This is a genomic window from Acinetobacter sp. AS23 (assembly GCF_023612055.1).
Taxonomy (GTDB): Bacteria; Pseudomonadota; Gammaproteobacteria; order Pseudomonadales; family Moraxellaceae; genus Acinetobacter; species Acinetobacter oleivorans.
On sequence record NZ_CP082274.1, the window covers coordinates 1,845,488 to 1,960,830 of the forward strand.

The window sequence follows — 115,343 nt, forward strand, 5'->3', positions numbered from 1 at the left end:
GGTTATCGTTTTTAATATCCTCATTTAAATATTAATCTTTCGTTTAGGAAAATTTACGATTTAACCTGTCGTATTTTCTATGCATAGAAAGCCCCGCCAAATATCAATTATTGGTGGGGTTTTTCTTTTTTAACTTATGATATATTGGTTTTTAAAATGATAATTAATATTTTTTAAATATGAAAATATATATTTTTTTTGGTTTCATGATGAGCCTGCTTTCAGCTTGTTCAAATAATTTATTAAATGCTGAACCTCCTAAACAAGCTGTTAATGGAGGTGAACAAGAAGTTCGGAGCTATTCTTTATTGCATGGCGTCAGCACAGCAGAAGCAAATAAAGCATTATTTTTAGAAGCTAACCGAGACTCTGCACTCGATGCTATTGAAAAAGAATTTAAAGGGCGTATCGCTGGTATTTACGTGGAAAACTCGCCTACATATAAAATTGTGGTCAGAGTTAAGGGTTATGGCCATAATGAAAAGCGAAATATAGTAGTAGGAAATGCAATTTCTAAAGGTGATTTGCCTATTGATATTCAATACGGAGCTAAAGAAACTAGAGAAACAGCTAAAGAACAATTAGATAAAGCTACTAAATTAGCCAACAAGTATTTTTCTAAAGTTCAAACTGTTGGGTATGACGAAAAAAGCGGAATTATTTATGTACATGTAAATGGTAAACAAACAACTGAGAATCAAAGAAAAATAGATCAGTTCAAAGCTGCTTGGAATAACCCGAACCTACCATTAGAAATTCATTTAGTTAATTGGTCTATTAAACCACTATAGTTTGTATAATTAATTTTTCTAATATTGATAAAATAACTAAAGTTGATATAGCTGGCGAGAAGGCTGATGGGGTAGTTAAGATTGATATGAGAAAAGATCAGAAACAGCTTAAATATCTTTATACAATTAAAATTACGGATGAAAGTCCTGATGGTTTTCGTATAAGAATAGGAAAACATTGATTCATCTTAATTTAAAAATTAAAGAATCATACTTAGCCTGTTATAGGCAAAGCAGTGTAGTGGTCTGTTTGTGACTTCAAGGAAGAACTTATTGTTTTATGATAAATATCTGAAAGAAATAAGCTTTATATGGTTGGTTAAAGAAAAACCGAAGGTCACTTAAGAGATTAAATCAAAATATAAGAAATATGGTAAAGTTAAAAACCTAATTCAATACATTAAAATTGATATCAAGCTATTGTAGGAAAAACATGGTTAAAATTAAACCTCACCCAGCAACAAGCGGAAATGCATCGGCTGATCGCCTTTTAACTTTGTTAACTGCTTTTAGAATAGGTGATAAATCTTTAACCCTAGCAGAACTCGCTGAACGAACAGAATTAAATAAAGCAACTATCATGCGCTTAATCGTTTCGCTAGAAGATTTTGGTTTTGTTAACCGTCTTTCAGATGGCAGATATACGCTTGCCAGCGAAGTCATGCGTTTAAATACAATTTATCAAGATGCTTTAGATTTAGAACGACATGTTGTGCCTTGTTTACAGCAACTTGTAGATGAAATTGGTGAGACAGCTTCTTTTTATGTTAAACATGGAGCATATCGTCTTTGCCAATATCGAATAAACTCTACCCATCGATTGCGCGTTCATATTCAGCCAGGTGAAGTTCGACCAATGGATGGAGCAGCAGGCGCTCAAGCATTGCGATCAACACACGAACAAGTTTTAGCAAGAACTGATCCTTTTTATTCAACGGGTGTAACAGAACCACACGCAGCTTCAATGGCATTGCCTGTGTTTGATGCTCAAAATGATGTGGTTGGCGCATTGGTTGTTTCAGGTCCATCAAGTCGTTTTACTGCGGAAATTGCAAAATCTGTGGGGGATTTTTTCTTCAAAATTGCAGATGATTTAACGAAAAGTTTAGGTGGTAAGAGTATTCGTAATTAATTCTAATATTTTAAATATAAAAAAGGGGCTAATGATTTAGCCCCTTTTTTATTCGTGTTATTTACGAAGTGCTTTGTGGTTGGTTAAACAAAACGGCTTTCTTTCTAGACATAATGAAAACCATAATAGCCGATACGAGATTCAAGGCTGCAAGTGGAAGTAGGGCTATAGCATGGCTTCCTGTTGCATCATGGATTGCACCATAGATATTCACCATCATGCCGCCACCAATCAGGTTAGCGCATGCGCCAATTGCTGCTAGTCCAGCCGCCGTTGTAGTCGGTGACATCCATGAGGATGCTAAAGCCCAGAATGGACCTTTCACAGAATAAGCACCAATTAAAACGATACTGAGTAAAAAGATTGTGCCAATAAGTGAAGACGTGAGCAAAGCAATTAATAAACCAATTGAGATCATTAATAGAGCGATTGCTGTATGCCAAAGGCGTTCATTTTTACGATCTGAGCTACGACCCCAAAGAATCATGGCAATAGAAGCGATGCCATAAGGAATTGCATTCACTAAACCGATTTCTAAATTACTCAAACCAAATGATTTAATTAATTGAGGTGCCCAAACACTCATTGTACTTCCAGCAGCAGAAGCACCAGAATAAATAATGATCATAGCCCAAATATATTTATTCTTTAGAAGTTGCCATAGTGAAATATGACCAATCGGAGTTTTTTGTTGGCGTTCAAATTGTAGTCTTTCAACTAACCAAGCTTTTTGTTCGCTATTGAGCCATTTTGCCTGTTCTGGTCGATCTGTGAGTACAAATAGGCAAGCGATACCCAGTAAAATCGCAGGAATACCTTCTAAAATAAATAGCCAATGCCATCCGCGCATGCCCATCAAACCATCTAGGGATAACAAAAAACCAGATAATGGTGAACCTAAAAAGTTTGCACCTGGAATTGCCACCATAAATATAGCAATCATTCGGCCTCTATAATTGGCGGGCAACCAATAAGTTAGATATAAAATCACGCCAGGGAAAAAACCAGCCTCGGCAGCGCCTAGCAAAAAGCGCATAATATATAACGATGTGGAGCTTTCAACGAATGCTGTTGCAGCTGAAATTACCCCCCAAGTCACCATAATTCGGGCAATCCATACTTTTGCTCCAAATTTTTGCATGGCGAGGTTGCTGGGTACTTCAAATAGAAAATATGCAAAGAAAAATAAGCTACTGGCAAAACCAAAGGCAGTAGCTGTTAATCCAAGGTCTTCATTCATTTGTAATGAAGCCATACCAATGTTGCCACGGTCAATAATAGCAATCACATAACAAAGCGTTAAAAAAGGCAGCAATCGCCACGCCACCTTGCGCATTGTTTCACGTTCAATCGCACTCGCTTGAGAGTATTCTGTAGACATAAAAAAATCCTTTTTTATATTCAATATTTTAATTGTTCTCGCATCTAAAAGCTTAGAAACAATTGAGTTCCATGATTAGCTATTGAGTAACTTCCAGTTAGCGATAGCTCGTGGGTTTAATAGTTGACCATCCCAAATACTCACAATCTGTTCGAGTGCTAAGAGACCGACGCGATTACGTGAATCTGTTGTGTTTGCTCCTATGTGAGGAGTCACAACCAAGTTAGGTAATTCCCATAATGGATTATCTTTTTCAGGTGGCTCTGAAGAAAAAGTATCTAAACCTGCACCAGCAATTTTATTATTTTTTAGTGCATCAACTAATGCAGCCTGATCAATTAATTCACCACGCGCTGTATTGATTAAGATGCTTGAGCGTTTCATCTTTTCAAATTGGGCGTGAGAAAATAAGTGTCTATTCTCTGCTGTGAGTGGACAATGTAGGCTAATAATATCACTGGTTTCTAAAAGTTTTTCAAAGTCGTGTTCCTGTTCTACGTAATCAAGCTCTGGCAAATTTTGTAGAAATGGATCGTATACTTTTACTTTCATGTTTAAGGGAGCGACTAACTTCATGAGGATGCTGCCGATTGCTCCTAAACCAATTAATCCCAGCGTTTTGCCATATAGCTCCACACCATTTGCACTTGCTTTGTCCCAATGACCTTCTCGAATACGTTGGTCTAACCATGTGACTTGTCGAGCAACATTAAACATGAGTGCAAAAGCGTGTTCGGCAACAGATTGTGCATTTGCGCCTACGGCAATAGTGACAGGAATTTTTCGTTCAGCAGCAGCCTGAGTGTCGATTGTGTCAAAGCCAACACCATGTTTTGCAATTACTTTTAAATTATCTGAAGCAAAAATCATATCCCTAGAAAGTTTGCCTGTTCGCACAATAATTGCATCAGGTTGTTCATCATGGATGAGTTTTTCCATTTCATCTTTTGCCATGTACGGTTCAGTTGGGATCAACTGAATATCATGGGATTGAGCATACAGTAACGCATCTGAAGTTAATGTTGGCCCCGTGATAAGAACTTTACGTTTCATTTTGACTTGCACTCCATTTAAGTATTTTGAGCAAAATACGTCCTTAATAATCCATATTATTAAAACGACATTTCAAAAAAATAGTCAATAGTAAAAATTAAATTTAAAAAGTGGGTAAATTTTAGTTAAATTAAATTTAAAAATGAAATGACATTTCAAAAAAATGCTGTCATATTAATTTGCACAAGAAAACTGATGTAAGGGAAAAGTTATGGCAATTGGTTTTAGAGTGCTAAAAAACGATAGAAAAGTTGAGCAAAAATGGATTGAGCAATATCGAGATCTACCAGTCGCTAATGTCAGTGACTCAATGAATCGAATGACTTCAGGCGGGGCTCAATTAAGACCAATGCATAAAAAGGGATATCTTTGTGGACCTGCCATTACAGTTAAGGCGCGTCCGGGTGACAACTTGATGTTGCACTACGCTATTGATATCGCCCAAGCGGGAGATGTCATTGTGGTTGATGCAGGTGGCGATCTAACCAATGCATTAATTGGAGAGATGATGGTTGCTTATGCCGTTAAAAAAGATATAGCCGGCATTGTTATTAATGGTGCGATTCGTGATTCGGTTGTAATTGGAGAGGGAGATTTTCCACTTTTTGCGGCAGGAGTTTCACATCGAGGACCTTATAAAGACGGACCGGGGGAAATTAATGTACCTATCGCAATCAATGGAATGGTAATTGAACCTGGAGACTTGATTTTAGGGGATAAAGATGGGCTTTTAAGCGTGCCGTATGCAGAAGTAGAAGAAGTTTATCTGAAGGCAAGCGCCAAACATGCTGCCGAACAAAAGCAATTAGAGCAAATCGCCGTAGGTGAAAATGACCGGAGCTGGGTGATCAACAGCTTAAAACAGAAGGGATGCGAATTACCCGAATAAGGTCATTCAAGAATATTCAAGTTCGACGAGAACTAGCGAAGTCAATGGTTGAGCTTCGTTAGCCTCTCAAAAGTTAACTCAATAATTATTAGGTCGCTAATTGAAAAATAGGAAATTTCAATTTGGTCTAGATAATTTCGTCTAAAGGAAAAGGACATGAAACGTAAAGGGATTATTTATTTATCGTTATTAATGAGTATTACATTGCAGCAAGCCCAAGCTGAAAGCGAAGATAACTCAGTGCTAAATGAAAAAATAAGTAAATTACAAGCACAAATAGATTATTTGATGGAGCAGCAGAATTTAAATCAGAATAATGGATTGAAGAAAGCACCTGATTTGATTCAAAACAAAACATCAAACACAGAAACGCCCGTTACGGCTGACCAAACTAAAATTAAATTTTATGGAAATATACGGGTTGATGCCGCATATGATTTTGAAGGTTCAACGCGTTCTATTGCCAATAAAACAGGGTCAATACCATTAGACAATTCAAACTCAACAAGTAAATCATTAAATGTTTCTGCTGCGACTTCACGTGTAGGGGTGGATATCGTTAAGCCGACCTCGAAAGGAGATTTGGTTGGAAAACTAGAAGCTGATTTCATGGGAAGTGGCGGAGATAACGGTAATGGTTCGGTTCGGGTTAGACATGCGTATATTTCACTAGGAAATTGGTTGATTGGTCAAACCACTTCACCTTTTGTGAATAGTGATACAGCTCCAAGTTTGGTTGATTTTACAGGCGCGATGGGTACAGGAACTCAGCGTAATATCCAAATCCGTTATCAGCACGTTGTTGATGCCAAACAAAAATTATTAGTCGCTTTGGAAGGCGGTGATGTTGAAAATAAAAATGTAGAAGGCGGCAGCCGTTTTCCTGCATTAACCATGCGATATGAATTTAAGAATCCAGATTTTTTGGTTCAATTGCACGGAATGGTACATGAAAATCGAGCAATTTCTGACACGAATGAGGAGCAAACTAAACTTGCTTGGGGTGCTGGATTAGGCACAAAGTATAAGCTTTCTGAAAATGACTCAGTTGTGTTTAATTACTATCACATAGCGGGTGATAACCGTTACATGCTTTATTCAAAAGATAATGATGCATTCTACTTTGATCAAAATCGAATGTATTTAAGTGAATTTGATTCTGTCGAGTTAGGATATATGCGCAAATGGAATGAAAACTTACGCTCTTCTTTGTCTGCTGGTAGCCTTGTCTATAAAGATTCAAATTTTTCAGAAAATAACCCTGATCAAAATAAAAGGCTAATCAATGCAAGCGTCAATTTATTTTGGGCGCCTGTAGAGAAACTCGATCTTGGTGTGGAATATACCTATGGTAAGAGAGAAACTTTTTCAGATTTAGAAGGGAAGTTATCTCGAATCAACTTATTAGGTCGATACAATTTTTAATGTAATCACAGCCACTTTAATATCAAAAGTGGCTTTCTTTTATCTGAGAAGGGCTAATATTGTGGAACAAATTAATTATGCCAATGCAAGATCACAATTTTCAAAGGTCATGGAAAGAGTGCTGTTAGGTTACGCCGTAAAAATTACACGAAAAGAGAAAGACTCTGTGGTTCTAATCAGTGAAAAGGCATATCTTGAATATAAAAATGCGATGTTTGAGCTTAATAAATTAAAAAACAAAGATTTTTAACTTCCAATAATCTGCTTCTCAAGCATCTCCATAAAAGTTTTTAAAATAATATTGTGGTTTTTGCCTTTGTGAGTAATTAAGCAAATGGGTGTGCTGTAATGCATTTTTTCCTTTGAAACGGCTTGCATAAAACCATCTTCAACCCATTTTTTTGCATAGTGGTCGGGTAAAAAACCCAAGAATTTTCCGGTTAAAATCAAAAATGCAATTCCTTCACGGTCACTTGCTGTCGCTTTACAGTCTAAAAGCTGATGCAACTTTGCTGCTTCAGGTGTAATTGCATAATTAGGAAGTACAGCTTGCCATTTTTTTAATTCATCTAAATCCATCTTGCTACATTTACCAAACAAGGGATGGTTTTTGCCACAATATAAAAATGAACTTTCGCTATATAAATCAAAATAGTCTAGGCCAGACAGCGGAGTCACAAGGGGAATTGCTCCAGCATGTAAACGGTTGTCTAGCACACGGCACTCAATATCTGAAAGTGTGCTCATGCTAATGTTAATGATCACTTCAGAATGTTCTTCGGCAAGTTGTGCCAGCGTATTGGTAATGTAGCCACTTGGCATGGTCACGAGGTTATTAATAATACCTATATTAAACTCACCCTTTAGACGGTTATGCATTTGATTGACTTTAGAGCGGAAGTCTTCGATAGAAGCGGTGAGCACTTCTATATATTCTAAAATTTCACGACCTTCATCAGTTAAGGCAAACCCTGCGCGGCCACGTTGGCATAACCGAATGCCTAGACGGTTTTCTAAATCACTCATATGCAAACTAATTGCAGAACGACTAATACCAAGAATACTTTCGGCAGACGTAAAGCTGTGACAGTCACAAACCGTTTTAAACACTTTAAGTAATTTAATATCAAAATCAGTGACTTGATTTAATTTTTTAGGTTTCATTTAGTTTTGTTTTTTTAAATCTAAACTCAAGATAATTTGAATTTATCAAAACTATAGTGCTATGTACACTCAAAAAATAGCCTCAAAACAAGAAGAGTGATTATGTTTGATATCGACAAATTAATTGATGACGATGCAGCATCGGAAACCGTTCAATCAAATGCTCAGATGAGCTTAAATTATCAAGCGCATTGGATGCCATTTTCCGCAAATCGTAATTTCCATAAAGATCCGCGCATGATTGTTGGTGCTAAAGGATCATATTTAATTGATAGCACTGGCCGTGAAGTCTATGACTCATTATCAGGTCTGTGGACTTGCGGTGCTGGGCATACACTTTCTGAAATTCAGCAAGCCGTGAGTACTCAGTTGGCAAAGTTGGATTACTCACCAGCATTTCAATTTGGTCATCCTTTGTCGTTTCAATTGGCTGAACGAATTATTCAGCTTATGCCTGAAAAATTGCAGCATGTGTTCTTTACCGACTCAGGCTCAGAGTCTGCCGACACCGCAATTAAAATGGCGCGTGCCTATTGGCGCATTAAAGGTAAACCAAGCAAGACTAAATTGATTGGTCGTGCCCGTGGCTATCATGGTGTAAACGTTGCGGGGACAAGTCTTGGCGGTATTGGTGGTAACCGTAAAATGTTTGGTCAACTTATGGATGTAGACCACTTACCGCATACCTTGCAGCCCGATTTAAGTTTTACCAAAGGCTGTGCTGAAACAGGTGGCGTAGAGCTTGCCAATGAAATGCTTAAGTTAATTGAGCTACATGATGCTTCGAATATTGCCGCAGTTATTGTAGAGCCAGTGTCAGGTTCGGCAGGATGTATTGTGCCGCCGACTGGTTATTTAAAACGCTTAAGAGAAATCTGCGATCAACACGATATCTTACTTATTTTTGACGAAGTCATTACTGGTTTTGGGCGAATGGGGAAATGGACGGCTTCAGAATATTTTGATGTCACACCAGATATTTTAAATTTTGCCAAACAAATTACCAACGGCGCTATTCCACTGGGTGGCGTGGTGGCAAGCCATGAAATTTATGATGCCTTTATGCAGCAAGATTTACCTGAACATGTGGTTGAGTTTACCCATGGTTATACCTATTCGGCGCATCCTGTTGCCTGTGCGGCGGCTTTAGCGACGCTTGATGTTTTAGAGAAGAAAAATTTAATTCATCAATCGGCTGATTTGGCTCCAAGCTTTGAAAAACTCTTACATGAATTAAAAGGCGCCCCAAACATTCTTGATATACGTAACTGCGGGCTAATTGGCGCTGTGCAATTAGCACCGCGTGATGGCGATGCGACGATTCGTGGTTTTGAAATTGGTATGCAGCTTTGGAAAGCAGGTTTCTATGTCCGTTTTGGCGGAGATACGCTTCAGTTTGGCCCAATGTTTAATAGTACAGAGGCAGAGTTGCAACGACTCATGAATGCCGTCGGTGAGGCAATTTATCAAGTGAAATAATACTGATTGACTTAGAACTTAATTGGACAAGATGAATAGACACAAGGAATAAAGATGAACACTTTAGAGAATTTTGACAGCAACACTGGCGCTCACACAGACACAAATCAGAGCCAACAAACCATTAAAGTAGTAGGGCATTTTATTGATGGTGGACTTGTCACTAAAACTACCAAGAAACAACCTGTTTATAACCCAGCGACAGGTGAGAGTACAAAAGAAGTTGCACTTGCAGATACAGAGTTGGTCAATCAAGTGGTTCAAATTGCAGAGCAGGCTTTTCCAGCATGGCGTGATACACCAGTGATTAAACGTGCTCGTGTGATGTTTAAATTTAAGCAATTACTCGAAGAAAATGCTGACAAGCTTTGCCAACTCATTGGAGAAGAACACGGAAAAATTTGCCACGATGCCAAAGGTGAATTACAACGTGGGATTGAAAATGTTGAGTATGCATGTGGTGCGCCTGAGTTTTTAAAAGGTGAATATTCAAAAAATGTGGGTCCAGATATTGATTCGTGGAGTGAGTTCCAGCCGTTAGGTGTGGTTGCAGGTATTACGCCTTTTAACTTTCCTGCAATGGTTCCGTTGTGGATGTTCCCGATGGCGATAGTTTGCGGTAACTGTTTTATTTTAAAACCTTCGGAAAAAGCGCCTTCTGCTGCCTTATTTTTAGCGGAGCTTTTAAAACAAGCTGGCTTGCCTGATGGTGTTTTTAGCGTTGTAAATGGCGATAAAGAAGCGGTTGATACGTTGTTACATCATCCTAAAATTCAAGCGGTTAGCTTTGTCGGTTCAACGCCTATTGCAGAGTACATATACCGTACAGCAACGGCGAGTGGTAAGCGCTGCCAAGCTTTAGGTGGAGCAAAAAATCATGCGATTATTATGCCTGATGCTGATATTGATAATGTCGTGACTTCTTTGTTAGGGGCGGCGTTTGGCTCATCTGGCGAACGTTGTATGGCATTATCAGTCGCAGTTGCAATTGGTGATGAAGTTGCCGATGTTGTGATCGAAAAATTAAAACAAGAAATGAAGCAATTGAAGTTTGGGCACTATGCAGATGAGCGTAATGACTTCGGACCGCTCATTACGCAAGCACATAAAGACAAAGTGCAAGCTTTTATTCAAAGTGCAGAGCAACAAGGTGCTAAAATTGTTGTGGATGGTCGTGATGCAAAACCGGCAGGTTATGAAAACGGTTTTTTTGTTGGGCCGACTTTAATTGACCAAGTTTCGCCAGACATGACAAGTTACCAGCAAGAAATATTTGGTCCTGTTTTACAGGTCATTCGTGTACAAACCATGCAAGATGCAATGCAACTGATTAATGACCATGAATATGGTAATGGAACGTGTATTTACACTCGTGATGGCGAGGCTGCACGTTATTTTACGAGCAATATTCAAGTCGGTATGGTTGGGGTCAATGTGCCATTACCTGTACCAGTTGCGTATCATAGCTTTGGTGGTTGGAAGCGTTCATTGTTCGGTGATTTATATGCGTATGGGCCAGATGGTGTGCGTTTTTATACACGCCGTAAAACCATTACCCAACGTTGGCCTTCAACTCAGCTTCGTGAAGCTAAACAATTTGCTATGCCTACATTAAATTAATCAATAAAAAGGGAAAACTCTGATTTTCCCTTTTTTGTTTCGTACAAGTTGGAGAAGTACATTTTTAAGACGGTTTTAAAATCAGTTTGTCAATTTGAAGGAATCGAATATGAACAATGATAAAACAATAAAATTAAGTGAAGGACTTTCTAATCGACATGTCACCATGATTAGTATTGGTGGCGTTATTGGTGCAGGTTTATTTGTAGGTTCTTCTGCAGCAATTGCAAAAGCAGGCCCAGCCGCCGTACTCGCTTATATAATTACAAGTATTTTAGTTTTTCTGGTTATGCGCATGCTGGGTGAAATGGCGGTCGCGCAACCTGACACAGGTTCATTTTCTACATATGCCCGTAAAGCAATTGGCCCTTGGGCTGGGTTTACCATTGGATGGTTATATTGGTGGTTTTGGGTGTTGGTGATTCCCATTGAAGCCATTGCTGGAGCTGAAATTTTACATGCTTGGTTCCCGCAAATTTCTAGTGCCGTTTATGCATTTACCTTTATTATTTTACTCAGTCTAGCTAATTTTTTTAGTACCAAAAGCTTTGGTGAATTTGAGTTTTGGTTTGCACTCATTAAAGTCATTGCGATTGTAGTTTTTATTATCATTGGAGCAATGGCTGTCTTTGGAATGTGGCCTTTAGCAACAAATGTGAGTGGTGTTGGTAACCTATTTTCAAATGGTGGTTTTATGCCACACGGAATGGGCGGTGTTTTATCAGCCATTTTAATCTCGGCATTTTCATTTTTTGGAATAGAAATTCTTTCTATTGCAGCGGCAGAATCTAAAAATCCAGAAGAAAAAATTAAACGTGCAACGAATTTAGTACTTTATCGAATTATTTTATTCTTTGTTGTTTCGATTTTTCTTGCGGTTGCCTTGGTCGATTGGCGTTCGCCAGACTTACAAAAGTTCGGGACCTTTCAGTTTGTATTGATGAGTTTAAATGTACCTGAAACTAAATTGATTATGGATGCCGTCGTTTTTATTGCAGTTGCAAGCTGTATGAATGCCGCAGTTTATACCTCGTCTCGAATGTTATTTGCCTTAGGTACACGCCATGAAGCACCGAGTGTTGTGACAAAAATTAATAGAGCAGGTGTGCCGACTTCAGCCGTATTTTTATCTACTTTGGTTGGTGTGATTTGCTGTGCGGTGAACTATATGTTCCCAGGTCAAGTCTTTGGATTCTTGCTATCCACCACAGGCTCAATTGCTTTACTGGTTTACTTAGTAATCGCATTTTCTCAACTACGGTTAAGACATAAATTGGAAAAAGAGGGCGCAGCTATATCTTTTAAAATGTGGCTGTTCCCTTGGTTAACGTGGTTTGTAATTTTAGTGATTATGACTGTTTTAGGTTATATGTTCTTATCACCTACCTATAGTTATGAAACTACTTTATCTTTAGGGGTAACTTTATTGGTGGTCATTTGCGGGTTGTTTGTCACGCGAAAGCGTAAAGCAACCAGATCGGTTGCCATGAATTTAGACTAATTAAAAAAGAGTTTATAAAGACTTTGTGTAGTGAAATTTTATTCATCTATGCAAAGTCTTTTTGTTTTATTAGATTTTCAATAGTGTCTGTTAAATTTTCTATTCAGAAAAAAGTTCAAAACATACTCTTCTTAACCATTGGTTGCTTGGTGTTTGGTGAACTCGTGCATGCCAATGCTGCTTTACGCTATAAGTCGGAAAATGATAAGGCGGTTCTAAAACTTTTAAACCACCTCTGACTAAAAGCACCTGACTTAAATAATGAGGAATAGTCGCAATCGCGTCTGTGTCTTGAACAACCAAGCCAACCCCTAAATAGCTTGGCAAACGAACCAGAATATTTCGGTTTACTCCCAGTTTTTGTAACTCATGCTCCAGCACGTAGTGTCCACCCGTTGCAAAAATATCGACATGTAGCTCTTGGCGAAATTCTTGATCTGAAAGCGTTGTACCTGTAAGTCTCGGGTGTTCTTTACTAGCAATGCAAACATAACGTTGTTGGAAAAGCGTTTGTTGATAAAAACCTGCTTCAAGCTGAGGCAAAAAACCAATGGCTAAATCAATCTCTCCATTTGACATCATCACTGGCGTATTGGCATCAATTGGGATAATTTCCAAGCGAATGTTGGGTGCATGGGCACGTAAATAATTGATCAGTTTAGGTAATAAAACCAGATGACTAATATCAGTCATGCTGATTTTAAATTGATAATTTGAAGTCTGGGGATCAAATTCAATATTGTAGTTTTGAACCAGTTTTAGTCGGTTCAGAATTTCTACAATCAGTGGATATATTTGTTTAGATAACTCAGTAGGTTGCATTTTATTTTCAATACGGACAAAAAGTGGGTCCTGAAAATGCTCACGTAATTTATTTAACGCAATACTTAAAGTGGGTTGTCCAATTTCAAGCTGTTCGGCAGCTTTAGACACACTGCTATGTTTATAAATTTCAAAGAAAATTTGTAAAAGCCGAGTATCAAGATCAAACACTTTAATTTCCTTGTATTGATTTTATCAATACAGACTATTGTTTTTTGTGCATGGATTCAACAATTTTCGATTGTTACATTGATGATTAAGGAAGAATAGGCCGTGAAAGTACAAAGCATTCTTGTACAAATTGGCCTTAAATAGAGGATCTGAAATGGAACAGTTAGCAACGTTAGATGACTTACCAAAACGTTATCTTGGTCAACTTGAAGAATCAAATTTAGTCCCTTTATGGCCAAGTTTACGCAATGTATTACCTCCACATAAACCGATGCCGCAGACCGTAGCAACCGCTTGGTATTTTCAGAATATTAAACCTTTATTGCTCGAAGCAGGTGAGTTAACACCAATTGAAAAAGCTGAACGCCGTGTATTGGTTTTAGCAAATCCCGGACATGGTCTGGAAAATATGAAAGCCAGTTCGGTCATGTATCTTGGTATGCAGCTTTTATTGCCAAAAGAGTGGGCTCCATCACATCGACATACCCCAAATGCAGTACGTCTGATTGTTGAGGGTGAAGGTGCATATACGACGGTTGAAGGTCAAAAATGCATGATGGAGCATGGAGATTTAATCCTTACACCATCAGGGCTTTGGCATGAACATGGACATGATGGCGATGAGCCTGTGATTTGGTTAGATGTACTGGATTTACCTTTGGTTTATTACATGGAAGCTTCTTATGTACAACCGGGTGAAATCCAAAAAGTGACCAGTGCCGGAAATGCTCATCATTATGGAACGGGCATTGTACCAACAGCACATTTTACCCGTGAAAATGCCTCGTATCCGATCATGCGCTACTCGTGGAAAGAAACCAAAAAAGTTTTGCATGCGCTTGCAGATGATAAAAACCATCAAGCCCCAATTCAGGTGACTTACATCAATCCTGAAACTGGTGATGACTGCCAAAATATTATTGGTTACTCCGCTTTAATGCTCAGACCAAATGAAACTTTACAGCTCCAACCGCGCTCTACTGCCCAAATTTTTCATGTGATTGATGGTCAGCTCCAAGTCAAAATCGATCAGAAAGATTTCAATTTAAATAAAGCTGATACGGCATGTGCGCCATGTTTTTCTCATATTGATTTAATCAATACCTCAGATCAACCATGTTATTTGTTTATTGCAGATGAAGCGCCCTTACAACGGAAACTGGGTTTGTACTCTGTGCGTGAGCGTCAGTAAATAGAATATTTTATAAGGATATAAATCATGTCAAATACTCAACAACCGATATTAATTGCTGGTGGCGGCATTGGCGGGTTTGCAGCTGCACTCGCTTTGGCAAAACAAGGCTTTAAGGTGCAGGTTTTTGAACAAGCCCCTGAAATTGGTGAGATCGGTGCAGGAATTCAACTAGGGCCAAACGCATTTCATGCCTTTGATGCGCTAGGAATTGGTGAGATTGCTCGCAGTAAAGCGGTCTATACCGACTATATGGTCATGCATGATGCGATTGATGAATATCAGGTCGGCAAAATTCCAACCGATGAAAAATTCCGTGAACGTTTCGGTAACCCATATGCGGTGATTCACCGTGCTGATATTCATGGTTCATTGGTCGAAGGCGCTAAACAATACGGCAACTTGGAAATTATCACTAATTGTCATATTCAAAAAGTTGAGCAAGATGATGCTGGCGTAACGATTACCGATCAAAACGGGAAACAATATCATGGTCAGGCACTTATCGGTGCTGATGGGGTTAAATCGGTTGTGCGTGATACCTATGTGGGTGATCCAGCATTGGTTACAGGTCATGTGGTTTACCGTGCTGTTGTACCTGAAAGCGAGTTTCCCGAAGACTTGAAATGGAATGCAGCCAGTATTTGGGTAGGACCAAATTGTCACCTTGTGCATTATCCACTACGCGGTGGAAAGGAATATAACGTTGTGGTGACGTTCCATAGCCGTGAGCAAGAACAGTGGGGCGTAACCGATGGCTCTAAAGAAGAAGTGCTGTCTTATTTTCAAGGAATTTGCCCGAAAGCTCGTCAATTAATTGAGTTACCTAAAAGCTGGCGCCGCTGGGCAACCGCAGACCGTGAACCGATTGAAACATGGACTTTTGGCCGTGTGACATTACTTGGAGATGCAGCACATCCAACCACGCAATATATGGCGCAGGGTGCATGTATGGCGATGGAAGACGCCGTAACTTTAGGTGAAGCATTACGTGTTACCGACCATGACATTTTAAAAGCTTTTGATATTTACCAAAAAGCACGTGTGGCACGTACAGCACGCATTGTTTTGTCTTCACGTGAAATGGGCAAAATTTACCATGCCAAAGGTGTGCAACGCTTAGTTCGCAACGATTTGTGGCGTGGACGTCCTACTGAACGTTTTTATGATGCAATGGAATGGTTATATGGCTGGAATGTCAATAACTGCCTTGATGCAGTGAAAAACTATCAAGGGAATGTAGCATGAAACTTTATAGCTTTTTCCGTAGCGGTACATCACACCGAACCCGCATAGTTTTGAACCTAAAGGGTTTGGCTTATGAAGCAGCTTATATCTCGCTCGCTAAAAATGAACACCATCAGGCTGCTTTTAAAACTTTAAATCCGCAAGGGTTTGTACCCGTACTTGAAACTGAATCGGGGAACTTGTTGCAAAGTCCAGCCATTATCGAATGGCTAGAAGAACAATATCCCGAACCCGCTTTATTGCCTACAGATGCATTGGGTCGTGAAAAAGTCCGTGCCATTGCTGCATTAGTTGGATGCGATGTTCACCCCTTAAACAACAAACGTGTTCTTGAATATCTACGCCAGAACTTAGGGCTGGATGATGCACAAATCAATGCATGGTGTGCCAAGTGGATTCAGGATGGATTTGCTGCTTTAGAGCATATTTTGGAACAAGACCAGAATCGCGAAAAGTTCTGCTATGGCAATCAACCGACCATTGCAGATGCCTATTTAGTTCCACAAGTAGTGTCTGCTGAGCGTTTTAAAGTCGATTTATCGGCTTATCCAAATATTAATGAAATTTACCAACATTGCATGACCTTAGAAGCATTTCAAAAAGCAGCACCTGAACAGCAGGCCGATGCATTTTGAGTCGTGATTAACCTAATAGAAGGAATTTAACATGTCATTTATTTTTGAACCAATGACCACTGCAGGTCTATTTATTCACGGCTCAGAGCATAAATTTCCAGTACGCCGTGTGTATTGTGTCGGCCGTAACTACGCTGCTCATGCACGTGAAATGGGTTTTGACCCAGACCGCGAACCACCATTTTTCTTTTGTAAGCCAAATGACCTTGAATCGGTTGTTCCGGTAAATACAGATGCGGTTGATATTCCATATCCATCTGAAACTTCAAATTTTCATTATGAAATTGAGTTGGTTGTTGCAATTGGTAAAGATGCCAAAAATGTCTCGGTTGAGGATGCAGTGAACTATATCTATGGCTATGCCGTTGGTTTAGATATGACACGCCGTGACTTACAGATGGCAATGCGTGAAAAAGGTCGCCCATGGGAAATCGGTAAGGCTTTTGATTTTTCTGCACCAGTTGGGCCAATTCATCCGATTACTCAAACGGGTGAAATCAATAATGCCGATATCCATTTAACGGTAAATGGTAAAACCGAACAGCACAGTGATGTCAGTCACCTGATTTGGTCTGTGGCTGAAACGATTGCCAATTTGTCTACATTATTTGAACTAAAAGCAGGTGATTTGATTTTTACAGGAACTCCAGAAGGCGTGGGTGCGGTAGTGAAAGGTGATGTTATGCGTGCAGATATTACCGGACTGACTGGAATTACGGTGAATGTGAAATAAATCAAATTGATCTGATTTATTGAAATAGGTGCTCAACCTAAATAAAAAATACAGTTGGGCACCTTTGCTAAGGATTGCATATACGCCAATGTATTGGCGAAAGGAGCTCTCATGTCTCAAAATTCTATAGACGTACAAAGTTTCATTGATGAAATACCGCTATCGTCTTTGCAAAAATTAATCATGTGGTTGTGTTTTTTGATTGTTGCGATTGATGGTTTTGATACCGCAGCAGTTGGGTTTATTGCACCTGCTTTAAAGGCAGAATGGGGGTTACAAGCAACCGATTTGGCACCTTTATTTGGCGCTGGCTTGTTTGGACTGATGGCCGGCGCACTCATTTTTGGGCCGTTATCCGATAAATTAGGCCGTAAACCGATTTTGATTGGTTCGGTCATTATGTTTGGAATTGCCAGTGTTTTTGCCTCTTTTTCAGCAGATTTACAAACCCTGATTATTTGGAGATTTCTCACTGGTTTGGGCTTAGGTGGGGCTTTACCTAATGCAATTACTTTAACCTCTGAATATGCGCCTACATCTCGTCGCTCTAATCTTGTAACCATGATGTTCTGTGGCTTTACTGTTGGTTCTGCTCTTGGTGGCATTTTTTCGGCTCAGCTACTTCCCCATATTGGCTGGCACGGTATTTTGCTCATTGGGGGAGTGTTGCCTTTAGCGACTGTACCTTTCTTATATTTCTTATTACCTGAATCTATTCGATTTTTAGTGCTTAAAAAGAAGGGCACCGAGAAAATTGAAAAGATTATTCACCGTATCGCACCACATTTAAATAGTACTCCTACATTGGTTCCAACAGTTAATGAAGTCGAAAAATCAAGTTTGAAAGATTTGTTTAATAAAGGCTTTGCTTTAGGCACTTTTTTGATTTGGTTTACCTTTTTTATGAGCCTCCTCATTATTTATATGATTTCAAGTTGGATGCCTACTTTATTAACCAATGAGGGTTTTAATTTATCCAACGCGTCATGGCTGACTTCAATTTTTCAAATAGGTGGAACCATTGGTGCGATTGTCTTAGGCCTGCTAATGGATAAGATGGATGCAACTAAAATTTTAAGTACGGCTTATATTTTTGGTGGTTTTTTCCTGATTTGTTTAGGGTTTGGAATTGAACAGGCAAATACGGCTTTATTGATGTTTGCCATGTTTGGGGTAGGTGCAGGAATTAGTGGTTCGCAAGTGGGAGCAAATGCTTTTGCATCTAGTTTTTATCCAACACATTGCCGTGCAACAGGGGTAAGTTGGGCCAATGCAGTAGGGCGCTCAGGATCGATTGTAGGGTCAATTATGGGCGGCTGGTTAATGTCATTAAATCTCTCCAGCTTTGAAATTTTAAGTATTTTAGCGATACCTGCATTTTGTGCCGCTGTTTCGTTGTTACTCATTAAACGTTTAAAGAAAAATCAGTCTCAAGTTTTAGTCGCTTCGAATTGAGATAAGACGATTCCACCGAACAAATATATGTCTGTGCCAAAGGATGGCGCAGACAATAATTAAAGGATGATTTGTTTCATGAAATATTTAAAGTTTTCTACTCTTTTAGTTATCTGTAGTGGTCATTCATTATTGTGGGCAGCAGATACCACTCAACAAAGCGAAGATGAATGGAAATTCACTTTAAAAAATGCCTATATCAACCGTAATTTTGATAATGATTCACTCAAAGATACGGGTAGCTGGTCTCAGGCAGCCTCATTATTTTATAAATCGAAAATGCATGATACCCCACTGCAAATTGCAGACAAACCGATTACGATTGGTGCAGATGCTTCTGTTCAATACGCAGTTCGCTTGAGTTCAGACAAGCATGTTGCGGACACGGTTTTGCCTTTTAATAAAGAAACTCAGTCACAAGCATCCGACTTTTTAAAATATGGTGCCACTTTAAAAGTGGGCTATGACAAAACCCTTTTAAGTGTCGGTGAACTCTGGTTAGACCTGCCTGTAACAGCTGTTGATGCCAGCCGACAATTACTTGCCTCTTATTGGGGAACCAATCTTAAGTCACAACTTTCAGATCAGCTTTATACTGAAATTGGACGAGTGGAAAAAGTCTCGCCACGAAATGAAGAAGACTTTAAAAAGTTTTCTTTCACATCAAACGGAATTACTAAAGAATCTGATGGCTTAAATTATATAGATCTGCGCTATCAATTTACGCCGTCACTCAAGGGCGAATACTACTTTGGTAACTTGGAAGACCTCTACAACAAACACTATGTAGGGCTTGAGCATAATTGGAAACAACCTAATTTTGCGCTTACTTCTAAGTTTAAATACTTCAATGCAAAAGATGACGGCAATACTTTTGATATTGATGCGCAAAACATTGGAGTACTAGAAACACTTAAAGTAAAAAATCATACCTTTGGTTTGGGTTACCAGCAAATTATGGGTGAATCGGCTTATCCATTACCAGATGGTTTCTTACCAGAGACCTATTTCATTAACTGGAATGCAACAGGTTTCTTTAAAGAAGACGAAAAGTCCTATCATGTGATGTACGGCTATGACTTTAAAGACTATGTACCGGGCCTAAATGCGATGGTGAAATATGTTTACGGCCATGACTTTAAAACAGCCAATGGTGAGAAAAACCATGAAACCGAGTCGAATGTGATTTTAAATTATGCGTTTCAACAGCCGTTCTTAAAAGGCGTGGCCCTGCAATATATTCGGATTGATTACAACGTTAAACATGGCAATGACTTTGGTGAAGACCGCTTGTTTGTAAACTACACTAAAAAGTTTTAAAGACTTTTTTAAAGTTCATCATTAAAAAAGAGACCGTAAATGGTCTCTTTTTTCTCTCATATTTTAAAATTTAGACTATTTATTCGTATCAATAGAGACTAAAACAGATAAACCAGGACGTAATAATTTAACGTCTTTTTGATTTTCAATGAGTTTGACTCGTAAAGGGAGGCGCTGAACAATCTTGGTAAAGTTACCAGTCGCATTGGTCGCAGAGATCGGAGAGAAAAATGCGCCAGTAGATGGAGAGAAGCTGTCTACAACTCCTTTTAGCTCAACGTTATAAGCATCTACATAGACATTAACAGGTTGTCCGATCTTAATTTGTTTTAGCTCAATTTCGCGGAAGTTTGCTTCTACATAGACTTGGTCTAAAGGCACAACCACCATGAGTGGATTACCAGCACTCACAAAGTTACCTACGTTAGCTGACTTTTGACCGATCATGCCATCAATAGGCGCACGAACTTCTGTATAACTCAAATTCAGTTTTGCTTTATCAAGTGCCGCCTGTGCTTGTTTAAGGGCAGCTTGTTTGGCTTGTACCTGAATCTTATATTGGTTGAGCTGATACTGTGCATCAATCACTTTTTCTTTACTGCTGTCTAAGTCAGCATATTGTTCAGTCAATGTAGTCTTAGATTGCTGTGTAATTAATCTAGACTCGGCCCCAAGTGCCTGTAGTTGCTCATAACGCGCCGTATTATCTTTTGTGAGTTTAATTCCAGCTTCTACTTTTCTAAGTTGAGCCTCAGTTTCTCGAATAACAGTGGGTTGTCTATCCACTGCGAGCATCGCTTCGCTCAGGTCGGCTTGTGCTTTTGCATAATTAGATTCAGCCTCAGCCAAAGCAGCTTGATAATCACGTGCATCAATCCTTGCTAAAAGTTGGCCTTTTTTTACGGTCTGATGATCTTTAATATAAATTTCCTCAATATTGCCAGATACCTTAGGGGCAATAGTTGAGTACTCTACATCTACACGTGCATCTTCTGTTTCAACAACCGAAGAAGGTAAAAATATAAGTTTTAAAACCCACAAAATAGATGCTAAGACAATAATAAACGCAATAGCCATAACCCAATGCTTTTTGAGAAATTGCACCTTGGTTAACTTTGGTGGTTCTGTATGGGTGGTGTCTTGGGCTTCGAGAGTACTCATAAAGATTTTCCTGAGTTATGACTATTCATTAACTTAATGAGAGCAATACGTGGCGGATAAGTTCGAACTGGCAAAATCAACATCACGATGAACAAAATAGCGGTAAGGCCAGCTAAGATGAGATATTGATCGCTAATAACTAAAACGGATTGTTGCGCTTGAATCGCAGAATTTAGGGCAGATAAACCACCTGAAACACGATCTGCACCATTTGCAGTGAGCACAGGTGGAGTAAGTGGGTTAATAACAGGGCCTTGAATATTTTGGAAAACATGTTGGGCAGTATTTTCAATCAGTCGTGTTGAATGGTATTCACCGCGAACTCGATTGACCCAGTCCAAAATACAAACACCCAGTACCCCGCTAATAGCACGCGGGGTATTAATCATAGGGGATGCATAAATTGCCATGGTTGGGTGAACACTGTTTGTACCCATCATTAAGAGCGAGAGCACGACACAGGTTTGTCCCAAACATGAGATTGCGTGCCAAAAATAAAATTGATCTTGATTCCATGTAGTATCAAGTTGGCTTGCACCTAGGCAACCCGCGATGACCAGAAGTAAACCAAACCCATGCACATATCGGCTATCCACCCAAACTTGATTTAAAAGCTTCACAACAATAGGAATATAGATAAATTGCAATGCCGCAATTTGTAAGCCAATCCACATGGTCTGAGTGGGTTTATAGCCATGCACAGCACTTAAGTAATTTAGTGGTAATGTGCTGGTGGACATACCAATAATGACAAAGCAAAAGAGTGCGAAAACAGCATAAGCAAAATTTCTGATTTCGAGCATTTGCGGTTTAATGAGTGGTGACGGATAGCGCCATTCATGTATGAAAAACCAAGGTAAAGTTATTGAACTAATTAAGGCTAATACACAAATTAATTGGGAATGGAACCAATCTAAATGATTGCCATGCAACAACATGGTGCTCAGGCTCGCTAAGCTAATAATTGCTAAAATGGCACCCATCCAATCGTAAGTTTTTATTCTTGAATAATTCAATGGATCTTGGGGAATACCAAAATAAACCAGCGCAGCGCTTAGCGCACAAAAAGGAATGGTTTGGAAAAATATCATTTTCCAGCCAACTACATCTAAATAAAATGCAGAGAGTGCGGCACTTAAGTTGGGGAAGAACGTCGCAGTTAATGCATAGCAGGCGAGACCCCATAGCCGAATATCAGGTCCTAAAAATCTAAGTGCGCAGGCCATGAGCAAAGGAATAGTTAAACCATTGGCGAGCCCTTGTAAGCCACGCAATAAATAAAAGATTTCGATATTTGGACTAAAAGGAATTAAAACGCTAGAAAAGAGACAAAGTCCTATAGCAAAAAGCAGAACTCTGCGCATAGAAAAAATTACCGCCCAACTGGTAGACAGAATCATGCCAATAATCATGGCACTTGCGTAAATACTGTTGACCCAATAACCAGAGTCAACACTAATTCCCATCGCGCCACGAATGTCGACTAAGGTAATGCTCGTGATTCGGTTATTAAATTCAACAGTCATTGCAGCAAAAATTGCACCTGCTAAACCGATGAGTGGCTTTGTATTCATTTTTTACCTTAAGTCTTAAACATCCATTCATTGCACGGAGCAGATATTTGCTGTACTGTACCGATCGGTACTCTACTCTCTAATTAAATTTCCGTCAATTCTCGATTTTGAAGTTTTCGATGAGTTACACTTAGATAGAACGAAATCGCTAAAATTTTTATAAGGTTAATATGTCAGTTTCAACTAAAGCTAATGAAAAAGATCAAAAAATTCTGGATGCGGCAACCAAGTTTTTTTTGATTCACGGTTTTAGTGGAACAACGACAGATATGATTCAAAAGGAAGCGGGTGTTTCAAAAGCAACGATGTATGGTTGCTATAAAAATAAAGAAGCGATGTTTGCTGCCGTCATTGAACGTCAATGTACCAACATGCAAAAACAAATTATTTTAGTTGAGACAAAAGCTGACAATTTACGCTCAGCTCTAACTGAAATTGGGAAGACCTATCTGTGTTTTATATTATCGCATTCAGGTTTGGCTTTTTTTAGAGTTTGTATTGCAGAAGCGGTAAGGTTCCCAGAGTTATCTGAAAAATTCTTTGAATTGGGTCCACAGCGTCTGGCAAATATCATTGCAGGATATCTAGAAAAATCCGTTAAACAGGGCGAAATTGAATTAAGCTCTTCTTCAGAAGTTGCTGCGAATATATTTTTATCGCTATTAAGAAGTGATGCTCATCTAAAATGTTTGACACATCCTGATTATTTAATATCAGAGAATGAAATTAGTAGTTGGGTTGAATATGCAGTTGATTTATTTTTAAAAAATATCAATTACAAACCAAATTAATTTAGGGAGTTTTATTCTATCTATAAGCTCTGGATGTAGAAGTTAAAAAGAGACCAGCGAGTAGTCTCTTTTTTTAATTGATTAGATCGCTTCTCTGGTCATCTCATCATTCACCAATCTTAAAATCTGCAATGGGTTGCTGTCTTTTAAAGCTTCCGGCAATAAACTTTGCGGATAGTTTTGGTAACACACAGGGCGTAAGTAACGGTCAATGGCCAAGGTTCCAACAGAAGTTCCTCGGGCATCTGAAGTTGCTGGATATGGTCCGCCGTGCACCATGGCATCACACACTTCAACACCCGTTGGATAACCATTTATGAGTAATCGTCCAGCTTTCTCTTCTAACACTGGAACCACATCTGCAAACTCGGTTAAGTCTGTTTCATCAGCAATTAACGTCGCAGTCAGCTGACCATTCATGCTTTGTAATGCCCGAATGAGTTGGGCTTTATCTGCCACTTCAATGACCACTGTTGCTGGTCCAAAGATTTCTTCTTGCAGAAGCTGGTCGCCTGCTAATAAGAGTTCAACATCCGCTTTAAAAAGTTGAGGTTGTGCCTGATTGCCTTGCTGGGTTTGACCTGCCAAATGTTTAATGCCTTGATGCTGGGTTAAATGCTCAAGACCAGCGGTATAGCTTTTTAAGGTTCCGGCATTGAGCATAGTTTGTGCAGGTTTGCCATCCATAATTTCAGTCAGGTTGCTAATGAGCTGAGTAAACTCGGCTGATTTAATCCCTAAAATTAAACCTGGATTGGTACAGAACTGACCACAGCCTAAAACGACTGAATCTGCCAAATCCTGTGCAATCTTTTCACCACGGTTTTTTAAGGCTTCTGGCAACATCAGCATCGGGTTAATGCTGCTCATTTCAGCAAACACCGGAATCGGTTGTGGACGGGCTGCGGCCATATCACATAAAGCGCGACCACCACGCAGTGACCCCGTAAAACCTACAGCCTGAATTGAAGGATGTTTCACCAGTGGTTCACCCACGCCATTACCATAGATCATGTTAAATACGCCTTTAGGCATATTTGATTTTTCTACAGCACGTTCGATTGCCTGAGCTACGAAGTCCGCTGTCGCCATATGTCCGCTATGCGCTTTGACTACCACCGAACAACCAGCTGCCAGTGCCGAAGCTGTGTCACCACCCGCAGTTGAGAATGCTAAAGGAAAGTTACTTGCCCCAAAGACTGCCACAGGACCAACACCGATTTTAATCTGGCGCAAATCTGGGCGAGGTAAAGGCTGACGCTCAGGTAAAGCGGTATCAATACGGGCACCTAAAAAACCACCACGGCGTAACACTTTGGCAAACAGGCGCATTTGTCCACTGGTACGGCCACGTTCACCTTGTAAACGTGCAAGCGGTAAAGCCGTTTCCTGTGAGACGATTTCTAGAAAATCTGTGCCCAAGGCATCAAGTTCATCGGCAATATTTTCTAAAAAGGTAGCACGCTGTTCAGGTGAAGTATGGCGGTAAGTCTTAAACGCTTGACTGGCTACTTCACAGGCCTGATTGACCTCTTGCTCGGTTGCATGGTGAAATTCATAAGGCAAAGTTTCGCCAGTCGTTGCATTGACACTTTTTAGTAAAGTGGAACTTTGTGCACTACGTGAACCGCCAATAAAGTTGTGTCCGATAATGGTCATAATAAAATCCTGAAATTAATGAGAATGCCGTGGAAGGTTATTTTGATTGACCACACGCATGTATAACGTTGCAGGCTCTAAACAGCCACCCGTTGATAATTGGCCAACCATGTTGCGATACATTTCTTGCCAAGGCGTTTGAGATGTAGATACAGTTGGTTTCCATTCCTCGCGGCGTTTGTCTAACTCTTCGTCTGAAATGAGGACATTTACGGAGCGTTTATTTAGGTCAATGCGCAAACGATCATTGGTTTTTAGTAAAGCAATGCCACCGCCTACCGCTGCTTCGGGTGACATATTTAAAATAGAAGGGCTAGCAGATGTTCCGCTTTGACGGCCATCACCTAGACAAGGCAGTGAATCGATGCCTTTTTTAATTAATTCCGCTGGAGGAGCCATGTTTACCACTTCCGCACTGCCCGGATAACCAACTGTACCAGCACCTCGAATGACTAAAATACAATGCTCATCAATGTTTAAATCAGGATCATTAATTCGGGCATGGTAGTCTTCGGGACCTTCAAAAACGATTGCACGTGCTTCGAAGCTATTTTCATTACTTGGGTCAGATAAATAGGTTTTCTTAAATGCTTCACCCACAACAGACATTTTCATAATGGCGCTGTCAAAGAAATTACCACTCAGCACGATAAAACCTGCGCCATGTTTCAATGGTTGTTCATAAGGGAAGATGACATCTGCATTTGAGGCTTTTGCATTTTTAGCAATTTCTCCCATCGTTTTACCGCTGACTGATGCACAGTCTTCATGTAAAGCGCCGGCCTTTTGTAATTCATGCAAAACAGCAGGAACACCGCCAGCTCGGTGAAAACCTTCACCCAAATATTTACCCGCAGGCATACAGTTCACAATGAGCGGAATGTTTTCTCCAACGCGTTGCCAGTCTTCTAAACTCAGCTCAATACCCATATGACGAGCAATTGCAATTAAATGAGGAGGGCAGTTACTTGATGCACCTAATGCTGAGGCTACAGCAATGGCGTTTTCAAATGATTGTTTATTCATGATTTTAGATGGTCGTAAATCTTCTAAAACCATTTCACATATTCTTTTGCCAGTCATATAGGCCATTTGCCCACGTTCGCGATAAGGCGCTGGAATGCTTGCACATGTCGGTAAAGACATACCTAAAGCTTCTGCTAATGCATTCATTGAAAGTGCAGTACCCATGGTATTGCAATGCCCAACTGAAGGTGAGGCGGAAGTCGTCATTTCCATGAAGCCTTCATAGTCGATTTCACCTGTGGCAAGTAAATTTCTTGCATGCCAAAGTACTGTACCCGAGCCAATTAACTCACCTTTAAAGTGACCATCTAACATTGGACCGCCAGATAAAACAATAGCTGGTAAATCTGTTGTTGCTGCCGCCATTAAACAAGCAGGAGTAGTTTTATCGCAGCCAGTTGTTAGCACAACACCATCGAGTGGATAACCATGTAATATTTCAACTAAACCTAAGTAAGCTAGATTTCTATCGAGTGCAGCTGTAGGGCGTCGAGACTGTTCAGCAATTGGGTGAACGGGAAATTCCATAGGAATACCGCCAGCATCACGAATGCCTGCTTTCACACGTTCAGCAAGCTCTTTGTGGTGACGGTTACATGGGGTCAAATCACTACCAGTTTGTGCGATACCAATAATAGGCCGGCCTGATTGTAGCTCGGCACGGGTCAGGCCATAATTCATGTAACGCTCGACATAGAGTGCAGTCATGTCAGCATGTGTAGGATCATCAAACCATTCTTGGCTGCGTAAAAAAATCCGTTTATCTTGATCATTCATTTTTAGATCCTTCTACTGATCTCGCTCAGCAATTTAATTTTTCAAGTGATGAATATTACGATTGAACCGGTCGATAATACGTGAAATTTATAGTAATTCGCGTTGTTTTAAATTGTGCATCAAAGCATTTATGCCAAAATTCCACGGCATTGCTTTATCACTGGTCATGACTGTGTTGTATAAAGTGCCGAGCTTTGGCGAATGAATACGAACGACATCTCCCACTTTATGGGTAAAGCCTGCACCAGCTTGTTCACGGTCTTGGGTAGGTGCAAATAAAGTACCCAAGAACAAAACAAAACCGTCTGGATATTGATGATTTTCATTCAGTGTTTGTTGAATTAAATCTTCTGGATCACGACTAATTTGAGACATAGAACTAATGCCATTCAGCACAAAGTTATCTGTACCCTGAATTTGCAATTCAACATCACAAGCACGGATATCATTTAAAGTAAAAGTATGATCAAAAAGACGAATAAATGGACCAATCGCACAAGATGCGTTGTTATCTTTTGCTTTACTTAACAACAAAGCACTACGACCTTCAAAGTCGCGCAAATTAACGTCATTACCTAAAGTAGCGCCTAAAATTTTACCTTGGCTATTTGCAACTAATACGACTTCCGGTTCTGGATTATTCCACTCAGACTTTGGGTGAATACCAATATTTTGGCCTGTTCCCACAGCTGCTAAAACAGGTGCTTTGGTAAAAATTTCAGCGTCGGTACCAATACCTACCTCAAGATATTGAGACCACATTTTTTGTTCAATTAAATATTCTTTAAGTTGAAGTGCCTTTTCAGAACCGGGTTCAATTGTTTTTAAATTATCACCAATTACGCCTTGCACAACTGCACGGATCGATTGAGCTTTTTGTGCATCGCCGCCCGCTTGTTCTTCAATTACTCGCTCTAACATGCTTGCCGCAAAAGTAACACCAGCTGCTTTAATCACTTGTAAATCAATAGGAGCTAAAAAATATGCCTTGTTTGTATCCGGCTCAGCGACAGTATTGGCAAATAACTCATCAATTGACCCAACTAATTTTCCTTCAATTTCAGATAAAGCTTTTAAAAGATCCGAACTTTCAAGTAACTGAGAAATCGTGTGGAACTTTTCAGAAATATCAAAAACCTGATCGCCTTTTAAAAGAATCGGAGATGGACCGGAAATTTGATTTGGAATCCACGCGCGACCAATTAAACATCCTTGAGTAGTATCGTTTGGTAATGAGTTCTGGGAATTTAACGTAAAGTTCATTTAAAGCGTCCTTCTTTTATTTGAAATCATGATATGTTTCTTATTTAATAAACACCAATCGTAATAATTTAATTATTAATAACGAAAAGTTATCGAAAAGGATTTTTGAAAATGGCGGATTTAACTTACGCAAGTTTAAATAATTGGTTGAAATTCAAACACCTGGTATTGTTGGAAACTTTGGCGAGAACCAATAACATGCATTTGGCAGCCGAGCAGATGAACCTGAGTCAGCCCGCGGTGAGTAAAATGCTAAAGGAAATAGAAGGTTTACTGGGCTTTCCTGTTTTTGAACGACTACCTCGAAATATGCCAGTAACGGCTTTAGGCGAACATGTAATTCGATATGCCCAGCGTGTATTAAACGATGCAAAGCATTTTGTCGAAGATATTGAAATTTTACGGTTAGGCGGTCACGGGTTTTTAAAAGTAGGTGGTATTTTTGCAGCAACCGCGGTGGTGATACCAAATTCAATTATTGAGATTAAAAAACAATGGCCGTTACTTTCTATTGATGTTGTTGAACAGACCAGCGACCATTTAATGGAAATGCTAAGTGAACACACTTTAGATTTAGCTATTGGCCGTTTTACAGATGTGACGCAAAGCCAGTTTTTTGATTTCCAACCTTTAGGCCCGGAGCCGTTTTGTATTGTTGTTAATAATGCTCATCCATGTGCCAAGAAAAAGTTTTGTACATTAGAAGAATTATTAAATTGGCCATGGGTACTCTATCCTAAAGGCACGCCAATTCGACAACGTATGGAAGGCGCATTTGCCCGAGCAAAAGTCAAAATTCCTTTAAATACGGTTAATACCATGTCGATGCAGACCTTCTTACAGATATTAAAAGGGGCACCTATGGTGGGGATGTTGCCCGAAGCGATGGTGATTGATCAGGTAAAAGAAGGGCAATTACAGATTTTAGAAACAGATCTAATTTTAGATGCACAGGATTATGGTATTTTGACGCGTAAAAATGAACCAGTTTCTGATATTGCATCGGCATTTATTAATATCTTGCTTAAAAATGCGAAACGTAAATAAACGACCGAGCCTCAAACCATGATTAGATTTGAGGCTTTAAAATTAAAAGAAAAACCTACTTTGTTTAGTAAATTTATAAATATAAAACTGATATTAAAAAGTTATCAATATTTAGAAATTATTCATTGGAAATTATTGAAAGGAGTCCTTATCGTTTAATTCACGACAATTACAAAAGTTTTTAAGTGAATAAAAACTAGGAAAGGACCTCTGTATGAATGTGCTAATCACTGGTGGAACAGGTTTTATTGGAAAACAAATTGCTAAAGAGATCTTAAAATCTGGCAGTTTGACTTTAGATGACAATAAACCTGAACCCATCGATAAAATTATTCTGTTTGATGCATTTGCTGGCGATGATTTACCGCAAGATCCAAGAGTTGAAGTGATTGTCGGTGATATTACCGATAAAACTACAGTTGCTCATATTACAGAAAATATTGATGTCGTTTGGCATTTGGCTGCTGTGGTGAGCTCAGCAGCAGAGGCCGATTTTGATTTAGGTATGGATGTTAATTTGTATGGACTCTTAAATTTATTAGAAGAATTAAGAAAGAAACAAACCACGCCTCGGGTTATTTTTGCTAGCGGCTGTGCTGTATTTGGTGGCCAATTACCAGAAGTTGTGACAGATGAGACAGTGGTTACACCAAAGTCCTCTTACGGCATGCAAAAAGCAGTAGGAGAATTGCTGGTCTCAGATTACTCAAGAAAAGGCTTTATTGATGGCCGTATTTTAAGATTACCGACTATTGTGGTTCGTCCAGGTAAACCTAATAAAGCTGCATCAACATTTTTTAGTTCGATCATCCGCGAACCGTTAAAAGGTGAAATGGCTGTTTGCCCAGTCCAGTCAGATACACCTGTTTTTGTTACTTCACCACGACGTTGTGTTGAATCAATGATTAAAGCTGCATCAATTTCTTCAGATGTACTTCAAGATAACCGAATTATTCCACTACCTGGATTAACAGTTACCGTTAAACAAATGCTTGAGGCGCTTGAAAAAGTCGCAGGCAAAAAAGCAACTGATTTAGTGCAATGGCAAGAAGACAAAACCATTCAACGTATTGTTCAAAGTTGGCCTGTTCAGGTGAAAGCTGAATATGCTGAATCTTTAGGTTTCCAAGCAGACGAAAATTTTGAAAGCGTGATTCAGGCACATATAGAAGATACCCAAAATTAATGGCAGTGATCGCCAATTGATGTGAGAGTTATTATGGAAGATATCAAAAATGTAAGTGCTCTCGAAGAGCAGACAATCAAACGTATTTCGAATCGAATTATCCCGTTTCTCATTATTCTATTCATTATGGCATTCCTAGACAGAACCAATATTGGTTTTGCTGCATTACACATGAATGATGCACTTGGAATTACTCAAACCATTTTTGGTCTAGGTGCGGGAGTTTTTTTTCTAGGTTATTTTATTGCCGAAGTACCAAGTAATATCTTGCTTCATCGTTTTGGAGCACGAATTTGGATTGCTCGAATCATGATTACTTGGGGAATTATTGCTGGACTCATGGGTTTTATTCATAGCGGTACGCAGTTTATTGTTTTACGGTTTTTACTTGGAATTGCTGAAGCGGGCTTCTTTCCGGGTGTGATCTTTTATTTAACCTTGTGGTTTCCTGCAAAATATCGCGCTCGTGTTTTTGCCACGTTCTATCTAGGATTACCAATTGCTCAAATTATTGGAGCACCAATTTCAGTCGGTCTTATGCAATGGGGCAATACCATTGGTTATGAAGGTTGGCGTTTAATGTATATCCTAGAAGGTATTCCATCCATTATTTTGGGATTAATCTGTCTAAAATATTTAACCAATAACCCAAAAGAAGCAGAATGGTTAACGGCTGAGCAGCGCCAATGGTTAATGTCTACACTAGAGCGCGAAGAAAGAGAAAAAGAGCAGTCGAGTGAAGCTGCTTTAACAAAAGGAGAAATGATCAAACAAGTGTTTAAAAATCCTTTAGTGTGGATTATGGCAATTGTTTACTTTGGAATCACCTCTGGTTCAAATGCAATGTTTTTCTTCTTACCAAGTGTTTTAGAGTCATTCCGTAATACATTTGGTATGCAAATTAGCCTTATTCAAAATGGTTTACTTACAGCAATTCCATATGCATTTGCAGCTGTTGGTATGGTTTTATGGAGCCGCCGTTCTGACCGTAAACAAGAGCGGTATAAACACGGTGCTTGTGCTGCACTTATGGCGGCTTTTGCAATTGCGATTGCACTAATTGTAAATCAACCTTGGGCAATTATTGTGGGCTTTATTCTGCTCGCGATTGGTGTATTTAGCGCAATTAACATTTTCTGGACTATTCCTGGGCAAACTCTAACGGGGGTGGGAGCCGCTGCTGGAATTGGATTAATTAACTCGGTGGGTAATTTAAGTGGTTTTACTGGCCCATATTTAACTGGATATTTATATACGACCACAGGCACTTATACAGTCGCATTTCTTGCGATTGCTGGCTTTGTAGCAATGGGTGGTTTGGGCTTGTTGTTATTAGCAAAGTTAAAATCGAATAGTTTAAAAGTAGAACAGCAGCAACTTAAAGTTCGAACTGCTGCGGAGATAAAATAATGGCGACCATCGGGTTTGTGGGTACAGGTATTATGGGACTACCGATGGCTATGCATTTACTAAAAGCAGGCCATCAAATTAAGGTTTGGAATAGAACTTCTTCTAAAGCAGATAGCTTAAAAGACGCGGGTGCTCATCTTTGCTTTGAACTTGAACAAGTTGGAAAAGATGTAGATTTTTTGATTTGTATGCTCAGCGATGGAAAAACCTGTGATGAAATGCTATTTAAAGAACACGGTGCAACCTCTCAGTTAAAACCTGAAAGTACGGTTATTGTCATGAGTTCGATACCCGTTGAAGTTGCAAAAGTACAAGGTGATAAATGCAGAGAACGAGGGCTTAAATATTTAGATGCTCCTGTTTCTGGCGGTGAAAAAGGTGCTCAAAATGCAAGTCTTGCCATTATGGTGGGCGGTGAAGCTAAAATATTTTCACAGGCTGAAACTATTTTACGTGCAATGGGGCGCCCAATTTTAGTAGGTGGTGCTGGCTGTGGAATGCTCGCAAAACTTGTGAATCAAATGATTGTAGCAACTACCATTGCAACTGTAAGCGAGGGCTTATTACTGGCCAGTAAAGCAGGCGCTGATCCTATTAAACTAAAACAGGCACTCACAGGAGGCTTTGCCGATTCTCCAATTTTACAGCAGCATGGTGAACGTATGCTAAATCGAGATTTTAAACCAGGTGGCACTGCTCGAAACCAGCATAAAGATATTCATACAGCCGTTAGCTATGCCAAATCACTAGAGTTAAATTTGCCAATTGCTCAACAAGTCAGCCAATTATTTGAAAATATGCTTGCTGCCGGAGACGGGGAGCTGGATCATTCTGGTTTAATTCGTGAACTTGAGCGAATGAATCCAATGTAATATTGCTTTAAATTTAGCGGTATTTGATGACAGACATAATCAGGTACCGCTTTTTTTATGGTTAATACTAATACCTTGAAATAACCTTAATAGTCCGTACGAGTCTTTTATATATTCTTAATATCTACTGACGGAGAAACCCCAAAAAAACGTTTATATTCTCGGGAAAATTGCGACAAACTTTCATATCCGACTTGAATACTGGTCGTTGAAATATCATATTCTTCGGTTATTAATAAACGCCGTGCTTCGGTTAACTTCATTCTCTTTTGATACTGTAAGGGACTCATTGAAGTGATATCCCTAAAATGTTGATGAAAACTAGAAGCACTCATCCCCATTGTGCTTGCCAGTTCTTCAACGCTAAAGGATTTTGCAAAATTTGTTTTTAGCCATTCAATCGCTTTCACAATTCGATGGCCAGTAGTTCCGGCCGCCACAATGCGTTTAAGTCGATCGCCTTGTGGGCTCATCAATAAACGATAAAAAATTTCCTTAATAATCAGGGGAGACAAGATAGGGATGTCTTGTGGTGTATCCAGTAGTTTTATTAACCGTATAAAAGCATCATTCAGCTCTGAATTCACTACCCCAACAGCCATTCCTTTTTTCTCAGTATTTACGTCTTTAAAAGGAATATGGGCTTCAAGCATGATTTGGGCGAGTACATACGGATCTAGCCGTAGCACTATCGAAAGATAGGGTCGTTCAACTGAAGCTTCAAGAACTTGAGCAATTACAGGCAGGTCAATTGCAGTAAAAAGGAAATGGTTAGAGTCATACGTATAGGTTTCTTCGCTAAGAATCACCTGTTTTTTTCCTTGAGCAATCATACATAAACTTGCATCCATCATGCTGCTACTTGGCTGGGTCAATGTTTCTGCGCGATATAAAGTCAGTCCCATAATAGGTGTTTCGAATGTACCTTTTTCTCGGGTCCATTGATCGACAAGTTGAGCTAATTCTTGATTATGGTTTAGAGACCTATTCGCCATTCAGATTCCACCGATTACCCTCTGTGTTTTTATTGTAGGCATTTCAAATAAGAAAAATAGTGAGAAGTGCAACAATTCGGAGGATTAGGCAAATCTGTGAGAGGAATAGAACAACAGCTTACGATTTTTATTTTTATACTGATCAGCATGGCACAAAGTCGATGAGTTGGAACTTAGTGAACCAAAACGTTCCAAAACCTATTTATGGATTTTCAAAATCTATAGCCATTAATGAATGTCCTGCAAAGAAATCGTCTTTATTTAAACATTAAACATGAGAGAAAAAATATGACAATTGAAGTTTTAGGTTATGCCGCGCTGTCATCAGAAACTCCTTTAGTTCCGTTTAAGTTTGAACGTAGAACCCCACGTGAAGATGATGTTGTCATTCAAATTGAATATTGTGGTGTTTGCCATTCCGATCTACATCAAGCTAAAAACGATTGGGGATTTAGTGCTTATCCGATAGTTCCGGGCCATGAAATTGTAGGTCGTGTCACCTCAATTGGTCCTAAAGTCACAAAATATAAGGTCGGTGATTTAGTGGGCATTGGCTGTATGGTCGATTCATGCCGTACTTGTTCTGCTTGTCATTCAGGGCTAGAGCAATATTGTGAAGAAGGTAATATTCAGACTTATGGCAGTGTCGATCGCCATGATCAACGACCAACTTATGGTGGATATTCACAAAGCATTACATGTAGCCAAGATTTTGTATTAAAAGTACCTGAAAATCTGAATGCTCAAGCTGTACCACCACTACTGTGTGCTGGTATTACGACTTGGTCACCGCTGCGTCACTGGAATGTTGGAAAGGACAGTAAAGTCGCTGTAGTCGGTTTAGGTGGTTTAGGGCACATGGCGATTAAACTTGCCAATGCTCTAGGCGCTGAAGTGACATTATTCACCCGCTCAGCAAATAAAGAACAGGATGCAAAACAACTCGGAGCGCATCATGTTGTGTTATCAACAGATGAAGCTCAAATGAAATCAGTGTTAAATCAATTTGATTTGATTATTGATACGGTGCCTTATAACCATGACTTGAAGCCTTATATTCCAACACTAGCTTTAAATGGAACAATTGTGTTAGTTGGATATTTAGGTGAAATTAGCGCAAATTCAGTACCTATGATTTTAGGAAGAAAATCAATTGCAGGTTCAGTGATTGGTGGAATTAAGGAAACACAAGAGTTACTCGATTTTTGTGGTGAGCATAATATTGTTTCTGAAGTAGAGATGATTGATATGCAAAACATTAATGAAGCTTTTGAACGTATGCTAAAGAGCGACGTGAAGTATCGTTTTGTGATTAATATGAAAACACTGTCTGAAGATTAATTTAGTCATCATTTTCGGCTGTGCATACGATGAGTAGTGTGCACAGCTCAAAAGTTTAATACCAATGTGAGTGTTATGATTTAGAAGGAATGTATTTACGCATAGCAAAGATAAATAGCGTAAATAAAATACTGAAACCAAAAACAGGTAAGCTTAGCCCTAACACGAGACCCACCAATATTAACCCTATTTTTTGTGAGCCAGTTGCACGGTTCCAAACTAATAAGCTTTGCCCAACAAAGTGAGTTGTCATGAGTTTTAAATTCGAGTTTTTAAATGCAGCCCTATATGCATAAATAATCATAATGCACAGTGCGAAAGCATAAAGTGCCAGTACCAATTGATTTATCCAGCCAAATAAAACACCAATATGCGCATCAACTCCCCAACGAGTGAGCTTTGCCACTAACGAGTAATCTTTAAACGCAAGTTGATCGATGACTTTATGTTGTTCCATATCAATTGCGATACTGTCTGCTTGAGTTGGCCATTTACGCTGAATTTCGGCTATCGTCCAAGCTTGATTTCCACTGGTTGGTGGCTTGATTTGTATTTGTGCTGCATTAATGCCATGTGCTCTGGCTATTGAAAGAGCGCTATCGTATTCACTTGAAATAATATTTAAATTAAGATTTTCACTATGTGGCATTTCGTGATGTTCATGGTGCATCACTGTTGGTAAATTATCTTCTTGAAGCGAAGTTGCCAATGTTGGGGTTTGCCAGTTAAGCCATTGACGAGCAACCCGAATATTATCTCCAGCCCACTCGGACCATGTAAGACCCGTAATGGCGATGATTAATAAGAGAGGGAATAACGCTAAACCCAACGTGCTATGCCATTTCAGTAATCTATTTTTTTCTGTTTGTCTAATTTTAAGATTTTGACGACGTTTCCACCAATTATATAGTCCAGTTAAAGTCAAAATAGCTAACCAGCTTGCTGCCAGTTCACTATAAAAGCGACCCCATTTTCCTAGTAATAAATTGCTATGTAGTTGGTCGAGTGTAGTCCGAAACGGCAGAACCCCACTGGTACCATAAACCGCTAGATGGCCTTTGGCTTGAAGCGTAAAAGGGTCAATAAAAACGGCTTCACTCGTAAAATCATGTATAGGATCTGAAAAAATTACACGAGTTGTTTGGTCAGCACTTGGAGCTGGTCTAACTTCAATCACCTGTGCAGACTTAGGCATTACTTGCTTTGCGGCTTCAATTTGCTGGCTCAGCATATGTGGCGGTTGCTTCAGTGGCTCTACATATAAAACATCTTTATAAATCGCTTGCTCTATTTGAGGCGTAATTGCATAGAGTAAACCAGTGATTGCTGCGAACAAGATAAATGGCGCAATAAAAATACCAGCATAAATATGAATTAAACGGTAAAGACTACGCCAGAAGGATGATTGGGTCAGCATCAGAAGAGAATGTTTGTCAGGTGTTGGGCGGATTATAACGACTTATTTATCTTGATGCTGATTGAGCTGTAACCAGTATTAAATTATTTGAGTAGCTCTTAGGCATATTGTTTGGTCTAAAGAAAGGCCTGAAAAAATCAGGCCTCTCCCTTAATTATTATTTTGTAGTTTCTAAGCGAACTTGAGAAATACTCAAGCCTTGAGAGCTTACTTTTTCCTTCACTTGATCAAGTGTTAAATCAGTAGCAACAAACTGAACTTCTAAGTCTTCAGCAGCCATGCCTAATTGCTTAACTTGATCACTGACTTGATAGACCAATTGACCAATATGGCCTGGGTGCCCGCCGTGGTCATGATCTAACACACCGAAGTAGTTAATTGTGGCAACATAAATTTTTTGGTCTGGTTTATTTTTTGGAGATAGATAAATCTTATAGGTTAGATTTGGATTACCAATCATTTGGACATTATCTAATATTAAATAGGTTTGTCCTGATGAGAGCTTTGTTTGAGTAAGTTGACTTGAGTTTTCTAGGAAACTTGCAGTTTGAGGGGCTAAAGCTACTTTTTGAGTTACACCCATAAGTTTAATGCTTTTATTACTGCTGACTGGTTTATGATTCATTTTAAATAGATTTACTTTTTCAGCACCTTTACTGCTCATAACAGTAGCTTCAACTTTACAAGCATTTTCATTAGTATATCGCACTGGAATTTTACCGGGGGTGAATACATCAGCAATCGTCATGGTAACTTTGTTGCCGTTTTCATCTGCAAAGGTATATCGGGTGTCATACCAACTATCTGGCATACCTAAGTTTTTCTTGGCCCATTCAAGCGTAATTGGTTGCCCATTTGCTTTTTTATTTAACCAGCATTGCCATAAGCGGTCGATATTTGCATGGTGCATATAAAATACGGGATCTAAGCCTGCAATAGGTACAAATCCCATATCTGGTAGTACACAGCTTTTACCGACTGCACAGTGCATGACACCATGGGGTTGAGACTGTAATTGGTTAGAGAAGTCTGTGAAGTTATCCCATTTAAATGCTTGAGCAGCGCTGGCATTATCTGGATCTATGGCGCTGATATTTGCATTTAAACCCGGTGTACGGAACTGATCATATAAGGTACCTGCTTGTTTACCTCGGACCAATTGAGGGAGTGCTAAGCCTTTACCATTAGCAGCTTTTTCTTGGTAGTAGTCCCAATAAGGAAGAGAGTAATCTTGCCCAACATATTTACGCACTGTTCGCTCGTAAAAATAAAGCATCATACGGTGCCAAGGTAAGAAATTTAAATTGCCATGTTGGCATGTACCCCAAACTTCATCGGTAAAGCCATCATTTGGGACTGGTGAATTTTGAATATGCTTATAGTAACTGTCACATACTGCTTTACTATATATCTCTAAACACTGTGGCATACGGTATTGATTAACATAATAATCTTTGTCTGTTGCATGTTTACCTGTACCAAAATAGCCATGTGTATTGGCCCAGTAATTAAAGCTTGTACGAAACTCCGGTGATAAAGGGGGAGCATTATTATTTGCTCGCATTTTTTCCAGACCCTTTTGTAATGCGCTTACTTTGGCTGGATCTTTTGCAAACTCCGTGGCACTTATTCGTAGTGAGTCAGCATGAGTCGTTAAGCTCATACCACACAATAGAGTTCCTAAAATATAATAATTTCTCTTCATGATTTTAAATCCTTGTCATGTTTAATATTCTTATATTTGATTATTTGTAATTTATGAATTTACCCTTGGGTTGGGTAATTCTTAATCTAATCTAGCATATAAAGAAGTTTTTATTAAAGGTTTATATTTAATATTAATAATGAAAAAATTTAATTTTAAAATCTGTAATTTTATAGAAAAACTTAATTATTTAGCATGTTGTTTCTAACATGTTTTTATTAATAATAAAAAAATTTAAAAATAAAAATAATTATATTTTTGCTTAATGTATTTTTTTTTTAAATTTATGAGTTTAAAGTCTCATTGTTAAATGAAATGTTAGATATGAAAATTTTTGATTGAAATTAAATATTAAAAATTTATTTTATTTGAATGTTAGCATGCATGCTCTAAAGGTTTTGTATAGGGCTATCTATATTTTGAGTTTTAAAACATAAATTACAATTGCATGATTATTAAGTTTATTTTGTAATTTTGGCATTTTTATTGCTTAATTACTCTTATCTTTAATACAACATTTGATTTACTAACTTATAAATGATGATTCAAACCGTCTTGCTCTCTTATGGTGTCTTTTTCATATGAAAAATGCACCAAATAGACACGTCTTTTTATTTTGCACTGTATTTGTGCGTTGGATGCTGTAATGAAGTCATTGGTTTCAATACTTACTTTACTCATTCTATGTGGATGCTCTTCATCTGAACAAAGTAGAAAAACTAAAGAAAACTTGGTAGCCCATTCGATATGTGTTTTTGATAGTACAAATACAAAAGTTTGTGTAGCCAAACCAGCCCAAAGAATAGTTTCTCTATTTGAGTCGGGTTTAGATGGCTTATATATGCTAGGGCAAGGTCATAAAGTGATTGGCATACCAGCCGAAGTATACATCCAGCCTTTATTATTTAATGCCTATTCAAAAATAGATAAGCGTATTGCCAATAAACAGCTTGCGACGCCTTCACAAGGGGCAAATGCAACTAATATTGAAAGTCTTGTGTTGTTAAAACCCGATTTGGTGATTTTGGGGAGCGGGCAAACCCAAACGATTGAACTGTTACGGCAGTTTGGCATTGCTGTATATGTCATGGAGTCCAGCACTTATCAGCAAGTAAAAGAAGAGTTATCAGAAATTGCCGTTTTGAGCGGTGCCCAAAAGCGTGCTCAAGAAATTTTAAATTTCTCTGATGAAATTGTTGCAGAAGTTGCAGCAAAAACGGCGCGTCAGCCAAATAAAAAATCGATTTACTATGCATGGTCAGGAGGGCGTATTTTTTCTACCTCTGGACGTCAGTCGATTACCAATGACTTTATTGAACTCGCTGGTGCTTACAACATTGTTCAGACCGATGCTAACCAGCCCAATGTAAATCCCGAGACCCTCATTGAATGGAACCCTGACAATATTGTGCTTTGGAATACAAACCCAAAACTGATTTATGAACGAAAAGAATTACAAGGTTTAAGCGCTGTACAAAACCGTAAGGTATTTAATTTGAGTCCTGCATTTATATATAACCCCCATACCATCAAAATCATTATTACGGCGATTTATTTGAATCATAGTATTTATCCGGAACAGTCTGATTTACCAGTAAGTGCTTTACAACAGCGTATTTTAACTAAGTTGTATGGTGAGCACCTTGCCAAAGCATTGGTGCAATGAATATGCAAAAGCTGAAATATTATTGGTTTTACCCGTTACCGTTCGTGATGATTTTTATCTCGTTGCTCATAGGGCCAACGCAGACATTGAGTGCATGGGATTATTTGCGGTGGGGTGTGCAAGCGGTGTTTGGTACACCATATTTTGATGCTGAGCAATTTAGACTGATGCAAAACATTCTCGTAAATGTCAGATTACCCAGAATTCTACTGACCTTTATGGTGGGTGCTGCGTTAGCAACTGCGGGAAATGGTTTACAGGCATTGTTTCGTAATCCTTTAGTTGACTCGTATGTACTCGGTATTTCATCTGGTGCGGCGTTCGGTGCAGCTTTAGCACTTTCTTTAAGTTGGCTTTCACCAAACCTATCCGCCTTTATTTTTGGCGTGTGCGCTGTTGGTTTAACGTATTTATTTGCCCATCAAAAACATGAAAGCCAGACATCTTTAGTCATGGTAATTTTATCGGGCATGATTGTTTCGGGGCTGTTTTTGGCAGGACTTACAGTCATTCAATACTTAAGTGATCCATTTAAATTACAAGCCATTGTGCAGTGGACCATGGGCAACTTACATCAAGCGTCTTGGCAAAAGGTTCAATACGCTGTGCTACCAATCTGTATTGGTCTTGCTGGATTATTTGCGATGCGTTGGCGCCTAAACCTAATGGCACTCGGTGCCGAAGAAGCACAGGCGGTTGGTGTTAACCCAAGGTGGGAACAGCTTCTTTTAATTGCGCTGGTGACTGTATGTACGTCAACTTCTGTAGCAGCGGCTGGCATTATTAGTTTATATGGGCTGTTTATGCCACATATTGTGAGAATGTTGGTTGGGCCAGATCATCGCTACAGTATTCCTGCCAATATGATTTTGGGCGGTAGTTTTCTCCTGTTGATTGATAACTTTTCTCGGGTTTTACTAACGTTTGAAATACCGATTGGTATTTTTACCATGTTACTTGGCGCACCATTTTTCTTATTATTAATGAAAACACAGAGGACTCATTGGGCATGATTCAAATTGATCAGTTAAATTATGCCTATGGGCACAAACAGGTCCTTAAAAATATTCATCTGGAGTTTCCTGAAAATCAGTTTTCAGTGATTTTAGGGCGTAATGGTTGTGGTAAATCTACACTTTTTAAATTGATGGCGGGCCTAGAACCTGTAAAAGATGGGTTGATTCGTTATTCTGGAAAACCACTATCGGACTTTAACGGGAAAGATCGGGCAGCCTTACTCGGCTTTTTACCGCAGTTTCATAAAACCGTATTTCCATTTTTGGTTAAAGATGTGGTGATTACGGGACGTGCCGCTTTTAGTCGATTTCGTCCTTCAAAATCAGACTGGGAACGTGTAGACCAAGCTTTGCTTGATTTAGACATCGAGCATTTGCGTGACCGTCCTTATACCGAGCTATCGGGTGGCGAAAGACAATTGGTCATGATTGCCCGTATTTTAGTACAAGCACCGAAAGTCATTTTGCTTGATGAACCAACCAATCATCTCGATGTTTATTATCAGTCTTATTTAATGAAAAAATTGCGTCAGTTGTCGCGGCAAAATTTTACGGTGATTGCAATTATGCATGATCCCAACTTGGCTTTTTTATTTGCAGATCATTTGTTTTTTATGCGCCAACATGAGGTGGTTAAGCCTGAGTCAAAAACACGAATAACCGATCCGAAGTTTTTAAAAAGTGTCTATGATGTTGAGTTCCATGAAGCCATGATTCAAGACAAAACCATTGTTATCCCTGATCATTCTTGGCTATAAATATGACTTTTCACTATCATCTAGCAGACAAATCAGACTATGCATCTGCTGTAGAGTTTGCTCTTTATACGAGACATTTATTATTTCCAGAAATCTATCATGGGCAAGTCCCCAAAGATTTAAAAAATTTTGGGCAATATTATGTTAATGATCCATTAGGTTGCTTTATTACGGTAAAAGATAAAAACCGTATTATTGGCACTATTGCATATCGGGCGTATGACCATCGTTTTGATTTAAATTTGCCATCTAAGACAGTGGAAGTGGTTAAGTTGTTTGTATTGCCTGAATACCGCCGTAATGGTATCGCAACTATGCTATGTAAAATGTTGTTTAGCCATGCACAGAAGAATGAAATTACCACTTTGTATTTGCATACCCATCCATTTTTACCTGCGGCTGAGGAGTTTTGGCGGCTTCAAGGCTTTGATGTTATTAAACGTGAGTGGATCGAGACCTATGACACCATTCACATGAGTAAATCTTTATAGTGCTTTATCATGTGCATGAAATCTTTTTTGAAAATGGGTAGGCGGATAACCCATAATTTTACTGAACATTGCTGTAAAAGCTGCCGAGTGTTCATAGCCCAAACTAAAAGCAATTTCAGTAATGGAGATATTTTTTTTTAGGGCATTTAAAGCATAGATGATGCAGACCCGATTACGCCAAGCCTGAAAGGACATGCCAGTTTCTGACTTAAACCAGCGGTGAAAAGTCCGCTCACTTTTATTGTGGTCATGTGCCCAATTTTTAGGGCTGCTATGAATATCGGGATGCTGCATAAACTCAGCACACTGTTTAGATAACAATGTGTTGTGAGGCAATGGAATAAACAGAGGCAGGGCTGGTGCAGCTTCTAATTCATATAACAATAAATCGATAAGAGCGCCGTCACGGCCTGAATGTTGGTAGTCAATAGGTAGCTGATTAGCCTGAATGAGCAGTTGATGTAACAAAGGCGAGACTTGTATAACCTCGCAATAGTTTGCTTGTCTTGGTGCACTATTCACTTCTATATACAAACTATAAGTACTGACTTTAGATAGCCATACCCGATGTGGTTTGCCTGCAGGTATCCATACACCGCTGTACGGTAACACGAGCCATTGCCCATCTTCAGTTTCAACTTTCATGAGGCCTTCGGGTGCATATAAGAACTGAGCACGGCGATGGCTATGCGTATCTAACAAAGTATCAGCAGGATAGTCTGATCCTAACGTTAGAACCGCTTGCGGTAGATGGTCTACCTCGTTAATTGGAATATTACGCATATATTTTTGTCTGAAATTAATAAAAATATGGCTTTTCTACGTTAGTTTGCCATAAAGCTATTTTATATCATGCCTCTATAAACGTGAGGAAGATAATCATGCTATATGAGCTATTTTTATTTGGACTACTTTCAGGCATAACCACTTGGTTATTTGGTTTTGGAGGCGGTTTTGTTGCTGTACCTTTGCTTTATACCGTCATTATTCAAAAGTGGAGTAATGAAAGCATGGTGGGGGTACATGCGATGCAAATCGCCGTAGCTACATCAGCTTTTGTCATGCTCTGCTCGGCAAGTTTTGCAACCTTTCGACATTTTTGGTCTGGACATATAGATTGGCAAAAGATCCGCTTTTTATGGGGTGGTATTGCACTTGGTGGAATTGTCGGTGCAGTAATGGCCTCATTGTTTAATGGCAGTTGGCTTCGCTGGATATTTATGGGCTATGTGTTCATAACCATTATTGATTGTTATTACCGACCAGGGTTTATGGTGACATCAATGCAAAAGCAAAACTATGGACAAAACAGCGAACTCATTAAAGGCGGAGTTATCGGCTGGGTTGCAGCGCTTTTAGGTGTGGGTGGCAGTGTAATGACAGTTCCGTTATTACGGCGCCGGGGTAGTTCTATGGCAGAGGCCGCGGCTATCGCAAACATTCTCACGCTGCCTTTGTCTTTAACTGCAACGCTAACCTATTGTGTATTATCACGTTGGCAATCTACATGGACACCTAGTGGATTTATTGGTCTAATCTGGTTTGAAGCTGCTTTATTCTTGGTTGCTGGAACATGGATTGGGCTATATTTTTCAGAAAAATTTATTTCAAAACTGCCGGATTTATGGCGGGCAAAGTTGTATCCGCTACTTTTAATAATAGTTTTACTAGTCATGCTTTTTTTAAATTAACTTTTTATTTCAATTAATTGAAGAATAATATCTCTTAAAAATTGAATCTCTAAATGCTCTAAAACCCCAAATTTTTATGTCTTAAATGGCTTTGAAAAAAGTTTGAAAAATAGACTTGAAATATATGGTGGCTTTATGCCACTATATATTTATCGAAGGTCATCAGACAAAAAGAGGATGATATGGCTATCCAGCTTTTAGATGCGGCAAGAAATGAAATTCCAGTGAAATTCACGCAGTTTTCTGGTGGCGAGCGTCATGTTCAAATTGATGAGACAACGTTAAGTTCACTATCTGGCTACGTATTGGTCCGTGCCAAAATGACCTTAAGTCACGATGTGATGGACTATTTGTTACTTGAAAATATATTGCTGAATCAGGGTTTAACCGTTGACTTAGAAATTCCGTATTTTCCATACGCACGACAGGATCGTATTTGTGCAGCAGGCCAAGCGTTCTCGCTTGATGTGATGACAAAGCTACTCAACATCAATGCCGACAAAAAAGCGGGCAAACAAGGCAAAATCACTGTTTGGGACTGCCATAGTGAAGTAACCACAGCATTACTCGCTGCAAATACTTCTTTTAACGAAGTTGTAAATGTTAGTTCAGTCGACATCATCGCAAAGAGTGAAGCGCTGAGCACATTATTAAAAGATGAAAAAACAGTGCTGGTTTGCCCAGACAAAGGCGCAAAAGCACGCACACAAATGGTTGCAGATGCTTTTAATCTTGAGCGTAAACAATCCATCACTATTGTTCAGTGTGATAAAAAACGTGACCCAGTGACTGGCAAAATTTTAGGTACACATGTACATGCAACTGATTTATCAGGCCTCACAGCGGTCATTACCGATGACATTTGCGACGGCGGTGCAACCTTTATTGGTATTGCCAAAGAACTCCGTCGCCTCAATTGCCATAAGGTCGTTCTATATGTGACCCACGGTATTTTCAGTAAAGGAATAGAGGTTTTTGATGGGTTGCTTGACCAACTGTTTACCTCGGACAGCTTTCCACAACAACCATCAGACAAAATTTCAGTAATTGCTTTTGCAGCAAAATAAAGAGAATAAAGATGACTATTAAATTGAATCCATTAAACGCTATCGATTTTTATAAAGCTGATCACAGACGTCAGTATCCAGCAGGCACAGAGTACGTGTACGCGAACTTTACGCCGCGTTCATCTCGACTTGCTAAAATGTTACCTGACTTTGACGATAAAGTTGTGTTCTTTGGGCTTCAAGGTTTTATTAAACACTTTTTAATCGATACGTGGAATGAAGGCTTTTTCAAGCAAGCTAAAGATAAAGTGGTGGCTGCTTATAAACGCCGTATGGATAGTTCATTAGGTGAAGGTGCTGTACCTGTTGATCACATTGAAGCGTTACACGATTTGGGCTATTTACCATTACGCATTAAAGCATTGCCAGAAGGTAGCCGCGTTAATATGCGTGTACCCGTGCTTACCGTAATTAATACCGACCCGCGTTTCTTTTGGTTAACTAACTATATTGAAACGGTTTTAAGTGCTGAGCTTTGGAAAAGTTGTACTACGGCCACAATTGCCTATGAGTACAAACGCTTATTAACTCAATATGCCGTAAAAACTGGTGTACCACTTGATTTTGTGCCTGTGCAAGGACACGATTTTAGTAGCCGTGGCATGAGTGGAATTTATGATGCTGCACAATCAGGTGTGGGTCACTTAACTAGTTTTATTGGAACAGACTCGGTCGCTTCAATCGACTACGCAGAAGAATATTACAATGCCACAGGTGTGATTGGGGTTTCTGTGCCAGCAACCGAACACAGTGTGATGTGTATGGGTACAGAAAACAGTGAGCTAGAAACCTTTAAGCGTTTAATCTGTGAGCTTTATCCGTCTGGTGTGGTTAGTGTTGTATCTGACACTTGGGACTTTTGGCGAGTGATTACCGAGTTTACAGTGGCTTTAAAACCTGAAATTTTGGCAAGACAACCCAATGCTTTAGGTTTGGCCAAATTGGTTTTCCGTCCAGACTCCGGCGACCCTGTTAAAATTATTTGCGGCGACCCAGATGCAGGAGCTGGAAGCCCAGCATATAAAGGCGCGGTAGAATGTTTATGGGAAGTGTTTGGCGGTACAACGACTGACCAAGGCTATAAAGTACTCAATGAACGTGTTGGTTTAATTTATGGTGACTCGATTACTCTAGACCGTGCACAGCGTATTTTAGAAGGGCTAGAAGCCAAAGGTTTTGCTTCAAACAATTTGGTGTTTGGGATTGGCAGTTTTACCTATAACTACTTAACTCGCGATACCTTTGGGTTTGCTGTGAAAGCAACTTGGGGGCAGGTGAACGGTGTAGGCCGTGAGTTGTTTAAAGACCCAATTACTGACTCAGGTGTGAAAAAATCTGCGAAAGGTCTGTTACGCATTGAAGAAAGTGAAAATGGTTTTACCTTGTTTGATGAGCAAACAGCCGAACAAGAACAAGGCGGAGCACTAAAAACCGTCTTTGAAAATGGTAAACTTCAATATGAATATACTTTGGATCAAATTCGTGAGCGTTTATCCATCGCATAACTGAGTTTAGATGAGCCGTTGCATGAGTATCGGCTCATCGTTTTTATTAAGAGGCTGAACGTGACTATTCAAACTGAACAAGAATTCCTTGCCAGTTATGATCGCCGAGATTATGACGCACCTTTACTCACGGTCGATATGGCTATTTTCTCGGTTTTTAATGGTCAGTTGCAGGTACTACTCATTAAGCGCCCCAACTTTCCAGCCAAAGGCCAATGGGCTTTACCGGGTGGTTTTGCCGATTTAAAGCATGATCAAGACTTGATGGCTACGGCTTATCGTAAGCTGGTCGAAAAAACAGGAATTGCTTCACCTTACTTGGAACAAGTTGCTTCTGTCGGTAATGCTAAACGTGACCCGCGTGGCTGGGCAGTAACCATTTTGTATTTTGCATTAATCGATTTTAATGCCTATCAACACCAAGCTTTGGCTGAGTACAGCGAATGGGTGCCTGTAGCAAAAGCAAAAGATTTAGCATTGGCGTTTGATCATAATGAATTGCTCAGTTTAGCTTTAGAGCGTTTAACCAGTAAAACTCGCTATACCGCTTTGCCAGCTAGTCTCATGCCCGAGTTATTTACACTGACCGAGCTACAGACTATTTATGAAATTATTCTTGGACAATCCTTAGATAAAAAAGCATTTAGACGCCGTATGATAGAAGCGGGTGCAGTTGAAGAAACCAACCACAGTAAAATTGTGGGCAAACGACCAGCTCAGCTTTATCGCTATGCACTCGATTCTTTCGATTTTATATTTCCTCGCTCACTCGAATTACCCAGAAATAAAGAGGGTGAAGATAAGCAAAACAATGAGCTTTCTGACTAGCGCATCTTGATGCACTTTGATTTATAATGCCGCGCTTATGATTGATGTCATGTTTTGATCAGCACTTTGCCTATGTCACACGTTTCTCCCTGCTTCCAGCAAAACCAGTTTTTTGTGTTGGTGGAATATCTCACTTCACTGCATGATATTTATCCTGTGAAACATGAGTTTGCAGGATATCCGGCTGCAATGACATTGGCAGATCGCGTACATTCAGATCATGATATCGCGCCGCTTGAAGCCAGCAAAAGTTACCCTGACTCAATCGATAAAGTTTTACACTTTTCAGGTAAGGCCCGAGACATACAAGACTTTGAGCGCTTTTTAGAACAAGCTCAAGCAGCCAATATTCACAACTTGTTATTGCTTACAGGCGATAAACTCAAAGAACACCATAATGGTCGAGATGGGCAGCCTCGTAGTCGCTACTTAGAGTCGGTAAATGCCGTAATGGCTGCCAAGCAGCATGGCGGGTTTCGTATTGGGGTTGCTTTTAACCCATTTAAATATGTTGAAGCTGAGCGTGATGCACAGTATTTAAAACTACATAAGAAGATTAAAGCAGGTGCTGACTTTATCATTACCCAATTGGGCTATGACATTGAAGCCTTAAAACAAGCCAAATCATTTTTAATGAAGCATGCTTATTCGCAGCAAATACTGGCTTGTGTAATGCCACTGACTTTGGGCCGAGCCAATTTTATGGTGAAGCATAAAGTCGCGGGTATTGTAATTACCCCACACATGTTAAAAGTTTTGGCAGATGAAAAACAGGCAGGGCATACAGACCGAGTTTATTTGCGCTGTGCTTTACAGATTTTGATATGTAAACATTTAGGGTTTGCAGGAATTCACTTATCTGCCTGCCATAAGCCAGAAGAGCAAATGCTGCTTGAAAGCTACATTGAGCAATACAGACATTTGGAACTTAAAGCTTTAGAAGAGCTTTGGAATTCACTTTGGCAAGTCACGACAGGCAAAGAGTTTTCACCTGAAATTTCTCGGTTTTCACGTCAGCCAACGTCTAAACAATTAATTAAATATCGCCAATTGCATGTTATGCATGAAGCAATGTTTGGATCAAAAATTGCTAAAGGCGTTGGACGGTTTATTTTTAAAGCGTCCTTTTGGGAAAACTCTTTAGTAGCTAAAGTATTAATTAAAACAGAAGTGCTGAGTAAACATAGCCTAGTCGGTTGTGAAAGCTGTGGTCAGTGTCGCCTAAGCGATACTTTATATATTTGCCCTGAAACGTGTCCAAAAGGTTTAGCCAACGGGCCTTGTGGCGGTACAACTTTAGACCGCTGTGAATTTGGTGACCGTGAATGCATTCATTCAGTCAAAGCAAGACTTGCTAAAGCTGTTGAACAAACTGAAATATTAAAAGAAAAACTGATTCCAACTGTGCCTATTGAAACTAGGGGAACCAGTTCTTGGAAAAATTGGTATTTAGTGACTGAGGCTTAAGTTTTGTATAACTTCCTTGATTTGATTTTGTTAAAAAACTAATTCACATGCTAAAGCACGGCAATAATTTAAAAATAACAATTGTTTGGCTTAATTATGTTCAATCAAGATGATTACCGAGGAGTATACTTAAAGCAAATCTTTTGCGTTAAAAGGAAAGCTGTCTCAATGAAAAAGTTGGTTGCTGTACTTGCTGTACTTGTTGTTTTAACTGGATGCGTTTACGACCCGGTTAATTACGACAAAATACACGACCAAGAGTTCCAAGACCACCTCAGGCAAAACGGTTAGTAATAAAAAAGCCCACTCAATGAGTGGGTTTCATTTTTTAAAAAGCGCACTGTGCCATTTGAGTGACAAACAGATTCATATCTTCGCACAAAAACTCTCACAACATCCTGAGTTTGCAGCCGAGGCGGAAAGTTACGATCAACTCGCAGCAAGTATAGCTGTAAAACTTAGCGATCCAGCTCAGGTCAAATAACGGGAACAGTATCTAAGCAAGTTGGGTTCAAAGGCTTATTGCGGGGGCAGTTTTTAGAAACAGGTTTTTTTAATTCCTTGTTTATTTATATGAATTAGCTAAAAGTATATATTGTATTTATAAGTTAGCTTATTGTTTACTTCATTAGAAAAATATTCCTCCTTAGAAGTTAATAAAATGAAAAATTATTTAATAGGATTAGTTATTGCTTTAGGTTTAACAGGATGTATGGCATTACCAAACATCGACTATTCACAGCAAAAAGTTGAACGGTTTAATCCAGTTAAAAATTGGATTAGTGTAGATTCTGCTTCAGTTAAAGATATACCTAATGGTAATGAAGTCTTTAAGTTGAAAGGGGGGAGCGAAGTTTATGTGTTCAGATATCAAGACGAATGGGCATTAATAAATCCAAATTCTAATAGACAACAGTGGATTGATACTAAGTATTTATGTAGTTTTTCTGGTTGTTATACTCCTCCAATTGTTTATAGAAACGCTAAAAGTAGTTTTAATAATAGGGAATCTATTTACTCAATTCAACAACGTGAGTCTAAAAGGTATAGCAATACTAAAACTAGAAGTACCTCTACTACTCATACTTCAAGAACCTATAATCAAACTACTAATAATTCTTGTTATTGTACTTCGGGTACATATTGTGTTGGGCCTAGAGGTGGACATTATTGCCTTAATAGCACGGGTTCTAAAAGATACCTTCCAAGATAGATAGAGCAAACTTTGGAAAGCCCTGCTAAATAACGATTATTATCGTTTTTTTATTTTATATACAGGTTATTTGCATTTAAAAACTAGGTCTATTTGATATAATTCATGAAAATATCAAAGGTTATAAAAATGGATAAGCCTTTTCCACTATTTTGTAATGAGCGCATTAATTTTATGAATAGAATATTATTATCTTTTATAAGTTTATTAATTATTAGTCCAGTGTACAGTGCTGATGATTTTTTCGAAAAAAAACCTTCTATTTTAATTGCTAAAGATGAAGAGGCTCAAAATACTAAAAGTGGTGAGAGTGTTGTTTTTTTTGAGTCAGCAATGCAACAAAAAATAGATCGTACAAATCAACTTTTTAGAAGGGCTGAGCGAGATAAAGATGTTCTATTCCAAACGTCAAATATGACTGATTATGATAAATCACAATATTACAGAGAAAATAAGTTTGCTAATTATAGAGGTTATTCACCATACATTGAATCTACACCTAATAGAAAAGTAATTTCAGAAAAAGAATATGAACAGCTAATGGAGCAAAAAAGAAAAGAGAGAAAAGTTGATCGAAGCCTTTGGTACCTATTAGATAAGTAATTTCAGAAGATAAATTTCAATAGTTAAAAGTGGCATAGTAAAACAAGAAAATTAATATTTTTACGAACAAAATATAGCTATTGCCTACCAAATCAAAAAATAGATATGTTATAGAAATAGATATGTTATAGAAAAGGATGGGATGAGTATTAAGTTCAAAGGAAGCACTTAACCGATCTTCTTAAAGTTCGATGGATTTCGTTAAATAGGTAGATGATGACCGCACTGTTAGAAAGGGATTTCAGCCCCTCTGAGTTTACATTGTTTTCTGAAATATTATGGAAACTTGGTTCAGGGAAAGGGCAATACAATTTACGTGAAAATATCATTGCAGATATTGCCATCTTGTTGCGGGCTGATTTTGCCGCGTCTTATATTTGGGATTCAACACATAATTTATCGAGAGAAGGTGTGATATGGAAAATCGACCCAAAAGCGATGGAGGACTATGAGAGTATTTGGCAATTTGATGACCCCATTACTGCACAGCTTCATAAACTCCAGAAACCAACATTTGTAAACGAAGTTATGCCTCTCGCAGACCTGAAAAAAACAGGCTATTACAATGAGTTTTTAAAAACCTATGGTTTGTATCACGGCATAAATATTTATTTTGTCCGAAATGGTATAGATATTGGCGATTTACGTATTTGGCGTGCAAAAGACGCCGACATGTTTGGTGAACGTGAAAAAAGAATCTTAAATCTGCTTGAACCTTATTTTACCCAAGCCTTACCACTAGATTTGTCAACACAATATGGTCTGACTCCACGTGAACAAGAAGTGGTTCATTTAGTCTCTAAAGGCTTAAGTGATAAAGAGGTGGCAAATTTACTTGATATTAGCTTTACCACATTAAGAACCCATCTGAACAACTCTATGAGAAAAATAGGCTGTAATAATCGCACTGAAATGACTTTACTCATTCAACATTAAAACAAAAACAATCCTCAATTTTGAGGATGCGAATGAATGAGCAATTTGTACTAAGTTCTTAAGATCACAACTTAAATGGATTTTAAGTCATCATGTCAAATGCAGTTGAAAAAAATAATTGGATTGAATTACAGGATTTAGCAAATGCTTCAGTAGATGTCATCACTAAACTGATTCATGAAAGAAAAATATCTTGTGAAGAACTCGTGCATCATTACTTCGACACTATTGAAAAACAACAGTCTTTAAATGTTTTTATTAGCACAGATAAAGCTTCAGCAATTCAACAAGCTCAATATTGGGATAAATATCTACTTAGTGGAAAACCATATCCAGCTTTGATGGGCATTTTAATTGCGGTTAAAGATAATATTCATGTTGCAGGTTTCCCAAATAGTGCAGGCACACCAGCTTTAGCTGATTTTAAACCTCAAAGTTCCGCACTGATTATTCAAAAACTTATTGATCACGGCGCGATCATTGTTGGTAAAACTAATATGCACGAATTGGCCTTTGGGGTAACAGGTTATAATACTGCTATGCACATTGAAGGCGTTGTCGGTACACGAAATGCCGTAAACCCATTACACATTGCTGGTGGGTCTTCTTCTGGTAGTGCTGCGGCTGTTGCCGCAGGAATGGTTCCAATTTCGATTGGTACAGACACTGGTGCTTCGATTCGTTTACCAAGTGCGTTAAATGGTTGCGTCGGCTTTCGTCCCACGGTAGGACGATATTCACAAGAGAGTATTACACCAATTTCACATACGCGGGATACGGCTGGTCCTATTGCACACACAGTATCTGACATTATTTTAATTGATCAGCTCATTACCCAAGAGCCAAAGAAAGAACTATTGCAGCCTCATCAAATTAGGCTCGGTATTACCCCATATTTTTGGAATGATTTAGATGAAGATGTTCGTGAGCAGGCTCATATTGCGCTTGAGCTTTTAAAAGAGGCAGGAGTCGAAATTATTAATGTCGATATGCCGAATTTAGAACAGCTCAATCATGCTATTTCATTTCCAGTAGTCGTCTATGAAGGCAAATATGACCTTATTCAATATTTGAAAGATCATCATGTAAATTTGACCATTGAAACTGTAGTTGATCAGATCTCAAGCCCAGATGTTCAGGCAATTTTTAAACAGAATATCCTTCCGCAATTAATTCAAGATCAGACTGGGCAACTTGTTCCTGTTTTACCTTTCTATGAAAAGGCCATCAGTGAAGCTCGGCCTCAATTGCTTGAACTTTACCAAAACACATTTAAAGCGCATAACTTACATGCTTTATTACTTCCGACATCACCGATTGTTGCACCGCTAGCAAATGAACAATCCAATTCAATTGAAAATTTCCAGACACTCATTCGAAATACGGACCCCGGCAGTAATATTGGATTACCAGGGCTGAGTTTGCCGATTGGAAAGGGAGCGAAATCGAAACTACCAGTTGGATTAGAAATTGATGGTTTACCTCATCACGATAGTGAAATACTTGCGATTGGTATGACTTTAGAAGAAATATTTAAGGTTTTAAATAAGTAAAAAAATAAACCGATAATTCTCTATTTTTTAAATAAAAAAGAGTTAAAAGTAACTCTTTTTTTAGATTAATTTTGTTTTTGAATAATGCTCGGCTTCTTAAAAATAAGTTGGATTTGGTCTGAAAATTTTTATGGTATTTAACTTGATGTAGTTAATTATAAATATATTGAAAATACATATTTAATAAGCTGCGCTTTACTATTGTTGATAAATCTGCATATTTATCTTTTATGCTTCTATAAATATTATAAAAATTCTCGAAGAATTTCTTTAAATTACATATTGCTCCAATTAAATCAACATAAGTTATACAAAGTAAGCGCTAATTTTTAATATTAATACAATAAATTTTTCTACCAATTAATCATTTTTATATAAATAATTATTTTTTTAAGCTGTTGATTTTATTTATTTAAATTAATTTTTAAAGAAAGTTTTTATAATTAAATTTTTTAGAAAATATAAAATTATATAATTTTTAAATATTTTTTTTATAGCATGCAGCGTATTGGCTTAAATGGAAAAAATATATGTCAAAAGGGTCAATGATATTTAATCGATTTAAGAACCATAATTTGCACCAAATTTTACGCTGTCACGATTCATTGAATAAACCAAGTGAAAAGTTACGTAAAAAAGACGCTAATAATTTATTGGTGTAAATAAAAAATCGAATATTACAAATAAACGGAATGAATATGGATAACGTAGCTCAGCTAGAAACTGACACTAATTTCCAAAGTCGAAAGAAAATAACTTGGGGTGTTTTTAGTGTCCTGCTGTTATTTTTAATCGCAGGCATTATATATTATTTTTTTGTATACCGATTTTATCAATCTACTGATAATGCTTATGTTCAGGCAGATGTTACTTGGGTCATGCCAAAGATTTCAGGCGAAGTGATTGAGTTATTAATTAACGATAATCAGTTTGTAAAGAAAGGGGAAACTTTGGCGGTATTAGACCACCGCGATTACCAAGCTCGTTATGATCAGGCGAGTTCTGTCGTCAGCTTAAAAGAAGCGGCGCTTGGTGTACAACAGCAAAATGAAAAGTCTGCTAAATCTTCCATTACTGAAGCAAAGAGTGGTGTAGTGGCAGCGCAAGCAGAATTAACTCGTTTAAGAAAAGATTTTGAGCGTTATCAAGATTTATTAAAAGATGGGGTGATTACCCGACAAAACTTTGAAGGGGTTCAATCTCAATATTTAACTGCTCAGGCGCAGCTCAGCAAAGCGCAAGCCGCCGTAAATGCGGCAGAAGCTCAGTTAGGCAGTTTACAAGCCAGTCGAGCGCAGCTTTTAGCAGATATTCAAAGTGCCAATGCAAACTTAAACCTATATCAGGTCGATCTGGCTTCCTCAAAAGTGGTCAGTCCTGTAAACGGTAAAATCGGTAGTCTTGCAATTCAAAAAGGCTCACGTGTTTCTCCGCAAACGCGCTTAATGGCGATCATTCCTGAAAACAGTTTGTATGTACAAGCGAATTTCAAAGAAACCCAAATTGAGAAAATGCATATTGGTCAGAAAGTTGAACTCAAACTTGATGCCTATCCAAGCCTGACCTATAGCGGAAAAATTGAAAGTTTTTCACCAGCTTCAGGCGCAACTTTTTCACTCATGCCACCAGATAATGCCACAGGAAACTTTAACAAAGTTGTTCAGCGTATTCCTGTGCGTATTGCCATAGATTCAAGCCCGCATATCGATTTGATAAAACCTGGTATGTCGGTCAGTGCCACCGTTGACCTAAGAACTTAATAATAAAATTTTAGGTAATAAGACATGAATAAGCACGTTGACGCCGAGTGGATGTTTCCCGCAAAGACGGCATGGGCAATTTTTGCGGCCATGATTTTTGGCAACTTTATGGCGATTCTTGATATTCAGATTGTGGCGAGTTCTTTAAACGAAGTTCAAGCTGGAATGAGTGCAAGTCGTTACGAAGTCACTTGGGTGCAAACGGTTTATTTAATTGCCGAGATTATTGCAATTCCAATGTCGAGTATTGTGTCGCGGGTGCTTTCAACACGGGTGTATTACACCATCTGTGCAATTGGTTTTACGGTCAGTTCGTTACTTTGTGCCTTGGCATGGAACTTAGAAAGTTTATTAGTTTTTCGTGGCATTCAAGGTTTTATGGGCGGCGGCATGATTCCGACCTCCATGACCGCGTTGTATCTACTTTTCCCTGAAGCAAAACGCTCATTGCCGTTAGTCATGTTTGGAATGATCAGTACTTTGGGCCCAGCGATTGGCCCAACCATTGGCGGCTGGTTAACCAATAACTTCTCATGGCACTGGATGTTCCTGATCAATATTATTCCGGGCATTATCATTGCTACGGTCATCTACTCGGGTCCAAATATTGACCGTGCAAACTATTCACTCATTAAAAGCATGGATTGGTTTAGCCTCGTTGGTATGGCGATGTTTTTGGGTGGGCTTGAATATTTCCTTGATGAAGGCGCAAGACATGACTGGCTTGCAGACACAGGGGTTCGAGTTGCCTTTATGATCTGCGTTGTGGGCGGCATGATTTTCTTCTCTAGAAGTTTTACTCAGCCTAAACCTTTGCTCGATTTATCCGTATTTAAAAATAAAAACTTTACCTTAAGTGCCATCACAACTTTTGTGATTGGCATGGCGCTCTATGGCTTGGGTTACATGATTCCCGTCTTTCTTGGGCAAGTCCGTGAAATGAACAGTAGCCAAATTGGTCACGTCATGATGGTGACAGGCATTGTGATGTTCTGCTTTGCGCCATTTCTTGCGTGGCTTATTCCCAATTTTGATACCCGAAAAACCGTATTTGTCGGAATGATTTTGGCGGGCTTTGGTGTATGGCTCAATTCACATTTGAGCATTCATAGTGATTACGACTTTATGTTCTGGCCGCAAATTTACCGTGGTATTGGCCTCATGATCTGTCTGATTGTGGTTTCGCATTTAGCCATGAGCACTTTGCCACTCAGTAAAGTTGCCGATGCCAGCGGTATTTATAACCTGATGCGTAATATTGGCGGAGCGGTTGGGCTAGCTCTCATTAACTCATCTTTAGATTGGCTGACTGCGCTTCATGTTACCCAGATTAATCAGTCGATGACACCGCAAAACTGGATTTTTACAGAACGACTTGACCAACTCACGGCGCAATATCAAGAAGTCGGCTCAAATGCACAGCAAATAGCGCTCAGCGTGATCTATCGTGACATTCATTTTCAAGCACTTACATCTAGTTTTAATGATTTATTACGCATGCTCGCAATCATCATGTTTGTGACCGCCTTTTTAACCATCTTTATGGATCGGGGGAAGAAAATGAACATGTAGCGATTTAGAAATAAAGAGTAGCTTTCAAAGAATGAAAAACAATAGGGCATATCAAAACGTATCCCTTCATAGAAAAAGAACATTGAGATGAGTTTTCTAAAATCGGTTGATGAGATCGGGGAACTCGCAAATTAGAGGTGGAAGGTTAAAGGATTATGATTAATACAACGTATAAACTAATTTCAAAATTGAACCTAAAAAACACGACTTATGGTCAATATTTTGAAAAAGAGCAAATCGATACAGAGCGATTAAAAGTGATGTATTCCATTTACGAACAGTATTATGAAAATACGAGATTTTCTATTTTCGTAGATGATTTTAAAAATAAAAGCGGTGCGATCTTAATTTTTGACTCGGAGACAGATGAGATTGTGGGGTTCTCAACCGTTGTTGTGCAGCACTTCTATTTAAACGGTAAAGACTACACCGTGTTATTTAGCGGTGATACGGTCATTTTGAAGAAGTTTTGGGGTACACGTAGTCTGCAAAGTACCATGCTCAAACTCATGATTAAGCTTCGAATCAAATATCCATTTAACGAGCTCTATTGGCTTCTGATTTCTAAAGGCTATAAGACCTACCTCTTACTTGCCAATAACTACTATGTGTATTACCCAAATATTAAAGACGAAAATCAGCATCTCTCGGAAGTGGTTGAGCATTACTGTGAGAAATTCTTTGGCGAATACTACGACCGTGAAGCTGGCTTATTAAACTTTGGTGATGACTATCAACCATTAAAAGGTGAAGTCGCACCGATTACTGCCGAAATGAGACAAAAGAACCCAAACATTCATTTCTTTGAGCAGTTGAATCCAACATGGAGTGCGGGTACGGAATTACCGTGTATTGGTCGATTAGGCTGGAAAGATATTGCCCGCTTCCCTGTGAAGCTCATGACTAAACCTACAAGTAAGGGAAGATGCGAAGCACGTAAAACGTCGAAAACAAACCGTAGAGAGGCCATCCAATGAAATCTAATGAATGGCTAACTTTGGGTTCGCATCTGATTTTAAAAAAATGGTGTGATGCATCCGATCGTAATTTTCAAAAACAGTTTAATGCGTTAGAAGCGACACAACGTCAAATCCTGCATTCGATTTTACAGACCTCTACATTTGCTAAAGATAAGAAAGTTCAAAACTATGAGCAGTTTGTAAAATCATTTCCTGCGACACGTTATGGCGCATGGCGAGAAGACATTCAACGCTACCGTGAACAAAAGCTTTCACTATCTAGCAGTAAGCTGGTTCGTTTCCAGCCGACCAGTGGGTCGAGTGAACAAATTAAGTTTATTCCATATACCAAACTGTTTTTAGATGAGCTTGATCATGCGATTGCGCCGTGGATGGCAAGTCTATACCGTAAATGTCCGCAGCTTAGTTCGGGAACGCATTACTGGTCGGTGTCATGGTTACCTGAAAGCCAGCGTGAAGTTTTAAAAGATAAAAACCTAAATGATGATAGTGCGCTACTCGGTGTAGGTAAGCGAATTTTGTCTAAGTTTACTCAAGCGGTTCCAAGTAACGTTGCCTTTGCAGCCAATGCCGATGATGCACTCTTTGCCACGATTTGCTATTTGGTGGCAAACCGTAACTTAGCGATGATTTCGGTGTGGAGTCCAACGTTTGCGCTGCAATTGCTGGAACGTTTGGAGTCACTACAACAAGACGTGATTGAGGTTTTACAAAGTGGTTCATGGGGTAACCGTCAGGCTTCATTAAAAGAAGTCACTGCACCGCATAGTCCTGAAAGTGCTCAAGCCTTAATTGCAAGTTCAAACGGCGAACAGATCGACTTTAAAAAGCTCTGGCCAAAGTTAAGTTTAGTGTCGAGTTGGGATACCGCAGGTTCAAAAGCTTGGGCCGAAAAATTACAAGAGAAATTACCCAGTGTTCAGTTTGAAGGCAAAGGGCTATGGGCGACTGAAGGTGTAGTGACCATTCCCTATAATGACCAATACCCATTGGCCTATCAAAGTCACTTCTATGAATTTGAATATTTAGAAGGTGAGAAGCAAGGTCAAATCATTCCGTCGTGGCAGCTTAAACAAGGCGATGTGGTGAGCCCGCTCATTACTTCGGGTAATGGCTTACTTCGCTACTGTTTGGATGACTGCTTACGGGTAACAGGCTTTATAGAGCAAATTCCGTGTTTTGAATTCCAAGGCCGCCGTTTTGGGGTCGATCTGGTCGGTGAAAAACTTGCACCTGAAACAGCTCAACAGTTGTTGTCTCAGTTAAATGAAACAGAATCGAAAGCGATTTCTTTACTCGCGATTGATACCCAACAACAAGTTAAACCATTTTACTGCGTACTTTTTGAAGGCGACATTCATCACAGCGTTAGCAATGAATATATCGACAGTATTTTGCGTCAAAACTTCCATTATGAACTTGCACGAAACTTGGGACAGCTCGATCAACCTCAGATTCGCCAAGCCAATAATGGGTGGAATGCCTATAAAAAACTGGTCATGTTTGATGGCATTATCGAAGGCAATATCAAACCTGAGCCACTCAAAAAAGTCACCCTCAATAGTTTGGAACAACTATGAAAGGGATGAAGTCATTTAATACTCGGTTTTTAACACTTCGACACGCCTTGTATCTAGGCGTGTTGGTTGTGTCGAACACACACGCCATGACTTTAGATGAAGCTTTGTCAGCCAGTTTAAGACATGAAAGTCAGCTTGAAGTCAGTCGTTTAAGCGTGAATCAGTCCACCGCTATGCTTGAGCAAGCCAAACAGCGTGACGGACTCAAAGTCAATTTAGTCGGGCAACTTGACTATGAAAGAATAGATACGCCTTCACACGTTCTGTTTCCAACCGAAGGAAACCGTAAAGGTCGAAGTTTGCAATTGCAGGCTGATTATCCAATTTATACCTCTGGTCGACACCGTTTAGGAATAGATGTTGCCGAAAGTCAGCTTTCTGCCCAAAACCAAGGTTTGTCAGATCAACGATCTGAAACCATTTTAAATACCGTAATGGTCTATACCGATGTATTAAAGAAGAAAGCTATTTTAGAACTCAGACAAAAGACCATGGCAAATCTGCAACGGTCTTTATATGAGTCAAAGCGCCGTTTTGACGTGGGAATGATTACCCGTGCGGACTTGGCTCAGGTTTTGGCGCAAGTTGCTCAAGGCCAAGCTGATATTACACAGGCCCAATCTAACTTAACTGTAAGCGAAGCCCAGTTTTATCAAGTAACGGGAACAACACCTGATAACCTTGTTGCGATTAAACAGCTACCCGCTATTCCCATGAGCTTAGATGAAATTTTGGCGCAAACCAAAAACCATCCAGCTTTAATGCGTAGTAAATACGAAAAGCAAGCCGCAGAAAAGCAATATGCTCTCACCAAACGCGAACTATGGCCAACGGTCATGCTCACCAGCCGTGCCGGAAAACAAGATGAAGCAAGCTATATTGGTTCTGAAAGTAATAACTACATGGTTGGGGTGCAGCTTAATGTACCGCTCTATGACGATGGCTTAAATCGGGCCAACATCAAAAAAGCACAGGCCGATATCGATTTGGCTAACCAAAAAACGCGAAGTCTTGAACTGGATTTAAATAAACGTACACGCACGACCTATGCACAGCTTCAAACCATTCGACAAAATAAAGAAGCACTGGCAAATGCCATAGAGGCAGCGTCTATTGCCTTTGTCTACACACGTAAAGAGTTCGACGTCGGCACCAAAACCACGTTTGATTTGCTCAATACCGAGCAAAAGTTACTCGATGCAGAAACTCAGAAAACCGTGAATGACCAAGACGAAGTGGTGTTTGTCTATCAGCTACTCGACCAAATGGGGCGTTTAAATAACTTAGTTCCCACACAGACCGCACAACAGGTGAATAATGAATAAAACAAATCCACCACTTGCTAACAATACCTTGATTACCCGTGAAGCAACTTTGGCAGATGATCAGGCTTTACGAGACTTAATCGCCGTACCCATGACCACCAAAGGCATACAAATTAGCTTTCAGCGCGAACCGAGCTATTTTAGAGCGTCTGACATTGTCTATCGACATAAACTGCATGTGGTGATTGAAGATACCGAAAGCCAAAAGAAGCTTGCTTGTTATAGCAATGGTTACCGCCCATGTTATGTCGATCGGAGCATTCAAAACTTGCGATACGCTGGCGACTTACGTGTAGATCATAACTATCGGGGTAAATCACTGGTGAAGGTTTTGGCAAAGCATGTAAAACAAACCATGCATGAACCGAACTATAGCCAAATGATTATTTTTGATGATAACCATGCCGCACGCGCTGCCATCCAAACGGGCAAAACGGGAATGCCTGATTATTATGATGAAGGGCTTATTGAGACATTAAGTCTGACCGATACTGGCGCAAAACGAAAAATCACGGCTTTTTTAAAACAAGTTGATAAACAGATTGATCTTAAAGAAATCCGTACATGTGTTGCTGAAGCTCAGCATGTAGAAGCCATGAATCGGTTTATTGCCGACATGGCAGAGTTTTATAACTTTATACCAGCCTATAACTTTGAAGAACTGGCTCAAGGTCATCAGTACTTTTCAGGAATAAAACTCGCAGACTTTTCACTTTACTTTAAGGGTGAAAAACTGATGGGCATGTTTGGTTTATGGGATCAGCACAGTATTAAGCAAACTAAAATTTTGCATTACAGTTCAGTCATTGGAATTTTTAGACCCGTTTATAACTTGCTGACTCCAATTACCAAAGGTATGCGTTTGCCTAAACTTGGCGACTCTATCAAGTACCATGTGCTACATACGCTTATGTGCCATCCAGAAGATTTGGCTTTGCATCATAAAATGCTCGAAGATGCCTATAACAAATCAAAACAGCAGGGCGTTGGTGTGGTGAGCTTTACGCTTTCACATAAAGACCCGCGCTATCAGCTAAACCAGTTTTATAAAGGTGAGCGTTTGACTGGTATGCATGGTTTTATTAGTTATGAAGGCGACCCAAGACCAAATTTTGATAAAAACTTGATTCCCTATTTAGAGGTTGGGCGTATTTAATTTAAAGCTTGAAGTGATACTTTGAATGAAGCCCACGAAAGTGGGTTTTGTCATTTTGAATATGAGTGATGAATTTGAAGATCAGTTTATAAAAGAAAATATAGCAATAATTTATAATATAATTATTTAATTTTTAATGGAAAATTATTTTAATTTTTATTGATGCGTAGTCACTAAACGTACATATAGCGCAACTACTATACAAATCGAAATTTAAGAACATGGTAGTTAAGTGATGAAAAAAAGTTTATTGGGCGGCCTTATTCTGTCTTTGTGTACAACTCCAGCTTTTGCATTAAATATTTTATTGGTTAATGATGACGGTCTAACCAGCAATGTCAAAGCACTCTATGATGAATTAAAAGCAAATGGTCATAACGTGCTTGTGTCTGTACCTTGTTCACCACAAAGTGGCCGCGGTGGCGCAATCGTGATGTACAGCTCAACGACCATTTCTGCGGATAATGATAAGCAAATTGCGGCTGAAAACGGTTGTCACAATGGTGCAGCACCAATTGGCGCACCTGCGGCTGGAACCTTTACCAAAGCGGGTTATACCAATGGCGACTGGAATTACACGCATGGCACACCAGTCATGGCAACAATTTATGGACTAGATGTGGTTGCGCCAAAACGATGGGGTAAAGCACCAGACCTAGTTTTATCTGGCCCGAATGAAGGACAAAATGTCGGAAAAGTCGTTGTACACTCTGGCACGATTGGCAATGTACAGTTTTCGGCAGGCCGCGGCATTCCATCAATTGCTTTAAGCGCCGATACCAACACGGTAGATGATAAGACTTTAAACAACCCTAACTCTGCAATTGTGGCAAAACAAACTGTAGTGTTATTAAAAGAATTACAAGCTAAGGCAGGTAAGGGCCAATTGTTGCCAAAAGGCATCACGCTTAATGTTAATTTTCCTAAAAATTTAACAACCAGCACACCTTTTGCTTTTTCAAAAATTGGGACGTATGACTTATATAAATTGAAGTTCCAAGTGACCAAAGACAATAAAGGCAATAACCAGTTTGGCTTAGGAATTGATGCGGCACCATCAGCTCCAACCGCCGCGCAAATGTCGGATGAAAGCGCCGTCATGCAAAGCAAAATTGCTGTGACTGCAATGCAAGTGGCTTACGATCAGCGACCAGCAGCTCAAGAATGGCTCAAAATTCGTTTAAAAAGCCTATTTAACAAGTAAGGAGAAAGACCATGAAACGTTGTTTGCTGGTTTTACTTCTTGGGCTTGGATTGGCGGCTTGTAATGACAATGATCATGATGACCAAGTCTCGACTGAAAAACCTGCATTAGCTCCGAGCTTAGATGTCGGTACTTATATTATTAGTACCGAAACTGATGAAGAGCTACCAATGGCGGGTAAATACTATTCTGGTGCAGATGGTTCTAAATTATTGGTTTTAGATGATGACGAAAACCGTGCCAAAATTGTGATGAGCTATGACGCAAAAACCAAAGCTTGGCAGAGCAACCAGTCTAATCAAGCGATGACCGTTGAATTAGCACATTATGAAAAAATTGATGATCAGAAAATTATGCTGAATCAATTGGTCGGTACCTACGATTTATCTTTTCCAGATGGAACAACGGTCAATGCCGAGGTGAATGCACAAGGCAAAATTGTCTCGAAAGACCCAAATTGTGTGTTTACAGGTGTTATTACTGAAAGTGCATTAGCCAATACGGCAAACTATCAACTGACCGATAATAAGTGTGATGCGCTAAAGAATAACTCGAAAGGCTATATCATGGTAGATGAAGACTTAGAACCTATGAGTTTTAGACTCGTATCTGACACAGTTGCCTCAAAAGATATTTGGGCATTTGCACAATCTTAAAAATAAAAAGGCAACGGATTCATTTCGTTGTCTTTTCATTCCAACCTGTCTTGGGCTGTTGAAACAATTAACATGGTTTGAAGGTAATAATCTACACGCGGGTGATTATTGTCCTTATGCGAGTTATGCGCATTAAAGGCTGCATCATGAAGTTTCACGACTCGAGCGATCGGATTCGAACTACAACGAATTAAATATTCTTCGCGTGTTTCGCTTTCCCGTTTAGTTAATGCATCAACGGCATCACGGACTTCCTTTCCAAATAAACTTTCGATTTTGTCTAGCGTAAGAGGTGTGTCTTCAACGCTATCGTGTAGAAGGGCTGTAATAATATAGACTTGTGAAAATCGATGCTCAATTAATGAATTGACCACACCTTTAATATGGTAATCAAAGTAATCATGAGAACCATACTTTTGACCTTGATGAGATTCTTTTGACAATTTCTCTGCTAATTCAACTTTATTTTGAGTCATTTTTTGCTCTTATCACTTTAAGTATATGACACGGCCTACTTTGTGAGATGGGACGCTTAGGTCATAATTTTATACTGAATACTCAAAATAGGCATATATAAAAAGCAGCCCCGAAATGAGACTGCTCATTTTTAAGTGAACGATGAATCGGCATTCTTCATAAGCTTTAAATATTTGATAAAGTGAATGAGCTATTACCGCCTGTTAAAGCTACGTTCGTACCATTGATTAATAGAACAGGTTTATTTCCACCAATATTGGTTACGGCTAAGCTACCAAACCACCAATTGTTATGTCCAACATAGTGACCTTGAGCGAGATATACGGGAATGGAAGCCGACGAAGTTTGCAAATTAACGCCAAAGTAAAAGTTAAGCTTGCTAGGGGTGTCGCCACTACTTTGACTATCAGCAAACATGTGACTACCTTTTTGTAATAGTTCAACATAACTATTAGCAACCTGCGAAGAGCCGCTACGGTCGCAGTCTAAAGTGATAGTCCAGACATTCCCTTTTTTAGTAATGGAGGGTGGCGGTTCACAGGTTTCACCGTCTGTATATACAACAGAACCATCAATATATGTGATATTGGTTAATAGCCCAGTATCATCAGTAATAACAACAGTGTTGGATGAAGTTGACATGATTAAATCCTCTTAAATTATGTTTTATCCAGTCGCTTTATTTTATTGTTTATAAAAGTAATCGCGCTGGATGCTTTGTCTGGTATTTTAAATACCATTGGTTATAAAGCGTTTAAAGTATGATTTATTTATATGCCTTAGATTTATATTTCATCTTTATTAAAATATCATTTGAGTTGAGTTGTTAATATTATATTTATTCAAAATTAAATCGTTTTTGATACAAATTATTTTTTATTGGGATTTTTTCACTATATTGTTTTTAGGTGTGGAGATGGTTTTCTTTTTTAAAAAGAAAGATAACTTTTAACTGAAATGTGATTAATATTGATAATTCAAGCACTGAATGAAAATAACCTTATTGTTTTTTTTGATTTAAGTGTTTGATATTGGTTGTATAAATACTATACTTTAGTCTGATTAAATTTGTGGCGTTATTATTAAGTTGTATTAATATTTCAATTTAAAGTTTTTTATAGGTTTTTATTGGGTGTTGTTTTAATAAATATTAATCATTAAAAATAATGGGGATTTTACATATAATAATTATCCTTGTGGAAATTTTTATAAATATTAGTGCTGTGGTAATAAAATCCTTTAATTTTATAAATTATGTCATTAATAGGTGGGAGGTGGCTATTAATTACTTAAATAATCTAGAATATTTTTTATTTGTTGATATAGACTCATAAAATAAAATAGGTGCTCAAAATTCAAGCCAAGCTAGACGTTCAGTTTTAATGATTTTGAACTTTAACTTAATGATATAAAATTAGCTTGTAAATATTACTTAAGAATTTTCTTAATTATCTAATTAAATGAAAAATAATAACTATTTAAATAATTTCTAGCCAATTTCACATTGACACCTCAAATATTGGAGATTACCATTTGCGAGCTGGCCTACATTGCCAGTCGGTTGTCGCAGACCGTATTAAGACCGCATCAGGATTATTTCTTCTGAGGAATAGTCTTATGTGTAAGCTCCTCGTTCCCTCCCGTAGCGGTAGGACGGGAGAGGGACACCCTCGGGTGTGCTGGATGTCTTAACCAGTCTGCGAACCCTCTTCCGTTCTGCCACCATAATTCTAATGTCTTGGCAGAACTCCATATATAAGGAGTTGGCTTTGCACATCCATTATTTCTTGGCAGCCTTTGCCAAAAGCTATAACAATACAGCTTAAAACATTTAACGCAGCTTGATCGCCGTAAGGCTTTTCAGGCTTTAGCTCGTTATTACTTAAAACTTAGACAATTAAAACTTGAGATGTGCTGAGCACAGTCTTTATGGCTTTGCTATGCCTTTTTTCTCCCAAAGGCAGCGGTTTTTACATCTCATTTATATACAACAATAATTTTATAACGGTAAAAATATGCCAAAAATAGTTCTCCCAACACGTGCATTACAAGTCGTAAATAAAGCAATTGAGTTATTTCATTACAACGGATTTCATTTAGTCGGCATTGATCGACTTGTGAAAGAGTGTGAAATTCCAAAAGCAACTTTCTATAACTACTTTCACTCTAAAGAACGGCTGATTGAAATCTGTTTGATTGTGCAAAAAGAACGATTAAAAGAAAAAGTGGTCTCAGTGGTTGAATACGACCGCGACGTGAGCGCAATTGATAAACTCAAAAAGCTCTATCTTTTACACACAGATCTAGACGGGCTGTACTACTTATTATTTAAAGCCATTTTTGAAATAAAACTGACCCAACCAAAAGCCTATCAAACCGCCGTGCGATATAGAACATGGCTGACTAATGAAATTTATAGCCAGCTTAGAGCACTTAACCCAGATGTTTCCTTTACAGATGCCAAACTATTTTTATATATGATCGAAGGCGCAGTTATTCAGCGTCTAAGTTCAGATGAAGTTGATGAAAGGGTGTTGGAGGTGTTTTTGAAGGGATGGGGTTAGGATTTTAATTTTTTGAACTTAAAACTTAATACTGATATTTTAAGGAGAAGCTAAATCAATTCATCCTATTTATTGCTAGCTCTCAGTTCGTTAAAGTATATAAAACAAAGAAATAAATTTTAGATAAGGAATTATAAGAATGCAAATTAATCAAGATTCTTTAAATGAAGCTTTGAAACTAAGTGAAGAAATTCTTGGGAATATTGAATTGGGTACTGCCTCTTTATCAAATTGCTCTTTAAAGGCGAGTAGATTAGCTCGTTTGCTTAATGATTTCGAATATCAAAGAATCTTTATTTTTGAAAGTAGTGGCTATCCATGGAATCCAAATGGACTACCAAAAGAAATTTGGAATTTATGCAAATTAGCAAATCGCATTATTGTAGAAAAAGATAAAGAAGGCAATGATGTAGAAAAAGCAAAGTTAGGCTCTATTGGAGCAATAGAAATTGAATTAGATACTATGAAAGATAGTTTAAAGGTTGCACATGACCCTAATATTTCAATAAGTTATGCAAATCCAAATCAATATATTGCCCCAACTAATACTGGAAATTTTGTAGAGAGAAAAAATTTAAGAGATTCTATTAGTAAAAATTCACAGTTTTTATCTCAACGACAAGCCTTTATTTATGAATATGTATCTAATAAATATTATGAATTAAAATATTCAAAGATTACTGCTGATATTTTTTCAAGGAAACGAAAATTAGTTGATGATAAAATTGGTGATTTAATTCCATTATCTGCTCAAAAATTTGCATCGGTGTATGAAAATCTAAATTCTGAAAATACTGAAGATTGGTCAAATGCAGTTCATAGTTGTAGACGAATACTACAAGATATGGCTGATAGAGTTTATCCCGCAAGAGAAGATAAAATTATTGATTTAGGAGCAGGTCGAACTAGATCTATCAAATTAGGTGTAGATAATTATATAAACCGTATTATTGCTTACGTTGAGGAAAATTCTGATTCTGAGAGATTCGAAGATATTGTTGGTTCAAATATAAAGTATTTGGGTGAGCGGTTGGATGCTATCTTTAAAGCTGCTCAGAAGGGATCACATAATATTATTGCAACAAGAGAAGAAGCTGATAGATATGTAATTTATACATATCTCATAGTTGGAGATATTTTGGATTTAGTTGAAACCAATAAAATTCTTCAAGCTTAATTAGTAATATATTAAAAATCCAGTAAAAGGCTAATCGATCATGTCTTTAGAACCTAAATGGTTTTCTTTTCAAGAAGAAATTGCTGCATATTTTAGATCATTAGGTACTAATGCAGATACAAATCAACAAGTACAAGGCGTCCGTACTAAACATGATATTGATGTTTTTGTTAGTACCAAATTTTTGAGTACAGATTTATATTGGATTATTGAGGCAAAAAAATGGAAGAGCAAAGTTCCTAAAGAGAAAGTTCTTGCTCTTAGAACAATTGTGGATGACATCGGTGCAGATAAAGGATTTATTATTTCTGAAGTTGGATTTCAAAAAGGGGCATATGAAGCGGCAGAGAATACTAATATTCTACTTTACACTATGGAGGAGTTTAAAGAAAAAACAAAGCATCTAGTTCATACTGAGATTTTAAAAATGTACGTAGATCGAGCAAGATTGCTTGATATAAGGTATTGGTCACATAGAAAACAAATTCGTAAAGATTATAATCTCCGTCCAGATCTTTTTGATATTGAAATTGATTTCTCTGGAACAGAATTATTAACTTTAATTTTTAAGGCTATTTTTAAAGGAATGAAATCTGAATATCCAATATATTTAATAACTTATTCTAAGAAAAAAATAGGAAATGAAAAAGCTGATAATTTTGATGAGCTAATTAATTGGTTAAATCTAAATTTAAATATGTTAGATAGAATTCTGCTTAAAGCCGAATATAGTATGCTTAAAAATAATGATTTTAAACCAGATACTCTTAGAGCAAAACATATTGAATTTTATGGCTTAACAGAATATCAATCTAATGCTGAACTTTTATCAGATGCTAGCCAACTGGAACTATTATTTGATCAATTGAAAAAACGATCTAGGGAGAAACATTAACTATAAAACAAAAAAATAAGATTTAGACGATTCTTTATCAATTTAAATACTATTTAAAAAAAGCTGATACTTTGAAAGTATTTAGATTCATTCCTTAATTTGTATAACTAAAGTATTTTCCAAAAATATATGATTTTGGGTTTTCCATACATTCGCAGGCACAGGATGTCTAGCATCCTGAATAAGTTCTAAGCTATTCAGAATACCTTTATTATCGAGTAATTGATGTAGCGGAATACTTTGCTTTTAATAATTTTCTAAAATAAGATCTAATAAAATTTTATCTAAATAACTTTGAGAAAAATATGAAAGATATTGAAATTATAGAGATAAATGAAATTGGCGGTTATGAAGAAGCCTTATCGCTATTGTTAGAAGATTCTGTAAATAACGGAGCTTCAATAGGTTTCTTAGCTCCTATAGAAAAGAACGAAGTCTTAAATTATTGGCGTGAGATCAACCATAAATTAGCACAAGGTAATAGCCGTCTTTGGATTGCCATTCAGGCAGGAAAGATTGTGGGTAGTGTTCAATTATCTTTGGTAAGTAAAAAGAATGGAGTTCATAGAGCCGAAGTTGAAAAACTCATGGTGCTTACATCGGCAAGAAAACAAGGAATAGCAACTTTACTACTCGATGAACTAGAAAACTTTTCAAGAGAAAAAGGTCTGCGCTTACTTGTCTTAGATACACGTGAGGGCGATGTGTCCGAACTTTTATATAGCAAAATTGGATTTGTTCGTGTGGGTGTCATTCCAAACTTCGCATTAAGTTCAAATGGGAACTACGATGGAACAGCTATTTATTATAAAAAGCTTGTTTGAAATTAGCTTTTGAAAAATAGGCAGTTACTTTAAAAAAGAACTGCCCGAAATACTAAATTGTTTAATGAGGAGCTTTTAAAAGTTTTAAAGCATCTTCTAAACCATAAATACTTCCTGCTAAATACTTTGATACTTGGATACTGCATTCAAGTAAAAGCGAAGTATTTTCGGCAATTTTTTCTTGGGTTAAACGTTCAGAAGGGCCTGAAATCGTAAGTGCCCCTTGTAACTGTCTACCATTGCTAAATACAGGTACAGACAAAGAGGACGTTTCTGGGTCACGTTCCCCAAATGAACTTGCCCAAAATTGATTTTGGACTTGTTGTAGATTTTCATCTACTTCAGTTTGAGAAAATGCGCGAAGAATTTTACCCGAAGCCCCAACATTTACTGGGAAGGTATCTCCTTCAGAGATTGAAACTTTTACAGAACGAACTGGTTCAATGCGAAACAGAACCACGCGCTTATCGTTATCTAAAATATAAAATGAAGAAGTTTCACCTGTTTCTTTGGTGATTCTTTCCAAAATAGGATAAAGCACATCTTTAAGCTTAAAAGAATTTTGATAAATTCTTGATAATTTTAACGGTGTAATGCCTAAAGAAAATTGACCATCTTCATTTCTAACAACATAACCATGACGTTCTAATGAACTTAGTAATCTAAGAATAGTACTTTTATATAGCTTTGTACGGCGTGAAATTTCTGCGAGAGATAAGACGGGGCTATCTATATCAAAAGCATCTAAAATAAGTAATGCTCTATCTACGGCAGCTACACCTGAATTTTGCTTATCCATTTGGCTATCAGGATCTTGTGTTGATTTCGTCATACAAAAATATAAAAACTCAATTAAATTTAAGTGTTTTAGGAATAAATAAGTATAGCTGTAATTTAAAAGATGAAATAGATTTTTTAGTGAATGTCAGCGTGTGGCGAGATAAAACATAGAAGAATATAAAAAGTGCCTTCAAATGTTGAAAGCACTTTTCATGATTTATATAAGACCGATCACTAGAGCCGCAACATACATCACTAGGCAGGTTCCAGTACACCAGAGTATGGATGCCTTTTGATTTTCACCATAATCTACATTAGTTAAAGAACATAATAGATAAGTAGAGGCAACCATTGGGCTTAACAAATGAATAGGTTGACCGATTAAACTTGCGATAGCCATTTCATTTGCACTGATCCCATAATGTGAAGCAGTTTCAGCAAGAATAGGTAAAATTCCAAAATAAAATGCATCATTCGTCAAAATGTATGTAAATGGCATGCTGATAAAAGCAGTAATCGATGATAGATAAGATCCAGACGATTCAGGAATAATTGAGATGAGATGCTGAGCAATAGCTTCAATCATGCCTGTACCTGTCATGATGCCTACAAAAATACCCGCAGCAAAGATCAGGGAAGAAACTGCTAAAACACTATCTGCATATTTCGCGACTAATTTTTTCTGTTCAGAAAGCTCTGGGAAGTTAACCACTAAACCGATACAGAATGCCAAAATGAACAGAGGCGCTAAAGGTAAATAACCTTTAATCATTGAAAAAACCAGAAGAACAGTAAGTATCAAGTTGAACCATGATTTCCAGCTTTTCGTATTTTGCTCATGATGGATAAGATCGTCATCTGGTTTAATTTCATGAATACCTAAGCGCTTTCTTTCTTTTAAACCTAAGTAAAAAGCGACAAATATGACCCAAATAAGACCCGCACACATCACGGGCAACATTTGTAAGAAGAGTCCAGTTGGGTCGACTTTAAGTGCGCTCGCAGCTCTAGAAAATGGACCAGCCCAAGGTAAAATATTCATTACCCCAATTGACAGTAATAGAACTGTTGCCATGACTTGTGGGCGGATACCAATTTTTTTGTACAAAGGCAATAAGGCTGTAGCGACAATAATATAAGTCGTTGCGCCATCACCATCTAGCCCGACACAAATTCCAAGAATACCTGTGCCCACAACAATTTTTAACGGGTCGCCTTTAACAATTTTAATGATGAATTGAATAAGAGGATTAAAGAGGCCAGCATCTGTCATCATGCAAAAATATAGAATTGCAAAGGTAATCATGATGCCAGTGGGAGCTAGTAATTTGATTCCATCAATCATCATGCTACTCATGTCTGCGACATGACCAGTCAGAAAAGCAAAAATTACTGGAATAATTACTAAGGCTGTAAGTGCGGATAAACGTTTTGACATTACCGCATACATAAATACAGCGATCATGCTGTAACTTAAAAAAACTAACATAAATCAATCCTTGATTTACTTAAGAAATAAATTTTAAGTAGAAATTAATGATGAGAAAACATTGGCTTACCAAAATTTTCTAATGGCATGATTCCATTTCTATAATCAGCAATAAAAATTCGACCCGATGAGATATCTCTATCAAACAAATTTCCATCTTTAGTGTGTAACTCTTTTAGGGAAACAAAAAGATTCATACATGCATCCTTGTAGTTCTACTGTACAGAACGATGTTCTATTAATTATTATTTTTTAGCTAATTTAGAGTCATGTCAAGTGTTTTTAAAATTAATTGAATTTGTCATGGGCGGATAAAATTTTTAATTTGCATTAAAAATAGAACTATGTTCTATTAGATAGAACGCTTCTGCGTTGTATGTAAAAATATTCTTGTGCAATAGGAAATGTAAGCATATGAGCCATTCAAAGGACATCGATATATTGGTGAGTGAGGTTGGACCTCGCGATGGTTTGCAAAGTATTAAACAAACCATGCCAACCGATATGAAGAAAAAATGGATTTCAGCTTTAGCTCAAGCAGGATTAACTGAAATAGAAGTTGGATCTTTTGTATCTCCAAAATTGCTGCCACAAATGGCGGATTGCGGAGAGCTGGTTGAACACACTTTGACTTTAAAAGATGTATTCGTTACAGCTTTAGTCCCAAACTTAAAGGGTGCCGAAAATGCATTTAGAGCTGGGGTTCAAAAAATTACGATCCCTGTCTCAGTGAGTGAACCTCATTCACTTTCAAATATTCGTAAAACTCATGCTGAAGTTTATGAAGAAGTGAATTCAATCATTCAGCTGAGAAATGAAAAATATCCAGAAATATTAATAGAAGCAGGCCTATCAACAGTCTTTGGCTGCACGATTCAAGGTGTAGTTACGGAAAATGAAGTCCTAACGATGGCTCAGCGAATGGCCCAATTAGGAGTAGATGAGATTGGTTTGGCAGATACGGTTGGATATGCAAATCCTGTCCAAGTCCGCAGTCTATTTAAAAAATTAAAACAGGAAGTAGGGAATTTAGCAGGTAGCGCACATTTCCATAATACGCGTGGGCAAGGTCTGGCGAATGTTTTAGCCGCAATTGAAGTGGGGGTGACTACATTTGATGCATCGCAAGGCGGCATTGGTGGTTGTCCATATGCACCTGGTGCATCAGGCAATATTGTCACTGAAGATTTAGTTTACCTGTTAGAAAGCATGGGATTACGTACCGGTATTGATATTGATCGACTTGTTGAAGCTCGCGAATGGTTAAAGCAAGGGATACCAGGAGAACCACTCTACGGATTTATTCCAGATGCAGGCGTAGGTAAAAATTTTAAATATGCAAAGGACCAATAACATGAAAGATGAAAAGAAACTCCCACTGGCTGGAATCCGAGTTTTAGAATTCGTACATATGGTTATGGGGCCTGCATGTGGTTTACTTCTCGCAGATTTAGGTGCTGAAGTCATCAAGATTGAACCATTGCCTCAAGGTGACAACACTCGCAGACTTATGGGGTCGGGTGCGGGTTACTGGATGACTTATAACCGTAATAAAAAAAGTTTGTCAGTTGATATTAAAAGTGAAAAAGGAATGTCACTTGTTAAGGACTTAATCAAAACTGCGGATGTTGTGATTGAAAACTTTAGACCCGGAGCGATGAAAAAACTAGGACTTGATTATGAAGGGGTTAAATCAATTAAGCCCGATATTATTTATGGTTCAATGAAAGGCTTTTTACCCGGTCCTTATGAACATCGGACAGCCCTAGATGAAGTCGTACAAATGATGACTGGGCTTGCGTATATGACTGGTCCTGTGGGACGTCCATTACGTGCTGGAGCATCTGTTAATGATGTGATGGGCGGAATGTTCTGTGCTTACTCAATCGTTGCCGCTTTATACCAACGTCAATTAACGGGCCAAGGTCAATTTGTTGAAACTGGTTTATTCGAAAACTCTGCATTTTTGGTTGCGCAGCACATGATGCAAAAAGCTGTGACAGATAAGCCTGTCGCTCCAATGCCAAATCGTGTTTCAGCTTGGGCTGTATATGATGTTTTCAACACTAAAAATAATGAACAAGTATTTATTGGTGTAGTTACTGACTCGCAGTGGATCGCATTCTGTGACGCTTTTGGTTTAGAGGTACTAAAAAATAATCCGGATTTTGCTCAAAATAACCAACGTGTAAAAGCACGTGAGCAAATCCATCCAATTATTCGTGAAGTGCTGAGTCAATTAGACAAAACAAAAGTAATGGAGCTATGTGAACAGGCTGGTTTACCTTTCTCTCCGATCCAACGCCCAGAAGATTTATTTGAAGATATTCACTTAAATGAATCAGGAGGTATGGGGAAAGTAGTTCTAGAAAATGGTAAGCAAGTAAAGGTTCCTTTACTACCATTTACAATGAATGGTCAACGTTTCGGTGTCCGTCAAAATGTGCCAGAAGTTGGTGAAGATACCTTTGAAGTTCTTACATCTTTAGGTTATGACCATACCAAAATCAAAGAACTTACTGATTCGCAAGTTATTAAATCTAACTAATGCTTTATAAGCATAAGATTTTTAATATGTGCTCAATTTAGATAAATCTAACATTGCTGAAATGGGCTACGAACCATGTAGCCCATTTGCTTTTAATAACGAACTTGAATACCTCAAAACAAGATGAGCATATGTTTTTGTTTGAGTGTTTATTCATCATTTAACGCGCATTCAAAATTACTTGGATTTTCTTTACATCTCACTTTTTTCAAAAAGTTCATCATTTTAGGGTCGTAGATACCTGCCTTGGTTAGCTGTATACGAGCCTCACGCATCATTTTCATATAATTTACTTGTTCATTTTTAGGAATTTCCATCCAATATTTTGAAGGAATATCACTTTCATATTTAGCAATAATGCCAAACGTTCTATTTAATTGGCTGGCTACCCAAGTTCGTGACTTTTGCCCAAAACCTGCTGGAAATTGGTCTTTACGAATAATGAAGTTTGCTGAAATTTGAGTTAAAGGGAAACGAATGATTGCTCCTTTCTCACCTAAACCTTTGTATAGCTCGAAAGGTTTAAATGCCACAATAGGAGCAGGCACAATATCAATTTCATGGTTATTAAACTTCGCACCGGCATTGGTCACGTCTACCGATACAGCCTGACCGCCAACATGTTGCACAAGCTTAGGTTGGGCTTCATCATATTTAAATACCCCAATTTTTTTACCAGCAGCTTTAGCGAGAGTATTTATACTTCTATCATTAACAAATAAATAAGCAGGGCCAATTGTCCCTAAACCTGCAATTTCGTAAGGACCTACCACCATGTTTTTTGCGGCCATAGGTGAGGACAAAAGCTTATAGGCATTAATTGCCGTTTTCATATTTGTTAATGCGCCAACCGCATCTAAAGATCCTGTGTATTTATTAAACTGACGGCCACGTAAACCACTAATAATAGCGCCATCACATTTGCCAACTTTTAAATCTTCAGCTGCAACGCGTTCATCAACATATGCTTTTAAAGATAGATCAGCTCCCCAATTTTTAGCTTCAAGTGCATAATCTTTGGCTAAAGCGAAAGCGTCTCCCGATTTACCAATGGGGTCAAAAACACAAACGACTTGTTGTTTGGCATAAAGAGTTGTTGTTAAACATGTGCTTGCAATAAGTAAAATAGTTTTAAAACGATCCATATCTAATTATCCATTATTTAAATTATAAAAATTATTTTATAAATCTGGGTTAGATTAGATATGACACTTCAATAAGAATTTAAAGAGAAAAGGTCAAAAGAAAGCTTTGTATCTCTAGATTTACCTAAAAATCAAAGATACAAAGCTTAAGCAAAATCAGTTATTTGATTTTAAAAGGATCTTCAACTGCTGGCGTGCCGACATTATCCCAGAAGTTTTGTAGTACAAATCCATATTCCGATAAGTTTTCTTTGAAAGGCTCAAGCATTTGATCTGCTGAAGGCTTTTTCCAGTCAGCCTGTAATTCACAAGCTAGACTAAAGGTCGTTACTGGTTCTGCACCTGCATTTGCCATGCGTAATGTAGCGGCCTGAACCTCATATTGATTCCATGCGCCACATGCATCAATGACTGGGTAGACTTTATATCCATCATTTAATAGCGATAGTGTCGGGAAAGTACAGCAAGTACCAATGGTTACGCCAGCAATAATAATATGGGTTCGACCTGTTGCTTCTAGTAAATTAATAAGTGCTTTACGAAAAGTCGGGTCTTCGTATGCATTAATGATCCCTGTACGTCGATAAATTGAATTATCAGGGAACAATGACTTAATTTCTGGGAGAGTATCGCCGTTTTGCCATTGTGCGTTTGATGAGGTAATGAGTGTTGGAATATTAAGAGCTTTGGCCGTACGCGCTAAACCAAGAACATTACTTTTTAATTCAGCGAGGCTCGATGTATCACGAACGCTCGCCATTAAACCAACTTGATGATCAATAAGTAATAAAACTGTATTCTCTGGGGTTGGTTTATCGTAAGCAAATAAACCTAGATTTTTTGCTTCTTTTGGTGAGTTTTTATTTGCTTTTATAGTATCAGTAATGGGGCTGATAATATCTTCTGCACGGATTGATGTAGTCATTTTTAACTCCGAAGAATAATTTGAGACGAGAAAGTACGGAACTTAGATTTAAGACAATCTAAGTTCAGATTTGGATGTTTAGGCCAAATGGGTTAAATAGTGTTTAAAAAATCAAGACTTAACTGAAGCGCTGAATGCGAAATGGTATGTCCCGTAGCGGGTAAAATATTCAACTCAACATTTAAGTTTGCTGCATGCATTTGTTGATATGCACTTTGGCTTTCGCTTGGAGGAATAACAGTGTCTGATTCACCATGAATTAATAAAATTTTCGTGTTTTTATTAATTTCATTATTGATTGGGCTTGCTAATCTTCCAGCGATGCTAATCAGCCCAGCAATAGGCCAACGCCCTGAAACGACCGCATCTAAAGCCATTATTGCACCTTGAGAAAATCCTAAAAAAACGACTTTATCTAGGTGGTTTTCTAATTGATTTTCGTTAATGATCTCTTGGATTTTTTGGTCAAACTGAGTTCTGGCTTCTTTAATGCGACTAAAGCGATTCTCCTCATTAACCCCAGCGATGCTAAACCACTGATAGGCTTCTTTACTGTTCATAAAGCTAAAAGGAGCATTGGGTGCGACAAAATTCAAATTAGAATGATTGGCCTTAAAAAACTCTCCAACTGCTTCTAAGTCTTCACCATTACTACCGACGCCGTGTAATAAAATTATAAATAGATCTTTCATTTTAATATCCTGAATGAGCTGCATATTTGGTTTTTAGATGCCATTCATGCAATGGCATCTCATCTATTAACTAGCTTAGTTTTTAAAAGATTTACTTAAAGAAAAAGGTCCATCACCAATGAGTGCGAGAGCAACTAAAGAAATAATCCACATAAATGGGAATTCCCAGCCACCATTAGGGTTTGTAAAAAAGAAACCAGCAGCACCATGAACAGTAAATATTGCTCCTAAAATCTCCCAGAGAATAGTCACATATGCCATCCATCCTGGAACTCCAACAGATTGGAAAAATTGTGCTGTACCTGCTGGTGTAAATACAAATAGTTTAAGACCAGCATGGGCAAAGAAATAAAGTGCTAGGGTTATACGGAGTAGTAATGCCGCATAAGGAGCTGTGTTTGATGTATTCATTGTATGTCTCGATGAGAATTAGCTTGATGAATACATACTACTGTTGAATTTTTAAGTGATTAAGTAGGCTAAAATTGAATATTTATTTCTATTTTGGAAATAATTACTCGTAAATTTCCCATTCGGCAGGATATGCATATTGCTCTTTTAAGTAATCAATCAGGGTTCTCACCTTGTTGGCTAGATGTTTTGCTGGTGGGTAGACCGCATAGAGACCTCTTCGCGGTAATTCATAGTTTTCTAAAATAGGAATAATCTTTTTGTCGATAAGTGCATCTTTTAAAATAAACATGGGTAATCTGGCGATGCCAAGTCCTGCTATGGTTGCAGCTAAACAGGCTTCTGTATTCGCAAAATGAATCCGACCATTTACATTGATTGTATGTAATACATTCGAAGGTGATTTTTCAAAAAAAGCCCATTCATACGGATCTTTAAAGTTTGTATCGATGATGCAGGAATGAGACTCTAGGTCTTGAAGGCTTTGAGGATAGCCAAATTTTTCTAAGTAAAGGGGAGATGCGACCAATACAAATCTAATTTGAGATAAATGAGTTGCAATTAAATTATTATCTTTAAGCTCTCCAATTCGAATGGCGATATCAAACCCTTCTTCAATGACATTCACCGGACGGTCGGTAAAGCTCACGTCTAATTCAATTTGACTATATTTCAGGGCAAAGTTAACCAGTGTTTTGCTTAATTGCACTGTTCCGAAAGAGTTAGGAGCACTTATTTTTAGTTTACCGACTGGGGCGCGAGATTGATTTTTAATACTAATCTCAATTTCATCAAACTCTGCCATAAGTTGCTTAATTCGGTGGTAATAAGCTAATCCGAGTTCTGTGGGTTTTAATGAGCGTGTTGATCTCTTTAGAAGCTGTACGCCTAATTCGTTCTCTAGTTTTGAAATGAGCTTGGATGCTTGTGCGACGCTTGTATTTAAATTTTCGGCAGCTTTAACAAAACTTCCTTGCTCAATGATCGAAATAAACATGCGATTACATTCAAGTCTATTCATATAGATTTATTTTTACTTAAATTCGTAATCGTAGTTTTAGCATAAAAAATTTGGATAAGTTAAGCGGGTAAAAACTAAAATAAGCCGTGGAAGATTTTCAGCGTTTTAATGATCCATAGGAATCTTTATGGTGAAAATACTTTTTGAGCCTTGATTGCTATATTGAATGGAACCTTTAAGTGCCACAATAATGGCATGTACAACAGCTAATCCTAAGCCTGTACCACCAAACTCTTTATTTCTTGATTCTTCTAATCTAAAAAAGGGTTTAAACAGATCATCTTGGAACTCAGTTGCGATGCCGGGGCCTTCATCTTCAATTTTTAATATCCAGTTTTCTGAGACCACTTCTGAAGAGATCTTAAGTTTTCCTGCATTTGAATAACGAATAGCATTATCAATTAACGCAATTAAAACTTGCTCAATACGGCGACGGTCACAAAATACAGGTGTAGTGGTTAAATCAAGTTCTGGCTTTAATTTTGCTTGTTCTAGGCGGTCTTCAAAGGCCTTGAGAACTTTTTCAATCACAGACTTAAAATCTAATAACTCATAATTTAATCTTAACTGTTGATTCTCAACTAAACTTATCGTTCGTAAGTCTTCAACTAAATGAGATAAACCTTCAACTTGATTTAAAAGACTTTTAAATAGAATTTCATCAGGCTTAAAAACGCCGTCGATTATGCCTTGCAGGCGGCCTTGTAAAATTGTGATTGGCGTTCTTAACTCATGCGCTATGGCAGCATTCCAGACTTGTGCATTTTGAACAGAAACTTCTAGCTTTTGCGCCATATCATTAAAATTATATAAAAGCTCTGACATTTCTGCGGAGTGAATTCTGTTGTCGTAAGCTCTAGCAGAGAGATCACCTTGACTAATTTTGTTGGCTGCTTCGGCTAAGAAGTTAATCGGCACAATAAAACGTTTTGCGAGGTGCATTCCGATCACGAGTGAAATCATACAGCCACAGAAGATAACAGTAGCCAACCAGATCCAATCTATAAAATGGAAACTGGTCCAATCTTCTTGAAGTGAACTTAAAGTAATCCAGCCTTTTTCAATTGCATAGTTATAAATGACATAACCCAGCACAACGGAAAAAAGCGTAACGCTTAAATTAACAATACTTAATGCAATAAAGAGTTGCTTGCTAATTCCTAACTTACTTTTCATAAAATTCCCTAGCTATATTTTTAATATTATTTAGGCGTCATTTTTTACAGCTAGTGGATTATCGAGTCTATATCCTACGCCACGTACATTAATCAACATTTGAAGTATTCCTTGTTCCTCCAATTTCTTTCTAAGCTTACTTACATGGCTATCTACAGTTCGTTCTAGTGCATCGCTATCGTTCATGCAATGATTCATAAGTTCACCACGGGTAAAAACTTTGTGGGGCTGGTCAATCATGAAGGAAATAATTTTATATTCAGTCAGTGTGAGATTAAGCAATATTTTCTTATTTTGAGAGTGTAGATAAACACTATGAGTATCCGTATCAATTTCAATATCTTTGTAGACCTTATTTTTGTTAAATGGCTTGTTTGTTAACTGGGTCCGTCTTAAGACTGCCTGAACTCTAGCAATGACTTCATTAGGGTTAAATGGCTTAACCACAAAGTCGTCTGCACCAACTCTTAATGCCATGACTTTATCAATATCTTGATCTAGCGCCGTTAGCATAATTACGGGCGTCTGAGCTTTTTGGCGTATTTTATTTAACACTTCCCAGCCGTTGAGCTCGGGTAATTTAATATCAAGTAAAATCAAATCAATGGGTTGGCTAGAGTGCAATTCAATGGCTTGCTTTCCATTCATAGCACGAATAACAATCATTCCTTCACGTTTTAAATAATTTTCAATAATGTCGCCAATGTCGTAATCATCTTCTACAACGAGGATAACTTTATCGTGACAATCAAAAGAAAAAGAACGATCAAACATAGAAATTTGGCTATATAAAATGCTTCAACTCATCATACGCTAAATTATTGGTACTTCTCCACACTTACTCCACACTTTAGTGACGATTGCTACACACTCATCAAAAATAATGTCAGCATCGAAAACTCACTTGGTTTGGACAGTATGCAAAAGCATCTTTTACTTCCTTTATTTTTATCTATTGGGCTGATATTACAGGGGTGTGGTTCACAAGAAACGGCTCAAGCTGAGCCAGCACCAGCGAAAGTAAGTGTATTAAGCATTCAATCGCAATCAGTTAATTTTAGTGAAAATCTTCCTGCACGCGTACAAGCATTCCGTACTGCTGAAATTCGACCGCAAGTCGGAGGAATTATTGAAAGAGTTTTATTTAAACAAGGTAGTGAAGTTAGAGCAGGCCAAGCTTTATATAAAATTAATTCTGAAACCTTTGAAGCAGATGTAAATAGCAATAGAGCTTCACTTAACAAAGCTGAGGCAGAGGTTGCGAGACTGAAAGTTCAATTAGATCGCTATGAGCAGCTCTTACCAAGTAATGCAATTAGTAAGCAAGAAGTGAGTAATGCTCAAGCTCAATATCGTCAGGCTCTTGCTGATGTCGCGCAAATGAAAGCATTGCTCACCAGACAAAATTTGAATCTGCAATATGCAACTGTTCGAGCGCCGATTTCTGGTCGTATTGGGCAGTCTTTTGTCACTGAAGGCGCATTGGTTGGTCAAGGCGATGCGAACACTATGGCCACAATTCAACAGATTGATAAAGTCTACGTCGATGTAAAGCAATCAATTAGTGAATACGAACGTCTACAAGCCGCTTTAAAAACTGGTGAGTTATCTGCAAACAGTGAAAAAACTGTGCGTATTTCTAATAGCCAAGGACAAGAATATAACGTTACAGCAAAAATGTTGTTCGAAGATATTAATGTTGACCCTGAAACAGGTGATGTGACTTTCCGTATTGAAGTAAATAATACCGAGAGAAAACTACTTCCGGGTATGTATGTGCGAGTCAATATTGACCGAGCTTCTATTCCACAAGCCTTGTTAGTTCCAGCCCAAGCGATTCAGCGCAATATCAATGGTGAGCCTCAGGTCTATGTGATCAATGCAAAAGGCTCGGCTGAGATTCGTCCTATTGAAATTGGACAGCAATATGAACAGTACTATATCGCCAACAAAGGCTTGAAAGTCGGTGACAAAGTCGTTGTTGAAGGTATGGAGCGTATCCAGCCAAATCAAAAACTCGCAATGACCACGTGGAAAAAGCCTGCATCAGAAAATAGTGCTTCAAATGTAGAAACAAAACTGTCTACAAATCAAGGAGCTCAACCATGATGTCTCAATTTTTTATTCGACGTCCTGTTTTTGCATGGGTGATCGCGATATTTATCATATTGTTTGGGTTACTTAGTATTCCAAAATTGCCGATTGCTCGTTTCCCTAGTGTAGCGCCTCCTCAAGTAAACATTAGTGCGACTTATCCGGGAGCAACAGCAAAGACCATTAACGATAGTGTTGTCACTTTAATTGAGCGAGAGTTATCGGGTGTAAAAAACCTACTTTACTATAGTGCGACAACCGATACTTCGGGCACAGCAGAAATTTCTGCCACCTTTAAACCGGGTACAGATGTCGAAATGGCTCAGGTTGATGTCCAGAATAAAATCAAGAGTATTGAATCACGGTTACCACAGGTTGTACGTCAGCAAGGTCTACAGGTTGAAGCCTCATCTTCGGGTTTCTTGATGTTGGTCGGTATTAACTCGCCTAATGATCAATATTCAGAAGTAGACTTAAGTGATTATCTGGTTCGAAATGTTGTAGAAGAGCTAAAACGTGTAGAAGGCGTTGGTAAAGTTCAATCTTTTGGTGCAGAGAAAGCCCTACGCATTTGGGTCGATCCAAATAAATTGGTTTCCTATGGTTTATCAATTAGCGATGTAAACAATGCAATTCGTGAAAATAATGTTGAAATTGCACCGGGGCGCCTAGGCGATTTACCTGCAAATAAAGGTCAACTGATTACAGTTCCATTGTCAGCGCAAGGTCAGTTATCAAGTGTTGAGCAATTTAGGAATATCAGCTTAAAAAGCAAAACCAACGGAAGTGTAATTCGTCTGTCCGATGTCGCAAATGTTGAAATGGGATCGCAAGCCTACAACTTTGCTATTTTAGAAAATGGTAAACCGGCTACCGCTGCCGCAATCCAGTTAAGCCCGGGTGCTAACGCCGTAAAAACAGCAGAAGGTGTTAGAGCAAAAATTGAAGAATTAAAGTTGAACTTACCAGAGGGCATGCAGTTTAGTATTCCTTACGACACCGCGCCGTTTGTTAAAATTTCAATTGAAAAGGTAATTCATACATTACTTGAAGCGATGGTTCTGGTTTTCATTGTGATGTATTTGTTCTTACACAATGTACGCTATACGCTCATTCCAGCCATTGTTGCACCTATTGCTTTGCTCGGTACTTTTACCGTGATGCTGCTTGCCGGCTTTTCGATTAACGTACTCACCATGTTCGGTATGGTGCTCGCCATCGGTATTATTGTCGACGATGCGATTGTCGTCGTTGAAAACGTCGAAAGGATTATGGCGACTGAAGGATTAAATCCTAAAGAAGCAACATCTAAGGCAATGAAAGAGATTACCAGTCCTATTATTGGTATTACCTTAGTATTGTCTGCTGTGTTTTTGCCAATGGCTTTTGCGAGTGGTTCGGTCGGGATCATTTATAAACAATTTACGCTGACCATGTCCGTGTCTATTTTATTCTCGGCTTTATTGGCGCTCATTTTAACACCTGCACTTTGTGCAACCATTTTAAAACCAATTGATGGTCATCATCAGAAGAAAGGCTTCTTTGCATGGTTTGACCGTAGCTTTGACAAAGTGACGAAAAAGTATGAGTTGATGCTACTTAAAGTCATCAAACATACGGTTCCAGTCATGATGATTTTTGTGGTGATTACAGGCATTACCTTTGCAGGAATGAAGTATTGGCCAACAGCATTTATGCCAGAGGAAGACCAAGGCTGGTTTATGACGTCTTTCCAATTACCATCAGATGCAACGGCAGAACGTACTCGAAATGTAGTGAATGAATTTGAAAATTCGCTTAAAGACAAACCTGATGTCAAAAGTAATACAACGATTATGGGATGGGGGTTTAGCGGTGCAGGACAAAACGTAGGTGTTGCTTTCACGACCTTAAAAGATTTCAAAGAGCGAACTTCTTCGGCAACTGAAATGACAAATGCAGTCAATGCATCAATGGCGAACAGTTCGGAAGGTGAAACAATGGCAGTACTTCCACCTGCTATTGATGAACTGGGTACATTCTCAGGCTTTAGTTTACGTTTACAAGATCGTGCGAACTTAGGTATGCCTGCATTATTGGCCGCCCAAGACCAACTTATGCAGATGGCTGCCAAGAACAAAAAGTTCTATATGGTGTGGAATGAAGGTTTACCACAAGGCGACAATATTTCTTTAAAAATTGACCGTGAAAAGCTTAATACCCTTGGTGTTAAATTCTCGGACGTTTCAGACATCATTTCAACCTCAATGGGTTCAATGTATATCAATGACTTCCCGAATCAGGGTCGTATGCAACAAGTGATTGTACAAGTTGAAGCTAAGTCACGTATGCAACTCAAAGATATCTTAAACTTGAAAGTGATGGGTTCGAGTGGTCAATTGGTTTCTTTGTCTGAAGTGGTAACACCTCAATGGAACAAAGCACCGCAACAATATAATCGTTATAACGGACGACCATCTTTAAGTATTGCTGGTATTCCTAACTTCGATACATCTTCGGGTGTGGCAATGCGTGAAATGGAACAGTTGATTGCTAAGCTGCCTAAAGGCATTGGCTACGAGTGGACTGGTATTTCTTTACAAGAAAGGCAGTCTGAATCTCAAATGGCCTTTTTACTTGGTTTATCAATGTTAGTGGTGTTTCTTGTATTGGCTGCACTCTATGAAAGCTGGGCGATTCCACTATCTGTCATGTTGGTTGTACCACTTGGTATTTTCGGTGCAATTATTGCCATTATGTCGAGAGGTCTAATGAATGATGTGTTCTTCAAAATTGGACTCATTACGATTATTGGTCTATCCGCAAAGAACGCCATCTTGATTGTTGAGTTTGCAAAGATGCTCAAAGAGGAAGGCATGAGTTTGATTGAAGCCACAGTTGCAGCAGCCAAACTTCGTTTACGACCAATCTTGATGACTTCTCTTGCTTTTACATGCGGCGTAATTCCTCTCGTAATTGCAACAGGTGCAAGTTCTGAAACTCAACATGCTTTAGGTACTGGTGTATTTGGGGGCATGATCTCGGCAACGATTCTGGCTATTTTCTTTGTTCCCGTGTTCTTCATCTTCATTTTGGGCGCCGTAGAAAAGCTATTTTCATCTAAGAAAAAAATCTCATCTTAAGTTAAATGCGTCAGGGGAAATACTCCATTTCCTCTGATGCTTGATAGAAGTTTAATTTTGGAATAAAGAGATAAGGAGTTAGAGTGGTTTTTAAATCAAGTATTTGAATTAAAATAATAATTTAAAAATATGGTGTGATGAGTAAACCATAAGCGCCGTGCGATCAGCTGAAAAATTTAATGTTTTGACTTTTGGTGGAGAATATTGTTATTTTGTTTTACGTTATTCATAAATTGATTATGAATAACGTAATTAAAATGAGAATAATTTAAAGCGCAACATGGAGAAGGGATGACCATGAAGGAAGTTGCATTAAGTGATTTGATCAATCAGCAGAAAGTTGGCCGTTATCAGAAATTTATTTTGTTTACCTGTTTATTGCTGATGATTATGGATGGGTATGACATTCAGTCCATGGCTTACGCAGCCCCAATGATTATAGAAGAATGGGGCGTTCATAAAACTATGCTAGGCGTTGTGTTTAGCGCCAGCTTATTTGGTTTATTTGTCGGATCATTTTTATTAAGTTCACTTTCAGATCGTTTTGGCCGCCGTCCAATATTACTGATCTCAACCTTTATGTTCTCCATATTGATGCTGGTAACACCACATGTCGGCAATATTGAGCAATTGACTGCAATCCGCTTTGTTACAGGAATTTTTTTAGGAGGTATCATGCCAAATGTCATGGCTTATAGCTCCGAAATTGTTCCATATAAATCTCGTATTTTTACCATGATGGTCATTTCTTGCGGCTATACGGTCGGGGCAATGTTGGGAGGAGGCATATCAGCCTTATTGGTTCCTTGGGGAGGATGGCAGGCGATTTTCTATTTTGGCGGTATTGTTCCTTTAATTATTTTCTTTATCACGTTCTTTAAGCTGCCAGAGTCTTTATATTTCTTAAGTGAAAATAGCAAAAATACGCCCAAAATTTTGTTTTGGTTAAAGAAATTTTATCCTGCATTAACATTCAATTCAGAGATGAAAATCATCAATACGACTGAAGTTCAGGTAAAGAAGTCACCGCTGGAGTTATTTAAAAATAAGCGTGCTTTTTTTACCTATTCCATCTGGATCATCAGTATTTTAAATATGATAAGTCTTTATTTTCTGGCGAACTGGCTACCGACTTTGTCTAAAGAGTCAGGGCTTTCATTAAATCAGGCACTCATGATCGGCTCAACTCTACAATTAGGCGGTACGATTGGTAGCGTTGTAATGGGCCTTAAAATCGATAAAACTGGATTTTATAAAGTACTAATTCCTGTTTTTTTAGTTGCAGTGATTAGTGTTGCTTTAATTGGCTATGCTGTTAGCCATATTGTTTTATTATTTGTCATCATTTTTATTGCTGGCTTTGCGATTGTTGGCGGGCAACCTGCCATTAATGCGCTATCTGCGAGTTATTACCCAGTTTCACTTCGTACCACTGGTGTAGGCTGGAGTATTGGAATTGCCCGTTTGGGTTCGGTCATTGGGCCGTTATTTGGTGGCTATCTTTCTCAATTTCTGGTCATTACCCATTTATTTGTGATTGCTGCAATACCTTCGTTGTTTGTTATTATCATGCTGATGATTCAGGCTAAGTATCGGTCATAAGCCTACAAGAGAATGAGTGGGAGAAGTTGCTTGAGTATTTCTTCCTGCAATTAGAGATGTGAGAGTCGAGAGGGCTCTCACATTTAAACTTGATTGTGCCAAGCTAGTTAATCAAATCTTTACAGCTCTAGATATTTTTTCAAATAGCGGCCTGTGAATGATTTTTCTGCTGAGAGCAAACTAGTAACAGTTCCAGAGAACACCAATTCACCACCTTTGTCACCAGCTAATGGACCAATATCAATAATCCAATCTGCTTGGCTAATAATGTCTAGGTTATGTTCGATAACGATGATCGTGTTACCTTTCTCAACTAAGCTATTTAATAAACTAATCAATTTTTCAGTATCAGAAGGGTGTAAGCCTGTACTCGGCTCATCTAATACAAAAATATTATCTGTTTCATTGAGCTCTTTTGAGAGTTTTAATCTTTGGCGCTCGCCACCTGAGAAAGTATTTAAGCGTTGGCCAATTGCAATATAGTCTAAGCCTAAGCTTACCAATGAATTAAATTGCTGCTGTAAATTACGATCTTCAAAAAATTGACTAGCTTCTGTAACAGTCATTTTCAAGATTTCAGCAATGTTTTTATCTTTATAGTGATACTTTAACACCTCTGGGGCGTATCCTGAGCCGTGACAAAGGTCACATGTCATTTCGACATCATCTAAAAATGCGAGTTCAATTTTCTCGATACCTGATCCTTTACATTGAGGACAAGCACCTTCGCTGTTAAAACTAAAGAGCTTAGCACTCACTTTATTTGCTTTTGCAAATAGTTGACGAATCGGATCAAGAAGGTCTAGATAGGTCAGTAAATTTGACCGAATGCTTGCAGTAATTGCAGATTGATCAATCACTTTTGTTTCAGGATATTGTTGCGGTAAGACTTTACTGATTAACGTACTTTTTCCGGAGCCCGCGACACCTGTAATAACGCTTAGACAATTTTTAGGAATATCGACATCAATATTTTTTAGATTAAATAAATGGGCATTTTTAATCGAAATCCATTCACAACGAATGCGGGGTGTTTTCTTATAGGTATTTGGTCTTTTAAAAAACTGGCCTGTTAAACCTGATGAGTTCTTTAATTCTTCGAAAGTTCCTTGGTAAATGATTTGACCACCATTGACACCAGAAAGAGGACCCATATCAATGACATGGTCCGCTGTTCTAATAAGATCAGGGTCATGTTCAACCAGTAAAACACTGTTTCCTTTATCTCTAATCTTTTGAATGATTTTAATAATATTATCTAAATCTTTTGGATGCAGCCCAATACTTGGCTCGTCAAAAATGTAGAGTAGATCAACTAGACTATTACCCAAATGTTTAACCATTTTGATTCGTTGTGATTCACCGCCCGATAATGTATTGCTCACACGATTAAGATTTAAATAACTGAGACCAACTAAGTTTAAGTTACTCAGTTTATTAATGAGCTCATGTAAAACGGTTTCAAATTTCTCACTTTTTATGGACTCTATAAACTCTAAAAGCATTGATACAGATAGAGCTGTACATTCAGCAATATTTTTACCGTTAATCTTACAAGATAAAGATTTTTGATTAAGCCGTTGGCCTTTACATAAAGAACATTCTTTGGTTGTAATAATCTGCTCAAGTTTATTCCCATAACGATTTCTTTCCCGCGTTTCTCCTTTTAGAAAGTTACGCTCAAATCTGGTCACCAATCCTTCGTAAAGTGCAGTTTTTCTCCATTTACTTGTTGGATTCAACGGCTTGTGCTGAGGGGCATACAACAACAAGTCCCATTCTTTTTCACTATAATCTTTTAATTTTTTATCTAAATCGAAATAACCTGAATCTGCATATCGAGTCCAACGCCATGCAGTAGGTTGATAGGTAGGAAAATTGATAGCGCCTTCTTCATTTAAAGATTTATCTAAATCTAATATTTTATAAATATCAATTGTTTGTTCTAAACCAATACCTTCGCATTTTGGACACATGCCATTGGGATGATTAAAAGAAAAAACATTCGAATATCCAACAAATGGTTCACCCATACGTGAAAATAGTAAGCGAAGATTGGCGTAAATATCTGTAATTGTTGAAACGGTTGAGCGGATGTTACCCGTTAAACGCTTTTGATTAATAATGACAGGTACATTTAGATTCTCAATTTTATCAACGTCTGCCACGCCAAAATGCTGTAAACGATTACGGACAAAACTATCTTGAGTTTCATTAATTTGTCTTTGAGCTTCTGCGCCAATGGTTTCAAAAACTAAAGAAGATTTACCTGAGCCAGAAACTCCAGTAAAGACAACAATTTCATGTTTTGGGATTTTTAATGAAATATTTTTAAGGTTATTTTGTCTGGCTCCATAAATATTTATTGTTCTTTTAGTCATGTGTGATCACTTGAACTTAGGGATTTATAGTAAAAGTAAAATAAAATTTATAAAAAGCGTGTAGATGTTTCTTAAATGAATTGTTTAAATATTCAACTTATAGGGCTTAATTGTTAGGAAGCTATAAATACCATATTTTCATACTAAAGAAGAGTGGTGGCAGTCCACCACTAATTAAAATACTGAAGCTAGAGTTTTGATCGCTACGATTTCTGTTTGGCTTTTTGGCGTAAGACATACAAATATAAGCTTTCTACTTTTTCACGTGCCCATGGTGTGGTACGTAAGAATCGTAATGATGATTTAATACTTGGATCTATGCAAAAACATCTAATTTCAATTTTACGACTTAAGCCTTCAAATCCACCGTAGTAATCCAATAATTCATCCAAAATGTCAGCAAGTTTTTTGCCGTGTAAAGGGTCATTGGAGGCGTTCATAATAGATCAACAATATTTTTGGAGTCCATTATTATAACCTGAGCTAGTTAGAAAATGAGAGGAATTGCGAAAACACATCCCGAAGTATATTAGGCTGTAATTGATTATCGAAACTGGCTGATGTGATGGAAATCTAAAGAATAGCTGTATACACGTACTATATCAGTTTTTCTAAGCCTGTAAAGGGTTTTTTTAAAATATATTTATAAATTTCAATAACATATAAAATATTCTATGTATTGAAATTTAGACTAAGCAAATTAATAACTTTAATGCTCAAAAGGCTAGTTAACGAAAGAAATCTGTATCGCAGTAACAAGTAGCCAAAAATAAAGCCCGTAAAGGTGATAAAGCGGTAAGTGGCTTACGCGTTCTAACTAGGGCAAATTAAAAATCTAATGACATTTTGTAGAAGGCTGCCTAGAGTGTTTTTCTGGCTAAGATTAGAAATAGGGTTAGTCAATTTAAGTCGCTAAGCGTGCTAAGTCCTAGTAAGTTGCTTGAGCAACAGATACAGTTGGGCAAGCTTTTAATAATTCAGTGTAGTGAAGTATAAACGGCGTAGTAACAATGCAGAGTAGCCAGAGCCTTATATATGGTAGGTTTCCAAATCTTCTATTTAACATAATATACATTATACGAACAGCTATATAATTCACTAGTAAGTCCTTGATTCTGTTGCTGTACGTTTAGCTATACTTGTTGCCTCTACAAAGAATCATTAATTATTTTAGATGCGTATTATGCAATTTATAAAAAAGACCTTTGTTAAGGTCTTTTTGCACAGCTAAATTAATTTCATAATTTTATTTTGAAGAATTCCAATAATTGACGTAATTCAACTGTTGAATCCCTCGTTCTACAAACTCAGCATTTTGCCATTGTTTTACATCAACATCGCGTTTTATCAGTTTGGCCTTTAATGCAGTCTGTACACCTTCTTGTAGATGCCCTAGATAATATTCGTCCAAAAGTGGCGAAAAAACTGTTTTTAAGGCTTTGTCTTGTAGGCTCAATGCATAGAGTTCCGTTGGTAATCCTGCATTTTTAGTGACAAGTTGAATGGCATTATCGCGGTTTTCAGGCTGTGAGACCCAATGTGCTGATTGTAAAACCGTATTGACCAATGTTTGAACAATTTCAGGATGTTGTTTAATAAACTCACTACGACCCACCAAACCTGATTGAATTGTGCCAGCTCCATCTTGTCTCTGCCCAGTACTCAGAGGAACCTCTACAATTTTCTGTTGTTTGAGCGCTAGAATTGGCATTAAACCCCAGCTAGCATCAATTTGCTTAGCTGCTAGTGCTGCATTGGCCGCAGCAGGATCCAAATTAATAATGCGAAAATCTTTTTCAGTAAAGCCATATCGCTCGATATATTGATCAAACGATAATTGCATAGCAGTTCCTTGAAAAATCGCTATTCGTTTACCTCTTAGCTGTTCGAGACTGGTATATCCTTTATTTGGCAAAACCCCCAAATAAGCATCTATGTGCCGTCCAGTCGCCACTAGTAACGTGGTATCGATTTGATTCGATTTGCCAATAATAGCTGCTAAGTCACCTAAAAAAGCAAAATCTAATTGTTTATTGGCCAAAGCTTCATTGATTACTGGCCCTGCACCTTTAAAAAATTGCCATTCAACCTGAATGTTTTTCTTTGCTAATTCTTTTTCAAGTAACTGATTTAAATATATATAATCAACCAATGGTGTGCCGCTACTGTGTCTTTCACTACTGCTTAGATCAGGTACAGCAATTCTAATTTTTACAATGTTTTCAGTCTGATTTGTTGTTTTTGATGGTGCTGATGAAGATGGTTTGAAAATAAACAGTAGCAAAGCAATAAAAATAAGCGCAGGAATAATCCAGATAAATCGATTACGTTTTGATAGTGTGGCCATATCGTTTTTCTCAACAACATATACAACGTCACTGCTTAACGACAGTGACGTTTCACATGTTTAAAATAGTCTTTAGTTGGCATTTAAAACGGCGTGAAGCTTGGCTTTTTCGAGTTGTTCTTCTGATAAATCTTTGGGTAATGTGGTTTTACCTTTTAAGCCATGTACACCAGTCGTTACTTCACCGGCAAGTGTAATTCGGCGTACAACGCGATGTTGATCGCCATAATCGTTAACCGCGTAGTGCTGTGTAGAGCGATTATCCCAAATCACCACATCTCCTTCCTGCCATTGCCAACGCACTGTATTTTCTGGTCGCGTTACTTTTTCTTGTAAAATATTAAATAAAAGCTGCGAATCACTTTGGCTAAACCCCACAAGTCGTTTGAAAAAATGCCCTAGTAATAGACTTTTCTTGCCCGTTTCTGGATGTAATACGACTACCGGATGCTCTGTCTCATACTTTGTAGATACAAAAATTTTCTTCAGTCTTTCTAGCTGTTCCGGCTCGACATTTTGTTTTGGTCCACCATAGTCATATTCATTTGAATGTACAGCCACCAACTGCTCAGCAAATTGCTGTAAAAGCTCAGGAAGATCTTCATAGGCAGTTTCAGTATTTGCCCAAGTTGTATCGCCACCTGTTTCAGGGATGATTAGGCTTCTCAAGATACTAATTTTAGGATAGGCATCCACAAAAGTTACATCAGTATGCCAAGAATTGGCTCGTGCACCTTTTTGTGAGTCAAGTTCAAAAATAAAATCTGTGCCATCCACCGCTGGTACTGTTGGGTGTTTAACGGGTGAACCAAACAATTCTGCAAATTTTTCTTGTTCTGTGTCCCCCAAATGTTGCTGGCCACGAAAGAACAGTACTTTATGCTCTAGTAGCGCATCGTGTATAAACTGAACTGTAGATGAATCAAGCTCAGAGCTTAAATGAATGCCTGATATTTCAGCCCCAATTCGACCAGTTAATTTTTTAACTTGTAATTGTTGTGCTGGTTTCTGAATAAATGTAGTCATATGAATTTCCTGTCATAATATATGACTGAATTTTTATCAGAAACGGCGGCATATTCTGTTATTTCAGAGACAATCCATCACGTAAAAAATTATTTTGATATTTAAATAATTAATAACACGCACATATGAAAATTAAATATGAAATTATATTTTTTTGAAATTTGAATAAATTTTAACTCTGATAAGCTGTTTAAAATCTTAGTTTATATCTCTGATTTATCATGAAAGCATCATCAATTATCGAGTTTAGGAATCCTATCTCAAAATATCAGAATGATTTTGACGGCGGACAATCTTCGGATCATCAAATTATAACGAATGAATTTATTCATAAAAGTATTCGTATTTTAGAAAATTATCAGGTTATTCAATCTTTATCTAATACAGAGAAATCTACGCTTATTCAGCATTTAAAAATAAGAAAGTATTATCATAATCAAACGATATACAATCAAAATGATCCGTGTACTGATATCAATATTTTGCTTGAAGGCGCACTTAAACTTGGCTGGAGCACATCTCAAGGCAAATACCACACCGATATTTTTGTGCCCTCAGGTACATTAATCAATATTGTTCCGATCGTAACGGGTCAACCCCTCCTTCACGACCATATTGCACAAGGTCGAACGGTCATTGCCAATCTTCCTGGCCAATTGTTTATGGATGTCATCAGAAATAACGCAGATGCTTTATTCATGGTGTTGAAATTAATCTGTGTAAGAACACAGCTAAATCGTGAACAAAATTTCATTTATTCAACTGAAACATTGCAAACGCGTCTCGCAAAAAAACTAGTTTTTCTAGTGGATTATCATTCCTATCAGGATAAAGATAAAATTTTGCTAAATCTCAAATTGAGTCAGGAAAATTTGGCAGAGCTTTTGCAGACTTCAAGACAAAGCATTAATAAAGAACTAGCAGCGCTTTCGAATCAAAACATCATTGAGGTTAAATACAATCAAATCTTTATTTTGGACTTTGAAAAGCTAAGCGATATCGCACAGACTCATCAATTCAACAGTACCACCAAGTTCCTTTGATATATCTGCTTTTGTCATAATGATATGATTTTATTAGGAGATAACTGTCACAATAGAAACAGAATAAAAATTTGTCATATTTACACTAAGCATTTTAGTCACTTTGTTGGATAAAACATGACAGATGTAAATATCAAAAAACAACCTAATATTTTATTGATTGTTGCAGATGATTTAGGCTTTTCAGATTTAGGTGCTTTTGGCGGAGAAATCAATACACCTCATTTGAATGAATTAGCATTAAACGGCTTAAGGCTGACTAATTTTCATACGGCGTCAACCTGCTCCCCCACTCGTGCGATGTTACTTTCAGGCACTGACCATCATTTAGCTGGTTTAGGAACCATGGCAGAGGCCCTTACCCCAGAACTAGAAGGTAAAGAAGGCTACGAAGGTGTATTAAATAACAAAGTTGCCGCATTACCAGAATTATTAAAAGATGCGGGATACTACACTCTTATGTCTGGGAAATGGCATTTGGGACTAAAACCAGAATATTTTCCAATTCAAAAAGGATTTGAACGCTCTTTTGCACTATTACCGGGTGCAGCTAATCATTATCTATTTGAAGCGGATATTCCAGAAGACCAAATTCCACGCTTACTTAAGTCAACAAAAGGACTCTATGCAGAAGATGATGAGTTTTCGGAAGAACTACCGCAAGGGTTTTATTCATCAGATTATTTTACCACTCGCCTTCTAGACTTTTTACAAGATGATGAAGCACGCCAAGGACGTCCTTTTTTTGCATACTTACCTTTCTCTGCACCGCACTGGCCCTTACAGGCACCTCAGGAAGATATCGATCGATATAAAGGACGCTATGCGGATGGTCCCGTTAAATTGCGTGAACAGCGCCTTGAGAAACTCAAACAACTCCAATTGGTAGATGCGGAAACAACGATTCACCCTGTCCTCGCTAGAACTCCATTCTGGGAAAATCTTACTCAAGAGCAACGTGATAAGTCTTCAAGAATTATGGAAGTCTATGCGGCTATGGTAGATCGTATGGATCAAAACGTTGGACGTGTAGTGGAATATCTCAAAGATCGAGGGGAATTAGACAATACCATTGTTATTTTTCTATCAGACAATGGTGCAGAAGGTGCTCAACTTGAAGCTCTACCCGTCTTTGGCGGTCAACTTAATGAAATTATCGAGCAATATTACGACAACAGCATTGATAATATTGGACGCGCAAACTCTTATGTTTGGTACGGAGAACATTGGGCACAAGCAGCCACCGCTCCTGCTCGCCTATATAAAGCACATACTAGCGAAGGTGGAATCAGAACAGTTTCTTTCATTCACTACGCAGGGTTTAAACGCCAAAATCAGATCAGTCACGAATTTTTGACGGTCATGGATTTACTACCAACCCTATTAGATTATTTAAATATTCAGCACCCTGGTCAGGTATATAAAGGTCGTCAATTGGTGCCACTGCGTGGACGTTCTATCTTGCCATATTTACAAGTACAACAAGACCATATTCACAGTGAAGATCATGTCACAGGCTGGGAGTTATTTGGTCAAAAGGCTCTGCGCAAAGGAGAATGGAAAGCGCTCTTTATCCCTGCGCCAAATGGTCCAAATCGCTGGCAGCTATATAACCTTAAAGATGATAAAGGCGAAACTCAGGATTTAGCAAAACAATATCCAGAAAAGCTCGATGAATTACTCAAAGAATGGGCAACTTATGTCAAAGAAAATGGTGTGATTGAAAATGTGCAACAACGAAGATTATTACAGAATGATCAGCTAGAACCGTTCGAAGCGTAAAATAAAGAAGAGATTGGTATCAACTGATTGAACTAAGCCAGCACCTCATGCTGGCTTTTACATTTGCCACCTGAACAATATTTTAAAAGGCCTATGTTTAAAAAATTACTATTAAATATAAAGATAAGATCATCAAAATATAAACTTAAGTTTGTACTGATAATGACAGTGTTCAATTACATAAAAATTAAAATCATCACAAAGAAAACACAAATGGAGTCATTAATGTCAGTTCAAAAGCACACCTTTCATTTCAAGAGAAAAAGATTAGTTTTAAATAAAATCACGCAAAGTCTGTTTATTTCATTTATAGGGTGTGCAGGATATTCATCTATTGTCTATGCCGAGGACACTTCCGCTACAGTGGTAACGGAAGCCAGTACATCAAATTCACAGTCAAACAGTAAAGCGGATGATGTTATTCAGCTTGCAGATGTCATTGTGACTACACGAAGACGTGAAGAAAAAGCGCAAAATGTTCCAACACCCATTAGTATTTTAAGTGCCAAAACACTGGAAACACAGAAACTCAGTAAACTTGAAGATCTACAACAAGCCCTACCCAGCCTTAATGTTGCTTTCTTGAACCCACGTCAATCGAGTGTAGCGGTTCGGGGTTTGGGTAATAACCCAGCCAGTGATGGTTTGGAAGCTAGTGTTGGGGTCTATCTGGACAATGTTTACTTAGGTCGCCCTGGCATGGCTGTATTTGATTTATTAGATATTGCTCAACTCGAATTATTACGCGGACCACAAGGGACATTATTTGGTAAAAACACCACGGCGGGCTTATTAAACATTAGCTCAAAACAGCCTACCTTCGACCCAGACCATTCTGCTGAAATCTCTTTTGGCTCACGCAATTATTTGCAGGCTAAAGGAACGTTTTCAGATGCTCTATCCGAAAATGTAGCAGGCCGACTCTCATTTTATAAAACCACTCAGGATGGTTTTATTGATAACACCTATAACGGTAAAGATTATAACAATACAGATCGCGAAGGTGTCCGCGGTCAGATTCTCTGGAAACCGCAAGAGAATTTTAATTTACGTTTAATTGCAGATTACAACAAACAAGATGACGATCAAGGCGCGATGGTGGTGTACTACGCTGGGCCAACGTTTAACAGTACCGTATATGGCAATAACTACAATCGTTACTTAGAAAATGCCACACAGTCAGGTGCTAAAAATCTTTATACCAACTGGAAAGATAAACAGATTCATTCAGATGCCCCACAACACATGTCTGTTGAGCAAGGTGGTGGATCGGCAGAAGCCAATTGGTCGCTAGATAGCGGTAAAAAAATTACGTCGATTAGTGCATACCGCTTTTGGAACTTCACTCCAACCAATAGTGATTTTATTAGTTCAAATGCATTGACGAATGCCGGTGTTTCGGTTCGAGATAAACAGTATTCTCAAGAGCTACGCCTAACATCTGCTGGAAATCAAAAAGTGGATTGGGTAACAGGTCTATATTACTTTCAGCAACAGTTAGACAATACGACTTTCTCTTTATATGGAGATACGGCTGACGCATTCTACCTTTACAACGTTCCGAGCGTGAGAACCTTAATTGCAAATGGTCAATCGAATATTTTGAATAATCGAGATTCGTATTCATATGGAACAACTGAGACAAAAAGCTCAGCCGTATTTGGTCAAAGTACATGGCATGCGACACCGAAGTTAGACATCACCACAGGTGCACGAGTCACCTATGAAGATAAGTCTGCCAGTATCTACAGAACCGACCCTATTGGCGGTACCCCAGTTTCAGGTTTAAGTGCGGCAGAGCGTAATTTACTAAATGCCCAGCTCGGCGCATACGACTCGGGTGAACTGAAGCAACATGGTTTAAGTTACTCTGGCTTACTGACTGGCAGCTATCGGGTAAATCCGAGCACACTGGCCTATGCAACGTATTCACACGGCGAGAAATCAGGTGGCTTTAACCTGAGCATTGGTTCTGCACCAGCAGCGGGTGCTAACTCGTTAAAGGTTGATCCTGAAAAAGCAGATAACTATGAAATTGGGTTAAAACAGAATTTTCTAAATAATACCTTACAGCTCAATAGCAATATATTCTGGATTGATGTTTCTGACTATCAAACTACAAGCTATGAACAAGTCGGTAACTCTGTAGTGAGTGTATTGGCAAATGCGGGTAAAGTACGCAGCCGAGGGATCGAACTCGATGCAACCTATCAACCTATTCGTCGCCTTACACTTAACTTTAATGGTTCTCTTAACGATACTACCTATACAGAATATAAAAATGCCCCTGCTCCATCCAATATCAGCATTCCAACAGGCGTAAACACACAAGATCTGTCTGGAGAGCGTGTATATGGCGTACCGAAGTGGATTGCAAACTTCAATTTCCGTTATGACTTAGCTGAACACAATAACTGGCAGCCTTATGTTTCAGGAAGTTATGCTTGGCGAGATTGGTCATATGGCTCTTTAGATAATAACCCGTACAGTGTTATTAAAGCCTATGGATTAACAAATGCGAGTCTAGGTGCCAGACATCGTATTGGTGAAAATGAACTGGATGTTGCGCTATGGGTAAAAAACCTCACCAATGAAACCTATGTGACCAATACATGGAATTCTTCTAATGGTATTGTTCTCGCGAGTTTAGGTCAGCCTCGTACCATTGGTGCAACAGTGAAACTTAGCTTTTAACAAATAAAATGCTCAAACATTGCAGCATTGGCTCCTTGAAAGCCATGCTGCAAATTTTGTATAGAGTTTTATGGCGTATTTAGAATAGCGTCAATCTGAGTCAACTCATCTGCACTAAACGTCGTATTTTGCAATGCTTTTAAGTTTTCGATGATCTGCTCTGGTCGGCTAGCACCAATGATTGTCGATGTAATCCGTTCATCACGTAAAACCCATGATAATGACAATTGAGCCAGTGTTTGGTCTCGACGCTTTGCTATTTCATTTAACTGCTGTATTTGCTGTAGCTTCAATGCAACGAGATGCTCTGACTGTAAATAACGACTACCACGCCCAATACGTGAGTCTTCAGGTACACCATTCAGATATCGTCCAGCCAATAGCCCTTGAGCCAGTGGTGAGAACGTAATTACACCAAACCCCTCTTGTTTAGCGGTCTCTGTTAAACCCTGCTCAATCTGACGTTCAAAAAAATTGTAAATCGGTTGATGCAAAGTAAGTGGAACGTTATAAGCCTGAAGCAATTCTATCAACTGTAAAGTTAACTCTGGTGTATATCCAGAAGAAATCCCCACATAGAGAGCTTTACCTTGTTGCACAATATCAGCAAGTGTCTTGGCTGTTTCTTCAAGCGGTGTTTCTGAGTCATAGCGATGTGAATAAAAAATATCGACATAATCAAGCCCCAGTCGCTGTAAGCTTTGATCAAGACTAGCCATTAGGTATTTTCGGCTGCTACCACCTTGTCCATAAGGTCCAGGCCACATGTCCCAGCCTGCCTTTGTCGAAATAATGAGTTCGTCTCGATATGGCTTGAAGTCAGTTTTTAAAAAGTGCCCAATATTTTTCTCTGCACTTCCAAAGGGTGTTCCATAATTATTGGCCAGATCAAAATGATTAATTCCATGATCAAACGCCGTGTAAAGTACTGATTTTTGTTGCTGAATTGGAGTGTCATCTCCAAAGTTATGCCAGCAACCAAGTGACAATGGTGGTAATACCAAACCGCTATTTTTAATTTTTCGGTATTGGAATGATTGATATCGTTCTGAATTTGCGAAATACATATTTTATCCTTTTATTCGGCAGCAGCCCAAAGGCCAAGGTTTTGTCTTAATGTTTGACCTTCGTATTCTTTGCGGAATAAATTGCGCTGTTGAAGGATGGGAATAACCAGATCGACAAAGTCTCTAATTCCGTTTGATATGACGGCTGGCATAATGTTAAATCCATCTGCTGCACCACTAACGAACCACTCTTCAAGCTGATCGGCAATATATTCTGGCGTTCCAACCAAACAAAAATGCCCCCGTCCCGATGCAATACGTTGATAGAGCTGTTTAATGGTTAGACCCTGCTCTTGCCCGAGTGCCTGAATTAATTGCTGGCGACTTTGCTGCCCTGTTTGGGTTTCAGATAAATCTAAGGAAGCTAAAGGCTCATTCACATCAACACCGCTTAAGTCAAAATTGCCCAGCATTCTTCCTAAAAGCCCTAGGCCAATGTCATCATCAACGAGTTCATCTAAAAGCTGTTGCTGTTTCTCAGCCTCTTCATGTGTATGAGCAACAAGCACATATACGCCAGGCATGACCACTAACTCATGTTCTTGGCGATCAAAGTCTTCAAGACGTTGCTTTACATCGCTATAAAATTGCTGTGCAGCGGCTAAGTTAGATTGCGCAGTAAAAATGACATCTGCCGTACGAGCTGCCAGATTTTTACCTCGTTCTGAACTGCCTGCCTGAACCACCACAGGGTGAGACTGTGGGCTTGGGCTAATATTGAGTGGACCTTTTACCTGAAAAATATCACCGCAATGATTGAGCGTGTGTATCTTATCTGGATTAAAGAAAATCCCTGTGGCTTTATCATGAATAGCTGCATCTTCATCCCAACTATTCCAAAGTCCTTTTACGACATCGTGAAATTCTTCAGCACGTGCATAGCGGTCTTGATGTTTGACATGTTCCTTTGTACTGAAATTTTTCGCTTCAAGTGCAAAATCAGTGGTGACGAGGTTCCATCCTGCACGTCCAGCAGAGATCTGATCTAAAGAGGCAAACTTTCTTGCGAGATGATATGGCTCATTGTAGGTTGTTGTGGCTGTTCCAATGAGTCCAATATGACGGGTTTGAGTCGCAATTGCCGAAAGTAATGTGAGAGGTTCAATCTCATTACCCCGAATTTTGCCTGATGTTGCAGTTGCTGGATCTACAGCCAAACTATCGGCAAAAAAAATGGCATCAAATTTCCCCTCTTCAGCTATTTTTGCTGCACTTAGGTAGCGCTCATAGGGACTCAAGTTTAATTGGCTCGCTGGATGTCTCCAACTGGCCAAATGATGGCCATAACCGTCTAAAAATAAATTAAGGTGAAGCTTTCTTGTAGACGAAGGATTACTCATTTTAATCAGTCCAATGGATGGGCGTACACCTAGAAAAAAAACGAGGTGTACTAGACATATTTTTTAGAAATTTTTACGGAATGAAATACCAAAATAGCGTTCATCATCTCTAGGGACTTGACGAGTAATACGGCTACCATTTGTGCTCAGTAAGGTCGCATATGATTTATCCGTTATATTTCGTACATTCAATGCCAATCGCCAGTCAGAAGCAGTATCAGCTAAAGCAATACTCGCATTCAAAAGTCCATATGCACCCTGAATGGTGTTTTGGTTTTGGTCGAGACTGAACTGTACTTTGCTCTGCCATGCATATTGGGTTGAAAGTTCAATTTGCTTGTTATTTGCCAGAGTAAAATAGCGATCAAGCTGGGTATTAAATTTCCAATCCGGAGAAAATGGCAGCGGCTTACCATTTACATTTGGGCACGAAGTATCGGCAGCTGGACATTTGAAGTCATCAATTCGCGCATGTGTATAGGCACCTGAAAAGTTTAATGCCCAATTTGGATTAATCTTATATACCGAATCAATTTCAGCCCCATAGGTAGAGACACTTCCTGCATTAACCAAGCGGGTTATCGGGAAACCATTTGGGTCGAGAGTTCTAAAATTTGCCTGATAGTTATCATAATCCGTGTTAAATAAAGCCACATTGACGCGCAGACGATTATTCAGCCATTGAGATTTGAGACCAAGTTCGTAAGAGTTAGCCGTTTCAGGGTCAATGACAGGCGTATCATTTTGCTGCATATTAAAATAAACGTTATATGCAGGACCTTTATAACCTCTTGAATAGGTAAAATAGCCCAATATGTTCGGTGTAAAGTCATATTGAGGTCCAATGCGGCCTGAAACTCCAGTTTCACTGGTTGATCCATCACTGCTAAATGAAGAACGAATAGCATTTCGGACACCTACACTGCTTGGAACAGTTGAAACTCGGCTGTGATCATAAGACAACTCATCTCGAGTAACACGTAAACCAGCAATCCATCTCAACCGATTTGTGAAATGAAAGGTACCTTCACCAAATGCAGCATAGTTGGTGCTGTCTGTGTTATAGATTGCCTTACCAAAATCTACGACATAAGCATTAGAGGCATTGTTGTACCAAGTTGACTCGCGTTGATAAGTCTCATCGTTTTTGTTCTTTGAAAAATATAGACCCGCGACATAATCAAAGAAGCCATGATCGAGCGGCTTAATTCTAATTTCTTGAGAAAATTGCTTACTGTTAACATGACCTAAATCGGCAATTCCGGCAAAATTTGGTGTCGGAGCAGCAAGCTGATCGCTGTCACCAATCTGTGTGTTTTTCCATTGGCGAAAGGCTGTAATGGATGACAATTGATGATTGGTTAATGTCCAGTCTGCGGTAAGTGCTACGCCCTGATTGGTATCATCAGTCGACGCTTGAGTATTTTCAACTGTACTTCGATTGGTTGGAGATGCAACAACAGGCGATAATGCTGCTGCATAGTTGGCATCGGTATTTTTAACCACAATGCCTGTTGGGGCACTCCCTTTTTTATGCAGATAATCAGCAGTAAAGCCTAAAACTAAACTATCGGTAGGCGTATATTCAAATTTGGTTCTAAACCCATAATTTTTATAGCCATTAACATCTTGATTGGTTGTAAGGTTGTCTACATTGCCATCAAAATTACCTAATAGCGCCGAGACATTGGCAGTTAATTTTTCAGGAATTAAAGTACCAGATGCTCCTAGTTTAATTCGTTGCTCACCATCGTTAGTGGCATAGGCATCGATATAACCAGAGGTTTCACTGGTTGGATTTTTGGTCACAATATTGACTACACCTGCCGATGCATTTTTACCAAAAAGTGTCCCTTGCGGACCACGAAGAACTTCAATACGATCCACATCTAACAAATCAAGTGTTGCTTGCCCCGGTCGGCTGTAAACAACGCCATCTATCACTGTTGAGACAGAAGGTTCAACACCCGGTGAAGTGGTAACAGTTCCAATACCGCGAACAAATAAAGAAGTATCCTTATTGGAAGCTCCAGCCCGAAAGTTAACACTCGGTATTTGAGTTACCAATGTTTCAAGTGAGTTTCGCTGTTGCTTATCGAGTTCCTTTCCACTAATGACTGAAACGGCAACAGGTACTTTTTGGAGTGATTCTTCACGGCGTGTTGCTGTTACTACAACGGTCTCTAACTGAGCTACATCCTCTGAAGAAAGTACGGTGCTTGAGACTGTTTCTGCATGAGCTTGTCCCCAAACTGACAAGATACTCAGCGAAAGCAGACTTAGATTTAAAATTTTTTGTTTAGTTACTGACGTGAACGGATCACGCGCTACATTTTTCGAATGTATCGACATTATTTACCCCATAATTAAGTTTTAAAAGACGTTGCTTATTTCACTGATTTCAAATATTCGTACTGCTGAGTGGGTTTCCAGTAGGTTTTTAAATTTGATTGTTCAAGTGCTTGATTTACAAATGACGGATTAATCCAGCTTTTGACGTCAATATTTTTGCGTATCAACCCTTGTTGCGTAGCCAAAGTATTTTTTTGCTGCAATTGTTGGGTGTAATAGCCATCAAATAGCGGTGAATATAAAAACTTCAGATTTACACCATTGAGTTCCTGAGCATAGATAGATGCCGGATAACCCGATTGGGTAAAAAAGAGTGCGACTTGTGGTACTCGATTTTGCTCATTTGAGAGCCAATTCAGTCCTTTTACAACCTGTGTCACCACCTGTTGTGTTTCATTTGGATGTTGTCGAATAAACGATTGACGACCTAAAAACACACCTTGAGTAGATCCTGCACCATTTAACTGACGACTACTTATAGGCAAGTTAACGATGTGTTTGTCACGTAACGCAAAAAATCGAGAAGGTCCCCATGACGCATCAATTTTTTTTGCGGCCAAAGCAGCGTTGACGGCGTTAAAATCTAAATTGACCACTCGCACATCGCTGAGCTTTAAATCTTGGCTGTTCAATGCACTCACAAATGACAATTCATCTGCTGTTCCTCTTAACAAACCAACGCGTTTTCCTTTTAATTCAGCAAAATTTTTGATCGGAAGATCAGATCTTACCGCTAGATAATTGGTAATGCCGCGCGCTGTTGGAACAAGTAATTGGGTATCTAATCCATTGGCTTTACCAATGATTGGAGGTAAATCCCCTAAAAAGGCGAAATCCAGTTGATTGTTGGCCAAAGCTTCATTAATGGCTGGCCCAGCACCTTTAAAGAAATGCCATTCCACTTTGACATTGTTTTTTGCAAGTTCTTGCTCAAGCCATTTTTTGTTGTAAAGCACATCAACAACTCCACCACCTGCGTGTTTTTGACCAGCAGTCAAATCGGGAGAACCAATTCGGATTGTTTTAAGGCTTTCAGCGTAACTGGCATGTCCAAAAGCCAATAAGCTCAGCAAGATCAATTTTTTAAAAATTGATGGTTTCATTATATCTTCCATATTTTTTGATAAATCAGTGTCTTATTTTTTAGATGCTTATGAAGTAGATGGCTTAATTTGCTTACTCGCTTTGCCATCGATATCAACAGGAACATCGCCTGCCAAAGTAACGCGTCGCATGATACGTAAAGCATTACCATAATCATTGACGGCTAAATGCTGAGTGGCACGGTTGTCCCAAATAGCGACATCACCGTCCTTCCACGTCCAACGAATCGTATTTTCAGGCTTGGTAATACGATCTTGAAAAATTTCAAACAGCTTGTTGGACTCTTTAGCAGTCAAACCTACAAATCGTTTAAAAAATTGGCCTAAAATTAAGGTTCGCTTACCTGTTTCTGGGTGTACTCTGACCAATGGGTGTTCCGCCTCATAGACTGTTGAAGCAAAGATTTTTTGATGGCGTTTTACGACTTCATCACTTGCAGAAGGGCGAAAACCACCATAATCAAAATCATTGGTGTGAATCGCACGGAGCTGATTGGCAAGGAGCTTTAGCGGCTCAGGCAATTCATCATAGGCTGCTTCTGTATTTGCCCATGTGGTATCGCCCCCTCGATTGGGAGTAGTTACCGCTCTTAGAATGCTGATTTTTGGATAATTTGATACAAAGGTGACATCGGTATGCCAAACGTCTGCACGACCGTCATGACGGGAATCTAGTTCAAATATATAAGTCGAACCCTCTGCCACGGGAACAGTAGGATGTGAAATAGGTTGCCCAAGCAATTCGGCAAATTTTTCCTGTTCTTGATCGGTTAAATGTTCCTGATTACGGAAAAAAATAACTTTATGTTCAAGCAATGATTGCCTAATTTGATTCAAGACCTCAGGGTTAAGGTTTGAAGATAATTCAACACCATTAATTTGCGCACCGATACGACCTGCTAAAGGAATTACATCGATTAACTCACTCACTGGTTTTCTTATTAATAAATCTGCCATATCATCTTTCTCATCATTGATGATATGAGTTTAGAAATTACCCCCTTTAAATTCTGCAACAAAAATTACATAGCATTTCTGCATTTATGAAAAATTATTCATAATTCGTCATAATCTCTTTAGTGCAGTAAGGCTTTTAATTTGTCGATGTCTTTTACAGAGATATGATTGTATTTTGTTTCTATAATGCCTTCTTCAACAAACCACTGAATTTCCTTTCTGATACTTTGTCTCGATATTTTTAAAAGTTCAGCTAAATTTTCTTGTGAGAGTTTTAACAAAACCTCAATGCCTTTTTGAGTTTGAGTCGAAAAAAATTCGATTAAATAGATGAGCTGTCGTGCAATTTGTACCTTTAAAGGCTGCGTAGAAGTGTGATAGATATCATTGTCTAAAAGCCGTGTTCTTTGGCATACCAATTTTAAAACCTGATATAGCATGCGTGAATTGTGCTGTATGGTGTGCTTAAAGATATGCTCTGGAATGGTTGCTATAACAGTTGCTTCATGTGCAACATATTCATGCTCTAAGGAAGATTCAGAAATAAGATAGACAATATTTAATAGTGCGCCTGTAGGAATAAAACGATGAATAAGATATTTCCCATCGTATGAATTCCAACCTAATTTGAGTACACCACTTAAAACAATGATCAGTTCACGACAGACTTGATTTCTCGAATATAGCACTTGCCCTTGATAAAGATGCTTTATCTTAATTTCATTAAATAATTTCTGCTTTTCTTCAAGCGAACATGCGTCCATGAATTCACATTCTGACAGCATTTGTTCAGCCAGTTTTTTATATTCAAAGGTAATGTTGAAATCTTGATAACGATTGATATGAGTTTGATCTAATAAATCTAAAAAATGATCATAGTTATTTCTTCTTTTATCGTTATAAACAAGTGTTGTCATTCGCCATCTCACCATCAAATTGAAGCTCTAAAATAGACCATACAACTTAATCGTGAAATTCAAGTTTAATATAAATTTAGATTAAACAATTATATAAAAATCAAGATCTCAAATTTGGATCTTGATTTTCTTTCGTCTTGTTTATTTTGATAGAACTTAAGACTTAGGCGATGTAATGACTGATAGTTTATCAACGCCTACCCGTTCTATGCTGGCCAGTAACTTTGCAACCGTACCATAAGGAACCGTCTCATCTGCATTCAGGTTCAGAGCCAGTTTAGGATTGGCCGTCTTACGCGTTTGAATGGCCTGTTCGAAGTGTTCAAGAGTGACTTTATCTTTATCCAGATAAATTTCCCCTTTTGGATTAACACTAATGACTACAGCCTTGGTTTGATCTGTCACCTGCGTTGGTGCAGCCTTGGGTAAGTTTACCTTAACAGTATTGGTCAGTAAGGGCGCCGTGACGATAAATACAATCAACAGAACTAACATTACGTCTACTAAAGGTGTAATGTTTATCTCGCTGACGACATCATCTTGTTCTGATGTTGAAATTGCCATTATGCATATACCTTTTCTTTATTGTGGTTATGGCTTAACTCGCTGGCTGGAATGCTCGTATTTGTTGTTTTTGCCTTGACTGTCTTAAGCTGGAAACCTGATTTTTGGTTTAGGCTGACAAAATCAGTCGCAAAGTCATCTAGTTCTGCACCAATAGTTTTTACTTTACGCACGAAATAGTTATATGCCAGTACCGATGGAACAGCCACTGCAATCCCGATGCCTGTTGCGACTAGCGCTTCACCAATCGGCCCTGCAACGACATCCATACTGGCATTACCCGAATGTGCAATGGCCTGTAAAGCATGGATAATCCCAAAGACTGTACCAAATAGGCCAATGAAAGGTGCATTATTACCAATTGATGCGAGCAAGGCAGAGCCTTTTTCTAGCTGGCGACGTTCTGACAAAATTTGTTTGCGTAAATGACGCTCGAGTAAATCTTGACGACTCCAGCTATGTTGTAAATCTTGATGAGTATCGTCATCTGCATCGGCAAGTGTTTTAAAACCAGTATTTGCAATGCGTGCCACTGGTCCTTGCCCTACTTCCGATTTTTGAATCGCATCTTGCAGATTTTTGGCACTCCAGAATTCTTCTGCAAAGGCTTTACTTTGGCGGTTGGCTTTTTGGGTTTGAACCAGTTTAATGACAATCAAACCCCACGTCACAACTGAAAAAGCAACCAATAACCAGATAGTCCCATCGTGGATCAGGGAGTTTATATCACTCATGTTAAAATTCCTTATAAATCAATATTAAGTTAAAAATTATTTTGGGAGCTGATAGTGAATAGGAACATCGACCCAACCTTCGACTGGTGTCTTCCCTTTTAAAGCGGGTGAGAATTTCCATTGTTTTACGGTTCTCACCGCTGCACTATCGAGTATTTTTTTGCCACTGCTCTGTTTGACTGTCACGCTATCAGGACTGCCATTTGGCAAGACTTTTACCCTCAAGATGACTGAACCTTCCCAACCTCGATCGAGAGCCTGTTCAGGATATTCAGGCGCTGGATTACTTAAATAACCCGCATAGCCTTTTGCTTCTGTAACTGGCAAGTTGTCATCAGCAGCTTTCGCAGGTGCTTCAGCGGGTTTTGAAACGGGTTGCTGAACAGGAGCCGCCACTACGTTTTTACTTAAGGGTTCCGCTACAGGTCGTGGTTGCTCTAGTGCCTTATGCTGTTCAACAGGTTTAGGCTGCTCAATGTGTTTCTGTACTGGTTTTGGTGTCTCTATTTGCTTTTGTACAGGCTCAGGCTTTGGGCTAACAGGCGGTATCTTTGGCTTTTGTACCACTGGAGGGATTTTAGGTTCAATCACCTTAGGTGGTTCAGGCGGTTTGACAATCTCTATCACCACAGGATCAGATGTTTTGACATCAAGCTGAGGTGTAGGAAGTTGTTTGGCGATATACCAGATTCCCAAATGTGCCGCAGCAACGGCGACAATCGCAATTGCCAAAGCATTCTTTTTTGGCCCAGCAGGATTAATTCCAACATCTACGTTATGGCTAAAAGGATCATTAACCGTCGTTGTATGGGTGACCTGATTGGATAGTTGCTCAAATAAAAATGCTTTTCTAATCGAGCCTTGACTAAATTCACTCATCAATAACTCCTATTAACCAATTTTGTCTTCGGTCAAAATCCGAAAAATCTGTTCTTTTAATTGATGCAATTCAAAGCTTGAACGATTTCGAGGACGTGGCAAATTGACAGGAATAATCTGTTCAACACGACCAGGTTTGGGTTTTAAAATCACCACACGATCTGCCAGAGTTACGGCTTCTTCCACATCATGCGTAATAAAAACAGTGGTCATTTTTTGTTGAGATTGAATGCGTAGCAATTCATTTTGCATTTGATGCCGTGTTAATGCATCCAAAGCACCAAACGGTTCGTCTAACAGGAAAATGCGTGGTTGCACAACAAGACTACGTGCAATGGCTACACGTTGAGACATCCCACCAGATAGTTGGTGTGGGTACGCCTTTTCAAAGCCATTTAAGCCAATTAACTCAATTGCTTTCTGGACCAGAATATCCTTATCACGTGAAGTTAACGCCTCATTTAATAAACCCAGCTCAATGTTTTGCTCAACGGTAAGCCAAGGAAATAAGCGATGTTCTTGAAAAACTACTGCTCGATCACCACCAATCCCGCTTACATCGGCACCATCAATTAAAATCCGACCATCAAAATCTTGATCTAGTCCTGCCAAAAGACGTAAGAGCGTAGATTTACCGCAGCCACTGCTACCTACAATCGCAATAAACTCGCCTTCTTTAATTTCTAGATTAAAGTCGTGAATGACTTTGACAGGTTGTTGATTGACGACAAAAGACTTATGAACATGGTGAAATGCCACACGTGTTTGAGCATTAGCTTGAAAAGATTGGTGATGTTTTTCAGTATTTGTATTAAGGGTAATTGTCATGATCGGACCTCAATTTTTTCGCCAAGATGTTGCGTAGTTTTCAGTTATTTTGCCCAGCCATGCCAGAATCGCCCCTAAACCAGCGACCAAAACGGTTGCTGCTATCACACGCTCCATTTCAAAGTTTTGCTGTGCTGCCATCATGTAGCTACCTATACCAATTCCAGAGCCCATCAAGTATTCAGCTCCAAAAGATGCCATCCACGAATAGAGCAATGCCAATCGAAACCCAGCAAACATTGATGGTGCTATACTCGGTAAAATCAAAAGCGTTAAGCGTTGAAGCAATGTCATTCTTAAAGTGCTCGAGACTTCAACAAGCTGCATGGGAATGCTCGACATGCCTTTCCATGTCGCAATAAACATCGGAAAAAATGTCGCTATTGAAATGAAAACAATTTTTGATAAATCTTCGAGTCCAAACCAAGCTGTCAGTAGCGGAATCCAAGCAAAAATGGCAATGAGACGTAATGTGTTGAGTGTAGGTGCCAACAGATTTTCAATAGGTTTAAATAGCCCTACCACAATTCCTACTGATGCCCCAATTAACCCGCCGATAATCAAACCCAAAATTGCACGATAAAGGCTGTAATACATGGCGGTAGTGAGTGAGAAATCTTGAATGCCTGACCATAGCGCTTCTAATACTTTCCACGGCGCGGGCAAAATTTGACTCGAAATCAAGTTAAACCAACTGCTCACTGCCCAAAGCACGACTAAACTCAAGGGTAAAACCCATGACTTGAAAACATCGGATCTGTTTTTTTTGTGAAAAGTATGCGCACTCAAAGCAGCATGTGGCCAAAACACAAACTTTCGTTCAATTCGATGTAGGATAAAATCGAAAATAATTCCGACAGATGCGATCACAAAAATCGTGACAAAAACAATATCAAGCTGAAATAGCTGACGACCTGTCACCATCAAATATCCAATGCCTTCCGATGAAGCCAACAATTCAACAGCAATTAAGCTCGTCCAGCCTGCTGCAACAGCTAGTCTTAAACCCGTAAAGAAATATGGAAGTGTGGCTGGCAGTACAAGTTTTGTGAGTAAGGTTAGACGATTGAACTGTAAAATTGCTGCCATTTCTTTGAGTTTGGGTTGAATGTCACGTACCCCTGCCTGAGTGTGTAAAGCAATCGGCACCATTGTGGCCTTAAAAATTATGAAAATTTTTAAACTATTTTCGATGCCGAGCCAGATCATGAGCAAAGGCAACCAAGCCAGTGTTGGGATAATGACCAACGCATAAAACGTTGCAGATAGGTATTGCTCAGCAATGCGGCTATAACCCAATAAAATACCTAGAAATACGCCACCTAACACACCTGACAATAAGCCAAGACCAAAGCGTTCAAGACTGATCGCAAGCTGTGACCATAGATCTTGAGATGCAATTTCAACGAAAGAATGCCAAGTGTCTTTTGGGGTAGGTAAAATTTGGGCAGGCATCCATTGCTCGTTTGACGCTACCCACCATAGTAGGAATAAACAAAGAGGTACAATCCAATAGATCGCAAGCGAGTTAAAATACCCAACAGAAATGAACCATGGTTTCTTGGTACTTTTCCAGACAATGCCGGATGAATTTTTTTGCGAAATTATTTCTTTCATATCTCGATATATATCCATACATTCTGCTTTTATAGATTTCTCAGAATGTTTAACTAAACGTATACCTGATGATCATTTATCCGTGTCATGCAGATCTAATATGAGACGTGTTGTGATCATCTTTGGTGTTATGCTCTGGATGAGTGTAAATAGAGATGTTTTGTTTAACTGTCTACACAGGTACAAAGATCAGAAAATATTTATATTTATAAATAAGAGATAAAGATAAGAATTCTTGTATAGAACTTTCATAAAAGATCAAACGCGTAAAAGGAACAAAAATTAAAAAAGCCCAACTAGCTTACTAATCAGGCTTATTTAAAGAACATTTAAACTTTAAAGCGCAATATCAAACTCTGGGCTAGCTACCGTAGGCTGTAATCGAGCACGTTGCTTTTTAAAGTGCGGAAGAACATGTTCACCAAGACGGTAGGACTCTTCAAGATGTGGATAGCCTGCAAGAAAGAATAACTCTATGCCTATGCTATTGTACTCTTCAATACGCTCAATAATCTGCTGGTAGCTCCCTACCAAAGCAACACCGGGTGGCACACCAATATATCCAAATCCAGACCAAACATTTGGATGGATAAAAAAGTCGCTAACATTTTTACTGCCATCTTTTTCGGCGTACTCTTTTTCGAAGCTTAATACCCGCGCTGAGCGTAAACCCGCATGGGCTGCTGCTGCATGTAAACGTTGCTTTTCAGCAGCTTCATCGAGAAAGCGCTGTGCTTCTGCCAATGCTTCTTGTTCAGTACGGCGAGCAATGGTATCGATCGATAGACCAAATTTTATATTTTCACGACCATACTTTTTTGCACGAGCACGTACGTCTGCAATCAATGCGGCAATTTCTTCTGGTTTTTCAGCTCGCATTAAATAATAGTCGGCATGTTTTGCTCCAAACTCGCGAGCAGCTTCAGAAGAACCAGCCGTGCAAATAATTGGAAGGCTTGCTTTATTCAGTGGATATTTTAGACCACCGCCTTCTGCCGAATAGTACTTTCCTTTATAGTGAAATGAAGGATTATTCCAATATCCTTTTACAACATCTAGAAACTCTGTAGCACGTGCATAACGCTCATCGTGAGGTAAGTCATCGCCGACCTGACGTTGGATGACTTCCGAGCCGCCATTAATAATATTCCAAACCAGTCGATTGCCCGTTGCACGCTGATAAGTTGCCGCAGTTTGTACAGCATTATATGGACTAAAATGATAGGCCTGAAATGCAGTCACAAAGTTAAGTTTTTTGGTTTCTCTTGCAAGCAATGAACATACTGTCCAAGGCTCTTCACCCGTTGGTGCGTTCACCATGAGTGCACCAGCAAAACCATTAATTTCTGCTGCCCGTGCTACCTGACTTAAGTAATCAATATAGGTAAAGTCATCACCTACTTCATAGTTCGAAACAGCTCCGGTATTTTCAACATTTTCAATATTGGCCCAATCACCGCGATTACGTGGATCACCAGGTAAAAATTCTGTTTCGCCATGAAGTGGTAAACGTGTAAAAAATTCAATTCCCATTATTTTCTCCGTAAAGCAAAGCTTAGAATTTTGCAGTGAGAGAAACACCAACTTGACGTGGGTTTCCATAGGTTAAGACATATTGTCCAGCAGGACCATTTGGTCGCCCATGAACTTGATATTCTTCGTCTAGCAAGTTTTTAACGTAAGTATTAACTTGGTATTTATTATTTGCGCTGATATACCCAACGTTTGCGTTCCATAAGGTGTACCCTTTTTGACTCAAGATTGGGTCAACAGAATAATCTTGGCGATTGACTAAGAAAAATTCACGGTCACGATATTTTGCATCTGTGCCCACGATGACTCGTGCTCCACTATCAAGATTAAAGGTATATTCACCCCCTAAACCGATGGTGTACTTTGGAGAACGAACCAAGCTGTTACCTGTATTGTCAGCATTTACGACATTGGTTACTGGGTTTTTATCAACAAAGTCGGTGTATTCACTGTCTAAATAAGCACCTGCAAAACGTAGGCGTAAGTTATCGGTAGCTAAATAATCTAATTCTAATTCGGCACCTTTTACTTCTGCCTTAGGTCCATTTGCTAGAACTGAGGTTACCCCCCCACCTTGTCCTTCTGTCGCAACCAATAAATTTGTTTGAATATCTTTGTAGTCGTAATAGAAAATATTGGCATTGGCGGTTAAATTGCCTTGTAACAAGCTAGACTTCAAACCTAGCTCATAGCTGTTTAAATATTCAGGGTTAACATCTGCAAGTTGCGTCAGGCTACTTGAAAGTCCGGTGTTAAAACCGCCTGAACGGAAACCTCGAGCAAAACGGAAGTATGTGTTGATATCAGGAGTGATTTCATATTCTGGCGTAATATCGTAAGTCAGCTCATTCCATCTCTTTTTACGACTTGTTGAACCATTTGCATTCGGCGCTGGGTTATAAACCGCATTGCTATACCCATCCTTTTGCCACCAACTACCTTTGATGTAATCGCCTGAGGTAATTTGAACGAGATCTAGATCAATGTCTTTTTCTTCACTTGTCCAACGTAAACCACCTGTTACTTTAAATTTATCGGTAAATTTATAGGTGCTGTTACCAAACAAGGCAAAACTTTGTGTGGTCTGGTTATAGGTAATGTCCCTAAAAGCTGGTGTTCCTGCCGTTTGAGCTGGAGCGCCATTCGGTAATGTTTTATTTACTCGCGCGCTTACGCCTGTTGAGTCTAAATCTTCATTAAAGAAGTGAAAACCTGCGATCCAACTGAGTCTTTTTTCAGCATCAGAAGAAACACGAAACTCTTGGCTATATTGGCGCCATTCATTATCGCTATAGCTTCTTGCTACATCGTAAGGCGTATAGTCACCATCAGAAATAGATTTTTGAGTGGTTTTATCAAATGCGGTAATGGATGTAAAAGTATGACCGCCGCCTAAATCTCCTGTTAAGGTGAGTGAAGCGCCATCATGTTGAATTTTATTACTTTCAGGCAAATCTAAATTTGTATCTCGGCCTTGTGGTCTTTCATAAACACCCCAGTATTTTCCAATACTTAAAGAGCCATTATTACCAAGACCATTATAAGTTTGGCTATGTAGATTGACTAAAGCATTCCAATCATCATTAATTTTTCCTAATATCTGGAAGCGGAATGATTTTTTATCTACATCTCCGTAGTTCTCACCATTGGCTAAATTTTTTGCATAGCCATCGCGGTCTTCTGAATAGAATGCTCCTCGTACGGCAACGTTATCTGATATAGCCCCATTCACGGCGCCTTCAAAAGTACGAAGATTATGGTCACCTATTCCTATTGTTCCATAACCGGTCGGTTTATCTGTAAAAACAGGTTTTCGTGAAATGTAATTTACCGCACCAGCCGTGGTGTTTTTACCATAAAGCGTGCCTTGTGGACCACGTAGAACCTCAATACGTTCTAAATCGAATAAATCTCCAGCACCAGCAACAGGCGCATTTAAATAAACCCCATCTGCATAAATACCGACTGGAAAAACTGTAGAGGCTGCAACATCGCCAGTTCCTAAACCACGAATATACCAACGTGGACGGCTATCGCCATCTGGGTTTTCAGCTGCTGCATTGGGTGTATAAGTTAAAACATCGCCAATAAATGTTGAGCCTTTCGCGGCCAAATCTTTGCCTGAAACCGCTGTAATTGCAGTCGGAACTTTTTGAATGTTTTGTGCACGATATTGTGCAGTAACGATGACATCGCCTAATTTTTTTACATCTTTAGCATTTACCACTTGAGCTTGTTGCTCAGCAGGAATTGCATCAGCATCATCGTTCGCTAAAGCTAATGTCGAAACACTCGCCGTTACTCCCCACATAGCAGTTAAAATACTCTGCCTAATTTTTGTAACCTTAAACATGGTGACTCCATTTAAATAAATCTATTCTTATATTGGCAACTTCTATGCCATTTAATTTATTTTAAAAATTTCAAATACTTAATAAAAATTTAAAAATAAAAATGATTCAATGCTGCTGATAGATAGACAGTCTGAAAGGTATTATTGTTGTTATTTCAACATTCACGATTTAACGTGTTTTATATCCCGTATTAATAATAAAGCCATACAGACGTATGGCTTTTTGAGATTCTTGGAAATGGTTGATTAGTTTTAAAATTTATAACTAAATTGACCTTGTACAGTCAGAGGACGCATTGGTTGTAAAAACTCGCTATTCGATCCTGCCAAACCATTCACAAAATTTCGTTCATTGGTTAGGTTAAGAATGTTAAGGCCCACCGTCCACTGTGGCTGGCGATAATAAAGACCTAAGTCCAGATTATAGTTATTTGGTACTTTCACGGTTTGACTTAAGTTTGTGTACCAGTAGCTTGTCCACCATCCCGAAAGGTTAACTCCAAAACCAGACTGGTGTTGATAATCTACATAAGCACTTGCAGAGTACTTGGGAATCCCTGCTGCATCATAACGTCCGGCTTTACGTTGGTTTAAAGCGTTATTGTCTCCCCAAACCGTAGCATTGTCCGCATGAAAGCCAAATGGTGAAAAACCAGCAGGTACAATAGAGCTGTATTCAGCATCCAAATAAGTGAAATTGCCCCCAATCGCTATATTTTTTTGAAGTTGCCATCTTAATGATGACTCAATACCTTTTATTTCAAAGCGAGCCATATTTCCGTTGGTATCAGGTGATAAATCTCGTTTTTGTTCAAACCCACTTAGGGTTAAAAATAACTGGTCAGTAATAGGTTCATATTTAAATCCTACTTCTTTTAGCTCACTTTGACTGTCAAAAGCTAAAGGATTAAGTTGATTTCCTGCACCCCAAATCAAGAAAGGCCCAAATACTCCCGTATTTAATGCAGTGCTTTTGTCATAAGTAAAATAGAGTGTGCTTTTCGCAGTAGGCTTAATAAACGTACTCAGTTGATAGCTCAATAGACTATATTTGTCACTCGAAGAACGGACATCTGTTGGGGTTAAAACAAGTGGGTTTTCAAGTTTTGCTCTTACAGAACTATGGTTAATGCCTAAATTAATACCGAATACATCGTTAAAGGTAAAATTTTGTTGTGTGAACACACTCAACGTATCCCAGAAACCAGAGCCCGTATAGACAGCGCCTCCTCCATTCGGTGGAAAGCCACCTTTTTCTGCATATAAACCATTTCCAATTGGGTACATGCGCGGTAAATTTAAATATCCAAAATATTGAGAATACTGTGGTACTCCGGCTTGTCCAACCCAACCTCCTGTTGAACCGCTATTGTTAATTAACCCCAGTAAATCACCAGGGTTCTTCTGCGATGGATCATTGGTTAAATCATAAGGATTAATATTAAAACTATTATTTGCAGCTAAAGACGTAAACTTCTCATGACGATATGTTCCCCCTGTACTGCTTTTATTATTAATTTTTACGCCACCTATTTCAAAATCATAGTCACCTAAAAATTCTAGTCGGTTATCAATTAACTCATGATCTAAATCTGTGAAGAAGCTCCCAACAGAGTCACCTA

At 38.5% G+C, this 115,343-nt stretch carries 98 protein-coding genes and 2 pseudogenes (2 of these 100 running past the window's edge); 56 read left to right on the forward strand and 44 right to left on the reverse strand.

Going from position 1 to position 115,343, the window contains the following annotated elements:
- From K6I41_RS08660 to K6I41_RS08675, 4 genes and pseudogenes are all read left to right on the forward strand, one after another.
- Positions 1 to 15, forward strand: the 3' end of a protein-coding gene (locus tag K6I41_RS08660; protein WP_199945655.1) for an OmpW/AlkL family protein. The gene continues 1,119 nt to the left of window position 1, outside the view; the window shows 15 of its 1,134 coding nt (coding positions 1,120-1,134); the start codon falls outside the window, past its left edge; its stop codon occupies positions 13 to 15.
- A gap of 194 nt (positions 16 to 209) precedes the next feature.
- Positions 210 to 791 (forward strand): hypothetical protein, encoded by a 582-nt coding sequence (locus K6I41_RS08665; protein WP_250375649.1) that lies wholly within the window; start codon positions 210 to 212, stop codon positions 789 to 791.
- Positions 792 to 829: 38 nt separating this feature from the next.
- Positions 830 to 973, forward strand: a pseudogene (locus K6I41_RS08670) (hypothetical protein); the annotation flags it as partial.
- A 251-nt stretch (positions 974 to 1,224) separates the two neighbouring features.
- Positions 1,225 to 1,923, forward strand: a complete 699-nt coding sequence (locus tag K6I41_RS08675; RefSeq protein WP_250375650.1) for an IclR family transcriptional regulator — start codon at positions 1,225 to 1,227, stop codon at positions 1,921 to 1,923.
- A 61-nt stretch (positions 1,924 to 1,984) separates the two neighbouring features.
- Here K6I41_RS08675 and K6I41_RS08680 read toward each other — a convergent pair whose 3' ends face one another.
- Both K6I41_RS08680 and K6I41_RS08685 read right to left on the reverse strand, forming a co-directional pair.
- Positions 1,985 to 3,304 carry an MFS transporter gene (locus K6I41_RS08680; protein WP_005305612.1) on the reverse strand — a complete coding sequence of 440 codons (1,320 nt, stop codon included), beginning with the start codon at positions 3,302 to 3,304 and terminating at the stop codon, positions 1,985 to 1,987.
- 75 nt (positions 3,305 to 3,379) lie between these two features.
- Positions 3,380 to 4,369 (reverse strand): hydroxyacid dehydrogenase, encoded by a 990-nt coding sequence (locus K6I41_RS08685; RefSeq protein ID WP_080973570.1) that lies wholly within the window; start codon positions 4,367 to 4,369, stop codon positions 3,380 to 3,382.
- Between the two features lie 199 nt (positions 4,370 to 4,568).
- Between K6I41_RS08685 and K6I41_RS08690 the strand changes: the two genes are divergently transcribed.
- From K6I41_RS08690 to K6I41_RS08700, 3 genes are all read left to right on the forward strand, one after another.
- The gene (locus K6I41_RS08690) at positions 4,569 to 5,246 is read left to right on the forward strand and encodes an RraA family protein (protein ID WP_250375651.1); all 678 of its coding nucleotides are present in this window, start codon (positions 4,569 to 4,571) and stop codon (positions 5,244 to 5,246) included.
- Between the two features lie 156 nt (positions 5,247 to 5,402).
- On the forward strand, positions 5,403 to 6,671 hold the full coding sequence (locus K6I41_RS08695) for a DcaP family trimeric outer membrane transporter (RefSeq protein ID WP_250375652.1): 1,269 nt from the start codon (positions 5,403 to 5,405) through the stop codon (positions 6,669 to 6,671).
- A 61-nt stretch (positions 6,672 to 6,732) separates the two neighbouring features.
- Positions 6,733 to 6,921 (forward strand): type II toxin-antitoxin system Phd/YefM family antitoxin, encoded by a 189-nt coding sequence (locus tag K6I41_RS08700; protein ID WP_016138054.1) that lies wholly within the window; start codon positions 6,733 to 6,735, stop codon positions 6,919 to 6,921.
- On the opposite strand, the gene K6I41_RS08705 is transcribed toward K6I41_RS08700, so the two are convergent.
- Positions 6,918 to 7,835, reverse strand: coding sequence for a LysR family transcriptional regulator (locus K6I41_RS08705; RefSeq protein WP_250375653.1), 918 nt, complete (start codon positions 7,833 to 7,835; stop codon positions 6,918 to 6,920). The two genes, K6I41_RS08700 and K6I41_RS08705, sit on opposite strands and share 4 nt — an antisense overlap.
- Positions 7,836 to 7,931: 96 nt before the next feature.
- Here K6I41_RS08705 and aptA point away from each other — a divergent pair, with 96 nt between their 5' ends.
- The 3 genes from aptA (at position 7,932) to K6I41_RS08720 (ending at position 12,435) form a co-directional block, all read left to right on the forward strand.
- Complete coding sequence (aptA, locus tag K6I41_RS08710; RefSeq protein ID WP_250375654.1) at positions 7,932 to 9,314, forward strand: omega-aminotransferase AptA; 1,383 nt, start codon at positions 7,932 to 7,934, stop codon at positions 9,312 to 9,314.
- Between the two features lie 54 nt (positions 9,315 to 9,368).
- Entirely contained in the window at positions 9,369 to 10,934 is a 1,566-nt protein-coding gene (locus K6I41_RS08715) for a CoA-acylating methylmalonate-semialdehyde dehydrogenase (RefSeq protein WP_250375655.1), read from the forward strand.
- 109 nt (positions 10,935 to 11,043) lie between these two features.
- Entirely contained in the window at positions 11,044 to 12,435 is a 1,392-nt protein-coding gene (locus K6I41_RS08720) for an amino acid permease (protein WP_250375656.1), read from the forward strand.
- A 99-nt stretch (positions 12,436 to 12,534) separates the two neighbouring features.
- Here K6I41_RS08720 and K6I41_RS08725 read toward each other — a convergent pair whose 3' ends face one another.
- Positions 12,535 to 13,428 carry a LysR family transcriptional regulator gene (locus K6I41_RS08725; RefSeq protein ID WP_250375657.1) on the reverse strand — a complete coding sequence of 298 codons (894 nt, stop codon included), beginning with the start codon at positions 13,426 to 13,428 and terminating at the stop codon, positions 12,535 to 12,537.
- A 154-nt stretch (positions 13,429 to 13,582) separates the two neighbouring features.
- Between K6I41_RS08725 and K6I41_RS08730 the strand changes: the two genes are divergently transcribed.
- The 6 genes from K6I41_RS08730 (at position 13,583) to K6I41_RS08755 (ending at position 20,011) form a co-directional block, all read left to right on the forward strand.
- Positions 13,583 to 14,620, forward strand: coding sequence for a cupin domain-containing protein (locus tag K6I41_RS08730; RefSeq protein WP_016145351.1), 1,038 nt, complete (start codon positions 13,583 to 13,585; stop codon positions 14,618 to 14,620).
- A 27-nt stretch (positions 14,621 to 14,647) separates the two neighbouring features.
- Positions 14,648 to 15,868, forward strand: a complete 1,221-nt coding sequence (locus K6I41_RS08735; RefSeq protein ID WP_151767568.1) for a 3-hydroxybenzoate 6-monooxygenase — start codon at positions 14,648 to 14,650, stop codon at positions 15,866 to 15,868.
- The gene (gene maiA, locus K6I41_RS08740; protein WP_250375658.1) at positions 15,865 to 16,503 is read left to right on the forward strand and encodes a maleylacetoacetate isomerase; all 639 of its coding nucleotides are present in this window, start codon (positions 15,865 to 15,867) and stop codon (positions 16,501 to 16,503) included. The genes K6I41_RS08735 and maiA overlap by 4 nt, the downstream gene beginning before the upstream one ends.
- A gap of 31 nt (positions 16,504 to 16,534) precedes the next feature.
- Entirely contained in the window at positions 16,535 to 17,236 is a 702-nt protein-coding gene (locus K6I41_RS08745) for a fumarylacetoacetate hydrolase family protein (RefSeq protein ID WP_167563540.1), read from the forward strand.
- A gap of 111 nt (positions 17,237 to 17,347) precedes the next feature.
- Positions 17,348 to 18,691: an MFS transporter gene (locus K6I41_RS08750; RefSeq protein WP_250375659.1), complete on the forward strand. Its 1,344-nt coding sequence runs from the start codon at positions 17,348 to 17,350 to the stop codon at positions 18,689 to 18,691.
- Between the two features lie 78 nt (positions 18,692 to 18,769).
- Positions 18,770 to 20,011: an OprD family outer membrane porin gene (locus tag K6I41_RS08755; RefSeq protein ID WP_250375660.1), complete on the forward strand. Its 1,242-nt coding sequence runs from the start codon at positions 18,770 to 18,772 to the stop codon at positions 20,009 to 20,011.
- Positions 20,012 to 20,086: 75 nt separating this feature from the next.
- Here K6I41_RS08755 and K6I41_RS08760 read toward each other — a convergent pair whose 3' ends face one another.
- Positions 20,087 to 21,172 carry an HlyD family secretion protein gene (locus K6I41_RS08760; RefSeq protein WP_250375661.1) on the reverse strand — a complete coding sequence of 362 codons (1,086 nt, stop codon included), beginning with the start codon at positions 21,170 to 21,172 and terminating at the stop codon, positions 20,087 to 20,089.
- Positions 21,169 to 22,746, reverse strand: coding sequence for an MFS transporter (locus tag K6I41_RS08765; RefSeq protein WP_250375662.1), 1,578 nt, complete (start codon positions 22,744 to 22,746; stop codon positions 21,169 to 21,171). The genes K6I41_RS08760 and K6I41_RS08765 overlap by 4 nt, the downstream gene beginning before the upstream one ends.
- 170 nt (positions 22,747 to 22,916) lie before the next feature.
- Here K6I41_RS08765 and K6I41_RS08770 point away from each other — a divergent pair, with 170 nt between their 5' ends.
- Entirely contained in the window at positions 22,917 to 23,537 is a 621-nt protein-coding gene (locus tag K6I41_RS08770; RefSeq protein ID WP_250375663.1) for a TetR/AcrR family transcriptional regulator, read from the forward strand.
- Between the two features lie 81 nt (positions 23,538 to 23,618).
- Here K6I41_RS08770 and K6I41_RS08775 read toward each other — a convergent pair whose 3' ends face one another.
- From K6I41_RS08775 to K6I41_RS08785, 3 genes are all read right to left on the reverse strand, one after another.
- Positions 23,619 to 25,196 (reverse strand): aldehyde dehydrogenase (NADP(+)), encoded by a 1,578-nt coding sequence (locus tag K6I41_RS08775; protein ID WP_250375664.1) that lies wholly within the window; start codon positions 25,194 to 25,196, stop codon positions 23,619 to 23,621.
- Positions 25,197 to 25,211: 15 nt separating this feature from the next.
- On the reverse strand, positions 25,212 to 26,999 hold the full coding sequence (locus K6I41_RS08780; RefSeq protein ID WP_250375665.1) for an IlvD/Edd family dehydratase: 1,788 nt from the start codon (positions 26,997 to 26,999) through the stop codon (positions 25,212 to 25,214).
- Positions 27,000 to 27,086: 87 nt separating this feature from the next.
- Positions 27,087 to 28,262, reverse strand: a complete 1,176-nt coding sequence (locus K6I41_RS08785; protein WP_250375666.1) for a fumarylacetoacetate hydrolase family protein — start codon at positions 28,260 to 28,262, stop codon at positions 27,087 to 27,089.
- Between the two features lie 111 nt (positions 28,263 to 28,373).
- Here K6I41_RS08785 and K6I41_RS08790 point away from each other — a divergent pair, with 111 nt between their 5' ends.
- The 4 genes from K6I41_RS08790 (at position 28,374) to K6I41_RS08805 (ending at position 32,777) form a co-directional block, all read left to right on the forward strand.
- On the forward strand, positions 28,374 to 29,309 hold the full coding sequence (locus tag K6I41_RS08790; RefSeq protein WP_005305546.1) for a LysR family transcriptional regulator: 936 nt from the start codon (positions 28,374 to 28,376) through the stop codon (positions 29,307 to 29,309).
- Between the two features lie 214 nt (positions 29,310 to 29,523).
- On the forward strand, positions 29,524 to 30,495 hold the full coding sequence (gene denD / locus K6I41_RS08795; protein WP_013197806.1) for a D-erythronate dehydrogenase: 972 nt from the start codon (positions 29,524 to 29,526) through the stop codon (positions 30,493 to 30,495).
- A 33-nt stretch (positions 30,496 to 30,528) separates the two neighbouring features.
- Positions 30,529 to 31,905, forward strand: a complete 1,377-nt coding sequence (locus K6I41_RS08800; protein ID WP_151767578.1) for an MFS transporter — start codon at positions 30,529 to 30,531, stop codon at positions 31,903 to 31,905.
- Positions 31,905 to 32,777: an NAD(P)-dependent oxidoreductase gene (locus tag K6I41_RS08805; protein WP_250375667.1), complete on the forward strand. Its 873-nt coding sequence runs from the start codon at positions 31,905 to 31,907 to the stop codon at positions 32,775 to 32,777. The genes K6I41_RS08800 and K6I41_RS08805 overlap by 1 nt, the downstream gene beginning before the upstream one ends.
- A gap of 107 nt (positions 32,778 to 32,884) precedes the next feature.
- Here K6I41_RS08805 and K6I41_RS08810 read toward each other — a convergent pair whose 3' ends face one another.
- Positions 32,885 to 33,772, reverse strand: coding sequence for an AraC family transcriptional regulator (locus K6I41_RS08810; protein WP_250375668.1), 888 nt, complete (start codon positions 33,770 to 33,772; stop codon positions 32,885 to 32,887).
- Between the two features lie 288 nt (positions 33,773 to 34,060).
- Between K6I41_RS08810 and K6I41_RS08815 the strand changes: the two genes are divergently transcribed.
- Positions 34,061 to 35,113: an NAD(P)-dependent alcohol dehydrogenase gene (locus K6I41_RS08815; protein WP_250375669.1), complete on the forward strand. Its 1,053-nt coding sequence runs from the start codon at positions 34,061 to 34,063 to the stop codon at positions 35,111 to 35,113.
- Between the two features lie 73 nt (positions 35,114 to 35,186).
- Here the strand turns inward: K6I41_RS08815 and K6I41_RS08820 are convergent, their stop codons facing one another.
- Positions 35,187 to 36,530, reverse strand: coding sequence for a PepSY-associated TM helix domain-containing protein (locus tag K6I41_RS08820; protein ID WP_250375670.1), 1,344 nt, complete (start codon positions 36,528 to 36,530; stop codon positions 35,187 to 35,189).
- Between the two features lie 157 nt (positions 36,531 to 36,687).
- The gene (locus K6I41_RS08825; protein WP_250375671.1) at positions 36,688 to 38,235 is read right to left on the reverse strand and encodes a tyrosinase family protein; all 1,548 of its coding nucleotides are present in this window, start codon (positions 38,233 to 38,235) and stop codon (positions 36,688 to 36,690) included.
- Between the two features lie 646 nt (positions 38,236 to 38,881).
- On the opposite strand from K6I41_RS08825, the gene K6I41_RS08830 reads away from it, so the two are divergent.
- From K6I41_RS08830 to K6I41_RS08845, 4 genes are read left to right on the forward strand one after another with little or no spacing between them, the layout of a single operon-like run.
- Complete coding sequence (locus K6I41_RS08830) at positions 38,882 to 39,901, forward strand: ABC transporter substrate-binding protein (protein ID WP_151828192.1); 1,020 nt, start codon at positions 38,882 to 38,884, stop codon at positions 39,899 to 39,901.
- Positions 39,902 to 39,903: 2 nt separating this feature from the next.
- Positions 39,904 to 40,914 (forward strand): FecCD family ABC transporter permease, encoded by a 1,011-nt coding sequence (locus tag K6I41_RS08835; protein ID WP_081402260.1) that lies wholly within the window; start codon positions 39,904 to 39,906, stop codon positions 40,912 to 40,914.
- On the forward strand, positions 40,911 to 41,675 hold the full coding sequence (locus K6I41_RS08840; RefSeq protein WP_151822842.1) for an ABC transporter ATP-binding protein: 765 nt from the start codon (positions 40,911 to 40,913) through the stop codon (positions 41,673 to 41,675). Before K6I41_RS08835 ends, K6I41_RS08840 begins: the two co-directional genes overlap by 4 nt.
- 2 nt (positions 41,676 to 41,677) lie before the next feature.
- Positions 41,678 to 42,166 carry a GNAT family N-acetyltransferase gene (locus tag K6I41_RS08845; RefSeq protein ID WP_013197817.1) on the forward strand — a complete coding sequence of 163 codons (489 nt, stop codon included), beginning with the start codon at positions 41,678 to 41,680 and terminating at the stop codon, positions 42,164 to 42,166.
- Here the strand turns inward: K6I41_RS08845 and K6I41_RS08850 are convergent.
- Entirely contained in the window at positions 42,161 to 42,949 is a 789-nt protein-coding gene (locus tag K6I41_RS08850; protein WP_182918024.1) for an AraC family transcriptional regulator, read from the reverse strand. The genes K6I41_RS08845 and K6I41_RS08850 overlap by 6 nt on opposite strands.
- A gap of 98 nt (positions 42,950 to 43,047) precedes the next feature.
- Here K6I41_RS08850 and K6I41_RS08855 point away from each other — a divergent pair, with 98 nt between their 5' ends.
- The 18 genes from K6I41_RS08855 (at position 43,048) to K6I41_RS08940 (ending at position 63,262) form a co-directional block, all read left to right on the forward strand.
- Positions 43,048 to 43,857 (forward strand): sulfite exporter TauE/SafE family protein, encoded by an 810-nt coding sequence (locus K6I41_RS08855; RefSeq protein ID WP_250375672.1) that lies wholly within the window; start codon positions 43,048 to 43,050, stop codon positions 43,855 to 43,857.
- 182 nt (positions 43,858 to 44,039) lie between these two features.
- Positions 44,040 to 44,924 carry a phosphoribosyltransferase family protein gene (locus K6I41_RS08860; RefSeq protein WP_250375673.1) on the forward strand — a complete coding sequence of 295 codons (885 nt, stop codon included), beginning with the start codon at positions 44,040 to 44,042 and terminating at the stop codon, positions 44,922 to 44,924.
- A gap of 11 nt (positions 44,925 to 44,935) precedes the next feature.
- A complete protein-coding gene (locus tag K6I41_RS08865) occupies positions 44,936 to 46,429 on the forward strand; it encodes a nicotinate phosphoribosyltransferase (protein WP_250375674.1) in 1,494 nt (497 codons plus the stop codon).
- A gap of 60 nt (positions 46,430 to 46,489) precedes the next feature.
- Positions 46,490 to 47,257, forward strand: a complete 768-nt coding sequence (gene ntrR / locus K6I41_RS08870) for an ADPR responsive transcriptional repressor NtrR (RefSeq protein WP_250375675.1) — start codon at positions 46,490 to 46,492, stop codon at positions 47,255 to 47,257.
- Between the two features lie 72 nt (positions 47,258 to 47,329).
- Positions 47,330 to 48,724 (forward strand): methylenetetrahydrofolate reductase C-terminal domain-containing protein, encoded by a 1,395-nt coding sequence (locus tag K6I41_RS08875; protein ID WP_250375676.1) that lies wholly within the window; start codon positions 47,330 to 47,332, stop codon positions 48,722 to 48,724.
- 310 nt (positions 48,725 to 49,034) lie between these two features.
- Entirely contained in the window at positions 49,035 to 49,208 is a 174-nt protein-coding gene (locus K6I41_RS08880; protein ID WP_502800633.1) for a hypothetical protein, read from the forward strand.
- Between the two features lie 177 nt (positions 49,209 to 49,385).
- Positions 49,386 to 49,937, forward strand: coding sequence for a hypothetical protein (locus K6I41_RS08885; RefSeq protein ID WP_250375677.1), 552 nt, complete (start codon positions 49,386 to 49,388; stop codon positions 49,935 to 49,937).
- A gap of 174 nt (positions 49,938 to 50,111) precedes the next feature.
- Positions 50,112 to 50,540: a hypothetical protein gene (locus tag K6I41_RS08890; protein ID WP_035331565.1), complete on the forward strand. Its 429-nt coding sequence runs from the start codon at positions 50,112 to 50,114 to the stop codon at positions 50,538 to 50,540.
- Between the two features lie 216 nt (positions 50,541 to 50,756).
- Positions 50,757 to 51,476 (forward strand): response regulator transcription factor, encoded by a 720-nt coding sequence (locus K6I41_RS08895; protein WP_250375678.1) that lies wholly within the window; start codon positions 50,757 to 50,759, stop codon positions 51,474 to 51,476.
- 92 nt (positions 51,477 to 51,568) lie between these two features.
- Complete coding sequence (gene iaaH, locus K6I41_RS08900; protein WP_250375679.1) at positions 51,569 to 53,029, forward strand: indoleacetamide hydrolase; 1,461 nt, start codon at positions 51,569 to 51,571, stop codon at positions 53,027 to 53,029.
- A gap of 698 nt (positions 53,030 to 53,727) precedes the next feature.
- Positions 53,728 to 54,789 carry an HlyD family secretion protein gene (locus K6I41_RS08905; RefSeq protein WP_250375680.1) on the forward strand — a complete coding sequence of 354 codons (1,062 nt, stop codon included), beginning with the start codon at positions 53,728 to 53,730 and terminating at the stop codon, positions 54,787 to 54,789.
- Between the two features lie 24 nt (positions 54,790 to 54,813).
- Positions 54,814 to 56,361 (forward strand): DHA2 family efflux MFS transporter permease subunit, encoded by a 1,548-nt coding sequence (locus tag K6I41_RS08910; RefSeq protein ID WP_205668864.1) that lies wholly within the window; start codon positions 54,814 to 54,816, stop codon positions 56,359 to 56,361.
- Positions 56,362 to 56,549: 188 nt separating this feature from the next.
- Entirely contained in the window at positions 56,550 to 57,338 is a 789-nt protein-coding gene (locus K6I41_RS08915) for a hypothetical protein (protein ID WP_250375769.1), read from the forward strand.
- Entirely contained in the window at positions 57,335 to 58,921 is a 1,587-nt protein-coding gene (locus K6I41_RS08920; RefSeq protein WP_250375681.1) for a GH3 family acyl-acid amido synthetase, read from the forward strand. Before K6I41_RS08915 ends, K6I41_RS08920 begins: the two co-directional genes overlap by 4 nt.
- Positions 58,918 to 60,246 carry a TolC family protein gene (locus K6I41_RS08925; protein ID WP_250375682.1) on the forward strand — a complete coding sequence of 443 codons (1,329 nt, stop codon included), beginning with the start codon at positions 58,918 to 58,920 and terminating at the stop codon, positions 60,244 to 60,246. The genes K6I41_RS08920 and K6I41_RS08925 overlap by 4 nt, the downstream gene beginning before the upstream one ends.
- Positions 60,239 to 61,402 carry a hypothetical protein gene (locus K6I41_RS08930; RefSeq protein WP_250375683.1) on the forward strand — a complete coding sequence of 388 codons (1,164 nt, stop codon included), beginning with the start codon at positions 60,239 to 60,241 and terminating at the stop codon, positions 61,400 to 61,402. Before K6I41_RS08925 ends, K6I41_RS08930 begins: the two co-directional genes overlap by 8 nt.
- Positions 61,403 to 61,634: 232 nt before the next feature.
- Positions 61,635 to 62,606 (forward strand): 5'/3'-nucleotidase SurE, encoded by a 972-nt coding sequence (gene surE, locus K6I41_RS08935; protein ID WP_250375684.1) that lies wholly within the window; start codon positions 61,635 to 61,637, stop codon positions 62,604 to 62,606.
- Between the two features lie 11 nt (positions 62,607 to 62,617).
- Positions 62,618 to 63,262, forward strand: a complete 645-nt coding sequence (locus K6I41_RS08940; RefSeq protein ID WP_250375685.1) for a hypothetical protein — start codon at positions 62,618 to 62,620, stop codon at positions 63,260 to 63,262.
- A gap of 35 nt (positions 63,263 to 63,297) precedes the next feature.
- Here the strand turns inward: K6I41_RS08940 and K6I41_RS08945 are convergent, their stop codons facing one another.
- Together K6I41_RS08945 and K6I41_RS08950 are read right to left on the reverse strand one after the other, a co-directional pair.
- Complete coding sequence (locus K6I41_RS08945) at positions 63,298 to 63,738, reverse strand: HD domain-containing protein (protein WP_250375686.1); 441 nt, start codon at positions 63,736 to 63,738, stop codon at positions 63,298 to 63,300.
- A 166-nt stretch (positions 63,739 to 63,904) separates the two neighbouring features.
- The gene (locus K6I41_RS08950) at positions 63,905 to 64,381 is read right to left on the reverse strand and encodes a hypothetical protein (RefSeq protein WP_045125480.1); all 477 of its coding nucleotides are present in this window, start codon (positions 64,379 to 64,381) and stop codon (positions 63,905 to 63,907) included.
- A gap of 1,373 nt (positions 64,382 to 65,754) precedes the next feature.
- Here K6I41_RS08950 and K6I41_RS08960 point away from each other — a divergent pair.
- The 3 genes from K6I41_RS08960 (at position 65,755) to K6I41_RS08970 (ending at position 68,375) form a co-directional block, all read left to right on the forward strand.
- Entirely contained in the window at positions 65,755 to 66,303 is a 549-nt protein-coding gene (locus K6I41_RS08960) for a TetR/AcrR family transcriptional regulator (RefSeq protein ID WP_250375687.1), read from the forward strand.
- A gap of 139 nt (positions 66,304 to 66,442) precedes the next feature.
- Positions 66,443 to 67,480: an AbiTii domain-containing protein gene (locus K6I41_RS08965; protein ID WP_250375688.1), complete on the forward strand. Its 1,038-nt coding sequence runs from the start codon at positions 66,443 to 66,445 to the stop codon at positions 67,478 to 67,480.
- A gap of 40 nt (positions 67,481 to 67,520) precedes the next feature.
- On the forward strand, positions 67,521 to 68,375 hold the full coding sequence (locus tag K6I41_RS08970) for a restriction endonuclease (protein WP_206215876.1): 855 nt from the start codon (positions 67,521 to 67,523) through the stop codon (positions 68,373 to 68,375).
- A gap of 87 nt (positions 68,376 to 68,462) precedes the next feature.
- On the opposite strand, the pseudogene K6I41_RS08975 reads toward K6I41_RS08970, so the two are convergent.
- A pseudogene (locus tag K6I41_RS08975) lies at positions 68,463 to 68,621 on the reverse strand (alpha/beta hydrolase family protein); the annotation flags it as partial.
- Between the two features lie 59 nt (positions 68,622 to 68,680).
- On the opposite strand from K6I41_RS08975, the gene K6I41_RS08980 reads away from it, so the two are divergent.
- Positions 68,681 to 69,199: a GNAT family N-acetyltransferase gene (locus tag K6I41_RS08980; RefSeq protein ID WP_250375689.1), complete on the forward strand. Its 519-nt coding sequence runs from the start codon at positions 68,681 to 68,683 to the stop codon at positions 69,197 to 69,199.
- A gap of 61 nt (positions 69,200 to 69,260) precedes the next feature.
- Here the strand turns inward: K6I41_RS08980 and K6I41_RS08985 are convergent, their stop codons facing one another.
- From K6I41_RS08985 to K6I41_RS08995, 3 genes are all read right to left on the reverse strand, one after another.
- Entirely contained in the window at positions 69,261 to 70,031 is a 771-nt protein-coding gene (locus tag K6I41_RS08985) for an IclR family transcriptional regulator (RefSeq protein ID WP_250375690.1), read from the reverse strand.
- A gap of 165 nt (positions 70,032 to 70,196) precedes the next feature.
- Complete coding sequence (locus K6I41_RS08990; RefSeq protein ID WP_250375691.1) at positions 70,197 to 71,468, reverse strand: CitMHS family transporter; 1,272 nt, start codon at positions 71,466 to 71,468, stop codon at positions 70,197 to 70,199.
- A gap of 44 nt (positions 71,469 to 71,512) precedes the next feature.
- A complete protein-coding gene (locus K6I41_RS08995) occupies positions 71,513 to 71,665 on the reverse strand; it encodes a hypothetical protein (RefSeq protein WP_250375692.1) in 153 nt (50 codons plus the stop codon).
- Between the two features lie 217 nt (positions 71,666 to 71,882).
- Here K6I41_RS08995 and K6I41_RS09000 point away from each other — a divergent pair, with 217 nt between their 5' ends.
- Both K6I41_RS09000 and K6I41_RS09005 read left to right on the forward strand, forming a co-directional pair.
- Complete coding sequence (locus tag K6I41_RS09000) at positions 71,883 to 72,821, forward strand: hydroxymethylglutaryl-CoA lyase (protein WP_068527804.1); 939 nt, start codon at positions 71,883 to 71,885, stop codon at positions 72,819 to 72,821.
- Position 72,822: 1 nt separating this feature from the next.
- Positions 72,823 to 74,016 carry a CaiB/BaiF CoA transferase family protein gene (locus K6I41_RS09005; RefSeq protein ID WP_250375693.1) on the forward strand — a complete coding sequence of 398 codons (1,194 nt, stop codon included), beginning with the start codon at positions 72,823 to 72,825 and terminating at the stop codon, positions 74,014 to 74,016.
- 149 nt (positions 74,017 to 74,165) lie between these two features.
- Here the strand turns inward: K6I41_RS09005 and adeT1 are convergent, their stop codons facing one another.
- From adeT1 to adeR, 7 genes are all read right to left on the reverse strand, one after another.
- The gene (adeT1, locus tag K6I41_RS09010) at positions 74,166 to 75,161 is read right to left on the reverse strand and encodes a putative multidrug efflux protein AdeT1 (protein ID WP_250375694.1); all 996 of its coding nucleotides are present in this window, start codon (positions 75,159 to 75,161) and stop codon (positions 74,166 to 74,168) included.
- A gap of 160 nt (positions 75,162 to 75,321) precedes the next feature.
- The gene (locus K6I41_RS09015; protein WP_005305417.1) at positions 75,322 to 76,086 is read right to left on the reverse strand and encodes an isochorismatase family protein; all 765 of its coding nucleotides are present in this window, start codon (positions 76,084 to 76,086) and stop codon (positions 75,322 to 75,324) included.
- A gap of 92 nt (positions 76,087 to 76,178) precedes the next feature.
- Positions 76,179 to 76,778 carry an alpha/beta hydrolase gene (locus tag K6I41_RS09020; protein WP_250375695.1) on the reverse strand — a complete coding sequence of 200 codons (600 nt, stop codon included), beginning with the start codon at positions 76,776 to 76,778 and terminating at the stop codon, positions 76,179 to 76,181.
- Positions 76,779 to 76,853: 75 nt separating this feature from the next.
- Positions 76,854 to 77,189: a DoxX family protein gene (locus K6I41_RS09025; protein ID WP_250375696.1), complete on the reverse strand. Its 336-nt coding sequence runs from the start codon at positions 77,187 to 77,189 to the stop codon at positions 76,854 to 76,856.
- A 103-nt stretch (positions 77,190 to 77,292) separates the two neighbouring features.
- Positions 77,293 to 78,186, reverse strand: coding sequence for a LysR family transcriptional regulator (locus K6I41_RS09030; RefSeq protein WP_250375697.1), 894 nt, complete (start codon positions 78,184 to 78,186; stop codon positions 77,293 to 77,295).
- 129 nt (positions 78,187 to 78,315) lie between these two features.
- Positions 78,316 to 79,386: a two-component sensor histidine kinase AdeS gene (gene adeS, locus K6I41_RS09035; RefSeq protein WP_250375698.1), complete on the reverse strand. Its 1,071-nt coding sequence runs from the start codon at positions 79,384 to 79,386 to the stop codon at positions 78,316 to 78,318.
- A gap of 30 nt (positions 79,387 to 79,416) precedes the next feature.
- On the reverse strand, positions 79,417 to 80,160 hold the full coding sequence (gene adeR / locus K6I41_RS09040; RefSeq protein ID WP_250375699.1) for an efflux system response regulator transcription factor AdeR: 744 nt from the start codon (positions 80,158 to 80,160) through the stop codon (positions 79,417 to 79,419).
- Positions 80,161 to 80,304: 144 nt separating this feature from the next.
- Here adeR and K6I41_RS09045 point away from each other — a divergent pair, with 144 nt between their 5' ends.
- From K6I41_RS09045 to K6I41_RS09055, 3 genes are all read left to right on the forward strand, one after another.
- Positions 80,305 to 81,495 (forward strand): efflux RND transporter periplasmic adaptor subunit, encoded by a 1,191-nt coding sequence (locus tag K6I41_RS09045; protein WP_250375700.1) that lies wholly within the window; start codon positions 80,305 to 80,307, stop codon positions 81,493 to 81,495.
- The gene (adeB, locus tag K6I41_RS09050) at positions 81,492 to 84,602 is read left to right on the forward strand and encodes a multidrug efflux RND transporter permease subunit AdeB (RefSeq protein WP_250375701.1); all 3,111 of its coding nucleotides are present in this window, start codon (positions 81,492 to 81,494) and stop codon (positions 84,600 to 84,602) included. The genes K6I41_RS09045 and adeB overlap by 4 nt, the downstream gene beginning before the upstream one ends.
- A 297-nt stretch (positions 84,603 to 84,899) precedes the next feature.
- Positions 84,900 to 86,204, forward strand: coding sequence for an MFS transporter (locus K6I41_RS09055; RefSeq protein WP_049837333.1), 1,305 nt, complete (start codon positions 84,900 to 84,902; stop codon positions 86,202 to 86,204).
- A 119-nt stretch (positions 86,205 to 86,323) separates the two neighbouring features.
- Here K6I41_RS09055 and K6I41_RS09060 read toward each other — a convergent pair whose 3' ends face one another.
- The 4 genes from K6I41_RS09060 to K6I41_RS09075 form a co-directional block, all read right to left on the reverse strand.
- Positions 86,324 to 88,585 carry an ATP-binding cassette domain-containing protein gene (locus K6I41_RS09060; protein ID WP_250375702.1) on the reverse strand — a complete coding sequence of 754 codons (2,262 nt, stop codon included), beginning with the start codon at positions 88,583 to 88,585 and terminating at the stop codon, positions 86,324 to 86,326.
- Positions 88,586 to 88,788: 203 nt separating this feature from the next.
- Positions 88,789 to 89,025 (reverse strand): VF530 family protein, encoded by a 237-nt coding sequence (locus K6I41_RS09065; RefSeq protein ID WP_002113647.1) that lies wholly within the window; start codon positions 89,023 to 89,025, stop codon positions 88,789 to 88,791.
- Positions 89,026 to 89,831: 806 nt separating this feature from the next.
- Positions 89,832 to 90,932 carry an ABC transporter substrate-binding protein gene (locus K6I41_RS09070; RefSeq protein ID WP_250375703.1) on the reverse strand — a complete coding sequence of 367 codons (1,101 nt, stop codon included), beginning with the start codon at positions 90,930 to 90,932 and terminating at the stop codon, positions 89,832 to 89,834.
- Between the two features lie 72 nt (positions 90,933 to 91,004).
- Positions 91,005 to 91,958, reverse strand: a complete 954-nt coding sequence (locus tag K6I41_RS09075; RefSeq protein WP_250375704.1) for a TauD/TfdA dioxygenase family protein — start codon at positions 91,956 to 91,958, stop codon at positions 91,005 to 91,007.
- Between the two features lie 221 nt (positions 91,959 to 92,179).
- On the opposite strand from K6I41_RS09075, the gene K6I41_RS09080 reads away from it, so the two are divergent.
- The 3 genes from K6I41_RS09080 (at position 92,180) to K6I41_RS09090 (ending at position 97,477) form a co-directional block, all read left to right on the forward strand.
- Positions 92,180 to 93,001, forward strand: a complete 822-nt coding sequence (locus K6I41_RS09080) for a Crp/Fnr family transcriptional regulator (RefSeq protein ID WP_004701544.1) — start codon at positions 92,180 to 92,182, stop codon at positions 92,999 to 93,001.
- 117 nt (positions 93,002 to 93,118) lie between these two features.
- Positions 93,119 to 94,783, forward strand: coding sequence for an arylsulfatase (locus K6I41_RS09085; RefSeq protein ID WP_250375705.1), 1,665 nt, complete (start codon positions 93,119 to 93,121; stop codon positions 94,781 to 94,783).
- 213 nt (positions 94,784 to 94,996) lie between these two features.
- The gene (locus K6I41_RS09090) at positions 94,997 to 97,477 is read left to right on the forward strand and encodes a TonB-dependent receptor (RefSeq protein ID WP_250375706.1); all 2,481 of its coding nucleotides are present in this window, start codon (positions 94,997 to 94,999) and stop codon (positions 97,475 to 97,477) included.
- Positions 97,478 to 97,545: 68 nt separating this feature from the next.
- Here K6I41_RS09090 and mgrA read toward each other — a convergent pair whose 3' ends face one another.
- The 14 genes from mgrA to K6I41_RS09160 all read right to left on the reverse strand — a co-directional run.
- On the reverse strand, positions 97,546 to 98,544 hold the full coding sequence (gene mgrA / locus K6I41_RS09095; RefSeq protein WP_130172629.1) for an L-glyceraldehyde 3-phosphate reductase: 999 nt from the start codon (positions 98,542 to 98,544) through the stop codon (positions 97,546 to 97,548).
- A gap of 11 nt (positions 98,545 to 98,555) precedes the next feature.
- Positions 98,556 to 99,884: an LLM class flavin-dependent oxidoreductase gene (locus K6I41_RS09100; protein WP_250375707.1), complete on the reverse strand. Its 1,329-nt coding sequence runs from the start codon at positions 99,882 to 99,884 to the stop codon at positions 98,556 to 98,558.
- A gap of 63 nt (positions 99,885 to 99,947) precedes the next feature.
- Positions 99,948 to 102,143 (reverse strand): TonB-dependent receptor, encoded by a 2,196-nt coding sequence (locus K6I41_RS09105; protein ID WP_250375770.1) that lies wholly within the window; start codon positions 102,141 to 102,143, stop codon positions 99,948 to 99,950.
- Between the two features lie 128 nt (positions 102,144 to 102,271).
- Positions 102,272 to 103,339 carry an ABC transporter substrate-binding protein gene (locus tag K6I41_RS09110; protein ID WP_250375708.1) on the reverse strand — a complete coding sequence of 356 codons (1,068 nt, stop codon included), beginning with the start codon at positions 103,337 to 103,339 and terminating at the stop codon, positions 102,272 to 102,274.
- Between the two features lie 48 nt (positions 103,340 to 103,387).
- Positions 103,388 to 104,296, reverse strand: a complete 909-nt coding sequence (locus K6I41_RS09115) for a TauD/TfdA dioxygenase family protein (RefSeq protein WP_022574514.1) — start codon at positions 104,294 to 104,296, stop codon at positions 103,388 to 103,390.
- Between the two features lie 119 nt (positions 104,297 to 104,415).
- On the reverse strand, positions 104,416 to 105,213 hold the full coding sequence (locus tag K6I41_RS09120; RefSeq protein ID WP_250375709.1) for a Crp/Fnr family transcriptional regulator: 798 nt from the start codon (positions 105,211 to 105,213) through the stop codon (positions 104,416 to 104,418).
- 156 nt (positions 105,214 to 105,369) lie between these two features.
- On the reverse strand, positions 105,370 to 105,777 hold the full coding sequence (locus K6I41_RS09125; RefSeq protein ID WP_086223723.1) for an ExbD/TolR family protein: 408 nt from the start codon (positions 105,775 to 105,777) through the stop codon (positions 105,370 to 105,372).
- Positions 105,777 to 106,511 (reverse strand): MotA/TolQ/ExbB proton channel family protein, encoded by a 735-nt coding sequence (locus tag K6I41_RS09130; RefSeq protein WP_250375710.1) that lies wholly within the window; start codon positions 106,509 to 106,511, stop codon positions 105,777 to 105,779. Before K6I41_RS09130 ends, K6I41_RS09125 begins: the two co-directional genes overlap by 1 nt.
- A 36-nt stretch (positions 106,512 to 106,547) precedes the next feature.
- The gene (locus tag K6I41_RS09135; RefSeq protein WP_250375711.1) at positions 106,548 to 107,390 is read right to left on the reverse strand and encodes an energy transducer TonB; all 843 of its coding nucleotides are present in this window, start codon (positions 107,388 to 107,390) and stop codon (positions 106,548 to 106,550) included.
- Positions 107,391 to 107,402: 12 nt separating this feature from the next.
- Positions 107,403 to 108,218 (reverse strand): ABC transporter ATP-binding protein, encoded by an 816-nt coding sequence (locus tag K6I41_RS09140; protein ID WP_022574518.1) that lies wholly within the window; start codon positions 108,216 to 108,218, stop codon positions 107,403 to 107,405.
- A 9-nt stretch (positions 108,219 to 108,227) separates the two neighbouring features.
- On the reverse strand, positions 108,228 to 109,853 hold the full coding sequence (locus K6I41_RS09145) for an ABC transporter permease (protein ID WP_023274236.1): 1,626 nt from the start codon (positions 109,851 to 109,853) through the stop codon (positions 108,228 to 108,230).
- 318 nt (positions 109,854 to 110,171) lie between these two features.
- The gene (locus K6I41_RS09150) at positions 110,172 to 111,368 is read right to left on the reverse strand and encodes an LLM class flavin-dependent oxidoreductase (RefSeq protein WP_013197887.1); all 1,197 of its coding nucleotides are present in this window, start codon (positions 111,366 to 111,368) and stop codon (positions 110,172 to 110,174) included.
- Between the two features lie 22 nt (positions 111,369 to 111,390).
- Entirely contained in the window at positions 111,391 to 113,721 is a 2,331-nt protein-coding gene (locus K6I41_RS09155; protein ID WP_350028599.1) for a TonB-dependent receptor, read from the reverse strand.
- A 252-nt stretch (positions 113,722 to 113,973) separates the two neighbouring features.
- On the reverse strand, positions 113,974 to 115,343 hold the 3' portion of the coding sequence (locus tag K6I41_RS09160) for a TonB-dependent receptor (RefSeq protein WP_250375712.1). 1,243 nt of this gene lie beyond the right edge of the window; the window shows 1,370 of its 2,613 coding nt (coding positions 1,244-2,613); the start codon falls outside the window, past its right edge; its stop codon occupies positions 113,974 to 113,976.

Coding starts and splice junctions, on each gene's coding strand:
- K6I41_RS08885 (WP_250375677.1), top strand. CDS start 49,386: ATGAAAAATTATTTAATAGGATTAGTTATTGCTTTAGGTTTAACAGGA.
- K6I41_RS08925 (WP_250375682.1), top strand. CDS start 58,918: ATGAAAGGGATGAAGTCATTTAATACTCGGTTTTTAACACTTCGACAC.
- K6I41_RS08930 (WP_250375683.1), top strand. CDS start 60,239: ATGAATAAAACAAATCCACCACTTGCTAACAATACCTTGATTACCCGT.
- K6I41_RS08755 (WP_250375660.1), top strand. CDS start 18,770: ATGAAATATTTAAAGTTTTCTACTCTTTTAGTTATCTGTAGTGGTCAT.
- K6I41_RS08805 (WP_250375667.1), top strand. CDS start 31,905: ATGGCGACCATCGGGTTTGTGGGTACAGGTATTATGGGACTACCGATG.
- K6I41_RS09140 (WP_022574518.1), bottom strand. CDS start 108,218: ATGACAATTACCCTTAATACAAATACTGAAAAACATCACCAATCTTTT.
- K6I41_RS09075 (WP_250375704.1), bottom strand. CDS start 91,958: ATGACTACATTTATTCAGAAACCAGCACAACAATTACAAGTTAAAAAA.
- K6I41_RS08990 (WP_250375691.1), bottom strand. CDS start 71,468: ATGTTAGTTTTTTTAAGTTACAGCATGATCGCTGTATTTATGTATGCG.
- K6I41_RS08905 (WP_250375680.1), top strand. CDS start 53,728: ATGGATAACGTAGCTCAGCTAGAAACTGACACTAATTTCCAAAGTCGA.
- K6I41_RS08850 (WP_182918024.1), bottom strand. CDS start 42,949: ATGCGTAATATTCCAATTAACGAGGTAGACCATCTACCGCAAGCGGTT.
- K6I41_RS08890 (WP_035331565.1), top strand. CDS start 50,112: ATGAATAGAATATTATTATCTTTTATAAGTTTATTAATTATTAGTCCA.
- K6I41_RS08695 (WP_250375652.1), top strand. CDS start 5,403: ATGAAACGTAAAGGGATTATTTATTTATCGTTATTAATGAGTATTACA.
- K6I41_RS08835 (WP_081402260.1), top strand. CDS start 39,904: ATGCAAAAGCTGAAATATTATTGGTTTTACCCGTTACCGTTCGTGATG.
- K6I41_RS08800 (WP_151767578.1), top strand. CDS start 30,529: ATGGAAGATATCAAAAATGTAAGTGCTCTCGAAGAGCAGACAATCAAA.
- iaaH (WP_250375679.1), top strand. CDS start 51,569: ATGTCAAATGCAGTTGAAAAAAATAATTGGATTGAATTACAGGATTTA.
- maiA (WP_250375658.1), top strand. CDS start 15,865: ATGAAACTTTATAGCTTTTTCCGTAGCGGTACATCACACCGAACCCGC.
- K6I41_RS08920 (WP_250375681.1), top strand. CDS start 57,335: ATGAAATCTAATGAATGGCTAACTTTGGGTTCGCATCTGATTTTAAAA.
- K6I41_RS08690 (WP_250375651.1), top strand. CDS start 4,569: ATGGCAATTGGTTTTAGAGTGCTAAAAAACGATAGAAAAGTTGAGCAA.
- K6I41_RS09080 (WP_004701544.1), top strand. CDS start 92,180: ATGAAAGCATCATCAATTATCGAGTTTAGGAATCCTATCTCAAAATAT.
- K6I41_RS08705 (WP_250375653.1), bottom strand. CDS start 7,835: ATGAAACCTAAAAAATTAAATCAAGTCACTGATTTTGATATTAAATTA.
- K6I41_RS08980 (WP_250375689.1), top strand. CDS start 68,681: ATGAAAGATATTGAAATTATAGAGATAAATGAAATTGGCGGTTATGAA.
- K6I41_RS08820 (WP_250375670.1), bottom strand. CDS start 36,530: ATGCTGACCCAATCATCCTTCTGGCGTAGTCTTTACCGTTTAATTCAT.
- K6I41_RS08825 (WP_250375671.1), bottom strand. CDS start 38,235: ATGAAGAGAAATTATTATATTTTAGGAACTCTATTGTGTGGTATGAGC.
- K6I41_RS08765 (WP_250375662.1), bottom strand. CDS start 22,746: ATGAATACAAAGCCACTCATCGGTTTAGCAGGTGCAATTTTTGCTGCA.
- K6I41_RS08665 (WP_250375649.1), top strand. CDS start 210: ATGAGCCTGCTTTCAGCTTGTTCAAATAATTTATTAAATGCTGAACCT.
- K6I41_RS08770 (WP_250375663.1), top strand. CDS start 22,917: ATGTCAGTTTCAACTAAAGCTAATGAAAAAGATCAAAAAATTCTGGAT.
- K6I41_RS08730 (WP_016145351.1), top strand. CDS start 13,583: ATGGAACAGTTAGCAACGTTAGATGACTTACCAAAACGTTATCTTGGT.
- K6I41_RS09085 (WP_250375705.1), top strand. CDS start 93,119: ATGACAGATGTAAATATCAAAAAACAACCTAATATTTTATTGATTGTT.
- K6I41_RS08680 (WP_005305612.1), bottom strand. CDS start 3,304: ATGTCTACAGAATACTCTCAAGCGAGTGCGATTGAACGTGAAACAATG.
- K6I41_RS09120 (WP_250375709.1), bottom strand. CDS start 105,213: ATGACAACACTTGTTTATAACGATAAAAGAAGAAATAACTATGATCAT.
- K6I41_RS08950 (WP_045125480.1), bottom strand. CDS start 64,381: ATGTCAACTTCATCCAACACTGTTGTTATTACTGATGATACTGGGCTA.
- denD (WP_013197806.1), top strand. CDS start 29,524: ATGAATGTGCTAATCACTGGTGGAACAGGTTTTATTGGAAAACAAATT.
- K6I41_RS08875 (WP_250375676.1), top strand. CDS start 47,330: ATGTCACACGTTTCTCCCTGCTTCCAGCAAAACCAGTTTTTTGTGTTG.
- K6I41_RS09045 (WP_250375700.1), top strand. CDS start 80,305: ATGCAAAAGCATCTTTTACTTCCTTTATTTTTATCTATTGGGCTGATA.
- K6I41_RS08910 (WP_205668864.1), top strand. CDS start 54,814: ATGAATAAGCACGTTGACGCCGAGTGGATGTTTCCCGCAAAGACGGCA.
- adeR (WP_250375699.1), bottom strand. CDS start 80,160: ATGTTTGATCGTTCTTTTTCTTTTGATTGTCACGATAAAGTTATCCTC.
- K6I41_RS08815 (WP_250375669.1), top strand. CDS start 34,061: ATGACAATTGAAGTTTTAGGTTATGCCGCGCTGTCATCAGAAACTCCT.
- K6I41_RS08790 (WP_005305546.1), top strand. CDS start 28,374: ATGGCGGATTTAACTTACGCAAGTTTAAATAATTGGTTGAAATTCAAA.
- K6I41_RS09100 (WP_250375707.1), bottom strand. CDS start 99,884: ATGAGTAATCCTTCGTCTACAAGAAAGCTTCACCTTAATTTATTTTTA.
- K6I41_RS08715 (WP_250375655.1), top strand. CDS start 9,369: ATGAACACTTTAGAGAATTTTGACAGCAACACTGGCGCTCACACAGAC.
- adeS (WP_250375698.1), bottom strand. CDS start 79,386: ATGAAAAGTAAGTTAGGAATTAGCAAGCAACTCTTTATTGCATTAAGT.
- K6I41_RS09015 (WP_005305417.1), bottom strand. CDS start 76,086: ATGACTACATCAATCCGTGCAGAAGATATTATCAGCCCCATTACTGAT.
- K6I41_RS09070 (WP_250375703.1), bottom strand. CDS start 90,932: ATGGCCACACTATCAAAACGTAATCGATTTATCTGGATTATTCCTGCG.
- K6I41_RS08745 (WP_167563540.1), top strand. CDS start 16,535: ATGTCATTTATTTTTGAACCAATGACCACTGCAGGTCTATTTATTCAC.
- K6I41_RS09150 (WP_013197887.1), bottom strand. CDS start 111,368: ATGGGAATTGAATTTTTTACACGTTTACCACTTCATGGCGAAACAGAA.
- mgrA (WP_130172629.1), bottom strand. CDS start 98,544: ATGTATTTCGCAAATTCAGAACGATATCAATCATTCCAATACCGAAAA.
- K6I41_RS09145 (WP_023274236.1), bottom strand. CDS start 109,853: ATGGATATATATCGAGATATGAAAGAAATAATTTCGCAAAAAAATTCA.
- K6I41_RS09060 (WP_250375702.1), bottom strand. CDS start 88,585: ATGACTAAAAGAACAATAAATATTTATGGAGCCAGACAAAATAACCTT.
- K6I41_RS08785 (WP_250375666.1), bottom strand. CDS start 28,262: ATGAACTTTACGTTAAATTCCCAGAACTCATTACCAAACGATACTACT.
- K6I41_RS08840 (WP_151822842.1), top strand. CDS start 40,911: ATGATTCAAATTGATCAGTTAAATTATGCCTATGGGCACAAACAGGTC.
- K6I41_RS09065 (WP_002113647.1), bottom strand. CDS start 89,025: ATGAACGCCTCCAATGACCCTTTACACGGCAAAAAACTTGCTGACATT.
- K6I41_RS08780 (WP_250375665.1), bottom strand. CDS start 26,999: ATGAATGATCAAGATAAACGGATTTTTTTACGCAGCCAAGAATGGTTT.
- K6I41_RS08995 (WP_250375692.1), bottom strand. CDS start 71,665: ATGAATCTTTTTGTTTCCCTAAAAGAGTTACACACTAAAGATGGAAAT.
- K6I41_RS08985 (WP_250375690.1), bottom strand. CDS start 70,031: ATGACGAAATCAACACAAGATCCTGATAGCCAAATGGATAAGCAAAAT.
- K6I41_RS08945 (WP_250375686.1), bottom strand. CDS start 63,738: ATGACTCAAAATAAAGTTGAATTAGCAGAGAAATTGTCAAAAGAATCT.
- K6I41_RS09110 (WP_250375708.1), bottom strand. CDS start 103,339: ATGAAACCATCAATTTTTAAAAAATTGATCTTGCTGAGCTTATTGGCT.
- K6I41_RS08860 (WP_250375673.1), top strand. CDS start 44,040: ATGGCTATCCAGCTTTTAGATGCGGCAAGAAATGAAATTCCAGTGAAA.
- K6I41_RS09030 (WP_250375697.1), bottom strand. CDS start 78,186: ATGTTTATTTCGATCATTGAGCAAGGAAGTTTTGTTAAAGCTGCCGAA.
- K6I41_RS09000 (WP_068527804.1), top strand. CDS start 71,883: ATGAGCCATTCAAAGGACATCGATATATTGGTGAGTGAGGTTGGACCT.
- K6I41_RS08830 (WP_151828192.1), top strand. CDS start 38,882: ATGAAGTCATTGGTTTCAATACTTACTTTACTCATTCTATGTGGATGC.
- adeT1 (WP_250375694.1), bottom strand. CDS start 75,161: ATGGATCGTTTTAAAACTATTTTACTTATTGCAAGCACATGTTTAACA.
- K6I41_RS08880 (WP_502800633.1), top strand. CDS start 49,035: ATGAGTGGGTTTCATTTTTTAAAAAGCGCACTGTGCCATTTGAGTGAC.
- K6I41_RS09025 (WP_250375696.1), bottom strand. CDS start 77,189: ATGAATACATCAAACACAGCTCCTTATGCGGCATTACTACTCCGTATA.
- K6I41_RS08760 (WP_250375661.1), bottom strand. CDS start 21,172: ATGAGTACTCTCGAAGCCCAAGACACCACCCATACAGAACCACCAAAG.
- K6I41_RS09130 (WP_250375710.1), bottom strand. CDS start 106,511: ATGAGTGATATAAACTCCCTGATCCACGATGGGACTATCTGGTTATTG.
- K6I41_RS09020 (WP_250375695.1), bottom strand. CDS start 76,778: ATGAAAGATCTATTTATAATTTTATTACACGGCGTCGGTAGTAATGGT.
- K6I41_RS09005 (WP_250375693.1), top strand. CDS start 72,823: ATGAAAGATGAAAAGAAACTCCCACTGGCTGGAATCCGAGTTTTAGAA.
- K6I41_RS09055 (WP_049837333.1), top strand. CDS start 84,900: ATGAAGGAAGTTGCATTAAGTGATTTGATCAATCAGCAGAAAGTTGGC.
- K6I41_RS08720 (WP_250375656.1), top strand. CDS start 11,044: ATGAACAATGATAAAACAATAAAATTAAGTGAAGGACTTTCTAATCGA.
- K6I41_RS09155 (WP_350028599.1), bottom strand. CDS start 113,721: ATGTTTAAGGTTACAAAAATTAGGCAGAGTATTTTAACTGCTATGTGG.
- K6I41_RS08845 (WP_013197817.1), top strand. CDS start 41,678: ATGACTTTTCACTATCATCTAGCAGACAAATCAGACTATGCATCTGCT.
- K6I41_RS08775 (WP_250375664.1), bottom strand. CDS start 25,196: ATGACCATTATCGGACACAACTTTATTGGCGGTTCACGTAGTGCACAA.
- K6I41_RS08895 (WP_250375678.1), top strand. CDS start 50,757: ATGACCGCACTGTTAGAAAGGGATTTCAGCCCCTCTGAGTTTACATTG.
- adeB (WP_250375701.1), top strand. CDS start 81,492: ATGATGTCTCAATTTTTTATTCGACGTCCTGTTTTTGCATGGGTGATC.
- K6I41_RS09135 (WP_250375711.1), bottom strand. CDS start 107,390: ATGAGTGAATTTAGTCAAGGCTCGATTAGAAAAGCATTTTTATTTGAG.
- K6I41_RS08810 (WP_250375668.1), bottom strand. CDS start 33,772: ATGGCGAATAGGTCTCTAAACCATAATCAAGAATTAGCTCAACTTGTC.
- K6I41_RS08865 (WP_250375674.1), top strand. CDS start 44,936: ATGACTATTAAATTGAATCCATTAAACGCTATCGATTTTTATAAAGCT.
- K6I41_RS09125 (WP_086223723.1), bottom strand. CDS start 105,777: ATGGCAATTTCAACATCAGAACAAGATGATGTCGTCAGCGAGATAAAC.
- K6I41_RS08675 (WP_250375650.1), top strand. CDS start 1,225: ATGGTTAAAATTAAACCTCACCCAGCAACAAGCGGAAATGCATCGGCT.
- K6I41_RS09115 (WP_022574514.1), bottom strand. CDS start 104,296: ATGGCAGATTTATTAATAAGAAAACCAGTGAGTGAGTTAATCGATGTA.
- K6I41_RS08940 (WP_250375685.1), top strand. CDS start 62,618: ATGAAACGTTGTTTGCTGGTTTTACTTCTTGGGCTTGGATTGGCGGCT.
- K6I41_RS08855 (WP_250375672.1), top strand. CDS start 43,048: ATGCTATATGAGCTATTTTTATTTGGACTACTTTCAGGCATAACCACT.
- K6I41_RS08735 (WP_151767568.1), top strand. CDS start 14,648: ATGTCAAATACTCAACAACCGATATTAATTGCTGGTGGCGGCATTGGC.
- K6I41_RS08750 (WP_250375659.1), top strand. CDS start 17,348: ATGTCTCAAAATTCTATAGACGTACAAAGTTTCATTGATGAAATACCG.
- K6I41_RS09090 (WP_250375706.1), top strand. CDS start 94,997: ATGGAGTCATTAATGTCAGTTCAAAAGCACACCTTTCATTTCAAGAGA.
- K6I41_RS08970 (WP_206215876.1), top strand. CDS start 67,521: ATGTCTTTAGAACCTAAATGGTTTTCTTTTCAAGAAGAAATTGCTGCA.
- K6I41_RS08965 (WP_250375688.1), top strand. CDS start 66,443: ATGCAAATTAATCAAGATTCTTTAAATGAAGCTTTGAAACTAAGTGAA.
- K6I41_RS08960 (WP_250375687.1), top strand. CDS start 65,755: ATGCCAAAAATAGTTCTCCCAACACGTGCATTACAAGTCGTAAATAAA.